Origin of the sequence: Derxia lacustris (genome assembly GCF_002105195.1) — a bacterium.
GTDB lineage: Bacteria > Pseudomonadota > Gammaproteobacteria > Burkholderiales > Burkholderiaceae_E > Derxia > Derxia lacustris.
On sequence record NZ_MUHU01000033.1, the window covers coordinates 1 to 111,886 of the forward strand.

General features: G+C 70.8%; 92 protein-coding genes, 3 tRNA genes and 1 pseudogene. 53 read left to right on the plus strand and 43 right to left on the minus strand.

Going from position 1 to position 111,886, the window contains the following annotated elements; translation table 11 throughout:
* Positions 1 to 2,703 (minus strand): excinuclease ABC subunit UvrA (uvrA, locus tag B9P64_RS20295; RefSeq protein WP_085317981.1); only part of this gene is annotated, 2,703 nt, incomplete at its 3' end.
* A 141-nt stretch (positions 2,704 to 2,844) separates the two neighbouring features.
* Between uvrA and B9P64_RS20300 the strand changes: the two genes are divergently transcribed.
* Positions 2,845 to 4,074, plus strand: a complete 1,230-nt coding sequence (locus B9P64_RS20300; RefSeq protein WP_085317982.1) for an MFS transporter — start codon at positions 2,845 to 2,847, stop codon at positions 4,072 to 4,074.
* A 50-nt stretch (positions 4,075 to 4,124) separates the two neighbouring features.
* On the plus strand, positions 4,125 to 4,589 hold the full coding sequence (locus B9P64_RS24675) for a hypothetical protein (protein ID WP_139826433.1): 465 nt from the start codon (positions 4,125 to 4,127) through the stop codon (positions 4,587 to 4,589).
* Positions 4,590 to 4,681: 92 nt separating this feature from the next.
* Here the strand turns inward: B9P64_RS24675 and B9P64_RS20305 are convergent, their stop codons facing one another.
* On the minus strand, positions 4,682 to 6,607 hold the full coding sequence (locus B9P64_RS20305; RefSeq protein WP_085317983.1) for an ATP-binding protein: 1,926 nt from the start codon (positions 6,605 to 6,607) through the stop codon (positions 4,682 to 4,684).
* 191 nt (positions 6,608 to 6,798) lie between these two features.
* Here B9P64_RS20305 and B9P64_RS20310 point away from each other — a divergent pair, with 191 nt between their 5' ends.
* A complete protein-coding gene (locus tag B9P64_RS20310) occupies positions 6,799 to 8,199 on the plus strand; it encodes a GntP family permease (protein ID WP_085317984.1) in 1,401 nt (466 codons plus the stop codon).
* A gap of 159 nt (positions 8,200 to 8,358) precedes the next feature.
* Positions 8,359 to 8,898: a single-stranded DNA-binding protein gene (gene ssb / locus B9P64_RS20315; protein WP_085317985.1), complete on the plus strand. Its 540-nt coding sequence runs from the start codon at positions 8,359 to 8,361 to the stop codon at positions 8,896 to 8,898.
* 109 nt (positions 8,899 to 9,007) lie between these two features.
* On the opposite strand, the gene B9P64_RS20320 is transcribed toward ssb, so the two are convergent.
* Entirely contained in the window at positions 9,008 to 10,438 is a 1,431-nt protein-coding gene (locus B9P64_RS20320; RefSeq protein WP_085317986.1) for an MFS transporter, read from the minus strand.
* Between the two features lie 126 nt (positions 10,439 to 10,564).
* Here B9P64_RS20320 and B9P64_RS20325 point away from each other — a divergent pair, with 126 nt between their 5' ends.
* The 16 genes from B9P64_RS20325 to B9P64_RS20405 all read left to right on the plus strand — a co-directional run bounded on the left by B9P64_RS20325 (position 10,565) and on the right by B9P64_RS20405 (position 29,756).
* Entirely contained in the window at positions 10,565 to 11,515 is a 951-nt protein-coding gene (locus B9P64_RS20325) for a LysR family transcriptional regulator (protein ID WP_085317987.1), read from the plus strand.
* Positions 11,516 to 11,597: 82 nt separating this feature from the next.
* Positions 11,598 to 13,574: a B12-binding domain-containing radical SAM protein gene (locus B9P64_RS20330; RefSeq protein WP_085317988.1), complete on the plus strand. Its 1,977-nt coding sequence runs from the start codon at positions 11,598 to 11,600 to the stop codon at positions 13,572 to 13,574.
* Positions 13,575 to 13,777: 203 nt separating this feature from the next.
* The gene (locus B9P64_RS20335) at positions 13,778 to 14,128 is read left to right on the plus strand and encodes an FmdB family zinc ribbon protein (protein WP_085317989.1); all 351 of its coding nucleotides are present in this window, start codon (positions 13,778 to 13,780) and stop codon (positions 14,126 to 14,128) included.
* Positions 14,129 to 14,161: 33 nt separating this feature from the next.
* Positions 14,162 to 14,791, plus strand: coding sequence for a DUF502 domain-containing protein (locus B9P64_RS20340; RefSeq protein ID WP_085317990.1), 630 nt, complete (start codon positions 14,162 to 14,164; stop codon positions 14,789 to 14,791).
* Between the two features lie 389 nt (positions 14,792 to 15,180).
* The gene (gene aspS, locus B9P64_RS20345; protein WP_085317991.1) at positions 15,181 to 16,998 is read left to right on the plus strand and encodes an aspartate--tRNA ligase; all 1,818 of its coding nucleotides are present in this window, start codon (positions 15,181 to 15,183) and stop codon (positions 16,996 to 16,998) included.
* A 133-nt stretch (positions 16,999 to 17,131) separates the two neighbouring features.
* Positions 17,132 to 18,118 carry a hypothetical protein gene (locus B9P64_RS20350; protein ID WP_085317992.1) on the plus strand — a complete coding sequence of 329 codons (987 nt, stop codon included), beginning with the start codon at positions 17,132 to 17,134 and terminating at the stop codon, positions 18,116 to 18,118.
* A 75-nt stretch (positions 18,119 to 18,193) separates the two neighbouring features.
* Positions 18,194 to 18,718, plus strand: a complete 525-nt coding sequence (gene nudB / locus B9P64_RS20355) for a dihydroneopterin triphosphate diphosphatase (protein WP_085317993.1) — start codon at positions 18,194 to 18,196, stop codon at positions 18,716 to 18,718.
* A 12-nt stretch (positions 18,719 to 18,730) separates the two neighbouring features.
* Complete coding sequence (locus B9P64_RS20360) at positions 18,731 to 19,660, plus strand: endonuclease/exonuclease/phosphatase family protein (RefSeq protein ID WP_085317994.1); 930 nt, start codon at positions 18,731 to 18,733, stop codon at positions 19,658 to 19,660.
* A complete protein-coding gene (locus B9P64_RS20365) occupies positions 19,657 to 21,051 on the plus strand; it encodes a phospholipase D-like domain-containing protein (RefSeq protein ID WP_085317995.1) in 1,395 nt (464 codons plus the stop codon). The genes B9P64_RS20360 and B9P64_RS20365 overlap by 4 nt, the downstream gene beginning before the upstream one ends.
* 47 nt (positions 21,052 to 21,098) lie before the next feature.
* Positions 21,099 to 22,259 carry a ligase-associated DNA damage response exonuclease gene (locus tag B9P64_RS20370; RefSeq protein WP_139826435.1) on the plus strand — a complete coding sequence of 387 codons (1,161 nt, stop codon included), beginning with the start codon at positions 21,099 to 21,101 and terminating at the stop codon, positions 22,257 to 22,259.
* Between the two features lie 119 nt (positions 22,260 to 22,378).
* On the plus strand, positions 22,379 to 22,894 hold the full coding sequence (locus B9P64_RS20375) for a hypothetical protein (RefSeq protein WP_085317996.1): 516 nt from the start codon (positions 22,379 to 22,381) through the stop codon (positions 22,892 to 22,894).
* Positions 22,895 to 22,962: 68 nt separating this feature from the next.
* Positions 22,963 to 24,351: a beta propeller repeat protein gene (locus tag B9P64_RS20380; RefSeq protein WP_085317997.1), complete on the plus strand. Its 1,389-nt coding sequence runs from the start codon at positions 22,963 to 22,965 to the stop codon at positions 24,349 to 24,351.
* Positions 24,352 to 24,368: 17 nt separating this feature from the next.
* Entirely contained in the window at positions 24,369 to 24,884 is a 516-nt protein-coding gene (locus tag B9P64_RS20385) for a c-type cytochrome (RefSeq protein WP_085317998.1), read from the plus strand.
* 52 nt (positions 24,885 to 24,936) lie between these two features.
* Positions 24,937 to 26,205 (plus strand): NAD(P)/FAD-dependent oxidoreductase, encoded by a 1,269-nt coding sequence (locus tag B9P64_RS20390; RefSeq protein WP_176256913.1) that lies wholly within the window; start codon positions 24,937 to 24,939, stop codon positions 26,203 to 26,205.
* Positions 26,206 to 26,520: 315 nt separating this feature from the next.
* The gene (locus tag B9P64_RS28260; RefSeq protein WP_235840069.1) at positions 26,521 to 28,734 is read left to right on the plus strand and encodes a sigma-54-dependent Fis family transcriptional regulator; all 2,214 of its coding nucleotides are present in this window, start codon (positions 26,521 to 26,523) and stop codon (positions 28,732 to 28,734) included.
* Positions 28,734 to 29,756, plus strand: coding sequence for a hydrogenase small subunit (locus tag B9P64_RS20405; RefSeq protein ID WP_085318000.1), 1,023 nt, complete (start codon positions 28,734 to 28,736; stop codon positions 29,754 to 29,756). Before B9P64_RS28260 ends, B9P64_RS20405 begins: the two co-directional genes overlap by 1 nt.
* A gap of 71 nt (positions 29,757 to 29,827) precedes the next feature.
* On the opposite strand, the gene B9P64_RS20410 is transcribed toward B9P64_RS20405, so the two are convergent.
* Positions 29,828 to 32,107 (minus strand): multicopper oxidase family protein, encoded by a 2,280-nt coding sequence (locus tag B9P64_RS20410; RefSeq protein WP_085318001.1) that lies wholly within the window; start codon positions 32,105 to 32,107, stop codon positions 29,828 to 29,830.
* 226 nt (positions 32,108 to 32,333) lie between these two features.
* On the opposite strand from B9P64_RS20410, the gene B9P64_RS20415 reads away from it, so the two are divergent.
* From B9P64_RS20415 to B9P64_RS20430, 4 genes are all read left to right on the plus strand, one after another.
* Positions 32,334 to 33,872: a nickel-dependent hydrogenase large subunit gene (locus B9P64_RS20415; protein ID WP_085318002.1), complete on the plus strand. Its 1,539-nt coding sequence runs from the start codon at positions 32,334 to 32,336 to the stop codon at positions 33,870 to 33,872.
* 89 nt (positions 33,873 to 33,961) lie between these two features.
* Positions 33,962 to 34,663 carry a glutathione binding-like protein gene (locus B9P64_RS20420; protein WP_085318003.1) on the plus strand — a complete coding sequence of 234 codons (702 nt, stop codon included), beginning with the start codon at positions 33,962 to 33,964 and terminating at the stop codon, positions 34,661 to 34,663.
* Positions 34,664 to 35,312: 649 nt separating this feature from the next.
* A complete protein-coding gene (gene nikR / locus B9P64_RS20425; protein ID WP_085317436.1) occupies positions 35,313 to 35,837 on the plus strand; it encodes a nickel-responsive transcriptional regulator NikR in 525 nt (174 codons plus the stop codon).
* Positions 35,838 to 35,840: 3 nt separating this feature from the next.
* Positions 35,841 to 36,113 carry a hypothetical protein gene (locus B9P64_RS20430; protein WP_085317438.1) on the plus strand — a complete coding sequence of 91 codons (273 nt, stop codon included), beginning with the start codon at positions 35,841 to 35,843 and terminating at the stop codon, positions 36,111 to 36,113.
* A gap of 7 nt (positions 36,114 to 36,120) precedes the next feature.
* Here the strand turns inward: B9P64_RS20430 and arsH are convergent, their stop codons facing one another.
* From arsH to B9P64_RS20520, 18 genes and pseudogenes are all read right to left on the minus strand, one after another.
* Positions 36,121 to 36,915, minus strand: coding sequence for an arsenical resistance protein ArsH (gene arsH / locus B9P64_RS20435; RefSeq protein ID WP_407919691.1), 795 nt, complete (start codon positions 36,913 to 36,915; stop codon positions 36,121 to 36,123).
* Positions 36,902 to 37,324 carry an arsenate reductase (glutaredoxin) gene (gene arsC, locus B9P64_RS20440; RefSeq protein ID WP_085317442.1) on the minus strand — a complete coding sequence of 141 codons (423 nt, stop codon included), beginning with the start codon at positions 37,322 to 37,324 and terminating at the stop codon, positions 36,902 to 36,904. The genes arsH and arsC overlap by 14 nt, the downstream gene beginning before the upstream one ends.
* 37 nt (positions 37,325 to 37,361) lie before the next feature.
* Positions 37,362 to 38,423 carry an ACR3 family arsenite efflux transporter gene (gene arsB, locus B9P64_RS20445; RefSeq protein WP_085317443.1) on the minus strand — a complete coding sequence of 354 codons (1,062 nt, stop codon included), beginning with the start codon at positions 38,421 to 38,423 and terminating at the stop codon, positions 37,362 to 37,364.
* 37 nt (positions 38,424 to 38,460) lie between these two features.
* Positions 38,461 to 38,955, minus strand: coding sequence for an arsenate reductase ArsC (locus tag B9P64_RS20450; RefSeq protein WP_085317445.1), 495 nt, complete (start codon positions 38,953 to 38,955; stop codon positions 38,461 to 38,463).
* Positions 38,956 to 38,984: 29 nt separating this feature from the next.
* Positions 38,985 to 39,122, minus strand: a pseudogene (locus B9P64_RS20455) (arsenate reductase/protein-tyrosine-phosphatase family protein); the annotation flags it as partial.
* An 8-nt stretch (positions 39,123 to 39,130) separates the two neighbouring features.
* A complete protein-coding gene (locus B9P64_RS20460; RefSeq protein ID WP_085317450.1) occupies positions 39,131 to 39,598 on the minus strand; it encodes an ArsI/CadI family heavy metal resistance metalloenzyme in 468 nt (155 codons plus the stop codon).
* A 26-nt stretch (positions 39,599 to 39,624) separates the two neighbouring features.
* Positions 39,625 to 39,948, minus strand: a complete 324-nt coding sequence (locus B9P64_RS20465) for an ArsR/SmtB family transcription factor (protein WP_085317452.1) — start codon at positions 39,946 to 39,948, stop codon at positions 39,625 to 39,627.
* 74 nt (positions 39,949 to 40,022) lie between these two features.
* Positions 40,023 to 41,579 carry a methyl-accepting chemotaxis protein gene (locus tag B9P64_RS20470; protein WP_085317454.1) on the minus strand — a complete coding sequence of 519 codons (1,557 nt, stop codon included), beginning with the start codon at positions 41,577 to 41,579 and terminating at the stop codon, positions 40,023 to 40,025.
* 209 nt (positions 41,580 to 41,788) lie between these two features.
* Entirely contained in the window at positions 41,789 to 42,538 is a 750-nt protein-coding gene (locus B9P64_RS20475) for an HAD-IA family hydrolase (protein WP_085317456.1), read from the minus strand.
* A 251-nt stretch (positions 42,539 to 42,789) separates the two neighbouring features.
* Entirely contained in the window at positions 42,790 to 43,863 is a 1,074-nt protein-coding gene (gene fba / locus B9P64_RS20480; protein WP_085317458.1) for a class II fructose-bisphosphate aldolase, read from the minus strand.
* 104 nt (positions 43,864 to 43,967) lie between these two features.
* The gene (locus B9P64_RS20485; protein WP_085317460.1) at positions 43,968 to 44,663 is read right to left on the minus strand and encodes an HAD-IA family hydrolase; all 696 of its coding nucleotides are present in this window, start codon (positions 44,661 to 44,663) and stop codon (positions 43,968 to 43,970) included.
* Positions 44,660 to 46,660 carry a transketolase gene (gene tkt / locus B9P64_RS20490; protein ID WP_085317701.1) on the minus strand — a complete coding sequence of 667 codons (2,001 nt, stop codon included), beginning with the start codon at positions 46,658 to 46,660 and terminating at the stop codon, positions 44,660 to 44,662. Before tkt ends, B9P64_RS20485 begins: the two co-directional genes overlap by 4 nt.
* A 163-nt stretch (positions 46,661 to 46,823) precedes the next feature.
* The gene (locus B9P64_RS20495) at positions 46,824 to 47,699 is read right to left on the minus strand and encodes a phosphoribulokinase (protein ID WP_085317462.1); all 876 of its coding nucleotides are present in this window, start codon (positions 47,697 to 47,699) and stop codon (positions 46,824 to 46,826) included.
* Between the two features lie 26 nt (positions 47,700 to 47,725).
* A complete protein-coding gene (locus B9P64_RS20500; protein ID WP_085317464.1) occupies positions 47,726 to 48,772 on the minus strand; it encodes a class 1 fructose-bisphosphatase in 1,047 nt (348 codons plus the stop codon).
* Positions 48,769 to 49,824 carry a CbbX protein gene (cbbX, locus tag B9P64_RS20505; RefSeq protein WP_085317466.1) on the minus strand — a complete coding sequence of 352 codons (1,056 nt, stop codon included), beginning with the start codon at positions 49,822 to 49,824 and terminating at the stop codon, positions 48,769 to 48,771. Before cbbX ends, B9P64_RS20500 begins: the two co-directional genes overlap by 4 nt.
* On the minus strand, positions 49,821 to 50,585 hold the full coding sequence (gene rpe / locus B9P64_RS20510) for a ribulose-phosphate 3-epimerase (RefSeq protein WP_085317468.1): 765 nt from the start codon (positions 50,583 to 50,585) through the stop codon (positions 49,821 to 49,823). Before rpe ends, cbbX begins: the two co-directional genes overlap by 4 nt.
* A 283-nt stretch (positions 50,586 to 50,868) precedes the next feature.
* Complete coding sequence (locus B9P64_RS20515; protein WP_085317470.1) at positions 50,869 to 51,315, minus strand: ribulose bisphosphate carboxylase small subunit; 447 nt, start codon at positions 51,313 to 51,315, stop codon at positions 50,869 to 50,871.
* A gap of 84 nt (positions 51,316 to 51,399) precedes the next feature.
* Positions 51,400 to 52,866, minus strand: a complete 1,467-nt coding sequence (locus B9P64_RS20520) for a form I ribulose bisphosphate carboxylase large subunit (protein WP_085317472.1) — start codon at positions 52,864 to 52,866, stop codon at positions 51,400 to 51,402.
* Between the two features lie 132 nt (positions 52,867 to 52,998).
* On the opposite strand from B9P64_RS20520, the gene B9P64_RS20525 reads away from it, so the two are divergent.
* Positions 52,999 to 53,940: a LysR family transcriptional regulator gene (locus B9P64_RS20525; protein WP_085317474.1), complete on the plus strand. Its 942-nt coding sequence runs from the start codon at positions 52,999 to 53,001 to the stop codon at positions 53,938 to 53,940.
* Positions 53,941 to 53,948: 8 nt separating this feature from the next.
* On the opposite strand, the gene B9P64_RS20530 is transcribed toward B9P64_RS20525, so the two are convergent.
* Both B9P64_RS20530 and B9P64_RS20535 read right to left on the minus strand, forming a co-directional pair.
* Entirely contained in the window at positions 53,949 to 54,383 is a 435-nt protein-coding gene (locus B9P64_RS20530) for a BLUF domain-containing protein (protein ID WP_085317476.1), read from the minus strand.
* A gap of 145 nt (positions 54,384 to 54,528) precedes the next feature.
* Positions 54,529 to 55,905: a PAS domain-containing sensor histidine kinase gene (locus tag B9P64_RS20535; protein WP_085317478.1), complete on the minus strand. Its 1,377-nt coding sequence runs from the start codon at positions 55,903 to 55,905 to the stop codon at positions 54,529 to 54,531.
* A gap of 203 nt (positions 55,906 to 56,108) precedes the next feature.
* On the opposite strand from B9P64_RS20535, the gene B9P64_RS20540 reads away from it, so the two are divergent.
* From B9P64_RS20540 to B9P64_RS20550, 3 genes are all read left to right on the plus strand, one after another.
* A complete protein-coding gene (locus B9P64_RS20540) occupies positions 56,109 to 56,411 on the plus strand; it encodes a hypothetical protein (protein ID WP_085317480.1) in 303 nt (100 codons plus the stop codon).
* A gap of 3 nt (positions 56,412 to 56,414) precedes the next feature.
* Entirely contained in the window at positions 56,415 to 56,771 is a 357-nt protein-coding gene (locus tag B9P64_RS20545) for a hypothetical protein (RefSeq protein WP_235840034.1), read from the plus strand.
* A 206-nt stretch (positions 56,772 to 56,977) separates the two neighbouring features.
* Positions 56,978 to 57,841: a cytochrome C assembly family protein gene (locus B9P64_RS20550; protein WP_085317484.1), complete on the plus strand. Its 864-nt coding sequence runs from the start codon at positions 56,978 to 56,980 to the stop codon at positions 57,839 to 57,841.
* A gap of 42 nt (positions 57,842 to 57,883) precedes the next feature.
* On the opposite strand, the gene B9P64_RS20555 is transcribed toward B9P64_RS20550, so the two are convergent.
* From B9P64_RS20555 to B9P64_RS20575, 5 genes are all read right to left on the minus strand, one after another.
* Positions 57,884 to 59,083 carry a methanobactin export MATE transporter MbnM gene (locus B9P64_RS20555; protein ID WP_085317486.1) on the minus strand — a complete coding sequence of 400 codons (1,200 nt, stop codon included), beginning with the start codon at positions 59,081 to 59,083 and terminating at the stop codon, positions 57,884 to 57,886.
* Positions 59,083 to 59,994 carry an MbnP family copper-binding protein gene (locus B9P64_RS20560; protein ID WP_085317488.1) on the minus strand — a complete coding sequence of 304 codons (912 nt, stop codon included), beginning with the start codon at positions 59,992 to 59,994 and terminating at the stop codon, positions 59,083 to 59,085. The genes B9P64_RS20555 and B9P64_RS20560 overlap by 1 nt, the downstream gene beginning before the upstream one ends.
* Positions 59,995 to 60,026: 32 nt before the next feature.
* A complete protein-coding gene (locus tag B9P64_RS20565; protein WP_085317490.1) occupies positions 60,027 to 60,980 on the minus strand; it encodes a hypothetical protein in 954 nt (317 codons plus the stop codon).
* Between the two features lie 8 nt (positions 60,981 to 60,988).
* Positions 60,989 to 61,582 carry a copper chaperone PCu(A)C gene (locus B9P64_RS20570; protein ID WP_085317492.1) on the minus strand — a complete coding sequence of 198 codons (594 nt, stop codon included), beginning with the start codon at positions 61,580 to 61,582 and terminating at the stop codon, positions 60,989 to 60,991.
* Between the two features lie 85 nt (positions 61,583 to 61,667).
* Positions 61,668 to 62,078: a DUF2946 domain-containing protein gene (locus tag B9P64_RS20575; RefSeq protein WP_176256873.1), complete on the minus strand. Its 411-nt coding sequence runs from the start codon at positions 62,076 to 62,078 to the stop codon at positions 61,668 to 61,670.
* A gap of 198 nt (positions 62,079 to 62,276) precedes the next feature.
* Here B9P64_RS20575 and B9P64_RS20580 point away from each other — a divergent pair, with 198 nt between their 5' ends.
* Positions 62,277 to 63,140, plus strand: a complete 864-nt coding sequence (locus B9P64_RS20580; RefSeq protein ID WP_085317496.1) for a DUF429 domain-containing protein — start codon at positions 62,277 to 62,279, stop codon at positions 63,138 to 63,140.
* Here the strand turns inward: B9P64_RS20580 and B9P64_RS20585 are convergent.
* From B9P64_RS20585 to B9P64_RS20600, 4 genes are all read right to left on the minus strand, one after another.
* Positions 63,133 to 63,477, minus strand: a complete 345-nt coding sequence (locus B9P64_RS20585) for a hypothetical protein (RefSeq protein ID WP_085317498.1) — start codon at positions 63,475 to 63,477, stop codon at positions 63,133 to 63,135. The two genes, B9P64_RS20580 and B9P64_RS20585, sit on opposite strands and share 8 nt — an antisense overlap.
* 147 nt (positions 63,478 to 63,624) lie before the next feature.
* On the minus strand, positions 63,625 to 64,527 hold the full coding sequence (locus B9P64_RS20590) for a DMT family transporter (RefSeq protein ID WP_085317500.1): 903 nt from the start codon (positions 64,525 to 64,527) through the stop codon (positions 63,625 to 63,627).
* Between the two features lie 152 nt (positions 64,528 to 64,679).
* Positions 64,680 to 65,216 carry an HD domain-containing protein gene (locus tag B9P64_RS20595; protein ID WP_139826379.1) on the minus strand — a complete coding sequence of 179 codons (537 nt, stop codon included), beginning with the start codon at positions 65,214 to 65,216 and terminating at the stop codon, positions 64,680 to 64,682.
* A gap of 315 nt (positions 65,217 to 65,531) precedes the next feature.
* Positions 65,532 to 66,224, minus strand: coding sequence for a hypothetical protein (locus tag B9P64_RS20600; protein WP_085317504.1), 693 nt, complete (start codon positions 66,222 to 66,224; stop codon positions 65,532 to 65,534).
* A 171-nt stretch (positions 66,225 to 66,395) separates the two neighbouring features.
* Between B9P64_RS20600 and B9P64_RS20605 the strand changes: the two genes are divergently transcribed.
* The gene (locus tag B9P64_RS20605; RefSeq protein ID WP_176256914.1) at positions 66,396 to 69,476 is read left to right on the plus strand and encodes a response regulator; all 3,081 of its coding nucleotides are present in this window, start codon (positions 66,396 to 66,398) and stop codon (positions 69,474 to 69,476) included.
* 75 nt (positions 69,477 to 69,551) lie between these two features.
* Positions 69,552 to 70,472 carry a hypothetical protein gene (locus B9P64_RS20610; RefSeq protein WP_085318005.1) on the plus strand — a complete coding sequence of 307 codons (921 nt, stop codon included), beginning with the start codon at positions 69,552 to 69,554 and terminating at the stop codon, positions 70,470 to 70,472.
* A 68-nt stretch (positions 70,473 to 70,540) separates the two neighbouring features.
* On the opposite strand, the gene B9P64_RS20615 is transcribed toward B9P64_RS20610, so the two are convergent.
* Complete coding sequence (locus B9P64_RS20615) at positions 70,541 to 72,373, minus strand: NAD(P)/FAD-dependent oxidoreductase (RefSeq protein WP_085318006.1); 1,833 nt, start codon at positions 72,371 to 72,373, stop codon at positions 70,541 to 70,543.
* A 340-nt stretch (positions 72,374 to 72,713) separates the two neighbouring features.
* Between B9P64_RS20615 and B9P64_RS20620 the strand changes: the two genes are divergently transcribed.
* On the plus strand, positions 72,714 to 73,229 hold the full coding sequence (locus B9P64_RS20620; protein WP_085318007.1) for an OsmC family protein: 516 nt from the start codon (positions 72,714 to 72,716) through the stop codon (positions 73,227 to 73,229).
* Between the two features lie 62 nt (positions 73,230 to 73,291).
* Here the strand turns inward: B9P64_RS20620 and B9P64_RS20625 are convergent, their stop codons facing one another.
* Positions 73,292 to 74,428, minus strand: coding sequence for a porin (locus B9P64_RS20625; protein ID WP_085318008.1), 1,137 nt, complete (start codon positions 74,426 to 74,428; stop codon positions 73,292 to 73,294).
* A gap of 533 nt (positions 74,429 to 74,961) precedes the next feature.
* Between B9P64_RS20625 and B9P64_RS20630 the strand changes: the two genes are divergently transcribed.
* From B9P64_RS20630 to B9P64_RS20645, 4 genes are all read left to right on the plus strand, one after another.
* Complete coding sequence (locus B9P64_RS20630) at positions 74,962 to 76,662, plus strand: pyrroloquinoline quinone-dependent dehydrogenase (RefSeq protein ID WP_235840070.1); 1,701 nt, start codon at positions 74,962 to 74,964, stop codon at positions 76,660 to 76,662.
* Positions 76,663 to 76,676: 14 nt separating this feature from the next.
* Positions 76,677 to 77,102, plus strand: a complete 426-nt coding sequence (locus B9P64_RS20635) for a c-type cytochrome (protein ID WP_235840071.1) — start codon at positions 76,677 to 76,679, stop codon at positions 77,100 to 77,102.
* Positions 77,103 to 77,318: 216 nt separating this feature from the next.
* Entirely contained in the window at positions 77,319 to 78,416 is a 1,098-nt protein-coding gene (locus B9P64_RS20640; protein WP_051377761.1) for a helix-turn-helix transcriptional regulator, read from the plus strand.
* Between the two features lie 439 nt (positions 78,417 to 78,855).
* The gene (locus B9P64_RS20645) at positions 78,856 to 80,688 is read left to right on the plus strand and encodes an NAD(P)/FAD-dependent oxidoreductase (protein ID WP_028309948.1); all 1,833 of its coding nucleotides are present in this window, start codon (positions 78,856 to 78,858) and stop codon (positions 80,686 to 80,688) included.
* 101 nt (positions 80,689 to 80,789) lie between these two features.
* Here the strand turns inward: B9P64_RS20645 and B9P64_RS29915 are convergent, their stop codons facing one another.
* The 3 genes from B9P64_RS29915 to B9P64_RS20660 all read right to left on the minus strand — a co-directional run bounded on the left by B9P64_RS29915 (position 80,790) and on the right by B9P64_RS20660 (position 85,437).
* The gene (locus tag B9P64_RS29915; RefSeq protein ID WP_084544596.1) at positions 80,790 to 84,041 is read right to left on the minus strand and encodes a molybdopterin cofactor-binding domain-containing protein; all 3,252 of its coding nucleotides are present in this window, start codon (positions 84,039 to 84,041) and stop codon (positions 80,790 to 80,792) included.
* The gene (locus B9P64_RS20655) at positions 84,038 to 84,853 is read right to left on the minus strand and encodes a 2Fe-2S iron-sulfur cluster-binding protein (RefSeq protein WP_407919699.1); all 816 of its coding nucleotides are present in this window, start codon (positions 84,851 to 84,853) and stop codon (positions 84,038 to 84,040) included. Before B9P64_RS20655 ends, B9P64_RS29915 begins: the two co-directional genes overlap by 4 nt.
* A 65-nt stretch (positions 84,854 to 84,918) precedes the next feature.
* Entirely contained in the window at positions 84,919 to 85,437 is a 519-nt protein-coding gene (locus tag B9P64_RS20660; protein WP_028309950.1) for an OsmC family protein, read from the minus strand.
* A gap of 171 nt (positions 85,438 to 85,608) precedes the next feature.
* On the opposite strand from B9P64_RS20660, the gene glf reads away from it, so the two are divergent.
* The 3 genes from glf to B9P64_RS20675 are packed head-to-tail and all read left to right on the plus strand — an operon-like array spanning position 85,609 to position 90,991.
* Positions 85,609 to 88,044, plus strand: coding sequence for a UDP-galactopyranose mutase (gene glf / locus B9P64_RS29920; protein ID WP_051377763.1), 2,436 nt, complete (start codon positions 85,609 to 85,611; stop codon positions 88,042 to 88,044).
* Positions 88,041 to 89,183 carry a glycoside hydrolase family 1 protein gene (locus B9P64_RS20670; protein ID WP_028309951.1) on the plus strand — a complete coding sequence of 381 codons (1,143 nt, stop codon included), beginning with the start codon at positions 88,041 to 88,043 and terminating at the stop codon, positions 89,181 to 89,183. The genes glf and B9P64_RS20670 overlap by 4 nt, the downstream gene beginning before the upstream one ends.
* A 5-nt stretch (positions 89,184 to 89,188) precedes the next feature.
* Positions 89,189 to 90,991 (plus strand): ABC transporter ATP-binding protein, encoded by a 1,803-nt coding sequence (locus B9P64_RS20675; RefSeq protein ID WP_139826436.1) that lies wholly within the window; start codon positions 89,189 to 89,191, stop codon positions 90,989 to 90,991.
* A 167-nt stretch (positions 90,992 to 91,158) separates the two neighbouring features.
* On the opposite strand, the gene B9P64_RS20680 is transcribed toward B9P64_RS20675, so the two are convergent.
* The 4 genes from B9P64_RS20680 to B9P64_RS20695 all read right to left on the minus strand — a co-directional run bounded on the left by B9P64_RS20680 (position 91,159) and on the right by B9P64_RS20695 (position 98,092).
* Positions 91,159 to 94,023, minus strand: a complete 2,865-nt coding sequence (locus B9P64_RS20680; RefSeq protein WP_051377767.1) for a PAS domain-containing hybrid sensor histidine kinase/response regulator — start codon at positions 94,021 to 94,023, stop codon at positions 91,159 to 91,161.
* 248 nt (positions 94,024 to 94,271) lie between these two features.
* Positions 94,272 to 95,825 carry a methyl-accepting chemotaxis protein gene (locus tag B9P64_RS20685; protein WP_028309953.1) on the minus strand — a complete coding sequence of 518 codons (1,554 nt, stop codon included), beginning with the start codon at positions 95,823 to 95,825 and terminating at the stop codon, positions 94,272 to 94,274.
* Between the two features lie 281 nt (positions 95,826 to 96,106).
* Complete coding sequence (locus B9P64_RS20690; RefSeq protein WP_028309954.1) at positions 96,107 to 96,580, minus strand: MaoC family dehydratase; 474 nt, start codon at positions 96,578 to 96,580, stop codon at positions 96,107 to 96,109.
* A 132-nt stretch (positions 96,581 to 96,712) separates the two neighbouring features.
* Positions 96,713 to 98,092: a DUF3108 domain-containing protein gene (locus tag B9P64_RS20695; RefSeq protein ID WP_085318010.1), complete on the minus strand. Its 1,380-nt coding sequence runs from the start codon at positions 98,090 to 98,092 to the stop codon at positions 96,713 to 96,715.
* A gap of 172 nt (positions 98,093 to 98,264) precedes the next feature.
* Between B9P64_RS20695 and B9P64_RS28280 the strand changes: the two genes are divergently transcribed.
* From B9P64_RS28280 to B9P64_RS20720, 6 genes are all read left to right on the plus strand, one after another.
* Positions 98,265 to 99,890, plus strand: a complete 1,626-nt coding sequence (locus tag B9P64_RS28280; RefSeq protein WP_235840073.1) for a PhaM family polyhydroxyalkanoate granule multifunctional regulatory protein — start codon at positions 98,265 to 98,267, stop codon at positions 99,888 to 99,890.
* 10 nt (positions 99,891 to 99,900) lie between these two features.
* Positions 99,901 to 101,172, plus strand: coding sequence for an FIST signal transduction protein (locus B9P64_RS20700; protein ID WP_176256915.1), 1,272 nt, complete (start codon positions 99,901 to 99,903; stop codon positions 101,170 to 101,172).
* A gap of 136 nt (positions 101,173 to 101,308) precedes the next feature.
* Positions 101,309 to 101,962, plus strand: a complete 654-nt coding sequence (locus tag B9P64_RS20705) for a hypothetical protein (RefSeq protein ID WP_139826437.1) — start codon at positions 101,309 to 101,311, stop codon at positions 101,960 to 101,962.
* Positions 101,963 to 102,189: 227 nt separating this feature from the next.
* Positions 102,190 to 102,396, plus strand: a complete 207-nt coding sequence (locus B9P64_RS20710) for a hypothetical protein (protein ID WP_085318013.1) — start codon at positions 102,190 to 102,192, stop codon at positions 102,394 to 102,396.
* Positions 102,397 to 102,550: 154 nt separating this feature from the next.
* On the plus strand, positions 102,551 to 104,035 hold the full coding sequence (locus tag B9P64_RS20715) for a histidine kinase (RefSeq protein ID WP_085318014.1): 1,485 nt from the start codon (positions 102,551 to 102,553) through the stop codon (positions 104,033 to 104,035).
* Entirely contained in the window at positions 104,032 to 104,829 is a 798-nt protein-coding gene (locus B9P64_RS20720; RefSeq protein WP_085318015.1) for a LytR/AlgR family response regulator transcription factor, read from the plus strand. Before B9P64_RS20715 ends, B9P64_RS20720 begins: the two co-directional genes overlap by 4 nt.
* On the opposite strand, the gene B9P64_RS20725 is transcribed toward B9P64_RS20720, so the two are convergent.
* Positions 104,816 to 105,784, minus strand: a complete 969-nt coding sequence (locus tag B9P64_RS20725; RefSeq protein WP_085318016.1) for a MerR family transcriptional regulator — start codon at positions 105,782 to 105,784, stop codon at positions 104,816 to 104,818. The genes B9P64_RS20720 and B9P64_RS20725 overlap by 14 nt on opposite strands.
* A gap of 209 nt (positions 105,785 to 105,993) precedes the next feature.
* On the opposite strand from B9P64_RS20725, the gene B9P64_RS20730 reads away from it, so the two are divergent.
* The 8 genes from B9P64_RS20730 to tuf form a co-directional block, all read left to right on the plus strand.
* Positions 105,994 to 106,542: a glutathione peroxidase gene (locus B9P64_RS20730; protein ID WP_235840074.1), complete on the plus strand. Its 549-nt coding sequence runs from the start codon at positions 105,994 to 105,996 to the stop codon at positions 106,540 to 106,542.
* Position 106,543: 1 nt separating this feature from the next.
* Positions 106,544 to 107,872: an NAD(P)/FAD-dependent oxidoreductase gene (locus B9P64_RS20735; protein ID WP_085318018.1), complete on the plus strand. Its 1,329-nt coding sequence runs from the start codon at positions 106,544 to 106,546 to the stop codon at positions 107,870 to 107,872.
* On the plus strand, positions 107,865 to 108,689 hold the full coding sequence (locus tag B9P64_RS20740) for a DUF1365 domain-containing protein (protein WP_085318023.1): 825 nt from the start codon (positions 107,865 to 107,867) through the stop codon (positions 108,687 to 108,689). The genes B9P64_RS20735 and B9P64_RS20740 overlap by 8 nt, the downstream gene beginning before the upstream one ends.
* 13 nt (positions 108,690 to 108,702) lie before the next feature.
* Positions 108,703 to 110,166 carry an SAM-dependent methyltransferase gene (locus B9P64_RS20745; protein WP_085318019.1) on the plus strand — a complete coding sequence of 488 codons (1,464 nt, stop codon included), beginning with the start codon at positions 108,703 to 108,705 and terminating at the stop codon, positions 110,164 to 110,166.
* A gap of 64 nt (positions 110,167 to 110,230) precedes the next feature.
* Positions 110,231 to 110,316 (plus strand) — tRNA-Tyr (locus B9P64_RS20750).
* A gap of 114 nt (positions 110,317 to 110,430) precedes the next feature.
* Positions 110,431 to 110,504: transfer RNA gene (locus B9P64_RS20755), tRNA-Gly, on the plus strand.
* Between the two features lie 41 nt (positions 110,505 to 110,545).
* Positions 110,546 to 110,620 (plus strand) — tRNA-Thr (locus tag B9P64_RS20760).
* Between the two features lie 76 nt (positions 110,621 to 110,696).
* Positions 110,697 to 111,886: elongation factor Tu (gene tuf, locus B9P64_RS20765; protein WP_085318020.1), on the plus strand; the 1,190-nt coding region annotated here is incomplete at its 3' end.

A 111,886-nucleotide genomic window follows, 5' to 3' on the forward strand; every position in this document is an offset into this window, starting at 1 on the left:
CTCGATGACCACCACCGTGTTGCCGTGGTCGCGCAGCGTGTGCAGCACGGTCAGCAGCAGCTCGATGTCGGCGAAGTGCAGCCCGGTCGTCGGCTCGTCGAGGATGTAGAGCGTGCGGCCGGTGTCGCGCTTGCTCAGCTCCTGCGACAGCTTCACGCGCTGCGCCTCGCCGCCCGACAGCGTGGTCGCCGACTGGCCGAGCCGCAGATAGCCGAGGCCCACGTCGAGCAGGGTTTGCAGCTTGCGCGCCACCACCGGCACCGGCGCAAAGAACACCGCCGCCTCCTGCACCCGCATGTCGAGCACCTCGGCGATGGTCTTGCCCTTGTAGAGAATCTCCAGCGTCTCGCGGTTGTAGCGCTTGCCGCGGCACACGTCGCAGGGCACGTAGACGTCGGGCAGAAAGTGCATCTCCACCTTGATGACGCCGTCGCCCTGGCAGCTTTCGCAGCGCCCGCCCTTGATGTTGAAGCTGAAGCGTCCGGCGTCGTAGCCGCGCTCGCGCGCCAGCGGCACCTCGGCGAACAGCTCGCGGATCGGCGTGAACAGCCCGGTATAGGTCGCCGGATTGCTGCGCGGCGTGCGGCCGATCGGGCTCTGGTCGACGTTGATGACCTTGTCGAACAGCTCCAGCCCCTCGATGGCCTCGCAGGGCGCCGGCTCGGCCGAGGCGTTGTACAGATGGCGCGCGGCGGCGGTGTAGAGCGTGTCGTTGACCAGCGTGCTCTTGCCCGAGCCGCTGACGCCGGTCACGCAGGTGAACAGCCCGACCGGAATCGCCGCATCGACCTTGCGCAGGCTGTTGCCGGTCGCGCCGCGAATCACCAGTTGCAGCGGCGCGCCGTCCTCGTCATGGCGGCGCGGCGTGCGCGACTTGGGCACGGCGATCGCGCGCCGGCCGCTCAGGTAGGCGCCGGTCGGCGAGTCGGGCGCGGCGGCCATCTCGTCGGGCGTGCCGGCGGCCATCACGCGGCCACCGTGCTCGCCGGCGGCCGGGCCCATGTCCACCACCCAGTCGGCGGCGCGGATCGCGTCCTCGTCATGCTCGACCACCAGCACGCTGTTGCCCAGGTCGCGCAAGTGCTTGAGCGTCTCGATGAGCCGGTCGTTGTCGCGCTGGTGCAGGCCGATGCTCGGCTCGTCGAGCACGTACATCACGCCGGTCAGCCCCGAGCCGATCTGGCTCGCCAGGCGAATGCGCTGCGCCTCGCCGCCCGACAGCGTGTCGGCGCTGCGGTCCAGGCTCAGATAGCGCAGCCCCACGTTGTTGAGAAAGCCGAGCCGCGCCCGGATCTCGCGCGCGATCTTGTCGGCGATCTCGCCCTTCGCGCCTTCGAGCTTGAGCTCGTCGAACCATTGCTGCGCGGCACCGAGCGACATGCCGTTCACTTCATAGATGCGCCGGCTCTGCGCGCCTTCGCCCACGCGCACAAAGCGCGCCTCGCGCCGCAGCCGCGAGCCTTCGCAATCGGGGCAGGTGCGCACGACCACGAACTTGGCCAGCTCCTCGCGCACCGCCGATGAATCGGTCTCGCGCCAGCGCCGCTCAAGATTGTTGGCCACGCCCTCGAAGGGATGCGACTTCTTCACCGGCTTGCCGCGCTCGTTGAGATAGGCGAATTCCACCTCGGTGTCGCCGGTGCCCATCAGCACCGCCTCGCGCACCTCGGCCGGCAGGTCTTCCCACGGCGTGTCGATGTCGAAGCCGAAATGCGCCGCCAGCCCTTGCAGCATCTGGAAGTAGAACTGGTTGCGCCGGTCCCAGCCCTTGATCGCGCCACTCGCCAGCGACAGCGACGGGTGCGCCACGATGCGCTGCGGATCGAACCAGTCCACATGGCCCAGCCCGTCGCAACGCTGGCAGGCACCCAGCGGCGAGTTGAACGAGAAGATGCGCGGCTCCAGCTCGCTCAACGCGTGGCCGCAGACCGGGCAGGCGAAGCGGTTGCTGAACACCTGCTCGGCGCCGGTCTCCATGTCGAGCGCGAGCGCGCGGCCATCGCCGTGGCGCAGCGCCGTCTCGAAGGACTCGGCCAGCCGCTGCTTCGCCTCGGCCGTGACCTTGAGCCGGTCGACCACCACATCGATGCTGTGGCGGTCGTTCTTCTTGAGTTCGGGCAGCTCGTCCACCTCGTGGATGGCCGGCTTGCCGCCCGTCGGCGTGATGCGAAAGCGCACAAAGCCCTGCGCCCGGAAGCTTTCGAACACGTCGACGTGCTCGCCCTTCCGGTTGGCGATGACCGGCGCCAGGATCATCAGCTTGCTGCCCTCGGGGCGCGCCAGCACCGCATCCACCATCTGCGCCACCGACTGCGCTTCGAGCGCGTGCTCGGGATGGTCGGGACAGAACGGCGTGCCGGCGCGAGCCCACAGCAGCCGCATGTAGTCGTTGATTTCCGTCACCGTGCCCACGGTCGAGCGCGGGTTGTGACTGGTCGCCTTCTGCTCGATGGCGATGGCGGGCGACAGCCCCTCGATCACATCGACATCGGGCTTCTCCATGAGCTGGAGGAACTGGCGTGCGTAGGCCGACAGCGATTCCACATAGCGGCGCTGTCCTTCGGCATACAAAGTGTCGAACGCGAGCGAGCTTTTTCCGCTGCCCGACAGCCCGGTAATCACGACGAGCCGGTTGCGCGGCAGGTCGAGGCTGATGTTCTTGAGGTTGTGCGTGCGTGCGCCGCGAATCCGGATTTCGTCCATATTTCCTTGCGTTTTGCGTGCCGTTTGACGCCCCGCAAGGCCAAAAGGCCAAGCTTGCTACTATAGCCCAGCCCCCACGCACGACCCGGGTTTTGCCTTACGCGCCGGCCGTGTTCCTCGATTCGCTCCCCTCGCTCCGCCATGAAATCGACCGCCGCCGAGGCCCTGCTTGCGCCGTCCGAACCGGCAGGCATGACCCCCACCGAGCGCCGCGCCAGCGTCGCGCTCGCCGCCATCTACGCGCTGCGCATGCTCGGGCTGTTCCTGATCCTGCCGGTGTTTGCGGTCTATGCGCACACCCTGCCGGGCGGCGCCGAGCCGAGCATGATCGGGCTGGCCATCGGCATCTACGGGCTCACGCAGGCGGCGCTGCAGATCGTCTTCGGCCGCGCCAGCGACCGGTTTGGGCGCAAGCCGGTGATCGTGTTCGGGCTCGGGCTGTTCGCGCTGGGCAGCTTTGTGGCGGCGATTGCGCACAGCATCGAATGGATCATCGTCGGCCGCGCCATCCAGGGCGCCGGCGCCATCTCGGCGGCCATCACCGCGCTGGTCGCCGACGCCACCCGCGACCGCCAGCGCAGCAAGGCGATGGCGATGATCGGCGCCAGCATCGGCGTGACCTTCGCCGCCAGCATGGTCGCGGCGCCGCTGCTGTATGGCGCCATCGGCATGCCGGGCATCTTCGCGCTCACCGGCGCGCTCGCGATCGCCGCCATCGGCGTGGTCAAGTTCGTCGTGCCCGACGTGCCGCAGCCGGCGCTCGGCGCGCGCGTGCCGTTCCGCGAGGTGCTGGCCAACCGCCAGCTGCTGCGGCTCGATTTCGGCATCTTTGCGCTGCATGTGGCCCAGGCCGCGATGTTCGTGGTGGTGCCGGTGCTGCTGGTGGATGTGGCCGGCGTGCCCGTCGTCGAGCACTGGAAGCTCTACCTGCCGGCCGTCACCGTGGCCTTCGTGCTGATGGTGCCGGCCATCATCGCGGCCGAGCGCGGCGGGCGCATGCGCCGGGTGTTCGTCGGCGCCATCGTGCTGATGGCGCTGGTCGAGGCGGTGGCCAGCCGCTTTGCCACCGGCCAGCTGCCGGTCGACTTCTGGACCATGCTGGCGCTGCTGCTTGGCTTCTTCATCGCCTTCAACGTGCTTGAGGCGCTGCTGCCGTCGCTGGTCAGCAAGATCGCGCCGCCGGCGGCGAAGGGGACTGCGCTCGGTGTTTACAACACGGTGCAATCGCTGGGCGTGTCGGCGGGCGGATCGCTCGGCGGCTGGGTCGCGACGCATTTCGGGCGTGCGGCGGTGTTCGAGGTTTGCGCTGGGTTGATGGTGGTTTGGGCGATTGCGGCGTTGGGGATGCGGGTGCCGGTTCATTCACGCTAATGCCTTTATGCATAATTCGTTTATTCTAATTTTGGATTTTGGGGCGTGAAATGAATAAGGCTGAAATGCAGGAATTACTGAGGGATGAGGGAGCAGCGGCAGGGTTGGGAGTAATGGGGGAATTGCCAGTCATTTACTGGGATAATTATTGCCATGGAAGGATTGACTTTGCTTGGTTCATTGAGGGGAGTCGCGTTCCGTATGCTGTCTTTGAAATAGAGGGCGCAAATGTGCCGTCTGAAAGTTTACAAGGGGATTTGCGCAAATTTTATTGGGTTGGTGATTCTTCAGGCGCTTCGATAAAAAAATACATCCTCTTATATTCGCATCGGGCTGAACGAACCTTGGTTTCAACGCCGCAGAAAGCCGTGGCGGCAGTGCAAAGTAAGCTTCGTATTGAGATTGCCAACAATCAGCAATTTGCAAATACGACTTGCGAAGTGCTTATTGATGATTCGAGTTTTATTGAGAAAATTCGCGCTATTGCGAAATCTGCATTGGAATGCGGTTTGTGATGTTGCTCTTAAGTTTGATTTTGGCCGTGTATTCGACTAAAGACCTTGAGTCTTATAGCCTGAATCTTGGTGGTTGGCGGCCCTTTGCGTTTTTATCCTGATTCATCAGCATCGCTCGCCGCCCGATAAGCCTGCTGCGGATCATTCACTCCTTCCGGATTGGTCATTTCCAGCAGCCCATCACGCAATAGCGGCCGCAGATAGCTGCTGCCGACATGCCGCGCATTTCGCCGCAGCAGCCGGGCCAATTCCTCCGCGCGCCAGGGGCGCAGGCGGCAGATGTCGACGATCACGGCTTTCACGTCATCCGGCGGGCTGCGTCGTCCGAGCGCGCCGACCCGCGCTGCGATGAGTCCCGGGAGTTCGGCCAGCAGCGCCTGTCGCGCGTTGTCTTCGGTACCGGCTGGCGCGGGCTCGTCGGAGTTGGCAGACAAGCCCGCCGAGTTGGCAGACAAGCCGCCCGAGTTGGCAGACAAGCCGCCCGAGTTGGCAGACAAGCCCGCCTGATCCGCCGGCGCTTCCCGGTCTTCCGCCATCAGCCGCTCGGTCGGCACGTAGTAGGTCGCCGATCCGCGCCCCTTTTGTGCGAGCAGACCCGCATCGCGCAGCCGGCGCAGGGCTGCGCTGGCGGTCAGTGCATCCACCTTGTTCAGGTCACGATAAGTCGCGTTGTCGATTGCGCCGACCTCGCGCACCACGATCAGCGCCTTGGCGTCCTCGTCCGACAGTTGCCGGTCGCGAAACCGCGCCAGCCAGGCGATGTCATCGGCGCCGAGAAAGTGATGAAAGAAGTAGCGCGCAACGAACTGGTCGCCGCCTCGATCCGATTCGAACAGCGGTGGCGTCAGACCGGCCTGCGCCATGCTTTCGCGCATCACGCGGATGCCGCTGCCCTTGGTTTCGGCAAACCGCGTCTCATGCAGCACGGCTGCGATCTTCGGGTTGCGCGGTTGCGAGCCCGGTTCGCCGAGATGCTCGGGCGACTTGAGCGAGAAGCCGGGATTGCGGATTTCCAGCCGGTTGGCATAGCGGATGACCTGCACCGGACTGTGGCTGCGGTAGCTGCGATGCATCAGCGCATTGACGATGGCTTCACGGATCACGCGCAGCGGAATGGCGGGCTTGTCCTGGCGCTGCAATTCGCCTTCGGCCAGACCGAAACTCTGCGGCAGGTCGTCGAGCACCGCCGCCTGGGTACGCCGGATCAGGCGGAACAGCGGATCGCGCAGTTCCAGCGAATCGAAACGGCGTTCGGGATCGGGCACCCAGTCGCGGCCCGGGACGCGGATGTAGTCGACCCGCGTCATCGGAAAGCAGCGTCGCAGCGCCGCCGGCTTGCCGAAGAGCAGCAGGCCGGCGACGGTCGGCTTCCAGCGCCCGCTGTCGTCGCGCCGCAGGCCGCCGAGCGCCTGGAGCAGTTCGTGATCCGGCCAGCGCAGCTCTTCCGCGTCGGGGTTGGCTTCGGCGCGCGACTTCCGGTAGTCGTCGATGGCTTCGGGCGCGAGGTCGTCGAGTTCGGCATCGGCGACAACGCCGGCATCGAAACTTTCCTGCCGCCGGCCTTGATAGAAGACGGCGAGATCGTCCTCGGTGCAGCGCTGGTCGGTGCTGCCGATGCGGCGAAAGGCACCCTTGGGCAAGCCCTGCGCCTTGAAGAAGACCGGTTTGTCCTGCGGTTGGGCTTCGGCGACCCAGACCACGACCACCGCTTTCGCGCCGAGCTGCTCGGTGCGGATGTCGACCCGCAGCGGCAGGTTGAACATGTCGCGGCACTGGCTGGCGAGGTCGGACGAGAGCTTGTCCGGCGTGTCGACACCCTCGACCTCGTAGGCAGGGAAGAGCGCGAGTTCGTCCTTCGCCACGCCGAGCAGGATCCAGCCGCCACCCAGGCCCGGCTCATTGGCCAGCGCGCAAATCGTTTCCAGCGCCGACCTGCCGGCTTCGGAAGCGCGCTTGGCTTCGATGCGTTCGTGCTCGTCGAGCAGATTGAGGTTTTCGAGCAGTTCCGCTGCGGTCATGGGCCGATCTCCGCCGCGCCCGACTGCGCGGCAGCACGACGATTTACCAGATCGAAACGCGGGACCGGGCATCGCCCGGCGCTGTCGCCCGCAAGCCGACATCCGCCTTGCCGTTTCTCCGACAGAAACCTGTCGTCTGCCCGGTTCAGTCTTCATCCGCTTTGCCCAACGAATAACCGGAGACCTCCCCCATGAGCCTGCTCATCGTCCTGGCCGCGCTGGCCTTTCTGATGCTCGTCGCCTATCGCGGCTACAGCGTCATCCTGTTCGCGCCGGTGGCCGCCCTCGGCGCGGTGCTCCTCACCGACCCGGCTCACGTCGCGCCCGTCTATTCCGAGCTGTTCATGGACAAGATGGTCGTGTTCGTGAAGAACTACTTCCCGGTGTTCATGCTCGGCGCGGTGTTCGGCAAGCTGATCGAGCTGTCGGGCTTCTCGCGCTCCATCGTCAGCTCGGTGATCGGGCTGGTCGGCGCGGGGCGGGCGATGGCGGCCATCGTCATCGTCTGCGCGCTGCTCACCTACGGCGGCGTGTCGCTGTTCGTGGTGGTGTTCGCGGTCTATCCGTTCGCGTCCGAGCTGTTCCGGCAGAGCAATATCCCCAAGCGGCTGATTCCCGGGACCATCGCGCTCGGCGCCTTCAGCTTCACGATGGATTCGCTGCCGGGCACGCCGCAGATCCAGAACATCATCCCGAGCTCGTTCTTCGGCACCAACGCCTACGCCGCGCCGGTGCTCGGCACGCTGGGCGCGGTGTTCATCTTTGTGGTCGGGCTGAGCTATCTCGACTGGCTGCGCCGCCGTGCCGCGCGCGCCGGCGAGGGTTACGCCAAGCCGGGCCAGAAGCTCGTCAACGAGCCCGAGACGGCGGCCGACCAGCCGCTCGCCAATCCGTGGATCGCGATCCTGCCGCTGTTCGTCGTGGGCGTCGCCAACAAGCTGTTCACGAGCTGGATTCCGGCCTTCTACGGGCCGAAGGCGTCGGTGGTGTTCGTGGAGGGCAAGGCGCCGGTGGTGGCCGACGTGACCAAGGCGGTCGGCATCTGGGCGGTCGAGGCGGCGCTGCTGCTCGGCATCGTCTGCGTGCTGGCGTTTGCGTGGAAGCGCGTGGCCGAGCGCTTCGGCGAGGGCAGCAAGGCGGCGGTCGGCGGCGCGCTGCTGGCGTCGATGAACACGGCGTCGGAGTACGGCTTCGGCGCGGTGATCGCGGCGCTGCCGGGCTTTCTGTTCGTGTCGCAGGCGCTGGCGGCCATCCCCAATCCGCTGGTGAACGAGGCGATCAGCATCACCGCGCTGGCCGGCATCACCGGCTCGGCCTCGGGCGGGATGAGCATTGCGCTGGCGGCGATGGCCCAGACCTTCATCGCCAACGCCAACGCGGCCGGCATTCCGATGGAGGTGCTGCACCGTGTGGCATCGATGGCGAGCGGCGGCATGGACACGCTGCCGCACAACGGCGCGGTCATCACGCTGCTGGCCGTGACCGGCCTCACGCACCGCGAGTCGTACAAGGACATCTTTGCGGTCACGCTCATCAAGACGACGGCGGTGTTCTTCGTGATCGGGGTGTTCTACGCGACTGGCTGGGTCTGACGCGACCGGGCAGAATGCGCGACCCGCCGCCCGTAAGCGGGCGGTTTTCACCGCCGTGGTACTGGATATAAACTCAGTTCACGGACGCGCAAACCCAGCAACTCCGGCGTTTTCGTCCGCACTCATCCAAGCGCAACCCCGCCGGAGCAGGAGATTGAAATGGCATCGATCAACAAGGTCATCATCGTCGGCAACCTCGGCCGCGATCCGGAAGTGCGCTACATGCCCGACGGCAATGCGCTCGCCAATGTCACCGTGGCCACCACGCTCAAGTGGAAGGCCAAGGACAGCGGCGATCCGATGGAAGAAACCGAATGGCACCGCGTGGTGTTCCGCGGCCGCCTCGCCGAAATCGTGGGCGAGTACCTGAAGAAAGGCAGCTCGGTCTACGTCGAGGGCCGCCTCAAGACCCGCAAGTGGACCGACAAGGAGGGGGTGGAAAAATTCACCACCGAAATCGTCGCCAATGAAATGCAGATGCTTGGCGGCCGTCAGGGCATGGGCGGCGACGACGCCGGCTCGGGCTATGACGATGCGGCGCCGCGCGAATCGCGGCCGCAGCGGTCGTCGGGCGGGTACTCGGGTGGCGGTTCGCGTGGCGGCAGTGCGCCGCGTCCGGCGCCGGCTCCTGCGCCGGCGGCACGTCCGCAGCAGTCGGCGACGGGCTTCGACGACATGGATGACGACATTCCGTTCTGATTCCGCCTGACCCGGTCCGGCAGACAGAAAGCCTTGAGCGTTCGGCGCTCAAGGCTTTTTTCTTGCCGTCGGCGTTTTCGACGGGATGGGTCGCCTGATGGCTTGGCCGTCACGGAGCGCGGCGGCCTTGAGATGGCCGGTAGCGCGCGGCCACGATCAGCGCGATCAGCACCAGCGCGGTGGCCACGCCAAAGCTGACGTGCATGCCCGCCACCACGGCATCGGCTGGCGCGGCGGCCACGTCCTCGCTGCCCGAGCCGAGCGCGAACACCGCGCCCAGAACCGAGGCGCCGGTGATCAGCCCGAGGTTGCGCGACAGGTTCAGCACGCCGGAAACCACGCCGCGCCGGTCGGCTGCGATGTCGGTCATCACGGCGGTGTTGTTGGCGGCCTGGAACAGCGCGTAGCCGGCCGTGACGACGGCCAGCGGCAGCACATAGCCCGGCACGCCCAACCCGGCCGGCAGTACTGCCAGCGCGACGCAGCCGACCGCCATGCCGACCAGCCCGCCAATCACGACCCGCCCGGCACCGACGCGGTCGACGAGGCGGCCGGCCGGCACGCCGGCCATCGCGGCGACGACCGGGCCGCAGGACATCGCCAGCCCGACGCCGGCGGCATCCAGGCCGAGCGCGCCGTGCAGGTAGAACGGCCCCACCACCAGCGTCGCCATCACCACGGCGGTGACCAGCGCGCTCATCGCGAAGCCGGCGCCCAGCACCGGGTTGCGGAACAGCGCCGGGCTCAGCAGCGGCGCCGCGACCTTGCCCTCGACCCGCACGAACAGCCCCGCGCCGCCCAGCGCCGCCGCCAGCAGCAGCGCGTTCAGCCCGCCGAAATGGCCACGGCCCAGCGTCATGGTCAGCGCATACGCGGCCAGCGTCAGCGCGAGCACCACGGTGCCGGCCGGATCGAAGCGTGTATTGCCCGCGCGTGGAGGATCGGCTGGCAGAAAACGCCAGGCGAGCGCCAGCGTCACCAGCCCCAGCGGCACGCCGACGAAGAACAGCGCCGGCCAGTCGAACGCGCCGATCAGCGCGCCGCCCAGCGCCGGGCCGAGCGCGGTGCCGACCGCCGACATGCTGCCGAGCAGCCCCATCGCGCTGCCGGTCCGGTGCCTGGGCACCGCCTCGCCAACGAAGGCCAGCGTCAGCGCCATCATCACCGCCGCCCCCAGGCCCTGAACCGCCCGCGCCGCAATCAGCAGCCCGAGCCCGGGCGCCAGCCCGCACAGCGCCGACGCCAGCGTGAACAGCCCGATGCCGGCCAGCAGCAGCCGGCGCCGGCCGATCGCATCGCCCAGTCGGCCGACGCCGACGATCGCCGTCGTGACGGCCAGCAGATAGGCCAGCACCACCCACTGCACCGCCTGGAAGGGCGCGCCGAAATGCCGCGCCAGCGTGGGCAGCCCGACATTGGCGATGCTGGTGCCGAGCGAGGGCAGCAGCATCGCCATCGACAGGCTGGCGAGCGCCCCGCGCGGCGAAGGTGGTGCGGCGCGGGCGGCAATTGCAGGGGCCGGAAGGGGCAGGAGCTTCATCGACGTCGATCCTTGGCGGTGGTTGCAGCCAGCCTAGTCAGCCCATCGACCCGCCGGAAGGCGCGCGCGGCGCAACTTGTCCGTGCGCGCCGCGCCATGTCCGAACGCCTGCGCTAGGGTGGCGCCATGTCGCTCCCCGATCTCAACCTGCTCGTCACCCTCGACGTGCTGCTGGCCGAAGCCAGCGTGGCGCGTGCCGCCGACCGGCTGCGCCTGAGCCCGTCGGCGATGAGCCGGGCGCTGGCCCGGCTGCGCGAAATCACCGGCGATCCGCTGCTGGTGCGGGCCGGCCGCAGGCTGGTGCCGACGCCGCGCGCGCTGGAATTGCGCGAGCGCGTGGCGCAGCTGGTGCAGGACGCCGAGGCAGTACTGCGCCCGGCCGAGTCGCCGGACCTGCGCCAACTCGCGCGCAGCTTCACGCTGCGCGTCAGCGACGGCTTCGTCGAGAACTTCGGCGCGAGCCTGATTGCGCGCGTCGGCGAGCAGGCGCCGCAGGTGCGGCTGTGTTTTGTGCAGAAGGCCGACAAGGACAGCGCGCCGCTGCGGGACGGCGCGGTCGATCTGGAAACCGGCGTGATCGACTCCAGCAGCAGCCCCGAGCTGCGCACGCGCGCGCTGTTCCGCGACCGCTTCGTCGGCGTGGTGCGCGCCGGCCATCCGCTCGGTGGCGGCGAGATGACGGCCGCGCGTTATGCGCGGGGCCGGCACCTCCAGGTCTCGCGGCAGGGGCTCGACAAGGGGCCGATCGACGACGCGCTCGGGGCCGTGGGACTCGCGCGCGAGGTGGCGAGCATCGTCGGCGGCTTTGCGGCGGCGCTGGCGCTGGCGCGCGGCTCGGACCTGATCGCCACCGTGCCCAAGTGGCACACCGGTAACCTGCGCGCCGGCATGTGCAGCTTTGCGCTGCCGTTTGCCGTGCCGGGCTTCGTCGTCGCGCTGCTGTGGCATCCGCGCATGGAGGCCGATCCGGCACACCGCTGGCTGCGCGATACCGTGCACGAGGTCTGCGCCGGACAGCTCGCCGACGCCCCGGCCACCGCCGACTGGCAGGACCTCGCCGCGCCCTGTCCGCGCTGAGCCTCCGGGCGCCAGACCCGCTTCGATGCAAGCTTGCCGACCCGCGGCTTGCGCGTTTTTTCTCTTCGGCCAAGTAATCGCCATGACATCGACTGCCCTGCGCGTGCTGAGCGTCATCCCGCCGATGACCCAGCTCAACACGCCTTACCCGTCCACCGCCTATCTCACCGGCTTTCTGCGCTCGCGCGGCATCGCGGCGGCGCAGGAGGATCTGGCGCTGGAACTGGTGCTGGCGCTGCTGTCGCCGGCCGGCCTGCGCGCGGTGCAGGCACGGGCCGAAGCCATCGCGCCGCGCCAGCGCAGCGAGCCGGTCGCGTTCTTTCTTGAGCACGCCGCGCGCTATCTGGCCACCATCGGTCCGGTCATCGCCTTCCTGCAGGGCCGCGATTCCACGCTGGCGCACCGCATCGTCGCGGGCGGCTTTCTGCCCGAGGGGCCGCGCTTCTCGGCGCTCGACGCCTATGTGGACGACGAGGGCGGCGATCCGCTCGGCTGGGCCTTCGGCGCGCTCGGCACCCACGACCGCGCGCGGCACCTCGCCACGCTCTATCTCAACGACCTCGCCGACGTGCTGCGCGACGCCATCGACAGCCGCTTCGAGTTCGTGCGCTATGCCGAATCGCTGGCCGCGAGCCAGCCGAGCTTCGATCCGCTCGCGGCCGCGCTGGCCGCGCCGGCCAACCTCGTCGACGACAAGCTGCGCGAGCTGACCGTCGCCGCGCTGCAAAAGCACCGGCCGCGCGTGCTGCTGCTGTCGGCGCCATTTCCGGGCTCGGTGTACGCGGCCTTCCGCATCGCGCAGACGGCCAGGGCGCACGACCCGGCCATCGTCACGGTGCTGGGCGGCGGCTTCGTCAACACCGAGCTGCGCGAGCTGGCCGAGCCGCGCGTGTTCGACTTCTTCGACTTCGTCACGCTCGACAGCGGCGAGCGGCCGCTGCTCGCGCTGCTGGAGCATGTGGAAGGCAGGCGCTCGCGCGACCGGCTGGTGCGGACCTTCGTGCGCGAAGCGGCCGGCGATGCGCCAGCGGGCGACGGCACCACCGCCACGGCCGCGCCAATCACGGCCGCCGCCCGCGTCCGCTACGTCAACTTCCCCGAACCCGACGTGCCCTTCACCGACATCGGCACGCCCACCTGGGACGGCCTGCCGCTGGCGCGCTACCTGTCGCTGCTCGACATGCTCAACCCCATGCACCGCCTGTGGAGCGACGGCCGCTGGAACAAGCTGACCGTGGCCCACGGCTGCTACTGGAAGAAGTGCAGCTTCTGCGACGTGAGCCTGGATTACATCGGCCGCTACGAGGGCGCCGCGGCCGAGCTGCTGGTCGACCGCATCGAGGCCATCGTCGCCGAGACCGGCCAGACCGGCTTTCACTTTGTGGACGAAGCCGCGCCGCCCAAGGCGCTGCGCGCGCTCGCCAGCGAGCTGATCCGGCGCGGCGTCACCATCAGCTGGTGGGGCAACATCCGCTTCGAAAAAAGCTTCACGCCCGAGCTGTGCCAGCTGCTCGCCGACAGCGGCTGCATCGCCGTGACGGGCGGGCTGGAGGTCGCGTCCGACCGCCTGCTCAAGCTGATGAACAAGGGCGTGTCGGTCGAGCAGGTGGCGCGCGTGACGCGGGCCTTCGGCGACGCCGGCATCCTGGTGCACGCCTATCTGATGTACGGCTTCCCGACCCAGACCACGCAGGAGACGGTCGACGCGCTCGATTACGTGCGCCAGCTGTTCGCCAACGGCTGCCTGCAATCGGGCTTCTTCCACCGGTTTGTATGCACCGTGCATTCGCCGGTCGGGCTCGATCCGGCCAGCTATGGCGTCAGCCTCAAGCCGCTGCCGCCGACCGTGTTCGCGCGCAACGACGTGGGCTTTGTCGACCCGACCGGCACCGACCATGACGCGCTCGGCGCCGGCCTGCGCAAGGCCATCTACAACTTCATGCACGGCATCGGGCTTGAGGACGACGTGCGCGCCTGGTTCGACATGCCGGTGCCCAAGGCGCGCGTCGGCCGCAACGTCATCGCGCGCGCGCTCGCCGAGCCGGTGCCGCGCGGCTGAGGGCCGGGGCGCCTGCCGTGGCGGCCGCGCCATGCCCGCCCGCCATCGCGCGCGGCGGCATGGCGCGATCCCGACGGCGCCGATCTTGCTTTTCAGCCGAATGCCGCCATTTGCCCCCGCACCCGGGTGGCATACTCGCCGCCCTGCCAAGTCCCTGATAACAAACGGTCTTCCTTCCGGACCGACGCCGTTGGAGCGATGCCATGCCCACCTATGCCTACCGCTGCGAAGCCTGCGGACACGCCGCCGACGAGTGGCTGAAGATGAGCGAAGCCACCGCCGAGCGCAGCTGCCCGGCCTGCGGCGCCGCCAGCTACCGCAAGCAGGTCACGGCGCCGGCGTTTCAGCTCAAGGGCTCGGGCTGGTATGTGACCGATTTCCGCGGCGAGAAGAAGACGACCGAGCCCGCTTCCGACAAGGCCGCCGAGCGAGCTGAAAAGAAAGCGGCGGAAACTTCGGCTGCCGCCAGTGCGCCTGCTGCTGCCGGCGCCGCCTCGCCCGCGCCGGCTCCCGCCGCCGCACCGGCCGCGACGCCGACCGCCGGCACGACCTGACGCCTCTTCCTTCACTTCGCCTGCGGGGCTCGCTTGAGAAAGTATTTCGTCACCGGTTTGCTGATCCTTGTCCCGCTGGTCGTCACCGTCTGGGTGCTGCGCGTCATCGTCGGCACGCTCGACCAGATCCGCGACTGGCTGCCGCCCAGCCTGCGCGCTGGCACCTACATCCTCGAATGGCCGGGCACCGGCGTGCTGCTGGCGGTCGGCATCGTGTTTGTCGTGGGCGTGCTGGCTCACAACTTCATCGGCCGCCGGCTGCTCGACTGGTGGGAAAAGCTGCTCGGCCGCATCCCCTTCGTGCGCTCGATCTATTCGAGCGTGAAGCAGGTGAGCGACACCGTGCTGTCGCCCAACGGCCAGGCCTTCCGCAAGGCAGTGCTGGTCGAATTCCCCCGGCCGGGCGCCTGGACCATCGGCTTTTTGGTCGGCTCGCCGGGCGGCGAGGTCGAGGCGCTGCTCGGTGCCGACCAGCAGACGGTGTATGTGCCGACCGCGCCCAATCCCACCTCGGGCTATCTGATCGTGCTGTCGCCGGACCAGATCCGCGAGCTGAACATGTCGATCGACGAGGCGCTCAAGTTCGTGATTTCGCTCGGCGTGGTGGCGCCGGGCAAGGCCCAGGGCGCGTCCACCATCGCCGCCGTGCCGACCGCCGGCTGAGCCTGCGGGCGCCCGCCGGAGCGCTCCGATGCCGCCCGCGCCGGGGCGCCGGAGCCCGCAAACCCTTGTGCTATCGTCGCGCGCCATGTCCGCCAGCCGCCCATTTCCGTCCGCCAGCGCTGCCTTTTCAAGGCCGCGCGATGGCACGCGCGAACCGGGCGGCTTCGTCGTGAACCGCCGTCGAAATCGGCAGGGTTGACCGGCCGGCAGCCGTTCAACCCGAGCCTCGACGGTGACCGCGCGCCCTGCGCGGCCCCGCCTCCAGAGCCGATCCCGCGCCGTCGCGGCCCCGCCAGCAACCGGGTCGCCGGCAATGCACAAGAGATTCGCCGCGCCGGAAGCCCCGAGGGCCCGCGGGCGGATCGAGAACAAACTTTCGGAGTGACCTCATGCGTACCCATTACACCGGCCTCGTGTCGGCCGAGCAGCTCGGCCAGACCGTCACGCTTTGCGGCTGGGTGCATCGCCGGCGCGACCACGGCGGCGTGATCTTCATCGACCTGCGCGACCGCGAAGGCCTGGCCCAGATCGTCTGCGACCCCGACCGTCCCGAGATGTTCAAGACGGCCGAAGGCGTGCGCAACGAGTTCTGCCTGAAGATCACCGGCGTCGTGCGCCGGCGCCCGGAAGGCACGGTCAACGCCAACCTCAAGTCGGGCGAGATCGAAGTGCTGGCGCATGAAGTCGAGGTGCTCAACCCCAGCGTCACGCCGCCGTTCCAGCTCGACGACGACAACCTGAGCGAGACCACGCGCCTCACGCACCGGGTGCTCGACCTGCGCCGGCCCTACATGCAGAACAACCTCAAGCTGCGCTACAAGGTGGCGATCGAGGTGCGCAAGTATCTGGACGAGGCCGGCTTCATCGACATCGAAACGCCGATGCTGACCAAGAGCACGCCCGAAGGCGCGCGCGACTATCTGGTGCCGAGCCGCGTCAACGCCGGCCAGTTCTTCGCGCTGCCGCAGTCGCCGCAGCTGTTCAAGCAGCTGCTGATGGTCGCGGGCTTCGACCGCTACTACCAGATCACCAAGTGCTTCCGCGACGAGGATTTGCGCGCCGACCGCCAGCCCGAGTTCACGCAGATCGACTGCGAGACCAGCTTTCTCGGCGAGCAGGAAATCCGCGATCTGTTCGAGGAAATGATGCGTCACGTCTTCCGCAAGGTGAAGGGCGTGGAGCTGCCGGCCAAGTTCCCGGTCATGACCTATGACGACGCCGCCGCGCTCTACGGCTCGGACAAGCCCGACATGCGCGTCAAGCTGCAATTCACCGAGCTGACCGACGTGATGAAGGACGTCGACTTCAAGGTGTTCTCGGGCGCGGCCAACTCGGCCGGCGGCCGCGTGGTCGGTCTGCGCATTCCGGGCGGCGCCGCGATGCCGCGCAGCGAGATCGACGACTACACCAAGTTCGTCGCGATCTACGGCGCCAAGGGCCTCGCCTACATCAAGGTCAACGAGCTGAAGGAAGGCGCCGAGCTGCGCGCCGGCCTGCAATCGCCGATCGTCAAGAACATCCACGACGCCGCGCTGGCCGAGATCGTCAAGCGCACCGGCGCGCAAGCGGGCGACCTGATCTTCTTCGGCGCCGACAAGACCAAGGTCGTCAACGACGCCATCGGCGCGCTGCGCGTGAAGATCGGCCACAGCGAGTTCGGCAAGAAGAACGGGCTGTTCCAGGGCGACTGGGAAATCCTGTGGGTCGTCGACTTCCCGATGTTCGAGTACGACGAGGAAGAGCAGCGCTACACCGCCGCCCACCATCCGTTCACCAGCCCCAAGGACGGCCACGAGGACTTCCTCGAAACCGATCCGGGCAAGTGCAAGGCCAAGGCCTACGACATGGTGCTCAACGGCTGGGAACTCGGCGGCGGCTCGGTGCGGATTCACCGCGAGGAAGTGCAGAGCAAGGTGTTCCGCGCGCTCAAGATCGGCGCGGAAGAAGCCCAGCTCAAGTTCGGCTTCCTGCTCGACGCGCTGCAATACGGCGCGCCGCCGCACGGCGGTCTGGCCTTCGGCCTCGACCGGCTGGTCACGATGATGACCGGCGCTGAATCGATCCGCGACGTGATCGCCTTCCCCAAGACGCAGCGTGCGCAGTGCCTGCTGACGCAGGCGCCGAGCCCGGTGGACGAGAAGCAGCTGAAGGAGCTGCACATCCGCCTGCGGCCGAACGAGAAGGCGACCGAGGCCAAGCTGGCCTGAGGCCGGCGGACCGGGCGGCCGGGTGCCGCGCGGTCCGCTTCGGCGGCGGCCGGGCCCGATGGCCTGTGCCGCCGCCGCTGTACCGAAACCGGCCGCGCGCCGGTTTTTTCATGCCCTGCGCTAGCCTCGCCGCATGCCCGATCCCGCACTCCGCCTTGCGCCGCGCCGTCCGCGCTGGGCGCTCATCTTCGGCGCGCTCGCTGCCACGCTTGCGGCCGTGTTCGCGCTGCGCGGTTGCCTGCTCGATGCCGACAGCGGCCCGGCCAGCCTCGCCGACCAGCTCGCGCGCCGCATGCCCGAGGCGCGCGTGCTGATCGGCACCGACGGCGTGCTGCGCGCGATCCATCCCGACGGTCTGGTGCAGACGCTCGATCTCGAACCGCTGCGGCGGCTGTGCGCCAGCCAGCCCGGCAGCTGCGAGGTCGACATCCGCCGGCTGCTCGGCCTGTTCGCGGCGAGCCGCGCGGCCGGCTTTGCGCGCGATTCGGCCGACGGCGCGCGGCTGCGGCCCTTCGTGCTGGGCGCGGGCGACGACGAGGCGCTGGCCGCGACCCGGCCGCTCGCCGCAGCGCTTGCGCCCGCCGCCCTCCCGCCGGGTGCTGCGGCTGCCGATGCCAACGCAGCCGCCGCCGACCTGCGCGTCGGCCTCGGCCTGCGCACCGGCGAGGTGGTGAGTCTGGTCACGCCGGCCGCGCTCGACCGCTACGGCCTCGGCTTTGCGCCGCTGCTGGCCGAGGCGGTCGCCAATCTCGATGCCGATGCGGCGCCGGTGCGGCTCGATCCGCTGCTGCTCAACAAGGGCGTATCGCAGCTGGCCGCGCCCGGCGATCCGGCGGCCCAGCTGCTGTCGCCGGCGCGCATGCGGGTGCTGCTCGGCGCCATCCACGACCGCGCGGTGGCCTTCGCCGTGCCCCGGCGCGGCCGGCTGCTGCTGGCGCGCGACCGCGAGCCCGACCTCGCGGCGCTGGCCGCCGCCGCTGCCGCTGTCGCGCCGCCCGCGGCATCCACCGAAGCACCCACCGCCGGGCCGACCGCCGGCGGCAACTCGCCTGCCGGCGCGCGGTCTGTGCATCGCTACGCGCTCGATGCCAACGACCGCCCGGTCATCTCGACCCGCTGATTCCGCCCGGATCGGGGCGGGTAATTTCTTGCACGGCCCCTTGCCCGGCCGGCGCTTTTCGGCCTCAATCCCGCCATGCTCGAACTCCCCAGCAAGCCGGTCTACAAGCGGCCCGAATCCGTCCTCGTCGTGATCCACAGCCCGGATCTCGACGTGCTTCTGCTCGAGCGCGCCGACCGCGCCGGCTACTGGCAGAGCGTGACCGGCAGCCGCGACAGCGCCGAGGAAACCTGGGCCGAGACCGCCGTGCGCGAGGTGCGCGAGGAGACCGGCATCATCGTCGAGCGGCGCACGCCGCCCGAGGACGACGTGCCGGCCAGTGTGCCGCTCGACTGCCTGCACGACTGGGGCCACGAAGAGCGCTATGAAATCTTTCCGCACTGGCGCCATCGCTATGCGCCCGGCGTCACCCACAACACCGAGCACTGGTTCCGGCTGCAAGTGCCGCGCGGCATCGCGCTGAGCCTCGCGCCGCGTGAGCACACCGCCTGGCAATGGCTGCCCTGGCATCAGGCCGCGCCGCTGTGCTTTTCGCCCTCCAACCGCGACGCGATCCTGCAACTGCCGGCGCTGGTCGGCACGCCGCTGGCGCTGGCCTGACGCGCCGCGCCCATGCCCGATTCCATCGTCGCCGCCACCAGCCGCCTGCCCGCCGGGCGCGTTGCCGCCGCCGCGCTGCCGCGCCGGCTGCGCATCGCCACCTACAACATCCACAAGGGCGTGAGCGCCTTCAACCTGCGCTGCCGCACCGACGATCTGCGCATCGCGCTGGCCACGCTCGAAGCCGACATCGTCTTTCTGCAGGAGGTGCAGGAGGTGAGCCGGCGCAATGCCGCGCGCCATGCCAACTGGCCGGCCGAGCCGCAGACGCGCTTCCTGGCCGGCGCCGACTACCACTCGGTCTATGCGCGCAATGCGGTCTACGAGCACGGCCATCACGGCAACGCCATCCTGTCGCTGCATCCCTTCGACGCGGCGCGCAATCACGATGTGTCGGACCACGCCTATGAAAGCCGCGGCCTGCTGCATGCGGTGCAGCGCTATGGCGCCGACGAGCTGCATCTGGTGAATGTGCATCTGGGCCTGTTTGCCGGCAGCCGGCGGCGCCAGACCGATGCGCTGGTGACGCTGGTGCGCGAGCAGGTGCCGGCCGGCGCGCCGCTCATCATCGCCGGCGATTTCAACGACTGGCACAACCGGCTCAACGAGCGCATCTGCGCCGAGCTGGGCGTGTGCGAGGCGATGTCGTCGATGCCGGCCCAGCCGGGCGGCAAGTGGCGCAGCCTGCTCGGCGCGGCGCGCGCCCAGGCGCTCGAGGGCCGGCCGGCACGCACCTTTCCGGCGCTGCTGCCCTGGCTCACGCTCGACCGCATCTATGTGCGCGGCTTTGCGGTGCAGCTGGCGACGGTGCTGGGCGGCCGGCGCTGGGCCCGCATGTCGGACCATGCGCCGCTGGTGGCCGAGCTGGCGCCGTTGGCCCAGGCCGGCAGCGCCGCCCAGACCGGCGGCCTTGCCCCGGCCGGCGCCGCCGCTGCCGGATGACGCCGGCGCGCCTCGCGCCCGCGCCGCCCCTGCTGCTGGCGGGCAACACGGTGCGGCTGCTCACCGGCTTCGACGAACTCGGCCCGGCGCTGCATGCGGCCTGCGACGCGGCGCGGCACGACATCCAGTTCGAGACCTACATCTTTCACGACGATCCGAGCGCGCAGGCGCTGCTCGACTGCCTGGGCCGGGCCGCCGCGCGCGGCGTGAAGGTGCGGCTGCTGGTCGACGGCTTCGGCTCGGCGCACACGCTCGGCTGGCTCATCGGCCGCTGCCGCGCGCTGGGCGTGGGCCTGCTCGTGTACCGGCCGTTCTCGGCCTGGCGCACGCTGTTCCATCCCAAGGGGTTGAGGCGGCTGCATCGCAAGCTGTGCGTGGTGGATGGCGAACTGCTGTTCTGCGGCGGCATCAACGTGATCGACGACCGGCTCGACATCCATCACGGCCGCTTCGAGCTGCCGCGCCTCGACTACGCGGTGGAAGTGCGCGGCCCGGTCGCTGCGCGCGCGCTCGGCGTCATGCAGACCACCTGGCTGCGCACCGCGCTGCGCCGCGACTGGCGCCGCCAGGTGCGCGACCTCGCGGTCAGCCCCGAACCCTGGCGCGACCTGCGCACGCTCTGGCGCGGCCTGCGCGCGCGCGGCGAGCTGCCCGCCGACACCGACCGTCTCGCGCCCCGGCCGGGCGAGCGCGGCCCGGCCGACGGCGAGGCCGCGCTCGCCGGCATCGCCCCGGCGCCCGATCGCGGGATCGCTGCCGATACGCCGTCCGGCACCGGCGACGGCCCAGGCGCTCCTGGCATCCCCCGCGCCAGCGCCGCGCCGCGCGTCGCCCTCGTGATGCGCGACAACCTGCTCAACCGCCGCGCGATCGAGCGCGTCTATCTCGACGCGATCGGCGCCGCGCGCGAGCGGGTGCTGATCGTCACGCCCTACTTCTATCCGAGCCGGCAGCTGCGGCAGGCCCTCGTGGGCGCGGCACGGCGCGGCGTGCGCGTGGCGTTGCTGCTCCAGGGCCGCTACGACTACCGCATCGCCGCCTGGGCCGCGCGTGCGCTCTACCGCGAGCTGCTCGACGCCGGCGTGCGCATCCGCGAATACACGCCCACCTTCCTGCACGCCAAGGTCGCCTGCGTCGATGCCGACTGGGCCACCGTGGGCAGCTCCAACATCGACCCGTTGTCGCTGCTGTATGCGCGCGAGGCCAACGTGGTCGTGGCCGGCCGCGAGTTCAACGCCGAACTCGCGGCCTCGGTCGAGGCGGCAATGGCGCGCGCCGTGCCCGTGCTCCAGGCGCCGTCGGGCGTGGCCGCGCGGCTCGCGCATCGCGCGGTCGCGCTGGTCGCGCGGCTCGTGATCGGGCTCGCGGGCCAGATCGGCCGGCGCTACTGAGCCGCCCCGCCACGGGAACGAAAGGCCGGCCGATGGATCAGTCACGCATGACCGCCTCCCGCCCCGCCGACCTCGTCGTCCAGCGCCCCGAGGGCCTCTACTGCCCGCCCGGCGATTTCTTCATCGACCCCTGGCGTCCGGTGGACCGCGCCGTCATCACCCACGCCCATTCGGATCACGCCCGCGCCGGCCACGGCCACTACCTCGCCACCGCCATCGGCGAAGGCGTGCTGCGCCAGCGCCTCGGCGACATCCGCCTGCAAACCCTTGCATACGGCGAGACGGTCGAGCACCACGGCGTGCGCATCAGCCTGCATCCGGCCGGCCATGTGCTCGGCAGCGCCCAGGTGCGCATCGAGCACGGCGGCCAGGTGTGGGTCGCGTCGGGCGACTACAAGCTCGACGCCGACCCCACCTGCGCGCCCTTCGAGCCGCTGCGCTGCGACTGCTTCATCACCGAATCCACCTTCGGCCTGCCCATCTACCGCTGGCCCGCGCCGGCCGAGGTCTTCGCCGACATGAACGACTGGTGGCGCGCCAACGTCGCCGCCGGCCGCGCGAGCGTGGTGTTCGCGTATTCCTTCGGCAAGGCGCAGCGCGTGCTCGCGGGCGTCGATGCGTCCATCGGGCCGATCGTCGTGCACGGCGCGGTCGAGGCGCTCGACCGCGCCTATCGCGCGGCCGGCGTCGCGCTGCCGCCCACTTTGCTCGTGACCGACTTCAAGGACCGCAAGGCGCTCGCGGGCGCGCTCGTCGTCGCGCCGCCGTCGGCCGCCGGCAGCCCGTGGATGCGCCGTTTCGGCGAGGCGTCGGACGGCTTCGCCTCGGGCTGGATGCGGCTGCGCGGCGCGCGCCGGCGTCGCGCGCTCGACCGCGGCTTCGTGCTGTCCGACCACGCCGACTGGCCCGGCCTCATGACCGCCATCCGCGCGACCGGCGCCGGACGCGTGATCGTCACCCACGGCTACGAGGCGCCGATGCTGCGCTGGCTGCGCGAGAACGGCCTCGACGCCGGCGTCTTCGCCACCGAGTACGGCGACGAGGAGCGCGCCGATGTCGCGGCGGCCGAGCCTGCGGTGCCCGACGTGCCCGATGTGCCCGCGCTCGCGTCCGCCAGCCGCGCGCCCCGCCACGCCGACGACCGCACCGACGACCACGATCCCACCCCCGTCGCATCCGCACTGCCCGGCGCGCCCGACGCGGGTTAGGCTGGTGCATCGCGCCAGTCGCGCGGCGCGCCCGCTGCCCGGCGCCGCGCCGGCCGCGCATCCCTCGCCGTCCATCCTCCGGAGGCCGTCATGACCACCCGCGCCGAAAGCTCCGCGCCATGAGCGCCCAGCCGAGCAACCCGTCCGACCACCATTCGCTGCGCGAGCTTGCCGCGCGGGTCGTGCGCACCTGGCAGCCGGCCTGCTGGTTCGGCTTCATCATCGAAGCCATCCCCGAGGAGACCGGCGCCGACGCCGCCGGCGAGCCGGTGCTGCATCCGGCGCACTTCCTCGTCGCCGCCTGGCCGCCGGTCGATGCGCCGCCGCTGCCGCTGATGCCGGCCGGCGCGGCCATCGTCAGCCGGCATGTCATCCATGCCGCCGCCGAGCTGCTGCGGCTGGTGCCGCGCGACGTGCCCATCGTCATGCTCGGCCGCGACGCGGTGAACACGGTGCTGGTCGCCGACATGATCCTGGCTGGCGACCGCCATCTCGACGGCTGGTACCGCGACCGGCTCGAAGCCTTCGCCGAGGCCGAGCGCAACCAGTGGCGGCTCGAAATCGGCCGCGACTACTCCGACCGCGACGAAGGCTTCGAGCGCTTCAAGCAACGCATCCTCGGCAACGCGCCCTGACAGACGCGCGCAGGCCCGCAATGCCCGCCGACTACAATCGCCGCGCTTTTTCAGCACGAAAGGTTCACGTGAACATCAGGTTTCGCCGGGCTTTCGCGACCACCTCGGTCGCCGCCCTGATTGCTGCGGCTCTGGCCGCCTGCGGTGGCGGTGGCGGCAGCTCCGTCGCGCCGCCCACCGACCTCGCCGCCACCGGTGGCGACGGCCGCATCGTCTCCACCTTCACCGCGCAGTCCGGCGTCACCTACTGGCTGTTCTATGCGCGCGACGCCAGCCTCAACAAGGACAACTGGATCACGCTGACCGGCAGCAATGCCCTGGTCGACGTGGGCAGCCCGCAGGTCGCCTGCTCGCTCTACAACGACCTGAGCACCTGGCTGGCGGTGGATGCGCGCACCAGCGGCGGCAAGGGCGGCGACTTCAGCAAGGTGGTGCGCGCCGATACCCGTTCGGCCGGCGGCAGCGGCAGCTGGAAGGCACTGGCGACCGCGCCCGCCGCGCTCAACGGCCTGGCCTTCGCGGCCGAGCGCACCTGCCCGGTCAACGCCTCGCTCTACACCGGCCGCTATGTGGCAGTCGGCCCGGCCGGCGCGCTCTATCTGCTGAGCGATGCCACGCTGTACAGCGGCTGGGCCGGTCTCGGTGGTGCGAGCGCTGCCGGCTGGACCCAGAGCACCACGCCGAGCGGCTTCACCGACGACCTGTATGCGGTCAGCGTCTACACCGCCACGCTCAACGCCACCACGCCCAGCCTGCTGTTCCTGGCGGTGGGCGCGGGCGGCGCCGCGCTCACCAGCAGCGACGGCCTGACCTGGAGCGTGACCCGCGCCGCCAGCAGCAGCCACGGCGCGCTGCGCGCCCTGACCAAGGTCGGCAGCCTGTTCGTGGCGGTCGGCGATGGCGGCCTGATCGAGACCACCACCGACGGCTCCACCTGGACCACGCAAACCTCGGGCGTGACCGCCAACCTCAGCGGCGTGACCTATGGCAACGGCCGGCTGGTGGCGACCGGCGCCAACGGCACGCTCATCACCAGCACCGACAGCGGCAGCACCTGGAGCAGCGTGAGCTGGAACAGCGGCAGCAGCGCGCCGGCGGCCAATCTGGCGGCGGTGAGCTATGGCAGCTACGACATCAACGGCGGCACGGCCACGCTCACCAGCATCAACACCTTCGTGGCGGTGGGCGCCGGCGGCACGGTGCTGCGCAGCATCGACGGCGGCAGCACCTGGACCGACATCAGCGCCACCGCCGGCGTCGGCAGCGTCGATCTCGCGGCGGTGAGCTATGTGTCGCGCTTCGTCGCGCTCGACAGCGGCGGTCAGGCCTGGACCAGCCGGCTCGGCGATGTCTGGACCAACCAGGGCACGGCGGTCGCCGGCGCCACCAAGCTGGCGCAGAACACCGCCGGCTATGTGGCGATCGGCGCCGGCGGCGCCGCGGCCGCGTCGTTCTGACCCGGGCGGAGGTGGCGATGCGGCATGGCTGGATGCTCCAGACGCTGGCCGGGCTGACCCTGGCCGCTACTGCGTCGGCGGCCGGCACGGCGCGCCCGGTGCCGGGCAGCCTGCCGCCGGCACCGGCCCTGCCCGCGCCGGCACCCGCTGCCGACGCCGAACCCGGCGCGCTGCCGCCGCTGGTGGCCGCGCCGCTGCAAGCCGAACGCGGCGTGCTGTCGCTGGTGGCCGGCAGCGCCGAGGCCGAACCGCTGCCGCCACCGCCGCCCAGCACGGCCCAGCTGGCGGCGGCCCAGCGCCTGCCGGTGCTGGTGGCCAACTGCCTCAGCTGCCATCCGGCGCGCAATTCGCGCAACCGCAGCTTCGACAGCCTGGGCGCGCCGCTGGCCGATCTGTCCCGGCTGGCGCCGGCGCGGATCGAAGCCGGTCTGCGCGCCTTTCGCGCCCGGCCCGAGGCCGGCAGCGTCATGCCGCGCATCGCGCGGGCGCTTGACGACGACGACATCGCCGCGCTGGCCCGCGCCTTCCGCTGAACGTCCGCGTGGTGGCGTCCGCCGCCCGCCTTCTTCCTTTGCCGAGATGCCGATGACCGCTCGACTGCGTCGCCGATTGCTGCTGGCCGGCGCTGCGCTGGCGACCGCTGCGCCGCCGCCGCGTGCGCGGGCCGCCGCCAGCGCGCGCGTCGTGATCGTGGGCGGCGGCTTTGCCGGCGCCGCCTGCGCGCGGCTGCTGCGCCGGCTGGCGCCCGGCGTGGCGGTCACCCTGGTCGAGCCGCGCGCGCGCTTTGTCACCGGGCCGATGTCGAATGCGCTGCTCGCCGGCATCGCGCCCGAGGCGGCCGTCACGCATGGCCCGGCGGCGCTGCGCGCGATCGGCGTGGAAGTGATCGCGCAGGCCGCGACCGCCATCGACCCGGTCGCGCTGCGCGTCACGCTGGCCGACGGCCGGGTGCTTGCGGCCGACCGGCTGGTGGTGGCGCCGGGCATCGCGCCGCGCTTCGGCAGCATCGACGGGCTGGATGCCGCCAGCAGCGAGCTGATGCCGCACGGCTGGCTCGGCGGCGACCAGCTCGCCAAGCTGCGGCGCCGCTTCGCCGATCTGCGCGACGGCGCCACCGTGGTCATCGGCGCGCCGCAGAACCCCTATCGCTGCCCGCCCGGCCCGTATGAGCGCGCCAGCCTGATGGCCTGGGCGCTGGCACGGCGCACCCGGCGCTTTCGCATCGTCATCGCCGACGCCAAGGACGACTTCACCAAGCGCCGGCTGTTCCAGCTCGGCTGGGACCGGCTGCATCCCGGGCGCATCGAATGGATTGCGCGCGCCGCCGGCGGCGAGGTGGTCGGCGTCGACGCCGGCGCCGGCCGCGTGCGGCTCGCCAATGGCGAAACCCTGAGCGCCGACCTCGCCAGCATCGTGCCGCCGCAGCGCGCCGCCGACATCGCGGTGGCGGCCGATCTGGTCGATGCGAGCGGCTGGTGCCCGGTCGATCCGGCCGGCTTCCGCTCGCTGCGCCATGCCGGCGTGCATGTGCTCGGCGACGCCAGCCTCGCCCAGCCGATGCCCAAGTCGGCCTTCTCCGCCAACAGCCAGGCCAAGCTCTGCGCCTTTGTGCTGGCGGCCGAACTGGCCGGCCGGCCCATGCCCGGCGTGCGGCTGGTCAACACCTGCTACAGCCTGCTCGCGCCCGACGAGGCGATCTCGGTGAGCGCGGTGTACGGCGCCGCCGGCACGCAGATCAATGTCATCAGCGAAGGCACGAGCGACCTCGCCGCCAGCGCCGAGATGCGCGCCCACGAGGCCGGCTCGGCCTGGGCGGTCTACGCCGGCCTCGTCGCCGAAAGCTTCGGCGACTGAAACGGCATTGCGCAATGCGGTGGACGTGGTCAGACCACGTCGCGCGACAACTGTCGCCGTCTGCCGCATGGCCTGCGACAACTGTCGCAGCGCGCCACGCCCGAGGCGGCCACGGCACGGCGCCCCGTCCACGGTGCGGGCGATGGCACGGCAGTTGCCCGGCAGCGCGCCGAACCCCGCATGCCGCCGCTCATCCCCGAGGGTGATCCCGAAGGACAAAGCCGTCCGCTGGCGTCGATGCTCGGTTCTGGTGGAGACACACAACACAGACCGGCCGCGGCATGTCCGCCGGCCGGCGCGCGACGAGGAGGAAGCATGGTCACGCACGTCGAACGCTCGCGGCACATCGACAACGTCCTGTCGGCAGTCGCCGATCCGGCAGCCCCGCCAGCCGCACCGGACCCGTTCCGGCAGAGCTGGGCCCGCTGCATGACCGAGCACGGGCTCGACCCGGCCCGGCCCACGCCGGCGCGCATCCTGCCGCAGCAGCAGGTGCGCGAGCACCGCCAGCGGCTCGAAGACTTCCTGCGCGTGGCGCGCTCGGGCATGGAGGACATGTATTCGCGCGTCGCCGACCTCGGCTACATGCTGCTGCTGACCGATGCCAGCGGCATCACGGTCGACTACATCGGCAATCCGGCCACCGACGACGAATTGCGCGGCGCCGGCCTGTACCTGGGCGCGGACTGGAACGAGGCCCATGCCGGCACCTGCGGCGTGGGCACCTGCCTGATCGAGCGCCGGCCGATCACCTGCCATCAGGCCGAGCATTTCGATGCGACCCACATCGCGCTCACCTGCTCGTCGGCGCCGCTGTTCGACCCGACCGGCGAGCTGCTCGCGGTGCTGGATGTGTCGGCGCTGCGCTCGCCGGTGGGCCGCGACAGCCAGCATCTGGCCTTCCAGCTCGCCTGCCTCTACGCCCAGCGCATCGAGGATGCGAACTTTCTGCGCCACTTCCGGCGCCACTGGATTCTGCGGCTCGGCACCGGGCCGGGGCTGGTCGATGTGGCTGGCGAGACGCTGTTCGCCTTCGACGACGATGCGCTGGTGGTTGGCGCCAATTCGGGCGCGCGTTCGCGCGGCTGGGGGCCGGGCGCGCTGCCGGGTGCGTCGCCGGTCGGGCGCTCGCTGTTCGAGCTGTTTCCGGCCGCGGCGGACGCGATCTGGCGCCTCGCGCGCGGCGGCCTCGGCATGGACGAGACCGCCATCGCCGCCGACGGCCAGCGCCGCTGGTACGCCACCGTCACGCCGCCGCGCGAACGCGCCCGGGTCGGCGCCGAGCTGGCCTGGGGCGCTGGCGCCGTGACCGCGCCGGCCGCCGCGCAGCGACTGGCGCCGCAGGCCGGCGCTGCGCCCGAGGACCGGCCCGCGCGCCTGCCCGCGCCGGGCGTGGGCGATGCCGTGCTGGCCGGCGCCGATCCGGGCGTGCCCGGCGGCCGGGCCGGCGCCGGCAGTCTGTCGCGCAGCGGCCTGGTCGGTGCCATCGGCCCGGTCGCCGCGCGGCCGCAGCGCGCCGCCGCCGGCGCCACGCGCCATCCCGGCCTCGACCGCATGGCCGGCGACGATCCCGCGATGGCCCGGCTCGTCGGCCAGGTGCGCCGGCTCGCCGACCGCCGCGTGAATGTGCTGGTGCATGGCGAAACCGGCGCCGGCAAGGAAGTGCTGGCGCGCGCCCTGCACGCCAGCGGCCCGCGCGCCGCCATGCCCTTCGTGGCCATCAACTGCGCGTCGATCCCCGACTCGCTGATCGAGAGCGAACTGTTCGGCTACACGGCCGGCAGCTTCACCGGCGGCCGTGCCAAGGGCGCGCGCGGGCTCATCCAGCAGGCCGACGGCGGCACGCTCTTCCTCGACGAGATCGGCGACATGCCGCTGCATCTGCAAACCCGGCTGCTGCGCGTGCTCAGCGAAGGCGAAGTGCTGCCGCTCGGCGCCGAACGCCCGCTGCCGGTCGATCTGGCCGTGGTCGCCGCCACCCACCGCGACCTGCGCGAGCGCGTGGCCGCCGGCAGCTTCCGCGAAGACCTCTACTACCGCCTCGCCGGCGCCACGCTGCACCTGCCCGCGCTGCGCGAACGCACGATGGACATCGGCGTGATCGTCGAAAGCATCCTCGCCCAGGCCGCGACCGATCTGGCCAAGCCGGTGCGCGGCTTTGCGCCCGAGGCGATGGCCTGCCTGCTCACCTACGGCTGGCCCGGCAACATCCGTGAGCTGCGCAACGAGATCTATCGCGCGGTGGCGCTCTGCGACGACCTCGTCATTCCGGCCGACGCGCTGAGCCCCAAGCTGCTGCGCGGCCAGGCGGTCAACGAAATGAACGGCAGCGCGCGCGACGGCAGCGACGGCATGCGCGTGCCCGAGGCCGGCACGCTGGTCGAGCGGCTCGGCGCGATCGAGGTCGCCATCCTCAAGGAGGCGCTGCTGCAACACCGCTGGAACAAGACGCGCGCGGCCAAGGCGCTGGGCCTGTCGCGCGTGGGGCTCAAGCAGAAGCTCGTGCGCTTCGGGCTGGAGGAGAAGTGATGGCTGCCGCCGACACGAACGACCGTTTCACCGTGCTGTGGCTGCAATCGGGCGGCTGCGGTGGTTGCAGCATGTCGCTGCTGTGCGCCGACACGCCCGACTTCGCGGCGCTGTGGCCCGATCTCGGCATCGAGCTGCTCTGGCATCCGTCGCTGTCGCAGGCCACCGGCGCCGAGCTGATCGCGCTGCTCGACGACATCCGCGCCGGCCGCCGCCGGCTCGATGCGCTGTGCGTGGAAGGCGCGGCGCTGCGCGGCCCCAACGGCACGGGCCGCTTCCACATTCTTGCCGGCACCGGCCGCCCGATGGCCGACTGGCTGCGCGAGCTGGCGGCGCTAGCGCGGCATGTGGTGGCGGTCGGCACCTGCGCCACCTATGGCGGCTTCAGCGCCAGCGGCAGCAATCCGACCGAAGCCTGCGGCCTGCAATACGAGGGCGCGCGGCCCGGCGGCCTGCTCGGCGCCGACTGGCGCTCGGCGGCGGGGTTTCCGGTGGTGAATATCGCCGGCTGCCCGACGCATCCCGACTGGGTGACGGGCACGCTCGCGCAACTGGCGGCCGGCGATCTCGCGCCGGGCGACCTCGATGCGCTCGGGCGGCCGCGCTTTTACGCCGACCAGCTCGTGCATCACGGCTGCACGCGCAACGAGTTCTACGAGTTCAAGGCCAGCGCCGAAAAGCCCGGCGACCTCGGCTGCATGATGGAACACCAGGGCTGCAAGGGCACCCAGGCGCACGCCGACTGCAACACGCGGCTGTGGAACGGGCAGGGCAGCTGCACGCGCGGCGGCTATGCCTGCATCAGCTGCACCGAGCCGGGCTTCCAGAACCCCGGCCATGCCTTCGACACCACGCCCAAGATCGCCGGCATTCCCATCGGCCTGCCGACCGACATGCCGAAGGCCTGGTTCGTGGCACTGGCCTCGCTGAGCAAGTCGGCGACGCCGCCGCGCGTCAAGAAGAACGCCGTCGCCGACCATCGCGTGGTGGCACCGGCCATCCGCAAGACGACGCTGAAGTAGCGGCGGCGCCGCATGAAAAACGGCGCCGGCCGCTGTCGCGATCCGGCGCCGTCACTGGCGGGTTCGGCTCGTCAGTGGTGGCCGTGGACCACGGTCGGCGCCGCGCTGCCCGGCAGCCCGATGCTCACGTTCTGCATCATTCCCTGGTCCTCGTGGTCGAGGATGTGGCAGTGCAGCACGAACTCGCCGATGTAGCGCTCGTAGCGGGTGCGCACGCGGATGCGGTACACGCCGGTGGCGGGCGGCTGCGGATTGGCGTTGTAGGCGGGCGGGGCCGACGGCGGGTTCGAGTTCTCCAGCCAGATCGTGTCCTTCCACACGCCCTTGAGGCCCGCGTACTGGTTGGCGGCGGGCGACGGGCATTCCGGCCACGGCGTGCCCTTGGGGCAGTCGCTGGTGTCGGGCGCGCTCACGTCCACGCCATCGGGGTTGAGCACCTCGACGATCTGGAACGGGTTGACGTGGATGTGGAAGGGATGGCCCACGAACCACGACTCCAGCTGCCATTCCTGCGCCGTGCCCAGTTCGAGCTGGCGCGGGATGGCGGTGGGCACATAGGCCTCGGGCGGCGCCTTGGGATCGGTGCTGGTGCCGCCGACCTGGAACAGGAAGCCGGAGCCGTCCTGCTTGCCCTGGATGAGGAAGGCGAGCTTTTCCTTCTTGCGGCCGTTCACTTCGGCATCGGTCACCGTGGGGTGCGGGATGAAGTGGCTGAGCTTCAGGCCGTGCTCGATGTCGTCGATCACCGCCTTGCGCACCGCAGGGTCGGGGAGGTTGAGCCGGGCCAGCCGGATGAGCTGGGCCTGCAGGCGCGAATCGGCGATGAGGCGGCGTTCGTTGTCCTTGTCGGCGCCGTCGGGGCCAGCGCTGCCGGCGGTGAGGCTGCCCGGCGCGGCCTTGCCGACGTGCACGAAGCCGAGCACGGCGCGGCGATCCTTCGCCACATCGACCGGGTTGAGCGCCGGGTCCTTGAAGTCGACGCGGTCCACCGTGCCGTTGGCCGGCTTGATGTCGAGCACGCAGTAGTCGCCTTCCTCGGGGAAGGTGACGAGCAGGTCGCTGCGGTAGCCCGGTTGCAGCACCGTGCGCAGGCGCGGGCTGGCGGCGGCCATCGTCAGGCCGTCCGACGCGGCGGCGTGGTTGCGCAGCGGCGTGTCGGTGCAGGCGTCGGCGATGAGCTTGTCGCTGTCGGGCAGGCGTGCCGGATCGGCGAGCAGCTGGCGCAGGCCGGGCCGGGCGCGGCGGAATTCGACGCCGATGGAGTCGCGCACGCCGCCGTGGATCACGCGCCAGCGTTCGAGCCGGCCGGCGATCGCGCCCTCGAACCACGGCCACACCACGCCGTTGATGCTGGTGTAGCGGCCCGACTGGGCCCAGGTGCCGGGGCCGAACTGTTCCGTCGTCTTGACATCGGCGGACACGCCGCCCGAGACCGGTCCCTTGTAGCTCTCGATCTCGCCGGTCTGGCCCGGCTTGCAGTCCCAGCTCCACGGTGCCGCGTCCGGCGTCTTGTCGGCCGGGTCGTGCGGGCAGGCGTAGGCGATCTGCTGGAGCAGCACCACGCGCTCGAAGGCGAGCTTGCCGCTCGGGTCCTTGAGCAGCACGTCGAGGTCGCCGTTGCGCGGCGCGACGCCCGGCGCGGCCAGGATCGGCTGGCGATTGCCGCGCACGATCAATGCGCCGGCCATGCCGCTCGACACCTGGAGCGCGGTCGAGCCGTGCACATGCGTGTGGTACCAGAAGGTGCCGGCGGGATGGTCGGCCGGCACGTTGTATTCGTACTGGAACCGCTCGTTGGACCGGAGGTTGAGCAGCACGTTGTCGCTGTTGCCGGTGGGGCTCACCCACAGGCCGTGCGAGTGCAGGTTGGTGTTGTTGAAGCAGTGCGGCGTGTTGATGTCGCCGGGATGCTCGCCGGCGCCGCAGCCCGGCTCGGCGGGCAGGTCGTTGTGCAGCGTGATGCGCACGGTCTGCGCCGGCTGCATCTCGATCGTCGGCGCGATGAAGACCGGCGCGTTGGCATCGCGCTTGCGGTTCAAGTCCTGGTAGCTGCGCAGATGCACCGTCTGATAGGCCGTGGCGGGGCTGGTGGCGCCGGGGTTGCGCAGCACGCCGGTGCCGTAGGCGATGCTCAGATCCAGTACCTGCTCGCTCAGCGGGCCGCGCGTGGTGGCGCGGGCCTGGAGCGACGGCGACCTTGCCGTGCCGAGCACATTGGTGAGCACGGGCGGGTCGACCGCAACGGTGGCTGGCGCGGCAAGGCTGCTGCCGGTGGCGAGCGCGAGCGCCACGGGCACAAGCTGTCGTCCGAGCGACGCGCGCGGGCGTTTTGCAGGGGAAAAGACGGGCATGGAAGGGCCTCGGTGGATGGGGGAGGAGCGCCGGCGCCAGATGCACCCGCGCCGGTCGGGCCAGCGAGGTTCACCGTTCCCTTTCTTGCGCCGCGTGACGCAGTTCACGCTTCCCGGGCGCTGTAACTCCCGATCCGGCCAGCGTCCCCTGATGGAGTGAGCGGGTTGCCCGTCGCCACCGGCCCGGGCGAGTATTGGCCGACCTCCTCCCGCCGCAGCTGTCCTCATGCCCCTCATCCCCGACCGCCGCCTCGTGCTCGGCCCCTTCAACCGCGTCGAGGGCGATCTCGAAGTGCGGCTCGACATCGGCGCCGGCCGGGTGCGCCGCGCCGAGGTGAACTCGCCGATGTACCGCGGCTTCGAGCAGATGCTGGAAGGCCGCGAGGCCGCCGATGCGCTGGTGATCGTGCCGCGCATCTGCGGCATCTGCTCGGTGGCGCAGGGCGTGGCGGCGGCGCGCGCGCTGGGCCAGCTGGCGGGCATCGAGCCGCCGGCCAACGGGCTGCATGCCATCAACCTGATGTGCGCGGTCGAGAATCTGGCCGATCACCTGTCGCACTTCTATCTGTTCTTCATGCCCGACTTTGCGCGGCCGGTGTACGCCGGCGCGCCCTGGTTTGCCGAGGCCGAACGGCGCTTTGCGGCGCTGGCCGGCGAGCATGCGCGCGCGGCGCTGGCGGCGCGGCAGCGCTGGTTCACGCTGCTCGGCACGCTCGGCGGCAAGTGGCCGCACACGCAATCGATCGTGCCCGGCGGCAGCACGCGCGCCGTCGATGCCATCGAGCGCACCCGGCTGCTGGCCCAGGTGCGCGAGCTGCGGCGCTTTCTTGAGGCCACCACTTTCGGCGCGCCGCTCGAAGCCGTGGCTGCGCTCGATTCGCGCGCCGCGCTCGATGCGCTGCTGGCCACGCGCGCCGGCGCGAGCGATCTCGGCTTCTTCGCGCGGCTGGCCGATGCGCTCGCGCTCGATGCGCTCGGGCCCGGCCCGGGCCGCTACCTCAGCCTCGGCGCCTATCCGCGCGCCGACGGCGGCGAGGTGTTCGGCGCCGGCTTCCTCGACACCCACCATGTGCCGACCGACCCGGCGGCCCAGCTGCCCGGCCGGCCGCTCAGCACCGCGCCCCGGCCCTGGCGCCAGACCGCGCCCGATCCGGCCGCCGTCACCGAGGACATCAGCCACGCCTGGTATGCCGGCGCGTCGGACCGGCTGGCGCAGGCGCCGGCCGATGCCCGCACCCTGCCCGATGCCGACCGGCCCGGCGCCTACAGCTGGGCCAAGGCGCCGCGCTATGCCGGCCACACGCTCGAAACCGGCGCGCTCGCGCGGCAGCTGGTCGACGGCCAGCCGCTCATCTGCGCCGAAGTCGCGCGCTCGGGCGGCAATGTGTACACGCGGGTGCTGGCGCGGCTGATCGAGATGGCGCGCATCGTCATCGCGGCCGAAGGCTGGCTGCGCCAGATCCGCCCCGGCGAGCCCTTCCACGCGCCGCATGCGCCCGCCGCCGACGGCCGCGCCATTGGCCGCATGGAAGCCGCGCGCGGCAGCCTGCTGCACTTTGCCGAGCTGCGCGGCGGACGCATCGCCAACTGGCAGATCGTGGCGCCGACCACCTGGAACTTCTCGCCGCGCGACGCCGCCGGCACGCCCGGCGCGCTCGAGGCCGCACTCGAAGGCGTGGAGGTCGCGCCCGGCGACGAGGTGCCGGTGCGCGTGCAGCATGTGGTGCGCTCCTTCGACCCCTGCATGGTCTGCACCGTGCACTGAGCGCACGCGGTCGCGCGGGTTTTAGTACGATCGTTCCGAAACCCGCGCCGGCGTGCCTGCCGCGCCGGTCGCAACCACGGAGCGCCTCGATGATTGACCTGTACTACTGGCCGACACCCAACGGCCACAAGATCACCCTGTTCCTCGAAGAAGCCGGGCTCGACTACACCATCGTCCCGGTCGACATCAGCAAGGGCGACCAGTTCAAGCCCGAGTTCCTCGCCTTCAGCCCCAACAACCGCATGCCGGCCATCGTCGATCACGCGCCGGCCGATGGCGGCGCACCGATCACCGTGTTCGAGTCGGGCGCGATCCTGGTCTATCTGGCCGAGAAGATCGGGCGCTTTCTGCCGGCCGATGTGCGCGGCCGCAAGACGGTGCTGGAGTGGCTGTTCTGGCAGGTGGGCGGGCTCGGGCCGATGGCCGGACAGAACCATCATTTCGGCCTGTACGCGCCCGAGAAGCTGCCCTACGCCATCGAGCGCTATGTGAAGGAAACCAACCGCCTCTACGGCGTGATGGACCGGCGCCTGGCCGAGAGCGAATTCCTGGCCGGCGCCGACTATTCCGTCGCCGACATGGCGGCCTATCCCTGGGTCGTGCCCTGGAAGCAGCAGCAGCAGGAGCTGGCCGATTTCCCGCATCTCAAGCGCTGGCTCGACGCGATCGCGGCGCGGCCGGCGACGGTGCGCGCCTATGCGCGCGGCGACGAGTTCAAGCGGCCGGCGGTGACGGAGGAGGGCAAGAAGCTGCTGTTCGGGCAGACGGCCGCCAGCGTTCGGGCTGTTTGATCGGGGACGGCGCCGGACGGGACTGGGGGCCGGGCGCGCCGACGGACGCGGTCGGCCTGCGGCCGACTGCCCTCGCTCCGGGGCCGGACGCCGGCCGGTCCGCCAACTCGCGACCCTTGCGGGTCGCTCAGACATGCGGACCTGAGCCGCTGCGCGGCTCGCCGACGTCCGGCCCCTGCGCTCGGCGCGGCCGACGGCGCGCCCGGCCCCCAGTCCCGTCCGGCGCCTTGCACTGCGCTGTGGCACGAGGAGGTGGGTTAGGTCGGGCTGTCTTGCGCACGTCCTTGCCGGGTTGGGGATGCGACGTTTGGTGGTGGTTTTGCGCCCTGCGCACGGAAGCTTCGAATACCGGCGCGCAGCGCCGGCATCGGCCGTTGAACAGATAGCTGGCGCGGGCGCCCCGGCGGCGGGCGGCTGTCGAGGGTGCCGAGCGACGAGGTAGACGCGGGTGAGCGCGCAGCGCTCAGGCAATCCTGTCTGAAGCCCGGCCTGTCGGGCTGAGTTGGATTGCCGGCCCGCGGGCTACCGAAGGAGCGAAGGGCAGCCGCCGCGTCCAGCGGCGGCCACCCGCGTCAGCCGCCCGCCGCCGGGGCGCCCGCGCCAGCAAGCCGACAGCGCAAACTCGCCGTTCTCACGACAACGAGAAAACATGGACCGCCTGACCATCTCCCTCCCCGAAGACCTCGCCACCGCCTTCGACCGCCTGATCGCGCGCCAGGGCTATGGCAACCGCTCCGAAGCCATGCGCGACCTGATCCGGCGCGCGGTCGAGGCCGACCGGCTTGCGCGCGCCGAGGCGCCGCAATGCGTGGCGAGCGTGAGCTATGTCTACAACCACCATGAGCGCACCGCGTCCGACCGGCTGATGAACGTCCAGCACGAGCATCACGACCTCACCGTGGCCAGCCTGCACGCCCATCTCGACCATGAGCACTGCATCGAGACGCTGCTGCTCAAGGGGCCGACGGCGGCGGTGCGCGGCTGCGCCGAGCGCATCGTGGCCGAGCGCGGCGTGCGGCACGGAAACATTCACGTCGTGCCGCTGGTCGAAGCCGGCCATCCGCATGTGCATGCCCACGGCCACGATCACGACCATCCGCACGACCACCCGCACCCCCATGACGACGAGGCCGATGGCGCCGCGCCGCATGTCCACCTTCGCCCCGGGAGCTGAGCCTTGACCGCCACCACGACCCTCGTCGTCGCCGAAATGCTGACTGTGCAATACATCTTTCGCGGCGCCGGCCGCACGCGCGAGGAAGCGCGGCTGGCGCTGCTGGCGGCCTGGAAGGTGCAGCGCGACGGCGTGCTCGCCCAGCAGCCGCAACTGGCGCCGACGCTGCCGCTGCCCGAGGACATGGAGCGGCATTTCCGCATCGTCTACAACGAGTACGAGGCCGGCGTCGGCTATCGCGACGGCACGGCGGTGAGCCGCATCGCCAGCGACTGAGCCGGGCTTACAGCGCGCGCTGGTTGACGCGCTTCGACAGCTCCTCGGCGCTTTCCTTGCGCTCGCTGTAGCGGTCCACAAGCCAGTCGCCCAGGTGGCGCGTGAGCAGCGTGAACTTCACCAGCTCTTCCATCACGTCGACCACGCGGTCGTAGAGCGCCGACGGCTTCATGCGGCCGGCCTCGTCGAATTCGAGGAAGGCCTTGGGCACCGACGACTGGTTGGGAATGGTCAGCATGCGCATCCAGCGGCCGAGCACACGCATCTGATTCACGGCGTTGAACGACTGCGAGCCGCCCGACACCTGCATCACCGCCAGCGTCTTGCCCTGCGTCGGCCGGATCGCGCCGCTGTTGAGCGGCAGCCAGTCGATCTGCGCCTTGAGGATGGCGGTCATCGCGCCATGCCGCTCGGGCGAGCACCAGACCATGCCTTCGCTCCATTGCGCCAGCGCGCGCAGCTCGACCACCTTGGGATGGCTGTCGGGCTCGGCATCGGGCAGCGGCAGGCCGCGCGGATCGAAGATGCGCGTCTCGGCGCCGAGCGCCTGCAGCAGGCGCGCGGCTTCCTCGGTGAGCAGGCGGCTGAACGAGCGTTCGCGCAGCGAGCCGTAGAGCAGGGCGATGCGCGGCGCATGCGTGGGCGGCGCAACCGCCAGATCGGCCGGCGACGACCGGCGGAACAGCTCCGGCGCGACATTGGGCAGATCGGCCAGGTCGGGTACGACGCCGGGAGCCGGCGCGGGCGCCGGGCTGCCGCCCGGCAGCGCCAGCCCGGGGCGCATGTGCTCAGCGGGCGACACGGCGGCCCTCCGCGTCGATGACGACCTCGCCGTCTTCCTTGGTGAAGGCGCCTTGCTGCGGCGCCGGCAGCAGGTCGAGCACTTCTTCGGACGGCCGGCACAGCCGCGTGCCGAGCGGCGTGACGACGATGGGCCGGTTGATGAGGATGGGCGTGGCCAGCATCGCGTCGACGAGGGCGTCGTCGGTCAGCTCGGGATTGTCGAGGCCCAGCTCGGTGAACACTGCTTCCTTGCTGCGCATGATGTCGCGCACCGGCTTGCCGGTGGCGGCGATCAGCTGCACCAGCGTCTCGCGTGCCGGCGGCGTCTTGAGGTATTCGATGACGGTCGGCTCGATGCCGGCATTGCGGATCAGCGCCAGCGTGTTGCGCGAGGTGCCGCACTTGGGGTTGTGATAGATCGTGACCATCGCGGTCTCCGTTTGAAGATGAATTGCGAATGCAGTTTCAGCAGCGCGTCTCGTACCAGCCGCGCGAGCGGTTGACGAGCCGCACCACCAGCAGCATCACCGGCACCTCGATCAGCACGCCGACCACGGTGGCCAGCGCCGCGCCCGAGCGAAAGCCGAACAGGCTGATCGCCGCCGCCACCGCCAGTTCGAAGAAATTGCTGGCGCCGATCAGCGCCGACGGGCAGGCCACGCTGTGCTTCTCGCCGGCCAGCCGGTTGAGCAGATAGGCCAGCCCCGAGTTGAAGAACACCTGGATCAGGATGGGCACGGCCAGCAGCGCAATCACCAGCGGCTGGGCCAGGATGGCCTCGCCCTGAAACGCGAACAGCAGCACCAGCGTGAGCAGCAGCGCCGCCATCGACGCCGGGCCGAGCCTTGCCATGGCAGCGTCGAAGGCCGCCGGCCCGCGCGCCAGCAGCGTCTTGCGCGCCGCCTGCGCCAGCAGCACCGGCACCACGATGTACAGCCCCACCGAGGTCAGCAGCGTGGCCCAAGGCACGGCGATGGACGACAGCCCGAGCAGCAGCCCGACCAGCGGCGCGAACGCGAACACCATGATGAGATCGTTGAGCGCCACCTGCGAGAGCGTGAAATACGGGTCGCCGTCGGTGAGCCGGCTCCACACGAAGACCATCGCGGTGCAGGGCGCGGCGGCCAGCAGGATCAGCCCGGCCACATAGCTGTCGAGCTGGTCGGCCGGCAGCCAGCGGGCGAACAGCCCGTGGATGAACACCGCGCCGAGCAGCGCCATCGAGAACGGCTTGACGGCCCAGTTGACCAGCAGCGTCACGCCGATGCCGCGCCAGTGCCGGCGCACCTGACCGAGCGCGCCGAAGTCGATCTTCATCAGCATCGGGATGACCATCACCCAGATCAGCACGCCGACCGGCAGGTTGACGCGCGCCACCTCCATCGCGCCGAGCGCCTGGAACGGCGCGGGCGCGAGCTGGCCGAGCGCAACGCCGGCGACGATGGCGAGCGCCACCCACAGCGTGAGCCAGCGCTCGAACAGGTTCATCGGCGCGGGCGCGGCCTGGGGTGGGGCAATGGCATTCATGGGCGGTCCGGTGTTCTTCTGGTCGGAGGAGGGTGTGTCAGCTGCGCGCGATGCGCAGCAGTTCGGCGCGCAGCGCGCTGTCGTCGAGTCGGTCCAGCGGCAGTTGCAGCAGCTGGAGCATCCGGTAGCCGATGGCCTGGCGCGTCAGCTCGAACGCGCGCCGCTTGCCGGCGTCGCCGCCGTCGGCATTCGACGGATCGGGATAGCCCCAGTGAACCTGCACCGGGCTGCCGGGCCAGAACGGGCAGGTCTCGCTGGCGGCGTTGTCGCAGACGGTGATGACGATGCGCATGACCGGCGCATCGGGCGCAGTGAAGGCGTCCCAGCTCTTGCTGGCGGCGCCGCTCACATCGACGCCGGCATTGCCGAGCGCTTCGAGCGCGAACGGGTTCACGCGACCGCTCGGCGCGCTGCCGGCGCTATGGGCGCGCACGTCGTGCCCGCCCGCCTGCGCGAGGTGATTGAGCATGCCTTCGGCGAGCACGCTGCGCGCCGAGTTGTGGGTGCAGAGGATGAGGACGTGGGTCGTCATTGCCGGCCGATCTCGCGTACCTGCTGCTGGATCGCCAGCGGATGGCTGCCGGCCGACCAGGCCTGGAAGCGGCCGGCCCCCATGTGATTGAGCATGCCCTCGGCCAGGATCGAGCGCGCCGAATTGCCGGTGCAGATGAACAGCACGTTGTGAACGCTGGTGGTCATGACCGCCCTCAGCAGCAGGAAGACGCGGCTTGCACCGGAATGCCGACCGGCTTGCCCGCCGGCGCCTTGGGTGCGCAGCACACGCTGGCCGGCGCGGCGTCTTCGCGGAAGACGGGAATGCTGTCCAGCGTATGGAAATGCTCCCAGGCGATGCCTTGCGGATCGGTGATCCAGTGCTTCTCGCTGCGGGCGTAGCAGCAGGTGGTCAGGCCGTCGTCGGCCAGCGGCAGATCGGCGGCCTCGGCGCGCGACTTGAGTTCGGCCAGGTCGTCGGCGTTGTCGGTCTGGATGCCGAAATGGTCGAGCCCGCTGCCCGCGCCGCGGGTGGAGATGGCGAAGTTGACTGGCGGATCGGTCAGCATCCACTTGGCGTAGTCGCCTTCGATGCGGGCCGGCTCGGCGGCGAACAGCCGCGTGTAGAAGCCGATGCTGCGGTCGAGGTCCTCGACCTTGAGGTGAACGTGAAAGCGCTTCATGGTCAGCTCCTTGGGGCTGGTGGAAATCAGCAATCGCAGGCGGGCGGGGTGGTGGTTTCGCAAGGCTGGCCGGCACAGCAATGCGCGGTGAGATAGCCGAGCAGGTCGTTCATGCGCGCATAGGCGGCGCGGTAGATGAGAAAGCGGCCGTCGCGCTCCTGCGAGACCAGCCCGGCGTTCATCAGCTCCTTGAGATGAAAGGAGAGGGTGGCGGCGGCCACCTCCAGCTGCTCGCCGAGCACGCCGGGCGTGAGCCCTTCGGGCCCGGCCACGATCAGCGCGCGAAACACCCGCAGTCGCACCGGCTGGGCCAGTGCCGCGAGGGCCTTGATGACGTCTTGTTCTTCCATGATTCGATAATCATCGAAATGAAGCGCAAAAACAAGCCCGCGCAAGGCGGGCTCGTTGGCCGGAGCGGCTGCGATCAGTTGTGGCTGAGCCGGAACACCGCCACCGCGCTGACCAGTTGCGCGGCCTGCTGCTTGAGGCTTTCGGCGGCGGCCGAGCTTTGCTCGACCAGCGCGGCGTTCTGCTGCGTGCTCTGGTCCATCTGGCGCACCGCTTCGCCCACCTGCTCGACGCCGGCGCTCTGCTCGGCGCTGGCCGAGCTGATGTCGCCCATGATGTCGGTCACGCGCTTGATGGCGGTGACGATCTCGCTCATGGTCGCGCCGGCGCGATCCACCAGGGCCGAGCCCTGTTCCACGCGCTCGACGCTGGTGGTGATGAGGCCCTTGATCTCCTTGGCGGCATCGGCACTGCGTTGCGCGAGGTTGCGCACTTCGCTCGCCACCACCGCAAAGCCGCGGCCCTGTTCGCCGGCGCGCGCCGCTTCGACCGCGGCATTCAGCGCCAGGATGTTGGTCTGGAAGGCGATGCCGTCGATCACCGTGATGATGTCGGCGATCTTCTTCGAGCTGTCGTTGATGCCCTTCATCGTCTCGACCACTTCGGCCACCACGCCGCCGCCCTTTTCGGCCACTTCGGTGGCGCCCATGGCCAGCTGATTGGCTTGCCGCGCGTTGTCGGCGTTCTGCTTGACGGTCGTGCCCAGCTCTTCCATCGAGGCGGCGGTTTCTTCGAGCGCGCCGGCCTGGCTTTCGGTGCGGCGCGACAGGTCGCTGTTGCCCTGGGCAATCTCGAGGCTGGCGGTCGCCACGCTTTCGGCATTGCGGCGCACGCTGCCCACCACGTCGGTCAGCGAGCCTTGCATTTCGCTCAGCGTGGCCAGCAGCGGCGAGAACTCGTCGCGCACTTCATCGACCACCTGCACCGTGAAGTTGCCGTCGCGCACCCGCTCGGCCACCGCCTGCGAATCGGCGACCCGGCGGCGCAGCACGCCGGCCAGGTACCAGGAGAAGGCCATCAGGCCGACGGTGATCGCGGCGACCAGCGCGGTCAGCTGCATGCGGATCTGCGTGGCCGACTTCTCGATGTCGTTGACCTCGGTCGTCAGCAGCTCGCTCTGGCCCTTGCGCGCCGTGGCCAGCCAGTCCTGCATGCGCGCGAACGCCGGGATGGTCTTGCTGGCCAGCATCTCGAAGGCCTCGTTGCGGCGGTCGGCCTCGACCAGTCGCATGTTTTCCTCGGCCACCGGCCAGGTCACCGACTGGAGCTGGAGCCAGAGCTGGCGGAACGATTCCTTCTCCTGGGCCGTCGGCAGGTCGGCGAGGAAGTCGTCATCGTTCTTTGAAATCTGCTTCCGCTTGGCGGAAATGTCGGCCGAGGCGGCGGCCACGTCCTGCGGCGTCTTCACCAGCATGGCCTGGCGGATCTGGAGCAGCACCTGGGTGACGCACAGTTCGGTGCTGGCGATGCGTTCGAGTTGCAGCACGCGCACGGCGGCGGTGCGCTGAGCCAGCTCGCCGACGCGGCTGAGCTGGGCCCAGGAGGCGAAGGCTAGGCCGGTCAGCGCTGCAATCAGCGCAAACGAGACGAGATAGAGCCGCTTGGCGATGCTCAGGCTGGCGAGAAGATTCATGGTGGTTGAGGGCCCGGGTTTGGCTTGGCGGAGCCGACCGTGGCGGTCGGCGCGGGTTTCTGGCGCCTGTCGCTCGCACTGGCGCGAGCGACGTTGGCTTGCAGTCAACCCTGAGCCCTCGGGCAGCCCGCCATAGGGCCGGTAACCGAGTGTTTTGCCAAGCTTCTTTTGGGGTTCGGGCGGGGTTGCGCCCGCCCGGCGCCGGGGCTTCAGGCCGCGATCGCCTGTTCCACCGCGCGCAGCTCGGCCAGCCCGGCCACCACCAGGCAATCGGCCGCGTCGTCATTCGGGCCGCAGCCGGCCAGTCGCGCGGTCACGCCGTCGACGCGCTGCGGGAAGTAGGCGCTCGGCGTGTGCAGCACGCGCAGTCCGGCGGCCAGCGCGGCGCGCACGCCGGCTTCGCTGTCCTCCACCGCCATCACTTCGTCGGCGTCGAGACCGAGGCGCGCGAGCGCTTCGAGATAGACCGCCGGATTCGGCTTCTTGGCGGCGACCTCGTCGGCGGTGACGATGGGCGAGAACGCATCGCGCGCCTTCGGCATCAGCTGCTCCAGCAGCGTGGTGACGTTGGAGCGCGTGGTGGTGGTGGCGATGGCCACGCGCAGGCCGGCGCGGCGCGCGGCGCGCAGCAGCTCGGCCACCGGCGGGCGCAGCTTGATCTGGCCGCCCGCCACCAGCCCGGCGTAATGCGCGGTCTTGGTGCCGTGGATGTCGGCGATCAGCCGGTCGATCGAGCGGATCTCGCCGAACTCGCACTCGATCGGCGGCGCGTAGTGCTCGATGTAATGCCGGATGCGCTCGCGCCCGCCGGGCACGCGCAGCAGCTCGCCGTAAAGCTGCTCGTCCCATTCCCAGTCCAGGCCCACGTCGCGGAAGGCCGCGTTGAAGGCCACGCGATGTCCGTCGCGTTCGGTCTCGGCGAGGGTGCCGTCCACATCGAAGATCAGAGCCTTGAGCATGGGATTTTCCTGATGAGGTCGAGCCGCGCAGGCCCGGGTGGGGCGCGGGCGGCGGGGCGGGGATTGGCTTGGCCGCGCGTCGCGCAAGGCGGCATCGAAACGGTGCGCCGGCGGCGCGGCCGGGGCGCTATCGCACGCGCCGTGCCAGCGTCGCCAACAAAAGAGGCAGACGGCGCGCCGCTTCTGCCGGGCGGCGCGCCGCACGCTCCGACCCTGCGCACGGCAGGGTCGGGCGCGCGCCGGATCGGGCCTCAGGCCGCGACCACTGCCTTCAAATCGAAGCCGCGCACCGCATAGCGCTCGGCCATGCGGTCGAGCGACAGCGGCTTGATGCGCGACGCCTGACCGGCGCAGCCAAACGCCTCGAAGCGCTGCTTGCAGATGCCGCGCGCGGCCTTCTTGGCGGCGGCCAGCGCCTTGCGCGGATCGAACTCGCTGCGCTTCTCGTTCAGCAGCTGGCGCATCGCGCCGGTCATCGCCAGCCGGATGTCGGTATCGATGTTCACCTTGCGCACGCCGCTCTTGATGCCGCGGATGATTTCCTCGACCGGCACGCCATAGGTCTCGGCAATCTCGCCACCGTTGGCGCGGATGATCGCGAGCCATTCCTGCGGCACGCTGGAGCTGCCGTGCATCACCAGATGCGTGTCGGGCACGGCGGCATGAATGGCCGCGATGCGGTCGATGGCGAGGATGTCCCCCGTGGGCTGGCGCGTGAACTTGTAGGCGCCGTGGCTGGTGCCGATGGCGATGGCGAGCGCATCGACGCCGGTGCGCTCGACGAAATCGCGCGCCTGATCGGGATCGGTGAGCAGCTGCGAATGGTCGAGCTTGCCGACCGCGCCCACACCGTCTTCCTCGCCGGCCTCGCCGGTTTCGAGCGAGCCGAGGCAGCCGAGTTCGCCTTCGACCGACACGCCGACCGCATGCGCAAAGTCGCTGACCAGCCGCGTGACGCGCAGGTTGTAGTCGTAGTCGGCCGGCGTCTTGGCGTCCTCGCGCAGCGAGCCGTCCATCATCACGCTGGTAAAGCCCGAGCGGATCGACTGCTGGCACACGGCCGGCGTGGCGCCGTGATCCTGGTGCAGCACGATGGGAATGTCGGGATGCATCTCGGCGGCGGCCAGCACCATGTGGCGCAGGTAAGGCTCGCCCGCGTACTGGCGCGCGCCGGCGCTGGCCTGCAGGATGACCGGGCTGTCGGTCTCCTGCGCGGCTTCCATGATGGCGTGGATCTGTTCGAGGTTGTTCACGTTGAAGGCCGGCACGCCGTAGCCGAACTCGGCGGCGTGGTCGAGCACCTGGCGCAATGACACGAGAGCCATGCTTGTCTCCTGGATGTGATGAGCGCCGCCAAAGCGGCACCGGAAATGCGGGTTATGCGAGGGCGCGCCGGCGCCGGCTTGCGGGCCGCCGGCGCAGTGCCGGTTCAGGCGGCAAGCGCGGTGCAGCGCTCGGCCAGTACGTGATGGGCGATGTCGAGCAGGTTGTGGAACACGCGGTCGGGCTTGGCCTCGGCGATGTCGCGGCCACGGTTGTAGCCATGCGGCAGCACCCAGGCCGCCACGCCGGCGGCGCGCGCGGTTTCCACGTCGATGAACGAGTCGCCGACATGCGCCGCGTCTTTGGGCGCGATGCCGAACTGGCGCAGGCAGTAGTCGATCGGCAGCGCATCGGGCTTGCGGCGCGGCAGGCTGTCGCCGCCGATCACGATGGCAAAGCGGCCTTCGAGCGCCAGCGCGCGCAGCAGCACGCGGGCATAGCGCTCCTCCTTGTTGGTGACCAGCGCCAGCTTGACGCCGGCCGCATCCAGCAGCGCCAGCGCCTCCAGCGCGCCCGGGTAGAGCGTGGCGCTCGTGCCGCAGGTGAGCCGGTAGTTCACCTGGAACAGTGGCAGCACATGGCGATGCCAGTCGGCGATGCCGCTGCGGCCGAGCCAGGGCCGGGCCTGGGCCAGCAGTTGCAGCAACAGCTCGCTGGTGCCGTGGCCGATCATCGCGGTGATGAGCGCCTCGGGCTGCTGCGGCAGGTTCAGCTCGCGCAGCGTGAGATTGCAGGCGGCGGCGATTTCGCCGGCGCTCTGCACCAGCGTGCCGTCCAGGTCGAAGGTGACGAGCTTCTTCATGCCGCCGCTCCGGCGCGCTGTTGCAGCAGCCCGCGCACGCCGTCGGCCACGGCGCGGGCGGTGATGCCGAAGGCTTCGTACAGCGCCTCGGCCGGCGCCGAATCGCCGAAGCGGTCGAGGCCGATCACCGCGCCGTCGAGGCCCACGTACTTCCACCAGCCGAGCGTGATGCCGGCCTCGATGGCGAGCTTGGGCACGTCGGCCGGCAGCACGCTGCGGCGCCACTCGGGCGGCTGGCGGTCGAACACGCTGGTGCTCGGCATCGACACCACGCGCAGCGCAATGCCTTCGGCGGCGAGTGCGCGTTGCGCTTCGAGCGCCAGCTTCACTTCCGAGCCGGTGGCGATGACGATGGCATCGGGCGTCGGCTTGCCGGCTTCGCTCAGCACATAGCCGCCGCGCGAAATCTCCACCACCTGCTCGGGCGAGCGCGAGCAGGCCGGCAGCGCCTGGCGCGACAGCAGCAGCGCGCTCGGCCGGTCGGACTGCTGGAGCGCGGTGATCCAGGCGCCGCTGGTCTCGGCCTGATCGCAGGGCCGCCACACGTCCAGACCCGGAATCGCGCGCAGCGCCAGCGCATGCTCGACCGGCTGATGCGTCGGGCCGTCCTCGCCGAGGCCGATGGAATCGTGCGTGAAGATGTGGACGACGCGAATCTTCATCAGCGCCGCCATGCGGATGGCATTGCGCGAATAGTCGGCAAACGCGAGGAAGGTGCCGGCGTAGGGGATGTGGCCGCCGTGCAGCGCGATGCCGTTCATCACCGCCGCCATCGCGAATTCGCGCACGCCGTAGTTCACATGCCGCCCGCCCGGCTGACCCTTGCGCACCGCGCCGCAGCCCGGAAAGTCGGTCAGCACCGAGCCGGTCAGGTCGGCCGATCCGCCGAGCAGTTCGGGCAGCGCGGGGCCGAGCGTGGCGAGCGCGATCTGCGACGCCTTGCGCGTGGCGACCGCCGCATCGCTTTGCGCCGATTGCGCGAGCAGCTTGAATGCCGTCTCGCGGAAGTCCTCGGGCAGCTTGCCGGCGATGCGGCGGCGGAACTCGGCCGCCAGCTCGGGATGGGCGGCCTCGTACAGCGCGAAGCGCGCCTGCCAGTCGGCTTCGGCCACCGCGCCGTGCTCGCGCGCATCCCAGGCGGCGCGCACCTCGGCCGGGATGTCGAACGGCGCATGCGGCCAGCCGATGGCTTCGCGCGTCAGGCGGATTTCCTCGTCGCCGAGCGGTTCGCCGTGGGCCTTGGCGCTGCCCGAGCGGTTGGGCGAGCCGGCGCCAATCGCGGTGCGGCAGACGATGAGCGTCGGCTTCGAGGCATCGGCGCGCGCGGCGACGAGGGCCGCATCGACCGCATCCGCATCCTGGCCGTCGACCGGGCCGATCACCTCCCAGCCATAGGCGCGAAAGCGCGCCGGCGTGTCGTCGTCGAACCAGGGCGTGACCTTGCCGTCGATGCTGATGCCGTTGTCGTCATAGAGCGCGACCAGCTTGCCCAGGCCGAGCGCGCCGGCGAGCGAGCAGGCTTCATGACTGATGCCTTCCATCAGGCAGCCGTCGCCGAGGAAGACGTAGGTGCGGTGATCGACGACCGTGTGGCCGGGCCGGTTGAATTCGTCGGCCATCAGCTTTTCGGCCAGCGCCATGCCGACCGCATTGGCCAGCCCCTGGCCGAGCGGGCCGGTGGTGGTTTCCACGCCGGGCGTGATGCCGTATTCGGGATGGCCGGCGGTGCGGCTGTGCAGCTGGCGGAACTGCTTCAGCTCGTCGAGCGGCAGGTCGTAGCCGGTCAGGTGCAGCAGCGAATACATCAGCATCGACGCATGGCCGTTGCTCAGCACGAAGCGGTCGCGGTCGGGCCAGTGCGGATTGGCCGGGTTGTGTTGCAGATGCCGGTCCCAGAGCGCGACGGCCATCTCGGCCATGCCCATCGGCGCGCCGGGGTGGCCCGACTTGGCCTTCTGCACCGCGTCCATGGCGAGCGCGCGGATCGCGCCGGCCATGGTCTTCGCATCGAGCCGCGACGGGCGATGAACCCGCACTGCCGGTGCATCCTTGGTGAAGCGCAACTGGGTCACGCTGCCGCCGGTCGCCGCATCGGCCGACGCCGCGAAGTGACAGCCCGAATGGCCGAAGCCGCTGGAGGTGGAGGTCATCGCTCGTCCTTCACGAAAGCTGGGCGCGGCGGATTTCCATGAGCCGCAGGATCATCGGGGTCAGGATCAGCTGCATCGCAATCTCCATCTTTCCGCCGGGCACGACGATGGTGTTGGCCCGGCTCATGAAGGAGCCGTCGATCATCGACAGCAGATAGGGAAAGTCGATGCCGCGCGGATTCTTGAAGCGGATGACGGTCATGCTTTCGCCCGCCGTCGGGATGTCGCGCGCAATGAACGGGTTGGACGTATCGACCACCGGCACGCGCTGAAAGTTGATGTCGGTCTCGGCGAACTGCGGGCAGACGTAATGCACGTAGTCGTGCATGCGGCGCAGGATGGTGTCGGTCACCGCCTCGGTGCTGTAGCCGCGTTCCTTCTGGTCGCGGTGCAGCTTCTGGATCCACTCCAGGTTGATGATCGGCACCACGCCGATCTTCAGGTCCACATGGCGCGCCAGATCGACGGTCTCGGTCTTCACGCAGCCGTGCAGGCCTTCGTAGAACAGCAGGTCGGCATCGGCTGGCGTGTCGATCCAGCCGGTGAAGGTGCCGGCCGGCTGGTTGTAGGGCGCGGCCTCGTTGTCGTTGTGCAGGTAGTAGCGGGTCTGGGCGCGGCCGGTGCGGCCAAAGGCGGCGAACTGGCGCTCCAGCTCATCCCACACATTGCCGTCCGGGCCGAAGTGGCTGAACGGCCGGTGCTCGGCTTCGGCCTTGGCGACCTCGGCCTTCATTTCCACGCGGCCGTAGCGGTGGAAGGCGTCGCCCTCGACCACGGCGGCCTTCACGCCCTCGCGGCGAAAGATGTTGTCGAAGGTGCGCTTGACGGTGGTGGTGCCCGCGCCGCTGGAGCCGGTCACGACGATGATCGGATGCTTCTTGCTCATGTTCTTGTCTCCTCCGTGCCGCGCCTTCAGGCGTGCGCGTTCACGTACAGCGATCGGGTCTTGAAGAGTTGCAGCGACACGTTGGCGCTGGTGTCGGCGTGGTAGTCGACGATGCGCGCCACTTCCTCCGCCGAGCCGAAGATGAGCGGCACGCGCTGATGCAGGCCGTCGGGCTTCACGTCGAGGATGGGATGGCAGCCGGTCACCGCATGCGCGCCGGCCTGGGCCATCACGAAGGCGACCGGATTGGCCTCGTACATCAGGCGCAGCCGGCCGGCCTTGCGCGGTTCCTTGTTGTCGCGCGGATAGAGGAAGACGCCGCCGCGCGTGATGATCCGGTGCGCCTCGGCGACCATGCTGGCGACCCAGCGCATGTTGAAGTCGCGGCTGCGCGGGCCTTCGACACCGGCCACGCACTCGGCCACATAGCGCTGCACCGGCGCTTCCCAGAAGCGTTCGTTCGACGCGTTGATCGCGAACTCGCGGGTGGCGGTCGGCACGCGGATCTCGTCGCGCGTCAGCACCCATTCGCCGTCGGCCGGGTTGAGCGTGAAGCTGGCTGCGCGCCCCGCGACCGCCACCACCAGCGCCGTGGCCGGGCCGTACACCGCATAGCCGGCGGCGAGCTGGTTGCGACCGGCTTGCAGAAAGTCGTCGGCCGCCGGTTCGCGACCTGGCTCGGGATGCGGCAGCACCGAGAAGATCGTGCCGATCGAGATGTTGGCGTCGATGTTGCTGGAGCCGTCGAGCGGATCGAACAGCACCAGATGCCAGCCGTCCGACGAATGGCGCGCCGAGACGATGGCTTCTTCCAGCTCCTCGCTCGCATAGCCGGCCACGCTGCGGCAGCCTTCCATCGCGGTCGACAGCAGCTCGTTGGTGTAGACGTCGAGCCGCTGTTGCGTCTCGCCCTGCACATTGCTGCTGCCGGCGCTGCCCACCAGGCCGATCAGCGGACCTTGCCGCGTGGCCTCGGCGATCAGCTGGCAGCCGCCGGCAATCGCCAGCACGGTCTCGGTCAGGCCGCTGTCGCCGCCATGCCGGTCGAGCCAGTCCTTCAGTTCGTCGCTCATGCTGTTTCCCTCTGGTTGTCGTCGAATTCGTTGGCCGCAGCGCTGCCGGCGTCGCCCGCGAAAACGCGGCTGGCGAGCACATCGGCGGCGGTGAGCGTGGTGAGGTCGTCCGCGCTGAGTACGCGGTCGCGGTCGGCAAACAGCCGGCCGGCCTGGCGCAGCCGGGCCCGGTCGAGCGCATTGCGCACGCTGCGGGCATTGGCGAAATGCGGCTGGCCGATGCGCTTGTCGAGATAGCGCGAGAAGGCTTCGCGCGCGCCGTCGTCGAAGCGGTAGTGCCGCTGCGACAGCATGGTTTCGCCGATGGTCAGCAGCTCGTCGCGGCCGTAGTCGGGAAAGTCGAGGTGATGCGCGATGCGCGACGACATGCCCGGATTGCTCTCGAAGAAGGTGTTCATGCGGTCGGCATAGCCGGCCAGGATCACCACCAGGTCGTCGCGGTTGTTCTCCATCACCTGAAGCAGTATTTCGATGGCCTCTTGGCCGTAGTCGCGCTCGTTCTCGGGCCGGTACAGGTAGTAGGCCTCGTCGATGAACAGCACGCCGCCCATCGCCTTCTTGAGGATTTCCTTGGTCTTGGGCGCGGTGTGGCCGATGTACTGGCCCACGAGGTCGTCGCGCGTCACCGCCACCAGATGACCCTTCCGCACATGGCCGAGGCGATGAAGGATTTCGGCCATGCGCATCGCCACCGTGGTCTTGCCGGTGCCGGGGTTGCCGGTAAAGCACATGTGCAGCGACGGCGTTTCGGCCTCCAGCCCGAGGTTGCGGCGCAGCCGGTCGATGACGAGCAGCGCGGCGATCTCGCGCACGCGGGTCTTGACCGGCACCAGGCCGACGAGGTCGCGGTCGAGTTCGTCGAGCGTGTCCTCGATGCGGGTCTCGGCGAGCACGCCGGCCACGGTGTTGGGCGGCGCGGGTTGCGCGGCCGGCTCGGCGGCGGCCGGCTTCGCTGCGGCCGTGGCCGGCTGGGCGGCGCCGGCCGCAGCGGTATTGCGCGTGGCCTGCAGGAAGGGCGCGGTGCCGTAGGGCAGGTCGGTGCGCGCATTCATGCAAGGCTCCCCACCAGCTGGCGCGGGCCGGCCGCCGGCAGCGAGATGGTGTCGTCGCCGAGCGGCTGGGGCTGGCTGTCGAAGGGCGCGAGCGCATTGCGCAGCTGGCGGATCGCCTCGAAGCGGTCGGCCGGCTTGAAGATCGCCGAACCCGCCACGAAGGTGTCGGCGCCGGCGCTGGCCGCGCGGCCGATGTTCTCGGCCGTGATGCCGCCGTCGACCTCGATGCGGATGCTGCGGCCGCTGGCCTCGACGATGCGGCGCGCGCGTTCGATCTTGCGCAGCGATGCATCGATGAAGCTCTGGCCGCCGAAGCCCGGATTGACGCTCATGATGAGCACCAGATCGACCTTCTCGACCACCCATTCCAGCAGGTCGAGCGGCGAGCCGGGATTGAAGGCCAGCCCGGCCTTGCAGCCCGCCGCGCGGATCGATTGCAGCGTGCGGTCCACATGCTGGGTGGCCTCGGGATGGAAGCTGATGTAGTCGGCGCCGGCGGCTGCAAACGCTGCCGCGAGCGAATCGACCGGCGTGGTCATCAGATGCACATCCATCGGCGCCGAGCTGCCGTCGGCGCGCCGGGTGTGGCGCTTGAGCGCCTCGCAGACCATCGGGCCCACGGTGAGATTGGGGACGTAATGGTTGTCCATCACGTCGAAATGGATCCAGTCGGCGCCGGCCGCGATGACTTCGCGGGTCTCATCGCCGAGACGGGCGAAATCGGCCGACAGCAGGCTGGGGGCGATGCGGAACTTCGACATGGCGTTTCATCCGGCAAGGGCTCCGCCACGACGCCCGGCAGGAGCGGGCGAAGGGCGGTGCGGAAGGAAAAACTGCGGGCGCGCGGGGCTGGGCCGCGAGGCAATGCAGCCAGCCGCGATCGGGCTCGCAGAAACGGTCAGGCCTGACGGAGGCGGACGGTGCGGCGCCGCTGCGCGGGCCGGAGGCGGAGGGAACGCCGCCGGTCAGCGCGAGGGAGGCCGCGCAGGCGTCGGGCAGTGCCGGGGCCGGCGCCTGCGCGGGCGGTGCCGCGCCGTCCGCGCGTCAGCCCTTGGCGCCGTAGCGCTCGCGTTCGGGCTGGTTGGTGGCGTAGGAGCGCACCGAGTAGCGCATCGTGCGGCCGACCGTGTCCATGCGTTCGAGCTGGAAGCCGGGCTCGACCGCCGGACGATTGACGATGAAGCTCATCGTGATCGTCTCGACGTTGCGCGTGGAGTCGAAGGCCATCATGCGGATGTAGTGGCTCGGGAAGGTTTCGCGGCAGGCCTTCAGTTCCAGCATCACGCCGGCGGCGTCATGCAGATCGAACATCGGGTGGCCGAACATTTCCCAGTAGGTGTTGCGCGGGTGCGGATCGTCGGTGTACTCGACGCTCCAGGCATAGCCCTTCTCAAGGCCGTATTCGATCTGGGCCGAGATTTCCTCGTCGGTCAGGTCGGGCAGAAAGCTGAACTGGCCTTGCGTGAGGCGGCCGGTCGGGTTGGTCATCATGGTCGTGTCTCCTCGGATTCGGTGGGCTGCCCGCGCGGCTCGCATGGCCGATGGCGTGGCGGTCGCGGCGGGCTCGGGCGTCGTTCAGGCCACGCTCGGCGTCACGGCGTAATCGCTGGTGTCGGTGGACGTGTAGTTGAAGCTGATCTCGCCCCAGGTATCGAGCGCCTGCTTGAGCGGCGAACACCATTGCGCGGCGGCGCGGAGGATTTCCGGGCCTTCGTTCTTGATGTCGCGGCCTTCGTTGCGCGCCTTGACCATGACTTCGAGCGCCACGCGGTTGGCGGTCGCGCCGGCCTGGATGCCCTGCGGATGGCCGATCGTGCCGCCGCCGAACTGGAGAATCACGTCGTCGCCGAACAGGTCGATCAATTGATGCATTTGCCCTGCATGAATGCCGCCCGAGGCGACCGGCATGATCTTCTTGAGGTCGGCCCAGTCCTGGTCGAAGTACAGACCGCGCGGCAGATCCTGCTTGGTGAACGAGTCGCGGCAGACGTTGTAGTAGCCCTGCACCGTCATCGGGTCGCCTTCGAGCTTGCCGACCGCCGTGCCGGTGTGAAGGTGATCGCAGCCGGCCAGGCGCAGCCACTTGGCAATCACGCGGAAGCTCACGCCGTGGCTCTTCTGCCGGGTGTAGGTGCCATGACCGGCACGGTGCATGTGCATGATCATGTCGTTCTTGCGGCACCAGTTGGCCATGCTCTGGATCGCGGTCCAGCCGATCACGAGGTCGACCATGATCACGACCGAGCCGAGTTCCTTGGCGAATTCGGCGCGCTCGTACATGTCTTCCATCGTCGCGCCGGTGATGTTGAGGTACGAGCCCTTCACCTCGCCCGTGGCGGCGCTGGCCTTGTTGACCGCGTCCATCACGTACAGGAAGCGGTCGCGCCAGTGCATGAACGGCTGCGAGTTGATGTTCTCGTCGTCCTTCATGAAGTCGAGGCCGCCCTTGAGGCCTTCGTACACCACGCGGCCGTAGTTGCGACCGCTCAGGCCGAGCTTGGGCTTGGTGGTGGCGCCGAGCAGCGGACGGCCGAACTTGTCGAGCCGTTCGCGTTCGACCACCAGGCCGGTCGGCGGGCCCTTGAAGGTCTTGACGTAGGCAACCGGGATGCGGATGTCTTCGAGCCGCGCGGCCTTGAGCGGCTTGAAGCTGAACACGTTGCCGATCAGGCTCGCCGTCATGTTGGCGATCGAGCCTTCCTCGAACAGGATGATGTCGTAGGCGACCCAGGCGAAGTACTGGCCGGGATTGTTGGGCACCGGCTCGACCTTGTAGGCCTTGGCGCGGTAGCTGTCGCAGGCGGTCAGGCGGTCGGTCCAGACGACGGTCCAGGTGGCGGTGCTCGATTCGCCGGCGACCGCTGCGGCGGCCTCGATCGGATCGACGCCATCCTGCGGCGTGATGCGGAACAGGCACAGCGTGTCGGTGTCCTTCGGCACGTAGTCGGCATCCCAGTAGCCCATCTGGCGGTACTTCAGGACACCGGCGCTGTAGCGCTTCTTCGCGTCGGTGATGACGCCTTGGTCCACGGCAGTGTTCATGCTGTCTCCTCTCGTCGAGCGGTGGTTGTCGTTCGTTGAGAGGAAGTCTCGGCGTGACATCCGTTCAGGAAAAGTCAAACTTGCTTACCGCTGACGTAAGCTTTGGCTGATGAATCAATCCGCCAATCGCCGATGAAGAACGTCACCTTCCGCCAACTGCGCGTGTTCAACGAGGTGGCGCGGCATCTGAGCTTTGCGCGCGCCGCCGAGGAGCTGCATCTCACGCCGCCGGCGGTGTCGATGCAGGTGAAGGAGCTGGAAGAGAACGTCGGCATGCCGCTGTTCGACCGCAGCGGCCGCACCGTGTCGCTCACGACCGTGGGCGAATACGTGCTGGTCTACGCCCGCAAACTGCTCGGCACGCTGCGCGACGCCGAGGACTTGCTGGCGCGCTTGCAGCGCATCGACGTGGGTCTGCTGCACATCGGCATGGTGAGCACGGCGAGCCATTTCGTGCCGCGCCTGCTGGCCGATTTCACGCGCGAGCATCCGGGCGTGGAAGTGCGCATCAGCGTCGGCAACCGCGAGCAGCTGATGGCGATGATGACGCGCAACGAGGTCGAGCTGGCCATCATGGGCCGGCCGCCCAAGGAGGTGGCGACGCGCGCCGAGCCCTTCGCCGCGCATCCGCATGTTTTTGTTGCGCCGCCAGATCATCCGTCGCTCAACGTCGGTCATCCGCCGGTGCATGCGCTGGCGCCCTACAACTTCATCGTGCGCGAGCGCGGCTCGGGCACGCGCGCGGCGATGGAGCATTTCTTCGAGGAGGCGCGCTTCACGCCCAACGTGGCGATGGAAGTGGCCGGCAACGAGGTCATCAAGCAGGCGGTCATGGCCGGCATCGGGCTCAGCGTGCTGTCGCTGCACACGCTGGGGCTGGAGCTGGACGCCGGCCGCATCGCGGTCATCGAGGTGGAAGGCACGCCGATCGTGCGCAGCTGGAACCTGGTGCATGTGCAGAGCCGCACCCTGTCGCCGGTGGCCGAGGCCTTCCGCTACTACGTGCTTGAGCATGGCGAGGCGCTGCTAGCCCATGAATTTGGTGCGCTGCAACCGCGCCGCACCGGCAACTGAGGCCGTCGTCAGTGGCGCTTGCCGACGCTGAACTGCTCGCAGAAACCGCGCAGCAATGCGACCGCGCCATAGTTGTCGGTCAGCGTGTCCAGCGTCACCGGCGGGCATTCGTCGCGGCAGAGCACCACCGGCTCTCCGAGGCCGTCGAGATGGATCAGGCCGAGCGACCAGGCGGCAAAGCTGCGCGTGGGCACCGGCGTGTCGATGAGGGTGATGACATTGGTGTGGCGCGGGTCGCGGCAGATGGAGCCGTACACCGCCACGATGGCGTCGGACGGCCCTTCGATGGCCTGCATGAAGTTGCCGTCGCGGTAGAGCAGCAGGCCGGTGATGCCGAGCTGCGCATTGCGGTCGCGGCTTTGCACCAGCAAGGCGGCAATGTCGGCTTCCGTCATGGGCTGGGTGGCGCTGCTGACGTAAAGCACCAGTTGTAAGTGAGTCATTGCCGGGCGGGTTCGGGGGAGTGATCGTTCCCGGCTTGGCAGATCGGGACGGCGTGCGTGCCGGATTGTCCGTATAGCTTCGGGTCAGTGACGACTCGAGCGTGCAATTTCGTGCGGCGCCGCAGCAATTTCCGCCATACGGCTTTCACGAGGGTTGCAGCGGCAACATCGGCGCGATTTTTTCGAGCGGCAGCTCGACCGTGAATACCGCGCCGCCGCCCGGCGCGCTGGCCGCCAGCAGCCGTCCGCCGTGCTGCTCGACGATGCCGTAGCTGATCGACAGTCCCAGTCCCGTGCCCTTGCCGACCGGCTTGGTCGTGTAGAAGGGATCGAAGATGCGACCGAGCAGCGGCGCCGGAATGCCCGGCCCGTTGTCGGCAAAGCGCACGCTCACCGTGCCGGCATCGAGCCGGCTGGCGGCGATGTCGAGCGCCGGCGCCTCGACGCCGGCGGCGCTGGTCGCATCCCAGGCGTTCTGGATCAGGTTCATGAATACCTGCATCAGCTGGCCGGCCGAGCCATGCACCAGGCAGCCGTCGAAGCCGCGCTGGGTGACCGCAAACCGCCCGCCCGTGCCCTTGCCGACCCACAGCACCGCGCGCGCCACCACGTCGGCCAGATCGACCGCGCGTGCCTCCTCGCGGTCCATCGCCGAGAAGCGCTTGAGCCCGGCGACGATCTCGGCGGTGCGGGTCGCGCCTTCGAGCGTGCCCTCGATCAGCGACGGGAAATCGGCCAGCGTCCGGTCGATCTTGAGATGGGCGCGCAGCCGTTCGGCCTCGGCGGGCGGCACCTCGGCATGCAGCGCCGCCAGGTAGTCGCCGAGCCGTTCGCAATAGCGCTTGAGCGCATGCACATTGCCGAGCACGAAGCTGATCGGATTGTTCAGCTCATGCGCCACGCCGGCCACCAGCCGGCCGAGCGAGGCCATCTTTTCGGAGTGCAGCAGCTGGGCCTGGGTCTGCTTGAGCGCGTTGTGCGCATCCTGCAACTGCTGATAGGCGCGGCGCAGCTCGCCGACCGGCCGGCCGACGAACACGAAGCCCGAGCGCTGGCCGTTGGCGTCGAAGCGCGACGAGCAATGCACCTCGACCGGCACCGCATTGCCGGCGGCATCGCGCAGATGCAGTTCGACGGGCTCGCGCGCCGCGCGCGGCCCGGCCAGCGCCGCGCTGTGCGTGAGCGCGCGCACGGCGGCCTCGTCGTCGGGCCGCGCCAGCAGCTCGGCCATGCGCCGGCCGCGCAGCTCGGCCTCGCTGCGGCCGACCAGATCGCGCAGCGCATCGTTGCTGTCCTGGATCTCGCCGTTCTCGGCGCAGGCCAGCACCAGATCGCTCATCGCGCTCAGCACGCTGAAGATGAAGCGGTGCGATTCCTCCAGCTCGGCGTTCTTCTGCTCGAGCGCGATCTCATCCTCGATCAGGCGCGAATACACCTCGTCCATCTTGTGGATGACATCGACCCAGGCGGCCTCGTCGAGGCCCTCGGCGGGCGGGTGCGGCGGCACAGGCGGGGCGGTCATGGCTTGAGGCGGATCAAGGAGGCGCGATGCGACGGCACGGTTTTCGCTGAAACCGGCTGCAAACGGCAGGCGGCGCCGGGATTTGTCGGGTTGGCTTCAAAACCTACAGCACGGCGCCGCCGCCGGAAACAGCGCGATGCAGCGACATCGCGACATGGCGCGAACTCCGATTCAACTCACTCAGGCATCCCGGGAGCACGAAGATGGCCACCACCACCTACAAGACGCTGGTCGATACCAGGACCACCCCCGAGGGCGCGGCCCTCGTCGTGTGCGAAGGCACGCGCAAGGGCAGCTACAACGACACCTGCCGCGGCACGGTGTTCCAGTGCGAATGCGGCGCCACCGGCTGCCAGCAGACCAAGGACCATCTCTGCTCGGACCAGGGCTTCAGCATGAGCGGCAAGTGCTACAAGTGCGGCGTGTCCAACAAGTTCAAGGCCTTGGCCATCGGTGCCTATGTCAACCAGGCCGAGTTCTGGGCCAAGTACAGCGAAAAGGCGTAAATCATGACGACCCCGACCGAAATCACGCCGATGCCCATCAGCGGCGAAGCCACGTTCGTGAAGTTGACGGCCGACGGCCGCAAGGTCGAGGTCATCGGTGATTTCGTCTGTCTCAATGGCGTGCCCGAAGCGGGCGCGCTGGTCGAGATCGGCGAGCACCCGAACCGTCAGGCGATCCGTGCCGCCGTTCCGGGCGCGACCCATGTCGCTGGCCGCATTCCGCTGCGCCACGACGAGGCCGCGATCGCCAACGCCGCGCTGACGGCTGCCAAGCGCAAGGTCGATGCCGATCCGGTGTCGATCAACGAGCGCATCCGCAAGGCCGTGTTCGCGCGCCAGCGCGACAACGGCGTCGAGTAAGCCTTCCGCCGGCCGGCCCGTCGGGTCGGCGCATTGCGCAACGGCGCACCGTGTTTCGGCACGGTGCGCCGTTGTCGCGTCTGCGGCCGGCGTCTGCGACCGGTGCCGGGGCGTCGGCGGCGGTCGGTGTCAAACTCGGCGCTTCTCCGGCGCGGCAGCTGCGGCGCCGGCATTTTTCCCTCACCGGACTTCATCGAGCCCCTGGCATGCCGATCGCCGAACTCTCCCTCGTCGCGCTGCTTTATCTGCTGCTGACCGTGCTGCTGTGGCGCTTCGTGGCGCGCGCCGGCGCGGCCGAGCCCGCCGCCGTCCTGGCCGCGCTGCCGCCGCCGCCGCGCCTGGGTATCGGGCTGCGGCTGGCCGAGCTGGCCGTGGTGCTGGGCCACGGCTATGTGCTGTTCGCCGTGATGCTGGCCGGCCATCAGCTGTGGTTCAACTTTGCCGCCGCCATCTCGTTCATGGTGCTGGTCGGCTGCGCGGCCCAGCTGGTCAACCAGCTGTTCCTGCCGGTCAACCTGTTTGGCGTGGTGATGTTCCCGCTCGGGCTGGCGTCGACGCTGCTGCTGCTGGCCTTTCCGCCGCCGGTGCTGCGGCTGGAGGCCGGCTATACGCCGCTGCTCGGCATCCACTTTCTGCTGGCGATGCTGGCCTATGGCGTGCTGTGCGTGTCGGCCATCTATGCCTGCGGCATCTTCGTGCTCGACCGGCTGCTGCATGTGGCGCCGGGCGGCCGCCGCTTCGAGGCGCTGCTGCGGCTGGCGCCGCCGCTGCTGCAACTCGAAGGCATCCTGTTCGGCAGCATCTTCGTCGGCTTCGGCCTGCTTACGGCCAGCATCGTCACCGGGCTGGTGTTCTACGAACAGATGTTTGCCCAGCCATTCCGGCTCGATCACAAGTTCGTGTTCTCGCTGCTGTCGTGGGCGGTGTTCGCGGTGCTGCTGCTCGGGCGCTGGCGTTTCGGCTGGCGCGGCCGGGTGGCGATGCGTCAGGTGCTGGCCGGCTTCGCGCTGCTGTTCCTCGGCTATATCGGATCGAGCTTCGTGTTGCAGGTGCTGCTGCATCGGGGCTGAATGCCGCCGCGCCGGCCGCGAGTCGGGCCGGCGCGGCGGCGTTCAGGGCAGCCAGGCCGGCTTGGCAAAGCGCGCGCTGGTCACCAGCGTGTCGTCGCTGAGCGTGCGCAGGAAGGCGACGAGATCGGCCTTGTCCTGCGCGGTGAGATCGATGTTGCCGATCAGGTCGCTCTTGTACGGATTGAGTCGGCCATCGCCGGCATGGGCGCCGCTGGCGATGTTGCGACCGCCGGCGGCATAGAAGTCGAGCACTTCCTCCAGCGTGGCGATGCTGCCGTCATGCATGTAGGGCGCGGTGAGCGCCACATTGCGCAGGCTGGCGGCGCGGAAGGCGCCCATGTCGGCGGCCTTGCTCGTGAACTCGAACAGCCCCCGGTTGGGATAGGGGAAGGCGCCGGTGCCGCCGAGGTTGTACAGGCCGGTGTTGTGGAACGGCGTCTCGACCGAGCCCTGGCCCACGTAGCGGATCTGGTCGTTGAAGTTGAAGCTGCCGTGGCAGTGGAAGCACTCGGCCTTCTCGCCCATGAACAGCTGCATGCCGCGCAGCTCGGCCGCGCTCAGCGTGGCCTTGCCGGCCAGATAGCGGTCGTAGCGCGAGTCGGCGCTGGTCAGGCCGCGCTCGAAGCTGGCGATGGCCTTGATGATGTTGCCGATGCCGATCTGCTCGCTGCCGCCACCGAAGGCGGCGGCAAACAGCTGCACATAGCGCGCGTCGGCGGCAAAGCGGCCCAGCACCTCGGCCAGGTTGGCGTCGGTGATGCCGAGCTCGACCGGATCGGTGCCGAACAGCGGCACTTCCATCTGGTGTTCGAGCGTGACCAGCGTGGGATTGGCCCAGGTGAGCGTGGCATGGAAGGCCGCATTGCCGAGCGGCTGGGCATTGCGCGGATGGGTCTGGCCGGTCGAGCCGATCGCCTGCGGCCGGCCGTCGGTGAAGGCGCGCGCCTGCTCGTGGCAGCTCGCGCAGCTCTGCGTGCCGTTGCCCGACAGCCGGGTGTCGTGGAACAGCGCGCGACCGAGTTCGAACTTGGCTTCGGTGTAGGGGTTGTCGGCCGGCACCACCATCTGCGGCAGGCCGGCGGCGGCCGGGATCGAGGGCGTGGCATGGCTGTGGGCGACGCCGTTGCCGCCCGAGCCGCCGGCGCTGCACGCGGCCAGCAGCAGCGCCAGCGCGCCGGCCGCAGCAAGCTGCGCGGCCGGCCTGCCGGCGCGCGCCCGGATGTCGGGATGCGCGCCGCCCATCACTTGCTCGCCGCGATGAACAGCGCCTGGCTCGTGCTGCCGCCGGCGACCGGGGCGCCGGTCGCCAGGTCGATCTTCATGTTGGCGAAGATCGGCACGCAGTCGAGATCGGTGCTGCCCGACATGCAGCCGGCGGCGCCGCCCTGATCCAGCGCCAGATTGGTGTTGGCGAACAGCGCATTCAGGTTCAGCACCACCTTCTGCGAGTCGAGGTTGAAGCTCGCGAGCTTGACCGGCATGCGGTTGCTGTTGGTGCAGGTGTAGCCGGTGCTGCTGGCGCTGTCGGCCGCGCAGCCGGTCGAGCCGAGGTGGGTGTACCAGGTGGTGGCGGTGCCGCTCGGGCGCGCGATGCCGCCGGCCGGATCGACTTCGATCTTGAGGAACTTGCGGCCGTACTGCCACGACCAGGCCATCGCCACCACGTTCAGCGGCGCGGCGGCGGCGGCGTAGTCGGTGTGGTTGACCGACTCGGGCACGCCGACCTCGAACTCGATGCCGGTATAGCTGCCGGCCGCCACCGTGCCGGTGATGCTGGCGTTGAGCGTCATGGCGCTGCCGCCGCACACGGCGGTGCTGCCGTCGTTGAAATTGAGCAGCGCGACGCCGCTGCCCTGGAAGCTGTTGCCGGCGAGCGTGAGCGGCGCGGTTGTGCCGCTGGCGGTCACCAGCCTGACGTTGGACACGTAGAAGCGCAGGTCGCGCAGCGTGGCCGCGACCGCCGGGCTGCCGAGCGAGCCGAGCGTGCTGCCGCAGCGCGCCGGGCTGCCGTTGGCGATGGCGTCGAAGGCGATGGTCACGGTCTGCGGCCCGCTTGAGACGCTGCCGCCGTCGCCGCCACCGCCGCAGGCGGCGAGCAGGCTGGCGAGCGTGGTGGTGGCGAGAACGAGACTGGCGTGGCGAAGGGTGTTCATGCGGTGTTCCTGATTCGATGTGATGTGCGGTGTCAGAAGCGCTGGCTCAGCCCGAGCGACAGCGCCCAGCGCGGCGCGAGCTGCACGCCGTTGACATTGCTGGCGACGGGGATCTGCACGAAGCCGTAGCCCTGAAGGCCGGGCGCGAGCGGCGCCGACAGGCCGGGACTCAGGGCCAGCGTGCGGCCGCCCGAGTTGTCGGGTTCGGCGGCGGCGCCGGCATCGCGGGCGCGCTGCTGCCAGTTGAGCTGGACCATCGGCGCGACCGCGCCCAGGTCGGCGCGCAGGCCCAGATCGAGGCCGAGCTTGTGGCCGGGCTTGAACTCGTCATGCCGGTTCAGCGCCTGCTCCAGCTGGGCTTGCGCAAACCAGCTCAGGCCGGTCTGCGGCAGCAGGCCGCGCCAGTAGCCGCCCAGGATCAGGTCGGTCGTGCCGGTGCCGGGTTGCAGCGCGCGCTCGGCCGGCGTGTTGTCGCCATTGCGCACATCGGTGCTGCCGGTGGGCAGCTTGACGCCGGCAATCAGCCCGAGGCTGCCGGCGCTGGCGGTGTCGCCCAGCAGCGCCGACTGCCAGCGGCCGGTCACCCGCGCATCGCCGGGCTTGCGGAAATGCCAGTTCACCGGCGCGCCGTCGGCCAGGTGGTCGTGCACCCGGTCGATGAAGGGCAGTTGCAGCGACAGCCCCCAGTGGGCGTCGAAGCCGTAGTCGAGGCTGGCGGTCACGCGCTGGGTGCGGGTGCGCTGCTCGACCTCGCTGCTGTCTTCCAGATCGGACGGCGCGATGGTCGACGCGCCGCGTTGCAGCCGGTTCTGCTGCACCAGTTCGTAGCGCAGATCGCCGCGCCAGCCGTGGTCGAGCCAGGCGCCCTGGACGGCAAAATCGGTGTTGACTAGGCAGAACGCCGAGCCGCAGGACGCCTGCGCGACGGGCACGGCGAGCAGGCCGGCCAGCGCAAGGCTGGCGGCCAGGGAATGACGCAGATTCATGGGAACTCTCAGTGGCGATGCTGATGCGGGGAATCGGTGGCGGGCGTGGTGAGCGCGCGCACGGTGGCCGTCACCTCGATCTGGCGCCGGGTGCTGCCGTCGTCGATCAGCAGGGTCAGCGGCAGTGTCGCGCCCTCGGCGGCGGGCGCCTTGAGGCCGTTGAGCATCAGGTGAAAGCCGCCCGGCGCGAGGCTGACCGGCGTGCCAGCCGGCAGGTCGATGGCGGCGACCGGGCGCATCTTCTTCACGCCGGCTTCCTCGATCGATTCATGCAGCTCGACGCTGGCGGCGGCCGGCGAAGCGGCACCGACCAGCCGCGCCGGCGTGGCCGAGGTGAGGGTGAGGAAGGCGCCGGTGGCGGTCAGGCCCGGCACGCTGGCGCGCACCCAGGCGTCGGTGACGGCGATGTGCGCGGCGGCGGCCGAGGCGGTGCCGCCGGGCGCGACCGCGGACGTGCCGGCGGCGGCCAGCCGCAAGGGTTCGTCGGGCGGAAAGGCGGCGGACGCGAAGCCGCCGCCGGCATGGACAACCAGCGATGCAGTGGCCAGCAGCGCGCCGGCGACGAGCGCCTGCGCGGCCTTGCGGCCGGAGATGACGGACATGGAAAACCTCGACTGAAAGCGGACGCGAACAGTCGTGGCGCGCCGGGGCCTTCAGGCCGGGCGCACTACGACGGACGGGAGCGGATCAGGCGAGGAGGGGCGGGGCGCGCGGATTGGCCGAGCGCCAGATGGGCAGCGGCTGGGCCGAGTGCAGAAACAGCGCCGGCAGCGCATGGCTGGCCGGGCCGAACAGGGCGAAGACGGGCGCGGGCGGCAGCAGACCGTGACCGCCGGCGGGGTTGACGCAATAGCCGCAATGATCGAGCTGGAGCGCGCCGTGGCTGTCGTGCGAGTGGTCGGCCTCGGCCGGCGCGGCGCGCAGCCAGACCGGCTCGCTGCGGCTGCCGTCGGCGCGGCAGACCTCCACCAGCAGCGGCGCCTCGGCCTGCGCCGCGAGCCAGCGCGACACCGTCGGCGCGAGCGCCGCCATCAGCATCGCCAGGCAGGCGAGACCGAGGGCGAGGCGCCGCAGGGCGCTGACGGAGCGAAAGGGCATCGGCCAAAAGTAACACGACGTGTCGGCCCGGCCGACCGACATCAGGCCGCGCGCAGGGCTGCGGGCAATTGCCCAGCCAGCCCGGCGCTGCGGCCGGCGAGAATTGCGCCGCCGGCCCGCGCGCCGCCCGCGCGGGAACTTGTGGCCCGCGCCGCACCCAAGTCGAAGCCGCCCCGGCCGATTCCGCCTTTCGCCGCCATGACCGATTCCAGTTCCGCTCCTCTGCTTCTTGGCGTCGATTTCAGCTCGGCGCCGAGCCGCCGCAAGCCCATCGTCGCGGCGCGCGGCCGGCTCGGCGCGGGCGGTTTGTTCGTGCTGGAGCGCATCGACGAACTGCCCACGCTCGACGGCTTCGAGCAGCTGCTGGCGACGCCCGGGCCCTGGGTCGGCGGCTTCGACTTTCCGTTTGGCTGGCCGCGCGAACTGGCGCTGGCCGAAGGCTGGCCCGGCGCCGCCGAGGGCGACTGGCGCGCGCTCATGGCACACAGCTGCGCGATTCCGCGCGCCCAGCTGCGCGAGCGCTTTCGCGCGTTCTGCGCCGCGCGGCCGGCCGGCGGCAAGTTCGCGCACCGCGCGGTCGACCGCGTGGCCGGATCGAGTCCGTCGATGAAATGGGTCAATCCGCCGGTTGCCTGGATGCTGCATGCCGGCGTGCCAAGGCTGATGGCGGCCGGCGTGAGCCTGCCCGGCCTCGGGCTGGACGGCGGCGATCCGGCGCGAGTGGCGCTGGAGGCCTATCCGGGCGTGCTGGCGCGCCATCTCACGCGCGCCAGCTACAAGAGCGACGACCGGCGCCGGCACACGGCCGAGCGCGCCGGCGTGCGGGCTCAGCTGCTGGCGGCGGCCTGCGCCGGCGGGCTGGGGCTGGCGGTGCGCTTGAGGTTGCCGGCGGCCGAGGCGGCGGCGCTGATCGAGGACGGCAGCGGCGACCGGCTCGATGCGCTGCTGTGCGCGCTGCAAGCCGCCGAAGCCACGCTGCGGCCCGACTGGGGCCTGCCGGCGCGGGTCGATCCGGTGGAAGGCTGGATGGCCGGCCTGCCGGCGCCGACCGTGCTCAGTTGAGCACCACGCCGGCGCGCTCGCGCAGGCCATGCGCCAGCTGCCGCTGGCCGGGCGTGAGCGCGATGGCGGCCATGCGGTCGAGCTGCTCGGGCAGGTTGGCGCGGCAGCGGGCGCGCCAGTGCGCGGGCAGCTCGCGGTCGACCGCGGTATCGAGCAGCACCCGGGTCGCGGTGGCGGCGGCTTCCCACGGGTCGAGCTTGCCGAACCGCACCATCAGCCCGGCGACCTGCACGTACTGGTCGATCATTTCGGGATGCTCGGGATGCAGCGCGCAACGCACGCGCATCGCGACGAAGTTCCATTTCTGGCGGTCGTCCAGGTTGCAGAAGTAGGTCATGGCGGCGGCTCGGCGGCGGGAATGCGGAGGAGCGCGCAGCATCCGCGCGCGCGGGCGCGGTGCCGTTGCGCGCAATCAAGCCCGGGCCGGTTCGTGCGGGTCGGTGTCGTGCCGTCGTTGCGCCGCCGGCCCGCCAGCGCGGTCGCCTCAGCGCGCCGGCAGCTTCACCCGCGTGCACAGCCACACGGCGCCGGTCGTCACCGCAAAGCCGGCCAGCGCCAGCGGCGCCAGCCGTTCACCGAACACCGCCAGCCCCATCGCCGCCGCCACGCCCGGCACCAGATAGAACAGGCTCGCCACCCGGGCCGCGCTGCCGGCGCGAATCAGCATCGACAGCATCGTCGCGCCCAGCAGCGAGTTGACCGCCACCAGCCAGCCCAGCGTGCCCGCCATGCCGGCCGATCCGTCGATCTGCAGCCCCTCGTGGCCGAGCGCCAGCGGCAGCGTGGCCAGCGCGGCGGCCACGTACTGCACGCAGGCGCCGCTGCGCAGGTCCATGCGGGCACAGAAGCGCTTCTGGTAGAGCGTGCCGAGCGACAAGCCGGCCAGCGCCAGCACGATCACGCCATAGGCGGCCACCGGCGCATGGCCGGTGTCGATCTTGTTGGCCACCACCAGCCCCACGCCGGCCAGCCCGGCCACCAGCCCCAGCCACTGGCGCGGCGTGGTGCGCTCGCCCAGCAGCGGCGCGGCCAGCACGGTGGTGGCGATCGGCATCATCCCCATGATGAGCGCCGACACGCCGACCGACACGCCCAGCGTCAGCCCGTAGTACAGCGCGTTGAAATGCACCGCCTGCGCCAGCAGCCCGGTGACGGCCAGATGCAGCAGCTCGCGGCCGCGCGGCCAGCGCGCCCGGGTGACGACCGCCGCCACGCCCAGGATCAGCGCCACCAGCGCGAACCGCAGGCCGCACACGGTGAGCGGACCGGCATGCGCCAGGCTCAGCTTGCCGGCGATGTAGCCGGTGCTCCAGAGGACGATGAAGATGCCGGGCAGGGCGCGCGGCGTGGTGAAGTGCGCGGGCGCGTTGGCCGTCGCATCGGGCATGGCTCGTCTCCGGCGGCTGCGTCGTGGCGCAACCTGTCGTCGGTGGCGGGCCGAGGACCGGCCCGCCGAGCGCGCGATGCTCGCCGCAGCGGCGGCGACGCACAAGTTGAAGCTTGTTACCGGTTGGGCGGCGCAGCGCGCCGCCCCCGGCCTCAGCGCATCGCCACCGTGGCGAGCGAGTCGAGCACGCGACCGAAGTGATGCAGCGACAGCGTCTGCATGTCGGGCTTGCGCGCCTGATCGTCGTAGCGGCGCAGGCGCACCGCGTCATAGGCGAACTCTTCATGCAGGAAGCGTTCGGCCTCGCTGGCGGTCATCGGGCCGCCCTGTTCGTCGAGGCTCATCTGCGATGGCATCGACAGCTGATGCCGGTAGTCGGGCTCGACCAGGCAGAGGTAGCGCTTGGCCGCCACATGCAGCCGGATCGGCTCCAGCACCGCCGGCTCGAACAGCTCGGCGAGCTGCTCGAAGGTGGCCTCGGCCGAGCGGGCGCCGTCGGGCAGCAGACGTTGCAGCGAGGCGATGTCGTGCAGGAAGCAGGCGGCGACGATTTCCGGCATTTCACCTGCCTCTTCTGCCAGGGTGGCGGTCTGCAAGGCGTGCTGAAGGTGGCTGACTGTCTCGGCGCCATAAGGGGCGGAGCCGTGGTGCGCGTAAAGGTCGAGGATGTCCTGCACGTCTCGAATCATGGCTGTCTCCCGATCAGGAATGCCCGCAGCCGCCGGCCGGGCCGAGCGTTCGGGCGGGGGTGAAAACGCTGGGGATGGGGGAAGCGCACGCCGCTATCGGTGCCGGCCATGCCGGCGGCCCCTGGCCCGGGCGCACGCCGGGCACGTAGCGATTTGACGGCGGAAACCAAGCGGTCCCGCCCTGTGCGAACGGCGAGATTGGGGGGATCGCCGGCGCGCTGCCATCGGCGTTTTCCACAGGCGCGAACCGGCGCCGGCTGGCACGGAATGCGCGCGAAAAACCCTGCGGTACGCGCGGAGAAACGCGCCGTCGCGTCAGCCCTGCGGACCGGTCAGACGCAGCTCGTCGGCGCTGGCGGCCAGGCTCCAGCCGCAGTCGCGCGCGAGCGCCGCCACATCGTCGAGCAGCAGCCGCAGTTCGCGCGGCGGCGGTGCCAGCGGCAAGGCGCGCGCGGCGCCGTCGGCGACCCGGCGCAGCACCACGACGATGCGCGCATCGCGGCTGTCGGCATCCAGCTCGATGCCGCCATCGGCCCAGGCGCCGTCGACGATGGCGAGCACCGCCGCCGCCGTCAGCAGCCGCAGCGCATGGCGCTCGGCGCCGGCATTGCGTTCGAGTGCGTGCGCCGCCACGCCGAGGCTGCGGCCGCGCAGCGAGCAGGCGCCCTGCAACAGCTCGGCCAGCTCGGCCAGCGTGGGGCCGACGGCCACCGGCGCCGGCGCGGCATCGAGCCAGGCCACCAGCCGCGCCTGGGCCTCGGCGAGCCGGGCCAGGCCGTCGTGCAGCGAGTCGAGCAGCACGGTCACGCGGGCAGTGTCGAGCGCGGCGCGGCGGGCCCGCGCGCGCGCGCCGCTCAGGTCGAGCTTGAGCACCGTCATCAGGTTGTTGAGGTCGTGCCGCAGCACCGGCGCCAGCCGCGCCATGACGACGAGCGCGAGGTCGCCCGGCGTGCGGGCCGGTGCGGGCGCGGCAGCGGGAAAGGGACTGGTTGCGCTGACAGATGCCATGGGGGATGCGGGGCTGCGTTGGAGCGATGCGCCGGTTTATCCCATCGGCATCCGGCCCGAAAAAGAGTTGCAAACGCGATGCGCACTGCTGCAACGCCATTTGCAACACTCGATGACGTTTGCCCGAACCGGGCTGAAATGCCGGATGCAGCCACCTGCCGCTTCAGGCCCATGACGTCCACTTCATCTTCCCTTCCCGCGCTGCACCAGGCGGCGTTTGCCCGCGTGCTGGCGCGCAACGTCGGGCTGCCGCTGCTGGTCTCGGCGCTCACCTCGGCGGTCTTCCTCGGCATCGTGTTCTACATGCTGTCGATGGCGCGCTGGGTCGAGCATGCCGACCTGACCATCGCGCGCGCCAATGCGGCGCAGAAGCTGCTGATCGATGCGGAGACCGGCATGCGCGGCTATCTGCTGACGGGCGTCGGCAACTTTCTGGAGCCGTATGCGCTGTCGAGCGCCGGCTTCGACGGCCAGCTGGCGGCGCTGCGCGAATTCACCGTGGGCGATGCCGAGCAGGCGGCGCGCATCGACCGCATCGCCGACCTGCACCGGCGCTGGGTCGTGTATGCCGAGGAGGTGGTGGCGCAGCGCCGCGACGGCGCCACCTTCGACGGCATCGCCGAGTTCGTCCGGTCGGAGCGCGGCAAGACGATGATGGATGCGATGCGCACCGAGTTCGCCGGCCTCATCGGCGCCGAGGAGGCGATGCGCGAGCAACGCAATGCCCAGGCCTCGGCCACCATCACCTATGCGGTGGCGGCCACGCTGCTGATCGGCCTGCTGTCGGGCGTCGGGCTGGCGCTCAATGGCCGGCGCCAGATCCGCAGCCTGGCCGAGCTTTACGGCGCCAGCCTCGACGCAGCCGCGCGCCATGCCCGGGCGCTGGAGCGCGATGCCTGGATGAGCGGCGGCGAGACCGAGCTGGCCGCCGCCAAGGCCGGCGAGCGCACGGCCGAATCCGTCGCCGCCGAGGTGCTGACCTTCTTTGCACGGCGCTTTGGCGCGACGCTGGGCGCGGCCTATCTCAGCCGCGATCTGGTCCACTTCGACCGCGTGGCGGTGCATGCCTTCACGCCCGACGCGGCGCATCCGGCGCGCATCGTGCGCAATGCCGGGCTGATCGGCCAGACCGCCGCCGACGGCCGACCGCGCGCGCTCGATGCGCTGCCCGACGACTATCTGCGCGTGACCTCGGCGCTCGGCGGCGCGGCGCCGCGCCATCTGCGGCTGTTTGCGGCGCACGGCGACCGCGGCGTCAACGCGGTGATCGAGCTGGGCTTCATGCAGCCGCCGCACGAGGCCTTCGACGAATTCGTGCAGACGGTGGAAGGCCGCATCGGCCGCGCCATCGACGCCGCGATCTACCGCGAGCGGCTGCACGACGTGCTCACCGAAACCCAGCGGCTCAACGAGGAATTGCAGGCCCAGCAGGAGGAGCTGAAGGTCGCCAACGAGGAGCTGGAGGAGCAGTCGCGGGTGCTGCGCGAATCGCAGGCGCGCATGGAGAACCAGCAGGCCGAGCTGGAGCAGAACAACGAGCAGCTCGACCAGCGCAACCAGCTGCTCGATGCGCAGAAGCGCCAGCTCGACGAGCGCAATGCCGCGCTGCGCGAGGCCCAGGCCCAGCTGCTGGCGCGCGCCGAGGAGCTGCAACGCGCGAGCCGCTACAAGAGCGAGTTCCTCGCCAACATGAGCCATGAACTGCGCACGCCGCTCAACAGCACGCTGATCCTGGCGCGGCTGCTGGCCGACAATCCGCGCGGCAATCTGGACGAGGAGCAGGTGCGCTTCGCCGAGTCGATCGTGACCGCCGGCAATGACCTGCTCAATCTCATCAACGACATCCTCGACCTGTCCAAGGTCGAGGCCGGCAAGCTCGACATCCGGCCCGAGCGGGTGGCGCTGGCCGGACTGCTGGGCGAGCTCGAACAGTTGTTCCGGCCGATCGCCGATGCCAAGGGGCTGGCCTTCGAACTGGAGCTGCGCGCCGGCCTGCCCGAAAGCCTGGTGACCGATCCGTTGCGGCTCCAGCAAATCCTCAAGAACCTGCTCGCCAACGCCTGCAAGTTCACCGACGCCGGCAGCGTGCGGCTGGTGGCGGCGCCGGCGCCCGACGGCCGCATCGCGCTGACGGTGGAGGACAGCGGCATCGGCATCACGCCGGCGCAGATCGACCGGCTGTTCGACGCCTTCACCCAGGCCGACGGCTCGACCTCGCGGCGCTTCGGCGGCACCGGTCTCGGCCTGTCGATCTCGCGCCAGCTGGTGCAGCTGATGGGCGGCCGGATCGCCGCGCACAGCACGCCGGGCGTCGGCAGCCGCTTCACCTTCAGCGCCCGGCTCGACCGCGCCGCCGACGACCGCCGGCTCGATGCGCTCGGTCGCGCCGGCCTCGAACGCGCCCGGGTGCTGGTGGTGGACGACAACGCGCATGCGCGCGAGCTGGTTGCCAGCGCCCTGCACGACCTGGGCTGCCGCCCCGACTGCGCCGAGAACGGCATCCGTGCGCTGGCGCTGGCCCATGCCGCCGACACCGCCGGCGATCCGTATGCGCTGGTGGTGTCGGACTGGCGCATGCCCGGCATGAGCGGCGTCGAGCTGGCGCAGGCGCTGCGGCTCACCTCCAATCCGGCCCAGGTGCCGCGCGTGCTGCTGCTGACCGCGCACAGCCTCGACGAACTCACCGCCGATGCGCAGGCCGCCGACGTGGCGGCGCTGCTGTCCAAGCCGCTCAATCCGCGCCTGCTGCAACGCGTGATCGCCGACCTCGCGCTCGAACGGCTCGACGACTGCGCCGGCACGCCCGACGACGCCTGGTCGACGCGGCTCGCCGGCAGCCGCGTGCTGCTGGTGGAGGACAACCTGCTCAACCGCCAGATCGCGGTGGCGATGCTCGAATCGGTCGGCGTGACCGTGGGGCTGGCCGAGAACGGCCAGGAAGCGCTCGACCGGCTGGCCGAGCCCGGCGCGGCCTGGGACGCGGTGCTGATGGATGTGCAGATGCCCGGCATGGACGGCCTCGAAGCCACCCGCGCGATCCGCGCCGACCGGCGCCACGACACGCTGCCGGTCATCGCGCTCACCGCCCACGCCCTGCCCGACGAGCGCGAGAAATCGCTCGCCGCCGGCATGAACGCGCATCTCACCAAGCCGATCGATGCGCGGCTGCTGTTCCGCACGCTGGCCGCCTGCATCGAGGCGGCGCGCGGGCCGGTCGATGCGGCGGGCAGCCGGTCGACCGACCGCAACTAGGCAGGTGCGCAAAGTGGCGTAACTTGCGCCTCCCGCGCCTGCGCGCCCGACGTCTTTTCCCCGCCCGAAAGCCCCATGCCCCGCCTAGAAAAACAGATCGCCCTGCCGCCGCTGCGCAAGCTGGCCACCGCCAAGACCAAGAACTGGTGGCGCGTATTGCTCAGCGCCTGGGCGCCGGGCGGCACTCACGCGGAAGACCGCGACGCCGTGGTGCGCTTCGCGCTGCGCCGCAACTACGTGAGCCTGCATCACCGTGGCCAGCTGCTCGGTCTGATCGGCATCGGCCATGACGGCCTGCCCTACGCCAGCATCCACGCCAAGTACGCCGTCGGCGCGGCCGAGACCGACCAGCGCTATCTGCGCTTCACGGTCAAGGGCACGGCCAGCCGCACCAAGCCCGAGCTGCACTACAACCTCAAGAAGTGGATCGCCAACTCGCTGGCCGTGCTTGGCCCGCAGCACGCCTTCATCGACGACATCGCCGCGCACAACGATGGCGTGATCGATTTCGAGACCGAGCTGCCGAGCGACGAAGGCGCGCCCAAGCGCGCCGCACGCGTCGATCTGGTCGCGCTCGAAGCCGCCGGCGAGCGGGTGCGGCTCGCGTTCTGGGAAAGCAAGCTCATCGCCGACCCGCGCATCGCCCAGCTCGCCACGCCCGAGTTCGGCCAGCAGTTCGCCGAGCACGCCGCCTGGCTCGCCACCCGCCGCGACGAGATCGCCGAGGCTTACGCCAGCGCCTGCCGGCACCTCGTCGCCATCCACGACATGGCGGTCGCCGCCGGCCGGCCGATCGCGCCGCTGTCGGAGCTGGTGCGCAAGGTGGCCGCCGATGCCACGCTGCTCGATGTGGACACCACCGCCCGCGTGCTGGTGCGCGACGACGGCAACGCCACGCCCGAGCAGCAGGCCGCCGTGGCAGCGCTCAAGGCGGCCGGCACGATTCCGGTGCTGGTGCTGAGCGGCGACGACTGCGTGCTGCGGTCCGTCGCCTGAACACGCAAAAAAGCCGTGGCCGGCATGCGCATCTGCGCCACCGGGCCACGGCTGTCATCCCGCCCGCATCACCCCTTGTGATGCACCTCCTGCAAGCCATACACCGGCGTCGCCATCCCCTCGTAGCGCGCCTTGAGTTGCAGCGCCACGTACTGCGAGTAATGGCGTGACTGGTGCAGGTTGCCGCCGTGGAACCACAGGTTCTGCACCTGGGTCGGCTTCCACATGTTGCGCAGCTCGCCTTCCCACGGGCCCGGGTCCTTGGTGGTATCGGAGCCGAGGCCCCAGCACTTGCCAACCTTGTCGGCCACTTCCTGCGACACCAGCTTGGCGACCCAGCCGTTCATCGAGCCATAGCCGGTCGCGTACACCACCAGATCGGCCGGCAGCTCCGTGCCGTCCTTCATCAGCACGCCGTTCTCGGTCAGGCATTCGATGCCGACGCGGCTCTTGAGCTTGATGCTGCCGTTGGCCACCAGCTCGCTCGCGCCCACGTCGATGTAATAGCCCGAGCCGCGCCGCAGATACTTCATGAACAGGCCCGAGCCGTCGTCGCCGAAGTCGAGCATGAAGCCGGCCTGCTCCAGCCGGCCGTAGAACTCGGCGTTGTCCTTCTTCATCTGCTCGTACACCGGGATGTGGAAGGTATGCATGATCCTGAACGGCACCGAGGCAAACGTGAGGTCGGCCTTGTAGGTGGTCATGCCCTTCTCCACCGCGTCTTCCGAGTAGAGCCCGCCGAGCGCCAGCTTCATCAGCGAATCGCTCGGCGCGATGTGGGTCGACGTGCGCTGGAGCATGGTCACGTCGGCGCCGTGTTCCCACAGCGCGGCGCAGATGTCGTGCGCCGAGTTGTTCGAGCCGATCACCACCACCTTCTTGCCGTTGTAGGCCGCGCCGCCCTGGTGCTGGCTGGAATGCTGCTGCTCGCCCTTGAAGATGTCCTGGCCGGGAATCTTTGGAATATTGGGCACGCCCGACATGCCGAGCGCGAACACCACCTGGGTCGGCCGCAGCGTCACCGGCTCGCCCTTGCGCTTGACGTTGACGGTCCAGGCGCCGGTGGCCGGGTCCTGCTCGGCATTCACGCACTCGGTCGACGACCAGTAGTTCAGCTCCATGATCTTGGTGTAGGCCTCAAGCCAGTCGCCGATCTTGTCCTTGGGGCAGAACACCGGCCAGTCGTCCGGGAACGGCAGGTAGGGCAGGTGGTCGTACCAGACCGGATCGTGCAGGCAGAGCGACTTGTAGCGCTTGCGCCAGGCGTCGCCCGGGCGCTCGTGCTTGTCGATGATGAGCGTCGGCACGCCGAGCCGGCGCAGCCGCGCGCCAAGGCCGATGCCGCCCTGCCCGCCGCCGATGATGAGCACGTAAGGCTGCTGGGTGTAGCCGAGTTCGGCCTCTTCCTGCTGGCGCAGTTCGAGCCAGCTCTTGCGGCCCGGATGGATGCCGTGTTCGGCGCCCTTGATGCGGTTGCGGCCCTTCTTTTCCTCATGGCCCTTCAGCTCGGTCATGGTGGTCAGCAGCGTCCAGCACAGGCCGTTGCGCAGCCGCACGTAACCGCGTCCGCGCGCCAGCGCCGTCTCGAAGGTGAACCAGCCGCTGGTGATGCCGTCGGCGTCGGTCGCGTCGGCTTCTTCCTCGGTGCGCCACTGCCCGGGCCGGGTCTCGGCGAGGCAGGCGCCGAGCATCTCGGCGATCTGCTCGCGGCCTTCCAGCGTCTTGAGGTTCCAGGTAAAGCTGACGAGGTCGCGCCAGTAGCAGTCGGCGTCGAACAGGGCGAGCGCGGCCGGAATGTCCTGCGCGGCGAGCGCGGTCTCGAAGCGCGCGAGCCAGTCGGCGAGCTTCTGCGCGGCGGGATTGGCCGCCACGGGCGCGGCCTGGGTGACGCTGTCGGTCATGTCTTGTCTCCATCCGAAGGTTGGCCGGGCGTGTGCCGGCCTGTCTCTAGAGGTGCAAGACCTTGCCCCGCAGCAATCGGCGCCATGCCGGGACCGCGAAAGAAGCATTTCCGGCACGGCTTCTCCTGGGCAGCGGGTCAGGCGACGGCGCTTGCTGCGCCGCAATGCGACCCATCCGCACACCTGTGTCTTGGCGACAGCTGTCGCGGGCGCGAATGAAACGGCTGTCACGCCGGCCCGGCAGGCGCGGCAGACTCGGCCCGGGCGCGTCCGACGCTGGCCGGCGGACGCGGACCCGCCCCATCGCACGCGCCACCGCATCGACAGCCGAGGAGACCGAATGAACGCAGACCAATTGCGCACCCTGCAATCCCCGCTCAAGGAGCGCTACCGCAGCGATCCGGCGAGTGCCGTGGTCACGCTGCGCGCCACCGGCCGCGCCGGCGACGGTGTCAGCTGCCGGGTCGAGACCGGTCGCGCGCTGGTCGAGGCCGGGCTGCATCCGGCCACCGGCGGCGATGGCCTCTCCGTCTGCTCGGGCGACATGCTGCTTGAAGCGCTGGTGGCCTGCGCCGGCGTCACGCTCAAGGCGGTGGCGACGGCGCTCGGCGTGGAACTGCGCGATGCGGCGATAGAGGCCGAGGGCGATCTCGACTTTCGCGGCACGCTCGGCGTGGACCGCGAGGCGCCGGTCGGCTTTCGCGCGATCCGGCTCAACTTCCGGCTCGATACCGATGCCCCGGCCGAGCAGATCGCCGCGCTGCTCAAGCTCACCGAGCGCTATTGCGTGGTGTTCCAGACGCTGGCGCGGCCGGCGGCGCTGGGCGTGACGCACGAGATCGGCGCCATCGGCTGAGTCAGGCGTCGGCGGCCCAGGGGTCGATGAGCGTCGCGCCGCTGGCGCGACGCAACCCTTTGTCAGAAGGTGTGATTGATGCCGATGTTGAGCAGCGCGGTCTTCTTGCCCTGCTCCGGAATGCCCGACGCGACGATGCTGGTCTTGAGCGTCGCGCCGGCCTTGGCATCGACCCAGGCGCCCTGCACATACAGCGTGGTGCGCTTGCTCAGAAAGTGGTCGTTGCTCAGCACGATGTTGTGGGTGGCATCGTCGCTATGGCGGCGGTCCTTGTTGTCGTAGTAGGCCAGCGTGGCGGTGTTGGCCGGGCTCCAGCGCCAGTCGGCGCCCAGGCCCCAGGCGTTCACGTTCGAGAGCGCATCGCCGGCGCTGTTCTCGTTCTTGGCATTGAGGAAGTTGGCCTTGAGCGTGAAGTCGCCGAGCGGCAGCGCCGCGCCCGCGCCCCAGTGCCGCACATTGGCATTGCCCGTGGTCTGGTCCTTCATGATCTGGTAGGAGCCCGACAGCACCACCGGCCCGCGATAGGTCAGCCCGAGCGCGCCGATGCTGTTGTGCGACAGGCTGCCGCCCTGCTCGCCAAATGACCAGGCGATGCCGCCTTCCACCGGGCCGAACGTGGCGCGGTACTGCACCGCGTTCTTCATGAAGATGCCGACATCGTTGTTGCCGTTGATGCCCACGGTCGGGTCGGCGGTGGACGCGAACTGGTTGTAGGCCCAGGCGTAGAGGTTGGAGAACTGCTCCTTGAAGGCGCGCGGTTCGGTATCGAGATGCGCGAGCAGTGCCGGCCCGTACTGGCGCCCGACGATCACCTTGCCCCAGTCGCCGGCCAGACCCACATTGGCCTGGCGGCGGAACAGGATCGTGCCCGAGCCCGGCGCATCGCCGGTACCGTGCAGCGCGCCGGTGTCGGTATCGAAATGCGATTCGAGGTTGAAGAAGCTCGACAGTCCGCCGCCCAGATCCTCGGTGCCGCGAAAGCCGATCACGCTCTGGCGCAGGCCGCTGGTCTCGATGCGCGTGAGGCTCTTGCCGCCGGACGAATGGTTCTGCGTCAGCACGCCGGCATCGATGATCCCGTAGATGGTCACGTTGGACTGCGCGAGCGCCGGCAGCGGCGCGAGCGTGCCGGCGAGCAGCGGCAGAACGACGGATGCGCGGCGGGCATGCGCGCGCAGGGGGCGGTGATGTTGATTCATTGCGTCTCCGATCCTCTCTGGGTGGCGGGCGCGCGGCGCGGGCCGGCGCCCGGCGGGCCTTTCGTGCGAAGGCCTCGCAGCGGAGTCGGGGCAGCGTCCGTGCCACGGCGCCCGGCGCCCGAACAGGCATGGCCGATGCTGCAATGCACAGCCAGGCCGCCGCACCGGCGGCACGCCGGTAAAAGCGGCATTTGCGTTGCGGGTTAAGACGCCAGCGCAGCCGTCCTGCGATGCGCTGCGGCCGGCCCGTCATGCGTCCGGCCGGCGCGACAGGTGACTGCATCATCTGTCGCGCCGGCCGATACACATGGAAACGCGGCGGTACCGCTTGCAACCGCCTGGCGCGCGCTGACGCCAGCCTCCGTCGCCGGCCTCGGCGCCTCGGCAAGACGGCCGGAGCGCGAGCGTCACGGCCAGCCGTCAGCGCACGCCGGCCCGCTCGGCATGGAAGCTGCCCCTTGCAGTGCACGGCCCGCCGCTTGGCGACGCCGGCGCGAGACCACACCAAATCGCACGCACTCTGGAGACGACAAGTGACCGATGCACACAACGCCAGGCCGGGACGCACCCTGCCGGCAACATCCCGCCGACTGCTGACCGCAACGCTGCTGGCGGCGGCCTTTGCCACGACCGCACATGCTGCATCGCAAGGTCCGGGCTGGGACGATCCGGCCAACTGGCCCCAGTACCACCGCAGCTACAACGCCTGGCGCTTCAGCCCGCTCGACCAGATCAACAAGGCCAACGTCAAGAACCTGCATGTGGCCTGGATTCACCAGCCCGGCAGCATCACCCACGGCTTGCAGGCCACGCCCATCGTGATCGACGGCGTCATGTACAGCATCGCCGCCGACAACAACGTGTTCGCGCTCGACGCCGCGACCGGCAAGGTGCTGTGGCGCTACACCGCCAAGCTCGCGCCGGCCTCGAAGGAAGTGTTCTATCAATCGGCCAGCCGCGGCGTGACCGTGGGCCGCGGCAAGGTCTTCATCGGCTCGCTCGACGGCCGCTTCATCGCGCTCGACCAGAAGACCGGCAAGGAGCTGTGGTCGACCCAGCTCACCGACATGAAGAAGGAGTTCGGCGCGCTGTTCTCGTCGCCGCCGCAGCTCGCGGGCGATGTGCTGTTCGGTGGCACCACCGGCGGCGACCAGCCGGTGGTCGGCAAGATCTTCGCGGTCAATGCCGACACCGGCCAGCGCGTGTGGACCTTCGAGATTCCGCGCGACGACCCCAAGAGCTGGCCGGCCGACAGCCGCACGCGCGGCGGCGGCTCGGCCTGGCTGCCGGGCACCTACGACCCGACCACCGACACCATCTACATCGGCACCAGCAATGCCGCGCCCGACTTCAACCGCGACGACCGGATGGGCGACAACCTCTACACCGCCACCCTGCTCGCGCTGGAGCCCAAGACCGGCAAGGTGAAATGGCATCGCCAGGAAGTGCCCAACGACACCTGGGACTTCGACTCGGCCTACGAGGCGCTGCTGGTGCCCGACGGCAAGGGCGGCAGCAGCCTGGTGCATCTGAACAAGAACGGCTTTGTCTATGTGATGGACAAGGACAGCGGCGCGATCCGCAACGTGTGGCAGTACACCGAGAACATGAACTGGTCGAAGGGCGTGGACACGAAGACCGGTCTGCCGATCGAGCCCAACTATCCCGAGACCGGCAAGCAGAAGCTGCACTGCCCCAACCTGCTCGGCGCGCGCAGCTGGAACCACGGCGCCTATAACCCGCAAACGAAACTCTGGTATTCGAGCGGCATGGAGGTCTGCAACACGGTCACCAGCGACAAGCAGGCGCCGCTGGTGGCGATGAGCCAGCTGTCGCTCGGGCTGTCGGAGATCACGCTGGTCGATCCGCCCGGCAAGAAGGCCGACGGCTGGATCGGCGCCTTCGATCCGCTCACCGGCAAGCCGGCATGGAAGGTGCGCTTCGACCTGCCGCCGCTGAGCGCGGTGCTGGCGACCGGCGGCGGGCTGGTGTTCAGCGGCGACATGCACGGCAAGCTGTTCGCGCTCGACGCCGACAGCGGCAAGGAGCTGTGGTCGTTCAACGCCGGCTCGGGCGCGCGCGGCGGGCCGATCAGCTACAGCGTCGGCGGCAAGCAGTACGTGGTGATCCCGACCGGGCTGGGCTCGCATGCGCCGGGCTTCCTGACCGGCGCCTTCCCCGAGATCCGCAACCTGCCCGGCGGCGCGGCGCTGATCGCGTTCACGGTGGACTGAGGAGGATGAAGAAGATGATCGGCGAATGCCTCTTTTCATCGGGCCGGATCGCCGGTCGGGCGCTGCTGCTGGCCGGGCTGGTGGCGGCCGGCACGGCGGCGGCCTGGGCGCATGTGAGCCCGCCGCCGCCCGAGGCGAAGGCGGCGGTGGCCGCCGCGCCCTTCGACCTCGACGATCCGGCGCGCATCGATGCCGGGCGCAAGCGCTTCAACCAGACCTGCGCGGCCTATTGCCACGGCAATGGCGGCGAGGGCGGGAAGGCGCCCAACTTCAAGGGCCGGCCCGACTTCGAGCCCGAGGCGGCGTTCCAGACCATCGTGAACGGGCGCAACAACGGGGCGGATGTGATGCCGCCCTGGGGCACGGCGTTCTCGACCGAGCAGATCTGGGAGCTGGTGGCTTATCTGCGCCAGCTCTCGACCGAGGCGCCGACACGCTGACGCGCCCGCTGCTTCTCCTCCGTTCCACTCCACTTCGGGCCGCCTTGTGCGGCCTGTTTTTTTGGGGCTGCCGAGGATGCCGGTGGTTCGGCCGAGTGCCTGCTGGCGGCCGCCTAGGGCAAATGCCGCACCCTTGTCAGTGCCGGATCGTCCGTCCAGATTCGTCGCAACTTTGGGGTCGATTGCCTCGCAGGCTGACGGCGACGGGACGGTTCGATGGACAAGATCGTATTTGCGCAGGCCCGTGACAGCCTGCAGGCGGTGGCGGGCGGCGAGGGAGGTTGGCTCGATGTCGGCAAGTCCTTTGCCCAGTTGGTCGGTGCCGACACGGCCAGCGTGCTGGTCTGGCGCAGCGCCGACCAGCAGGTGCTCGCGCATGAACATACCGGCGTTGACCCCGGGCTCCAGGCCGAATACAGCGAGCACTACTACCAGTACGACCTCCTGCTGCAAAACGCGCTGAAGGGTCGAATGCGCCTGCATTGGCAGGTCAGTGACGAGGCCTTTCCCGACGAGCGATGGGGCAGCCAGCCCTTCTTCAATCTGCTGCGCCGCTACGGGATGCAGCAGGTGATCGCGCTGGCCTTGCATGTGTCCCCGGGCGTGATCGCGGGCATCACGCTCCTGCGCTCGACGCGGCTCCCGGTGTCGGCCGCCCAACTGCATTCCGGCGCGATGGGCGAGCTTTCGGATCAGGCGCGCGAGACCTTCGCGGAATGCTTCACCCGGACCGGCGCGGTGCGCCGCTCGATCCACGAGGTTCTGCAGCATGGCGGCGCACTGGTGTTCCTGGTCGACGAGAACTGGAATGTCGCGTCGCTCGACGGCCGGAGCCTCGAAGGCGAGGTGCTGGGCTCGCCGGCGCATGGCCGCATCCGCGGCAATCGGCTCGGCATCGTCGACGGCCGACTGCGCGAAGGTTTCGCGGCCGCGTTGCGCGGCGCCATGTCCGGTGTCCGTGGGCGGCTGGACTGCCGCATCGGCGAAGGACAGTCGATGCATCTCGAACTGCTGCCCTTGCCGGCGGCGGCACGACTCACGGGGGCGGACCGGTGGGTGATCACGCAGGCCGAACTGCGGACGCCGCCGGCGCTGCCGAGTCCGGAGCAGTTGCAGGCGGCATTCCCGATCACGCCCGCGCAGGCTCGCGTGCTTCATGGTCTGTGCTCGGGTGAGTCGGTCAAGCAGTTGGCCGAGCGGTTCGGCTGCGGCGTGCTGACCGTGCGCAGCCATGTCGTCGATCTGATGCGTCGCATGGACTGCTCGCGGCAGGCGGAACTGGTGCAGCGCGCGCTGCTGTTCGGGCGGGAGTGAGCCGGGCGCCCGCCCTTGGCTGAGGGCTTGGGGTAATGCGGTTCGAGCGGCGCGATGGGCAGCGCCCACGGGAGATTGGCCAATGACCGGTGCCGCGGGCCGCAGCGATTTTTCCGGGCCGGGACTTCTCAGGTGAAGAAGCTGTCGCATCACCACGCTTCATGGCGCCGCGTTGGCGCTGCACGCGTAGACAGTCGTCGCAGGCACGATCGGCGACACCTGTCGCTGCGGCAGCGGAAAGCGACATGTCGTGCGGCGTCGCAGCATGCCGGGCCTGGGCTTGTGGTCGGGCAGATGGCCCGTCATGTCACCAGGGAAGGCAGGCAAGTCGCGCAACCGCACCGATGATGGCTTTGCCTGAAATCATTGCGGCGCAACAACTTGCACCACTCCTCCCGAGGCCGGCATCCGCCCGGCCAACCTTCGGAGGAGACAGCTCATGACCGCCAGCGTCACCCCGGCCGCGCAAGTCGCGGCCAATCCCGCCGCCGCGAAGCTCGCCGACTGGCTCGGCCGCTTCGAGGCCGCGCTCGCCGCGCAGGACGTGCAGGCCGCGCTCGCGCTGTTCGGCGACGAGTGCTACTGGCGCGACCTCGTGGCCTTCACCTGGAACCTAAAGACGGTGGAAGGCCGCGACCAGATCCGCGATCTGCTCGAAGCCCGCCTCGCCGACGTGAAGCCGTCGAACTTCCGCACCGAGGAGGAACAGGACGCGACCGACGCCGACGGCATCACGAGCGGCTGGTTCACCTTCGAGACCGCCGTCGCGCGCGGTCGCGGCTATGTGCGCCTCAAGAACGGCCTCGGCTGGACCCTGCTCACGACGATGACCGAGCTGAAGGGTCACGAGGAGAAGAAGGGCCGCAACCGCATCAAGGGCGCCGAGCACGGCGTGAATCCCGGCCGCAAGACCTGGCTCGAACTGCGCCAGGAAGAGCAGGCCGAGCTGGGCTACAGCCGGCAGCCCTATGTGCTGATCATCGGCGGCGGCCAGGGCGGCATCGGTCTCGGCGCGCGGCTGCGGCGCCTGGGCGTGCCGACGCTCATCGTCGACAAGCACGAGCGCCCGGGCGACGCCTGGCGCAAGCGCTACAAGTCGCTCTGCCTGCACGATCCGGTCTGGTACGACCACCTGCCCTACCTGCCGTTCCCGGACGACTGGCCCGTGTTCTGCCCGAAGGACAAGATCGGCGACTGGCTCGAGGCCTACACGAAGATCATGGAGCTGAACTACTGGTCATCGACCGAGTGCCAGCATGCCGAGCAGGACCCGGCCACCGGCGAATGGACCGTCAACGTGCTGCGCGAGGGCAAGCCCGTCACGCTGCGGCCGACGCATGTGGTGTTCGCGCTCGGGATGTCGGGCGTGCCCAACATCCCGAAGATTCCCGGTCAGGACATCTTCAAGGGCCGGCAGGAGCATTCGAGCCAGCATCGCGGCGGCGACGAATGGAAGGGCAAGAAGGTGGTCGTGATCGGCTCGAACAACTCGGCGCACGACATCTGCGCCGCGCTGTGGGAGAACGGCGCCGACGTGACGATGCTCCAGCGCACCTCGACCCACATCGCGCCGAGCGATTCGCTCATGAAGCTGGCGCTCGGCGGGCTGTATTCGGAGGACGCGGTGGAGAAGGGCATGACGACCTACAAGGCCGACCTGACCTTCGCGTCGATCCCGTTCCGGATCATGCATACCTTCCACATCCCCGTGTACGAGCAGATGAAGAAGGACAACGCCGACTTCTACGGCCGGCTGGAGAAGGCGGGCTTCATGCTCGACTTCGGCGATGACGGCTCGGGGCTGTTCATGAAGTACCTGCGGCGCGGCTCGGGCTACTACATCGACGTGGGCGCGAGCGAGCTGGTGGCCAACGGCAGCATCAAGCTCAAGAGCCGCGTCGGCATCGAGAGCCTGACCGAGAACGGTGTGCTCATGAAGGACGGCACCGAGCTGCCGGCCGATCTGGTGGTGTACGCGACCGGCTACGGCTCGATGAACGGCTGGGTCGCCAAGCTCGTGTCGCAGGAGGTGGCGGACAAGGTCGGCAAGTGCTGGGGGCTCGGCTCCGACACCACCAAGGACCCCGGCCCCTGGGAAGGCGAGCTGCGCAACATGTGGAAGCCGACGCAGGTGAACAACCTCTGGTTCCACGGCGGCAACCTGCACCAGTCGCGCCATTACTCGCAATACCTGTCGCTGCAACTCAAGGCGCGCTACGAGGGCATCCCGACGCCGGTGTACGGCCTGCAGGAGGTGCATCACAAGGGCTGAAGCGGGGGGGCACGCGGTCCGGCTCTCTCCCGGGCCGCGCGTCGTGTTTGAACGTGGCCGCGCGGTCTGGCTCTCCTCCGGATCGCGCGGCCATGCCATGTTCAGCGCATGAGCTTGTCCGGCGTGATCGGGTAGTCGCGCACGCGCACGCCGCAGGCATGCCAGACCGCGTTGGCGATCGCGGCGCCCGCGCCGCTGATGCCCAGTTCGCCTAGGCCCTTGCCGCCGAGCGCATTGGCCTTGTCGTCGAAGCTCTCCAGGAATTCCACCTCCAGCGCCGGCACATCGGCATGCGCGGGCACGTGGTAGTTGGCGAGGTCGTGGTTGACGAAGAAGCCGCGCTTCGCGTCCACCGCGAGTTCCTCCATCAGCGCGCTGCCGATGCCGAAGATCATCCCGCCCAGCGCCTGCGAGCGCGCGGTGCGCGCATTGAGCAGCCGCCCGGCCTCGAACACGCCGAGCATGCGGCGCACGCGCACCTCGCCGGTCGCGTCATCCACCGACACCTCGGCGAAGTGGGCGCCGTAGCTGTATTGCGAATACGTCTTCAGCTCGTCGCCGGGCTTGAAGTCGGCGCTGGCGCTGCCGGTGCGTTCGCCGGTGCCCGCGAGCTTGTCGCGCAGCTTCTCGCAGGCGAGGCGCACGGCCATGCCGGAGCTGTTCGCGCCCCAGCTGCCGCCGCTGCCGGGGCCGGCGGGCAGGCGGCTGTCGCCGAGGCGCACGGTGATGCGCTCGACCGGCAGGCCGAGCGTCTCGGCGGCGATCTGCGCCAGCACGGTGTAGCTGCCGGTACCGATGTCGGTCATCGAGGTCTCGACGGTGGCGCCGGCTTCGTCCAGGCGCACGCGGGCGCTCGCGGGTTGCAGCAGGTTGCCGCGGATCGCGGCGGCCATGCCGGTGCCGATCCACAGCCGGCCCTCGCGGCGGTTGGCGGGCGTGAGCGGCCGGTCGGCCCAGCCGAAGCGGCGCGCGCCGTGCAGCATGCAATCGACGAGGCGGCGGGTGGAGAAGGGCGCGCCGCTCTCGGGATCGACCTCGGGCTCGTTGCGGATGCGCAGCTCGATCGGGTCGAGGCCGAGCATCTCGGCCAGCTCGTCCATCGCGCCCTCGATCGCGAGCAGGCCGACGGCCTCGCCCGGCGCGCGCATCGACGCCGACTCCGGCAGGTCGAGCGGCGCGAGCCGATGCGTGGTGCGGCGGTGCGCGGCGGCGTAGAGCGAGCGGGTCTGGTCGGCCGCCATCTCGTAAAAGTGGGCGCCCGGCCGGTTGCTCGCGAGCACCTCGTGCCCGAGGCCGCTCAGCACGCCGCTCTCGTCGGCCGCGAGCCGGATGCGTTGCACCGTCGCGCTGCGGTGCGAGGTGTTGTGGAAGACCTGCTGGCGCGTCTGCATCACGCGCACCGGGCGCTTGAGCGCGAGCGCGGCGGCGGTGGCGAGCACGGTTTCGGCGCGCACCTCCAGCTTGCCGCCGAAGCCGCCGCCGATGAAGCTGCTGATGCAATGCACCTTTGCCTCGGGCAGGCCGAAGGTGGCGGCAAGGATCTTCGGCGCGCGCTGCACCATCTGGTTGGCGCAATGCACGGTGAGGGCGTCGCCGTCCCAGTCGGCGACGGCGGCGTGCGGCTCCATCGCGGCATGGCTCTGGTGCGGCGTGGTCCAGGTGGCGTCGAGCGTGAAGGGCGCCTCGCGCATCGCGCGGTCGAGGTTGCCGACGATGCTCTCGGGCGGACGGATCATTGCCTTGGGCGTGACGGCGGCTTCGCGCGCGGCCTCGATGTCGTAGCGGGCGCCGGACAGGTCGGGCTCGATCGTCACTTCGATGCGGCGCGCGGCGGCGCTCGCGGCTTCGAGGCTGTCGGCGACGACGAGGGCGACGGGCTGGTCGTACTGGTCGATGCGGTCACTCGTCATCTGCGGCGCGGCACCGTCGTCCGGGCGGCCCTGGCGCGGCATGTTGCGATGCGTGAGCACGAGCAGCACGCCGGGCAGGGTCTCGGCCACGCGCGTGTCGAGCTGCGTGATGCGACCGCGCGCGGCGGTCGCGCCGACGATGACGCCATGCGCGTGCGCGCGGCTGCCACCCTGCGCGGCGGCGGACGGCACGGGCGCAACGCCTTGCGCCGTGGCCGCGCCCGTGCTCGGCGCCGTCACCTGCATCGGCGCCGCAAGGTCGCGCACCTCATGCGCATAGCGCGCCTGCCCCGTCACCTTGAGCCGCCCTTCCACACGCGGCAGCGGCTGGCCGATCGGGCCGGCCGGCGCGTCGGCGGCGCTACCGTCGGCCCGCACGACCACCGGCTCGCTGCCGCGGTCGGGCTGGGCCAGACGCAGGTCGGCGGGCGTGGGCGCGTGCGGATCGTGGCCGTTGGTGTGGCTCAGGCCGCAGGCGTCGTGCAGCAGGGCTTCGAACGTGCGTTCGAGCAGCGGGATCTTGAAATCGTTGTGGCCGTGGCCGCGCGCATTGCGCAGCAGCAGACGGGCCGCGTCGGCGAAGGTCGCGTCGCTCGCGGGCGCGCCGGACAGCAGTGCCTCCACGTCCGGGTCGCGCCAGGGCTTGGGCGCGATCCCGCCGAAGGCGAGCCGCGCCGCGCGGATGCGGCCGTCGGCCACGTCCACCACCGCCGCGATCGACACCAGCGCAAACGCATACGACGCCCGGTCGCGCACCTTCACGTAATGCTGGCTGCCGACCGGCGCCGGCGGCAGCAGCACGCCGGTCACCAGTTCGCCTTCCTCCAGCGCGGTCTCGATGTGCGGCGTGTCGCCGGGCAGGCGGTGGAACTGGCCGAGCGGAATGCTGCGGCGCCGGCCGTCGCGCGTGAGCGTCTCGATCTCGGCGTCGAGCACGCGCAGCGCCACCGCCATGTCCGACGGATGCACGGCGATGCAGCTCGGGCTGCCGCCGAGGATGGCGTTCATGCGGTTGAAGCCTTCCATCGCGCCGCAGCCGCTGCCGGGCTCGCGCTTGTTGCAGGGCTGGGCCGGGTCGTAGAAGTAGTTGCAGCGCGTGCGCTGGAGCAGGTTGCCGGCGGTGGTGGCGCGGTTGCGGATCTGGGCCGACGCGCCCGAGAGCAGCGCGCGCGACAGCAGCGGCCAGTGCTCGCGCACCAGGCCGTCGGCGGCGAGATCGGCGTTGCGCGCCAGCGCGCCTATGCGCAGGCCGCCGCCCGGCAGCGGCTGGATGCGGTCGAGCGCGAGGCGGTTGATGTCCACCATGGTCGCGGGCGCTTCGATCTCCAGCTTCATGAGGTCGAGCAGATTGGTCCCGCCCGCGATGTAGCGCGCGAAGCCGTCGGTGGCCTGCGCGAGCGCCTCGTCGGGCGTGGCGGCGCGGCGGAAGGCGAAGGGCTTCATGCGGCGCCTCCGGTCGGATGGCCGGGCGCGGCGGCGGCGGGCATGGCCGGGCCGGCGGGTTCGGCGCGCGGGCCGGCGTCGGCGTCGTCGAGCGCGGTGTGGCTGTCGTCGGCCACCGGCGTGTCGGCCACCTCGCGGATCGCGGCGACGATGTTGGGATAGGCCGAGCAGCGGCAGAGATTGCCGCTCATGCGCTCGCGGATCTCGGCGTCGGTGGCGACCGCCATCGCGCAGCCGGGGTCGGTCACGAGGCTCGGCGCGCCGGCCGCGAGTTCGTCGAGCATGCCGGCCGCCGAGCAGATCTGCCCCGGCGTGCAGTAGCCGCACTGGAAGGCGTCATGCGCGACGAAGGCGGCCTGGAGCGGATGCAGGTTGCGCGCGTCGATGGCGAGGCCCTCGATCGTCACGACGCTGCCGCCGTCGTGCATCGCGGCGAGGCTGAGGCAGGCGTTGATGCGGCGGCCGTCGGCCAGCACGGTGCAGGCGCCGCACTGTCCGTGGTCGCAGCCCTTCTTGGTGCCGGTGAGGCCGAGGGTCTCGCGCAGCAGGTCGAGCAGGGTGGTGCGCGCGTCCACAGTGACGGTGCGGCGCTCGCGGTTGATGTCGAGCGTGAGCGTGACGGGCTCGGGCGGGGCGGCTTGCATGGGAATCCTCCGGCGCTGCGGCATGGCCGCTGGCGGAGGATTCTTTGGCGCGGCGGCGGGCGGCGCGCGCGAGCCTGGTAACGGGCTGAGTCGGCTGTCGGCGAGGAGCCGACAGGGCGACGGGCGGGCGTCGGGCGCGCGGTGTCGGTGCGTGACCGGGGCGGGCACCGGGCTGTCGCGCGACGGTCATCCGCGCCGGGTGCCGCGGGCGCGGCCAAGCGGCCCGCTGCCGGTCAGCCCGCGACCGGACCGACCTCGTGGCTCGTTGCCAGCAGGGCCGGCTTCGCGAGCGTCTGGTACACGACGCAGTAGCGCTCGGTCAGCTTGAGCAGCGTGGCGATCTGGTCGGCGCCCGCGTCGGTGTCGAGCGTGAAGCGCAGCCGGATCGCGCGAAAACCCACGGGCGCTTCCTTGTCCACGCCGAGCGTGCCGCGGAAGTCGAGATCGCCCTCGGCCTCGACGCGGGCGTCGCGCAGCGCGATGCCGAGCGCCGTCGCCACCGCCTTGAGCGTGACGCCGGCACAGGCCACGAGCGCCTCCAGCAGCATGTCGCCCGAGCAGGCCGCGAGGCCGTCGCCGCCGGTGGCCGGATGCAGCCCGGCCTCGACCAGCGCACGGCCGGTGTCGACGCGGCAGGTGATGCCTTCGCCCGCGCGGCCGCTGGCGCGCAGCGTGATGACGGCGCTCGCGGGATCGACGCGGTAGCGGTCCTTGATCGGGGTTTGCAGGGCGCGCAGGTCATCGGCGTTCATCGTCTGTCTCCATTTATGCCGGGGCGTTGTCGGACCGGCAGCATGCTCGCCGGCGCGGATGTATGCAGAGTCCGCCACATGTAGCTTTTCGTGAAGCGGGAGCTTGCCCTTCTACCGTGCATCAACGGTTCAGCCCGATCCCCGGGCGGTATCGATTGCAAGGGGAAGGCAATGAGCTGGGCTGGAACTCACCAGAGCGCCATTCATGCGCTCGGCGGCGGCACGCCGCGCGCGACCGATCCGATGCGCCGCAAGCGCTTCGACACCCTCGATGCCGGTGCCGGCGCATCGGGCTTTCCGGCCAGCGCGCTGCCACCGCTCGTGTGCCTGTCGCACCTGCGCTGGAACTTCGTCTGGCAGCGTCCGCAGCATGTGATGGGGCGGCTCGCCAAGAGCCATCGCGTGCTGTTCGTCGAGGAGCCGATCGCCTGCGACGAGGCCGAGCCCCGGCTCGACGTGCATGACGTGCCCGGCGGCGTGCGCGTGGTCGTGCCCCGGCTGCCGCGCGGCTGTTCGGGCGAAGCCGCCGACGCGGCGCAGCGCCGCCTGTTCGGCGACTACTTCGCCGCCGCCGGCGTGCGCGAGCCAGTGCTCTGGTACTACACGCCGATGGCGCTCGGCTTCAGCGCCCACTGGGCCGCGCGGCTCGTCGTGTACGACTGCATGGACGAGCTGTCGGCCTTCCGTGGCGCGCCGGCCGCGCTGCTCGACCGCGAGACCGAACTGCTCGCGCGCGCCGACGTGGTGTTTACCGGCGGCCACAGCCTGCACGAGGCCAAGCGCGAACGTCATGCCAACGTGCACGCCTTCCCGAGCAGCGTGGACGTGGCGCATTTCGCCGCCGCGCGCGACGACCTTGACGAGCCGGAGGACCAGGCCGACCTGCCGCATCCGCGCCTCGGCTTCCATGGCGTGATCGACGAGCGGATCGACCTCGACCTGCTCGATGAACTGGCCTTCCGCCATCCCGACTGGCAGTTCGTGATGATCGGGCCGATCGTCAAGATCGACACCGCCACGCTGCCCCACCGCGACAACCTGCACTGGCTCGGTCCGCGCACCTACGACGAGCTGCCGGCCTATCTCGCCGGCTGGGACGTGGCGCTCATGCCCTTTGCTCTCAACGAGGCGACGCGCTTCATCAGCCCGACCAAGACGCCCGAGTACCTCGCCGGCGGACGCCCCGTCGTCTCGACGCCGATCCGTGACGTGGTGCGCGGCTACGGCGACAGCGGCGTGGTGCGCATCGCCGCCACGGCCGCTGAATTCGGCGCCGCGATCGCCACCGCGCTCGACGAACTGGCCGCCGACACCGGCGCGGTGCGCGCGCGCGCCGATGCCGCCATCGCCGGCATGTCCTGGGACGACACCGCCGCCCGCATGCTCGACTGCTTGCGCGAGGCTGCGCGCAGCCGACCGCCGCCCGGAGACGCACACCGGATCGCCGCCGTGCAAACCTTTGCAAGACCACGCGCGCCGGGCTTCGACTACCTCATCGTCGGCGCCGGCTTCGCGGGCGCGGTGCTCGCCGAGAGGCTGGCCGTCGGCCTCGGCAAGCGGGTGCTTGTCACCGACCGCCGGCCGCACATCGGCGGCAATGCCTTCGACCATCATGACGACGCCGGCCTGCTCGTCCACCGCTACGGGCCGCACATCTTCCACACCAATTCCGACGCGGTGCTCGCCTACCTGTCGCGCTTCACGAAATGGCGCGACTACGAGCACCGCGTGCTCGCGAGCGTGGACGGCAAGCTGGTGCCGGTGCCGATCAACCTCACCACGCTCAACACGCTCTACGACCTCGACCTCACGCCCGACACCGCGGCCGCCTTTCTGGCGAGCCGCGCGCTGCCGATCGCCGAGCCGCGCAATGCCGAGGAGATGGTGCTGAGCCAGGTCGGCCGCGAGCTGTACGAGAAGTTCTTCAAGGGCTACACCACCAAGCAATGGGGCACGAGCCCGGCACGGCTCGACCGGTCGGTCACGGCGCGGGTGCCGGCACGCACCGGCACCGACGACCGCTACTTCCTCGACCGTCACCAGTGCATGCCTTTGCACGGCTACACGCGGATGTTCGAGAACCTGCTCGACCATCCGAACATCCGGCTCATGCTCAACACCGACTTCGAGGACATCCGGCATGAGCTGCGCTATGGCCACCTCATCTACACCGGGCCGGTCGATGCCTTCTTCGGCTACCGCTTCGGGCAGCTGCCCTATCGCTCGCTGCGCTTCGAGCACGAGACACTCGACCGCGAATGGCTGCAACCGGTGGCGGTGGTCAACCATCCGTCACCCGAGGTGCAGTACACGCGCATCACCGAATACAAGCACCTGACCGGGCAGCAGCACCGCCGCACCAGCATCACGCGCGAGTACCCGTCGGCCACCGGCGATCCCTACTACCCGGTCCCGCGCCCCGAGAACGCCGCGCTCTACGAGCGCTACCGCGCGCTCGCCGACCGCCGGCATGACGTGACCTTCGTCGGCCGGCTCGCGACCTACCGGTACTACAACATGGACCAGGTGGTCGCCCAGGCGCTCGCCACCTACCACCGCATCGAGCAGATGGAGACCGGCCGCGTGCTGGCGGGAGTGGCCGGATGACGCCTCTGTTCGACAGCTTCTTCATGGCCGGCTTCGAGTGCTCCACCCACCGGCGCCATGACGGCCGCCGGCTCGATCTCATTGCCGCGACCGGGCACGACCGTCTTGCCGCCGCCGACTATGCCCTCGTCGCCGCCCACGGCATGCGCGCCGCGCGCGATGGCCTGCGCTGGCACCTCATCGAGACCTCCCCCGGCCGCTACGACTGGTCGAGCTTCCTGCCGATGCTCGACGCGGCGTGCGAGGCCGGCGTGCCGGTGGTGTGGGACCTCTGCCATTACGGCTGGCCCGACGACATCGACATCTGGCGCCCGGCCTTCGTCGAGCGCTTCGCGGCCTTCGCGCGCGCCGCCGCCGAGGTGGTGCGCGACCAGTCGGACGAGGTGCCGTGGTGGTGCCCGGTCAACGAGATCTCGTACTGGGCCTGGGCCGGCGGCGACGCGGGGCTGTTCAATCCGCTCGCGCAGGCGCGCGGCTTCGAGCTCAAGCACCAGCTCGTGCGCGCCGCCATCGCCGGCATCGACGCGGTGCGCTCGGTCGATCCGCGCGCCCGCATCCTCAATGTCGATCCGCTGATCCGCGTCGCCAGCCCGCCCGGCGCCACGCCCGAGCAGGCGCTCGCCGCCGCCGGCCATCACGAGGCGCAGTACCAGGGCTGGGACATGCTTGCCGGCAACCTCTGGCCCGGCCTCGGCGGCAGCCCCGACTACCTCGACGTCATCGGCATCAACTACTACCCCGACAATCAGTGGTACTTCGGCGCCGAGACCCTCCCGCCGAGCCATCCGGAACACCGCCCGCTGCGCCACCTGCTGGCCGAGGTGCACCGGCGCTACGGCCGGCCGCTGCTGCTGGCCGAGACCGGCGCCGAAGGCCCGATGCGCGCACCCTGGCTCGACCTCGTGTGCGCCGAGGTGATGGCCGCGATCGACGCCGGCACGCCGGTCGGCGGCATCTGCCTTTATCCGGTGTTCGACTACCCCGGCTGGGTCGACGAGCGCCATTGCGCCACCGGCTGCTGGAGCCATGCCGACGCCGACGGCCGGCGCCCGCCGCACGAGCCGATGCTGTTCGCGCTCGCGCGTCAGGTGGACGCCTTCGCCGCGCGATCGCCTTCCCGCGCGCGGCTGCCGGCCTGAGCGCCGTGAGCGGCGATGACCGGCAGGCACGCGTCCTCACCGGTCCCATTCCCGACCGGCCGCTCGCCTTCCTCGCGCGCTACGTGAAGGCGCGGCGCTGGCTGTTCGGCGCGCTGTTCGCGGCCATCACGCTCGCGGCGGCCTGCGCGGTGGCGGTGCAGGTCGGCATGAAGCTGCTGGTGGACGCGATGGCCAGCGGCGACCGCGCGGCGGTCTGGCATCCCTTCGGCTTCTTCCTCGCGCTGATTGCGCTGGAGAGCGTGCTGTGGCGCATCGGCGGCTGGCTTGGCGCGCGCGCCGTGGTGGCGAGCGGCGTGGACATCCGCGTCGATCTGTTCGACCACCTCACCGGCCATGCGATGCGCTATTTCCGCGAGCACCTGGTCGGCTCGGTCGGCGCGCGCGTGACGGCGGCGGCCGCCGCGACAGGCGCCATCCTCGGCACGCTCACCTGGAACGTGCTGCCGCCGGTGGTGGATTTCGTCGGCGCGGTGCTCGTGCTGTTCACGGTCGACTGGCGCATGGCCCTGGCGCTGACGGCCTGCGTGGGTTTCGTGGCGGCGGTGATCGGCGGCTTCGGGATGCGCGGGCGCACGGTGCATCACCGCTATGCGGAGCTGGCGTCGAAGGTCGGCGGCGAGCTGGTGGACGTGGTGAGCAACGTCTGGGCGGTCAAGGCGTTTGCCGCGCGCCGCCGCGAGCGCGACCGGCTGGCGCGGGAGTTCGGCGTCGAGGCGGCGGCCCAGCGCCGCAGCTGGATGTACCTGGAGAAGGCCCGCCTGCTGCACGACCTCTGCCTGTGGCTGATGGCGGGCGGCATGCTGGCCTGGGCCATCCTGCTGTGGCAGCGCCGCGCCATCACGCCCGGCGACGTGGTGCTGGTGAGCGCGCTCACCTTCCGCATCCTGCATGGCTCGCGCGACCTGGCGCTGGCGCTGGTGGGCATGGCCCAGCAGTTCGGCGCGATTGCCGACACGCTCAGGGTGCTGGCCGCGCCGCATGCCTTGCCCGACCAGCAGGGCGCGCGCGCCTTCCGGCCGCATGGCGGGCGCATCGTGTTCGAGGACGTGGGCTTCGCCTATCCGGACGGCCGGCGCGTGCTGGAGCATTTCAACCTCGTGATCGAGCCGGGCCAGCGCGTGGGGCTGGTGGGGCCGTCGGGCTCGGGCAAGAGCACGCTCGTGAGCCTGATCCAGCGCCTCGACGATCCGCAGCAGGGCCGCATCCTCATCGACGGCCAGTGCCTGGCCGAGGTGGCGCAGGACAGCCTGCGCGAGCAGATCGCCGTCGTGCCGCAGGAGGTGGTGCTGTTCCGCCGCAGCGTGCGCGACAACATCCGCTACGGCCGCCCCGATGCGAGCGATGACGAGGTCGAGGCCGCCGCGCGCCATGCCTGCTGCCACGAGTTCATCCGCCAGCTGCCGCAGGGCTACGACACGCTCGTGGGCGAGCGCGGCGCGACGCTGTCGGGCGGGCAGCGCCAGCGCATCGGCATCGCCCGGGCCTTCCTGCGCTGCGCGCCGGTGCTGCTGATGGACGAGGCAACCTCGGCGCTCGACAGTCATACCGAGCACGAGGTTCAGCGCGCGCTGGTCAACCTGATGCAGGACTGCACGGTGGTGGCGGTGGCGCATCGGCTGTCAACGCTCGACCGCTTTGACCGCATCCTGGTGCTGGAGGCCGGTCGTCTCGTCGAGGACGGCACGCCAGCGGAGCTGCGCGCGCGGGGCGGGGCGTTCGGGCGGCTGTGGCGCTCGCAGCAGGCGGCGGCCAGCGATGGCGCGCCGAGCGCGTCGGCGCGGCGCTGAGGCGCGGGCTATAGCCGACCGGCACCTTCGCCTGTGACGCGGCCACCGCGCCGCAGACGCGCTCGCTCGTGATCGAGGCCGCCGGCGCAGACGGAGCCGGGCGGCGGCCGCCACGGCGCGAGCGCGATCCTGGCGATCGACGAGGTGCGCTGAGACGCGCGACCGCTTCAGGCGGCCTGATTGCCGAGTGGCGCGTCGTCGTCGAGCACGGCGGCGAGCGCGTCGGCCAGCTCGCTCACGGTCGCCTGGATGCCGCGCGTCGAGCGCTTGTCCTGCAACTGGCGCTCGATGGTGGCGGCCAGCTCGGCCACGCCATCGAGGCCGAGGCAGGCGGCGTCGGCCTGGAGATCGGCCGCGAGCCGGCTCGCGGTCGCGCGGTCGAGCCCGAGGCTGGCGGCGATCGCGGCGGCGGTGCCGGCGTGATGGCCGCGGAACTGTTCCATGAGCCGCGCGCGCAGCCGCTCGAAGGGCGGCGCCGGCATCGGCACGGGCGCGGGCACGGGTGTTCTCTCGGGAGCGTCGGCGCGGGCGTCGATGCAGGCCGCCAGCGTGCGCAGCAGCAGGCGCGAATCGATCGGCTTGGTGAGGTGGGCGTTCATGCCGGCGGCCAGCGAGCGTTCGCGCTCGTCGGGCAGGGCGTGGGCCGTGAGCGCGATGACGGGCAGCGCGTCGTGGCGGCGGTCGGCGCGGATCGCGCGCGTGGCGGTCAGGCCGTCCATGCCGGGCATCTGCACATCCATGAGCACCGCGTCCCAGCGCGCGCCGGGCGCGTCGAGCTGGTCGAGCGCTTCCTGGCCGTCGCCGGCGATGCCCACGATGACGCCTGCCGCCTCCAGCATCGCGACCGCGATCTGGCGGTTGAGCAGGTTGTCCTCGACCAGCAGCACGCGCCGGCCGGCCAGCCGAGGTTCGATGTCGGCGAGCCGGGGCGAGGCCGCGCCGGCCGCGCGTTCGAGCGCGAGGTCGGCCATCACGCGATGCAGCAGGCGCGGATTGAGCGGCTTGGACAGCACCGCCGCCACGCCCGTCTCGCGCGCGTCGGCCGCGACTTCGTCGGGCAGATGGGCGGTGAGCAGCACCACGCGTGGCAGGCGCGCCGGATCGCTGGTGGCACGCAGCGCGCCGGCCATGTCGGTGCCGGTCATGCCGGGCATGCGCCAGTCGGACACCACGAGCGCGAAGGGATCGCCGGCGCGCTCGGCCGCATGCGCCAGCGCCAGCGCGCGGATGCCGTTCTCGGCCTCCTCGACGCGGCAGCCCAGCTCGCCCAGGGTCGAGCGCACGAGGTCGCGCGCATTGGTGTTGTCATCGACCACGAGCACATGCGCGCCCGCGATGCCGTCGCGTCCGAGCGCATCGAGACGTGGATCGCGCCGGGCATGGTCGAGCCGCGCGCTGAAGCGAAAGCAGCTGCCCTCGCCCGGCTTGCTGGTGGCCGAGATCTCGCCGCCCATCAGCCGCACCAGCTGGCGCGAGATCGACAGCCCGAGGCCGGTGCCGCCGAAGCGCCGCGAGGTCGAGCCGTCGGCCTGGGTGAAGGCGTCGAACAGCCGGCCGATCTGGTCGGGCGCGATGCCGATGCCGGTGTCGGCCACCGCGAAATGCAGCAGGTCGGGATCGGTCGGGTCGGCCTCGCAGGCGATACGCACCTCGCCGGCGCTGGTGAACTTGATCGCGTTGGTGGCAAGGTTGACCAGCACCTGCGTGAGCCGCAGCGGATCGCCGACGCGCCGGCGCGGCAGCCCGACCGACACGTCGAAGAGGTATTCGATGTTCTTCTTCGCCGCGCTGTGGCTCGTGACGGCGGCCACGCCCGCGAGCACCTCGTCGAGGTCGAACTCGGTGCGCTCCAGCGCGAGATGGCCGGCCTCGATCTTCGAGAAGTCGAGGATGTCGTCGATGATGCGCAGCAGCGACACGCCCGCGCCGTGCACCTTCTGCACGTAGTCGTGCTGCTGGCGCGTGAGATCGGTGCGCAGCGCCAGATCGGCGAAGCCGATGATCGCGTTCATCGGTGTGCGGATCTCGTGGCTCATGTTGGCCAGGAAGCGGCTCTTGGCGGCGGCGGCGTCCTCGGCGCGGCGGCGCGCCTCGTGCAGCGCCGCCTCGGCGGCCTTGGCCTCGCGCAGGTCGAGCACCGAGGCGAGCACGGTCGTCTCGGCACCGAGCTGGATGCGCACGAAGTTCACGCGGCAGGGTCGGGCCTCGCCGCTCGCATGGCGGAAGCTCCACTCGAAGGCAGCCGAGCCTTCGGCGAGCGCCTGCGCATGGCGCGCGCGCAGCGCCGGCCCGCTCGCCTCGCCGTCGGGCTGCTGCGGCGGGCAGAAGCTGGCGAGCCCGGGCGCCGGGCTTTCGATGCCGAGCAGGCCGCGCAGCGCGGCGTTCGCGTGCGACATGCCGAGGCCCGCGTCGATGAAGGCGAAGCCGTCGAGCGAATGGTCGTACACGGCCTGGAAGCGGGTCTCGAACAGGCGGCGCTCGGTCAGGTCGACGATCGACACCGCGACCTTGTACGGCCGGCCGTCGCGCTCAGGCAGCGGATTGATGCGGATGTCGGCCGGGAACACGCTGCCGTCGGCGCGCCGCGCATAGATGCCCGACGTGGCTTGGAGCCGGCGCGTCGCGCCCTTGCCGAACGAGGCCTCGACCTTGCGGTCATGGCCGGCGCGGCGGTCTTCCGGCACGAGGTCTTCCACCGTCATGCCGATGAGCTGGCCGCGCGTGTAGCCGAACTGGTCGAGCGCGGCCTGGTTGACGTTGACGATGCGGCGGTCGCGGTCCACCACCAGCAGGCCGACCGGCGCGGCCTCGACGATGGCCTGGTACCACTGCTCGGTCTCGGCGGCGCGGCGCACGGTGGCGTCGATGTCGGCGCGGTTGTCTGCAAGCCTTTGCAGCATGCGAAGGCGCCGCCGCGTGATGAGCACGTCGAGGCTGCCGATCATGCCGGCGCCTGCCGCGCACGACAGGAACATCAGCGCCGCGAGCAGCACCACGAAACCCACGCCGCCGGTGTCGAACACGCTCCCCATCACGATCTGCTGCCTGTTGGTTGATGTCGCCGGAGATGCCGCGCCCGCGACCCGGGAGACTCGTCAAAGCCTCCCTGAAGGATTGATGACCGTTTCAGGATAGGGGCTGGGCAGCCCTCGTTCCATACCGACTACGGGGTAGAGCGTGCTCGGCCTGATGGACGGGGTGAACGGCGGTAGGCCGTGGCGCGACGCGCAACGACCTACCGTTCGTCCCGCGTTCGTCAGTGCGCACTTGCCCCGGCACTTCATGACTGACCGCGATGCAAGCGCAGCACCTCGGCCAGCTTGTCGGCCTCGGCATGCAGCGCGGTGGCGGCCGCGGCGCAGCGTTCGACCACGTCGGCATTGCTGCGCGTGATGCGGTCGAGCTCGCCGACCGCGTCGCTCACCGCGCCGATGCTGTCGGTCTGGGTCCGGGTGTCGCGGCTGACCGAGCCGATCAGTCCGGCCACGCGGCGTACCTGGCGCACGACCTCGTCCATCGTGACGCCGGCGCTGTCGGCGAGCTTCGAGCCGTCCCGCACGCCGGCCACGCTCGCGCCGATCAGCGTCTTGATCTCGCGCGCGGCGTCGGCCGAGCGCCGGGCCAGCGTGCGCACCTCGGCCGCCACCACGGCAAAGCCGCGTCCGTGTTCGCCGGCGCGCGCCGACTCGACCGCCGCGTTGAGCGCGAGCAGGTTGGTCTGGAAGGCCAGCGCGTCGATCACGCCGATGATGTCGGCGATGCGGTGCGAGCTGTCGGCGATGTCCTGCATGCGCGAGACGACCGCACCCACCACCTCGCCGCCCCGGCAGGCGACGCTGCTCGCGGTCTCGGCCAGGGCCACCGCCGATTGCGCGCCTTCCGAGCTGTGGCCGAGCACCTGGTTCATGCGCGCCATCGCGTCGCCGGTGTTGGCCAGGCTGTCGCTCACGGTGCGGGTGCGCGCGCCGAGGTCCTCGGCGCTGGCCGACATCTCGGCGCTGACCGCGTGCAGCGCGCCGCTCTGCGCCTCGACGTCGTCGAGCAGGGCGCGCAGGTTGAGGCCCGACTGGTTGACGGCGCGCATGAGCATGCCGATCTCGTCGACGCGGTCGGGCACCGGCAGCCGCTCGGGATTGCCGGCGGCGACGGCGCGCGCCTGGTCGAGCACGGCGCCGAGCGGCCGCACGACCTGCCATTCGAGCCAGACCGCCGACAGCAGCGCCACCGTCGTCGCGGCGCCGGCAAAGCTCGCCAGTCCGGCACCGTGCAGGCCGCCGGCCGCGGCCGCGCCGGTGAGCAGCGCACCGCCGCCCGCGACCGCCGCGCGGGTGCGCCAGCGCAGCGGCATCGTCTTGAGCAGCGAGGTCCAGGCCAGCGCGCCGCGCCGCACCACCACGCCCTTGCGGAAGGCGAGATGCGTGGCGCGGCCCTCGCGGAAGTCGCGGTAGAGCGATTCGGCCGCCGCCGTCTCGCCCGGCTCTGGCTTGGTGCGCACCGACATGTAGCCGACCAGCTGGCCGCCGCGCCGGATCGGCGTGACGTTGGCGCGCACCCAGTAGTGGTCGCCGTCCCGGCGGCGGTTCTTGACCAGCGCGCTCCACGATTCGCCGCCGCGCAGCGTGGTCCACATGTCGGCAAAGGCTTCGCGCGGCATGTCGGGATGACGCACGAGGTTGTGTGGCTGGCCCATGAGCGCGTCGCGCTCGTAGCCGCTCACCTTCACGAAGGCGTCGTTGGCGTAGGTGATGCGGCTGTCGGTATCGGTGGCCGACATGAGGGTGGTGGCGCCGGAATAGTCATGCTCCCGACCGGTCACGGAAGGCTGCGTAGGCATGGAAGAGATCTCGCACTGGCTCGGTTGAAGAACAGCGCGGCCTCCGTTCATTCGACGCCGACGAACTGCCACTGCCAGCGCGCTGCGGAGGTCCGCATCCTGTGTGTCTCTCCGGGGATCGCTGGCACTTGCCTGCCGGGGGCGGCGGGCGCTGCTTGCCTTCGTGCTCGCCGTTGCCGGGCGCGCCAGTCGTCAGGAAGTCAGGGTAAGTCCGAGGCCGTCTTGCGCGAGTTCGGGTCTGGCCGAGGTTTGCCGGGCAAATCAGGGAAATAGCTCGGACTTTATTGCCCGAGCGCTTGGTTCCGGCGCGGCACGACGAGCTTGGCGGTCTGCACCATCACCGCCTCGTCGCGCTGGTTGCGCGTCTCGCTGCGGATGACGGCGATGCCGCGGTCGGGCTTGCTGCGCGACGGGATCAGCTCGACCACCTCGCTCACCACATGCAGCACGTCGCCGGGACGCACGGGGCGCGGCCAGTCGAGCTGGACGCCGGCGCCGATCATGCCGCCGGCCACCGGCACGCCGCTGGTGACGAGCAGCCGCATGGTGATGGCGGCGGTGTGCCAGCCGCTGGCGGCGAGGCCGCCGAACAGCGTGGCGCGCGCGGCCGCGTCATCGAGGTGGAAGGGCTGCGGGTCCCAGTCGGCGGCGAAGCCGGTGATGGCGGCGGTGTCGACGGGCGCGGAGTCGGCGCTGCGGTGGCGCAGGCCGACATGCAGGTCGTCGAACCAGAGCGGGGTGCGGGAGAGGGGCATGGCGGAGGGCTTCCTGTTCTTGTCGGGGATCGGGCAACGCGAAGGGCGGGGCGGGCAGGATCGTCGGCCCGGCATCGGCAACCACGGCGCGCGGCCGCCGGCATCCGGCCGCCGTGCGCGCTGGCGCGGGGTTCAGGGCGGCAGGTCGGGCAGGGCGGTGATGCTGGCGACCGTCAGTTCGGTGAGGTTGCCGTTGGCCTCGATGTGGCGGATGCGCACCGGCAGCCAGCCGTAGTCCATCGCGAACCAGACCTCGACGCGGTTGTCTCGGCTGCCGGGTCGGGGCAGCCGCTCGATGCGGCGCACGCGCAGCGGACCGAAGGGCGTGTCGATGCTTTCGGGGCCGCCGGCGCGCAGCACCCAGGGCTCGGCGCCGCGCACGCCGGCGAGCAGCAGGTGGTAGATCGTGCCGTCGGTGATCTCGTCGGCGCGGCTGGCGAACAGGATGGCGAGCTGCATCGTGACGCTGGCGCGGTCCTGCACGCCGGGTTCGAGCGGGAGCACGGCGGTGCTGGCCGAGAAGCTGATGCTGTTGTGCGCGGGGTCGCGGTTGAAGTTGGTGGCGACCTGGGCGCGCGTGCGGGTCTTCTCGGTGTAGCGCAGCGGTTCGAGACCGGTTTCGCCGAGGCGGCCGGTGCTGGTGGAGTTCTGCAGCCGCACCGAGGTGACGAGCAGGTCGAGCGAGGCTTCCTGTTCGAGCGAGTAGCGCTCGTGGCCGATGCGCCAGCGCAGCACGCCCTTGCCGAAGTATTCGTTGCCGTTGACGACGGCGCGGGCGTTGAAGTCGAGCTGGCGGCTGGGCGGGACGACGCGCATCTCGCGGCGCTGGCCGGGCACGGGGCTGGGCCAGTCGCCGGGCCAGGGGGCGGGGGCGTCATCGGCGGCGGCGACATCGGCGCGCTGGGCCGCGCGAGCGTCGGCGTCTGGGGCGTTGGCGGGCGGGGTGGCGCTGGCGTCGGCGCGCGCGGTCGGAACGCCGGTGACGGGCGTGGCCGGGCCGGCGCTGGCGTCGGGGGCCGTGCTGCCGTCGCGCACGAGCGGCGCGGGGGCGGCGGCGTCGGCCGGGCGGGCTTCGGCCACGGCCGGTGCGGGATCGGCCGGTGCGGGCGGCACGGCGGCTGCGGGCGGTGTGGCCGGTGCGGGCGGTGTGGCCGGCACCGGTGGCGTGGCCGGCGCGGGCGTGGCCGGCGGTCGGGCGCGGCGGACCGGTTCGGGATCGGGCTCGTCCTCGTCCGGCGCGGTCGGCTGGGGCGGCGCCGGTGGCGGCGTGACCAGCTCGACCCGCATGCCCGGCCGCCGGTCGAGCCCTTCGGCGCCGAATTCCTCGATGCCGCGCCAGCCGGCCAGCAGCGCCAGATGCAGCAGCGCCGACAGCAGCAGCCAGCCGGCCGCGCCGGGCCGGGCCAGGCGCCGGGCCCAGCGGCGCGCCGGCCCGGAAGGCCGTGTCGCACCTGGTCGGGCCGACGGCAGCGGCGGATGCGGCAGGGCGGGCGAGGGTGGCGGAATCGGCACGGCGGCGGGTGGAATGAGCGAGCGGCGATGTTAGCGAAGCCCTGCGCGGCGCCGGCGCGCCACCCGGGCCGCCCTGGAGGGCGGCGCCGCGATTTCCTCGCATACTGCCGACGGAGATCGGCGGACGGCCCGGCCGCAACCGCCCGACCCGCCCCAGCGCCAAGGAGACGCGATGAGCGACAAGACGAAGGAAGGTTTTGCGGGCTTCGGCCTGCCCGGTTTCTCCCTGCCCCGGCAACTCGGCGGGGACGGCGGCAATCCGATGGCGAGCGGCTTCAACTCGGGCGTCGAGTTCCTGCGCAGCCTGTGGGGCGGCGCCGGCGGCGCGGGTGGCGCCGGCGGCCTGCCGGGTTTCGTGCTGCCGTCGTTCGATGTCGAGGAGCTCGACCGCCGCATCACCGATCTGCGCGCGGTCGAAGGCTGGCTCGACACCAATCTGTCGATGCTGCACACCGCGATCCAGGCGCTGGAAGTGCAGCGCAACACCGTCGCCACGCTCAAGTCCTTCGGCGAGGTGCTGGCCAAGCCCGGCGAGCATGCCGAGCAGCTGGCCCGCCACGGCGCCGAGCCGGGCCAGCCGCTGACCCTGCTGGGCGCGCTGTTCGAGGCCATGAGCCCGCGCCGCGCGGCCGAGGCCGCCGCGCCGGCGCCGACTGCCGGCAAGGTCTCGCCCGACTGGCCGATGGACACGCCGACCGCGCGCCATCACGCCGAGCCGCCGGCCGCGCCGGCACCGGCGCCCGCGCCGGGCCGCGAGAAGCGTGCCTCGGCTGCCGCCGCTGCCGCAGCCGCAGCCGCACCGGCCGCCGCCACGCCGGCACCGGCCTGGCCCGGCGCTGCTGCCGCCGCCGGCGCGCTCGATGAAGCCGCCAAGGCCGCGAGCAGCTGGGCCACCGATCCGCTGCGCGCCGCCGCCGGCTGGCCCGGCGCGGTGGCGGCCGCATTCGGCTGGCCGGCACGCGGCGCGGCCGAGGGCGCCGAGGCCGCCGCGCCCGCGACCGGGGCCGCCGCTGCCGCCGCACCCGCCACGGCGCGAGCCGCCACCGCGCCGACCGCCGGTGCCGCGCCGCAGGGCGCCGCCGGCCCGGCCGCCCAGCGCGTGCCCGAGCCCGATCCCGACGCCTTCGACGCCGAGGACGATTTCGACGCCCTGCCGCCCGACACCGGGGCCGCCGCGGCCGGCGCCACCGCCGCGCCGCCGGCCGCTGCCTCCGCCACGCCGGCCGCGAGCCCGGCCGCCGCCGACCCGGCGGCCGATCCCGCCGGCTTCATGAAGGAGCTGGCCACCGGCGCTTCGCTCGCCAATGCCACTGCCTGGTGGAATCTGATGCAGGACCAGTTCGCGCGCGTGGCCAGTGCCGCGATCCAGGGCGTGGCCCAGGCCACCGAGGCGGCCGGCGATGCGGCCGGTGCCGCGTCTGCCGCCGCCGTGTCCGCCGCTGCCGGCATCGCGCCGACGGCGGCGGCCGCGCCGGCCCGGGCCGCCGCGTCGGCGTCGCCAGGCGGCGCCCCGGCCGCTGCCGGCCCGGCGCCGGCTGTGGCCAGCCAGCCGCGCGCCGCCCATCCGGCCGGCACCGGCGCACCGGCGGCCCGCACCGCCTCGGCCGCCGTCACGCCGGCGGCGCGCAAGCCGGCCGCGCGCAAGGCTGCGGTTGGCAAGACGCAGTCGTCCGCCGGCGCCGCGCCGGCTGCCGCGCCGGCGCGCAAGGCCGCCAGCGCCAAGCCGGCGGCCGCCGCCAAGCGCGCGACCGCCGCCGCCGACACCGGGCGTGCCGCGCCGCGCAGCCGCAAGACCTGAGCGGCTGCCGATGTCCGCCGCCGTTCCCCCTGCCACGCCCGCCGCCGCCGCGCCCGGGCGCTTCCGCCACGGCCATGCCGTGCATCCCAACTGGCGCATGGTCACCGAGCTGTGCCTGGCGCAGATCGATGCGCAATCGCGCAGCCCGGCCTATGCGCGTCGCGCCAGCCTCGGCTTCGCCTATCTCGGCGATCCGCTGGCGCCGTATGCCAGCGAGATCCTGGCCTTCCTGCGCGTGCGCACCGGCGTGCCCGACTGGGTCGGCTCGGTCGGCATCGGCGTGTGCGCGCCGGGCATGGGCTATTTCGACGAGCCGGCGCTGTCGGTGATGCTGGCCGACCTGCCGGCCGACGCCTTCTCAGTGTTCTCCGGCACCCGGCCGCTGCCCTTGCCCGACGCGCGCACGCCGAGCGGCGCCATTGCCGCGCATACCGCGCTGGTGCATGCCGACCCGGCCGCGCCCGATCTGCCCGGGCTCATCGCCGACATGGCCAGGCGCGTGGAATGCAACTGGCTGTTCGGCGGCGTGACCTCGTCGCGCGGGCCGGGCGTGCAGCTGGCCAACGAGACCCAGGCCGGCGGCGGCCATGCGTCCAACGTGTACGGCAGCGGGCTGTCGGGCGTGGTGTTCTCCAGCGAGGTGCATCTGGCGTCGCGGGTGGCGCAGGCCAGCGCGCCGCTGGCCGGCCCGCATGCGGTCACGCGCAGCGAGGGCAGCGTGGTGTTCGAGCTCGACGGTCGGCCGGCGCTGGCGGTGCTGCTGGCCGACCTCGATGCCGACGAGCCGATGACGCTGATGCGCCATCCGCGCCTCGCGCACGGGCTGTTCGTGGGTCTGCAACTGCCGGGCGCGGCGCCGCACGACATGCTGCTGCGCAATGTGCTGGCGGTCGATCCGCGCGAGGGCAGCATCGCGCTGGCCGGCGCCATCGAGCCGGGCCGGCGGCTGCTGTTCTGCACCCGCGATGGCGTGTCGGCGGCGCTCGACCTGCGCCGCGCCTGCGCCGAGCTGCGCGACGACATCGAGAGCGACGCGCCGGCGCTGGCGCTGGAGGCGCCGCGCGCGCCCGGGGCTCTCGACGCGCGCAAGCGCATCCGGGGCGCGCTCTACATCAGCTGCGTGGCGCGGCCGGGCCAGCTGTTCGCCGATCCGTCGCAGGAGCTGGCCATCATCCGCGAGGGCCTGGGCGACATTCCGCTCACCGGCTTCTTCGCCAACGGCGAGATCGCGCGCGACCAGCTGCACACGCATACCGGCGTGCTCACGCTGTTCGTCGGCTGAGCGCGCGCAAAACCGCCGGCAGCGCAAGGATCGCGGCGCTGCCGGCGCGATCGCCGAGCCCGGCGCGGCGCGATCATCGCGGCTGCGGCCATCGCGCCGCTTGCCTTGCCCGCCGTCGCGGGCCGTGGAGGTCGCCATGTCCGTTCCGCATCCGTCCGTCCTGTCGTCGCGCGCCCGGCCGCTGCTGGCTGGTGCGCTGTTCTGCGCCCTGGCCAGCAGCGCCGCTGCCGAAGGCTTGAGCCTGCCGGCCGAGCCCGGGCTCACCGGCGGCGTCGGTCTGGTGGCCGGCGAGCGCGCCGGTCTGCGGCTCGGCTTCAGTCGGCTCGATGCCGAACGCAGCGCCGACAGCCTCGCGCCGGCGCCGGGTCGTCGGCTGGCCGGCATCGGCCTGCTCGCCGACTGGCAGCTGACCGACGGTCTGCGGCTCACCGGCGGCGCGCTCTACCACCCGGGCGCGAGCGGTTTGCGGCTGCTGGCCGGTTCGGCCGGCAGCCTGGGCCTGGGCAGCGGGCTGGCCGCCGGCACGCCGGGCCAGCAGCCGGCGCTGGCCGATCCGGTGCGCTGGCGGCTCGCGCCCTATGTGGGGCTCGGCTGGGCCAGCCGGCCGGTCGGCGGCGCCGGCCTCGGTTTTCATGCCGATCTCGGGCTGGCGCTGCAACCGGCCGATTTCGACGGCGCCTTCGCCGATCCGGCCGCGCGCCGCCTCGACGACGAAGCGCGCCTGCGCGACGACAGCCGCCCGCTGCGCGGCTGGCCGGTGCTGTCCTTCGGCGTCAACTGGGGCTTCTGACGCGGTTGCGGGTTTGTGCACCGGCGCGGCACGCCGGCCGGCAGCGCCGCTGCCGCCGGGCCGGCGCAGATTGAGCCGCGCGGCCGGCGCAATCCATCGCCCCGGCGCGCAATTCGCACCCCGGTTTTCGCAGTCCGTCGCAAGCCGCTCGAAGGCTCGACCGGGCAGCGCCAGAGTGCGGTCCAACGCGCGGCACCCGCCGCCGGCTCTTCCGAAAGGACCGTGTCATGGCCTCCCTCCTGTCCCGCATCGCCAGCTTCGTGTTCGCGCTGGTTGCCGCCGTCGCCCTCGTCGCCGTGGCCTCGGCGGCCACGCATCTGCTCGGCGCGGTCGAGGCCGGCAAGCGGCTGCACAACGATGAGCTGGCCACGCGCGCCTCGGGCGCCGCGCTGCCCCAGCTGCCGCGCGTGGTGATCGAGAAGCCCGCCGCCTGAGTCCGCCGTCCGCCGGGCGGTCCGCCGCCCCGGGGCCGCTGCGCGCCGTCCGCCGCGCCGCCCGAGCCCGCCGCGGCGCCGTCCGCGCGCCGCCTGCCGCATTGCATCGCCGCGCCGGCCCGGCCGACCGGGCCGCGCGCTAGATTCGTCCACCATGACCTCACCTGCCGCTTCTTCCTCCGCGCCGCTGGCGCGCCTGCGCGACCGCGCCGGTCCGGCGCTCGGGCGCGGGCTGCGCCGCTATACCGACTGGCTGGTCTCGATCAGCTGGAAACGCTTCAGCCTGCTGTGGCTGCTGCTGCTGGTGGTGGTCAACATCCTGATCGATCTGCCGCTGTTCAACCCGGTCAGCGGGGCGTCGCGGCCGGCCGTGCGCTATCAGGTCCACATCGGCGCCGACGGCGCGGTCGACATCGTGCCGGTGGCCGGCAGCGGCGCGCGCCGCGATACCGAGCATGTGATCGCCGACGTGAGCGGCGACGGCCCGGGCGATGGCCGCGCTCGCATCTCGCTCGGCGGCGACGGCCTGCTGATCGATGCCCGCGACGGCAAGGACCACACGCTGGTGCGCATCGACGGCAAGGGCGTGCGGGTCGAGGACGGCTCGACGCTGGCGCCGCCCGCGCCGCCCGCCGCTCCGGCCGAACCCGCCGCGCCCGCCACCCTCGCGCCGCCCGCCGCGCCGGCGCCGGGCAGCGGTGCCGGCGCGCAGTCCGCCGCGCCCGCCGACGCAACCGACGCCATCCCGGCCGCCACCGCCGCCCGCCTCGCCACGCTCGACCCGGAGCGCGCCGAGCAGCTGCGCAGCGCGCTCGACGACGTGACCGAGCAGCTCGACAAGCTGGCCGACGACCGGCGCCGCAACCGCGAGCGCTCGGCGCTGCATGAAAGCCTCGGCGACCTGCCCATCGTGCTCGGCCTGCTGTCGGCCATCCTCAAGATGGAAGGCGGCCGCCGGCGCCGGGTCGAGGCCAGCGCCGCTGCCGCCATGGCGCTGGCGGGCGACGAGCAGATCAAGCGCCAGCTCGCCGAGGCGCGCATGCAGGCGATGCAGGCCCAGGTCGAGCCGCATTTCCTGTTCAACACCCTGGCCGCCATCGACCACCTGATCGAGACCGATCCGCCGCGCGCCTCGACCATGCAGAAGCACCTCATCCAGTACCTGCGCGGCGCGCTGCCCAAGATGCGCGAGCGCGCCACCACGCTCGGCCGCGAGCTGGAACTGGTCGCCAGCTATCTCGAAATCCTCAAGGTGCGCATGGAGGACCGGCTCACCGTCGCGCTCGACGTGCCGGCCGGCCTGCGCTCGGCCAGCTTCCCGCCGATGATGTTGCAGTCGCTGGTCGAGAACGCCATCAAGCACGGACTGGAGCCGGCACCCGACGGCGGCCGGCTCACCGTCGCGGCCGAGATCGTCGACGGCGCGCTGCGGGTGGCGGTGGCCGACACCGGCGTCGGCTTCGACCCGGCCAACAGCAGCACGCGCGGCACCGGTCTGGGGCTGGCCAACATCCGCGACCGGCTCGCGCTGCTGCACGGCGACCAGGCCCGGCTTACGGTCACGGCCAATGCGCCGGCCGGCACCGTCGTCGCCATCGAGCTGCCCTATGCGCTCGCCGGCAAGGCGGCCGAGGCATGAGCGCGCCGCCGCCACGCGCCGTCATCGCCGACGACGAGCGCCTGATGCGCGACCAGCTGCGCGCCCGCCTCGCCGAAGCCTGGCCCGAGCTCGCCATCGTCGGCGAGGCGCGCAACGGCGCCGAAGCCATCGAGCTGGTGCAGCGGCTGCGGCCCGATCTGGTCTTTCTCGATGTGCGCATGCCCGGCAGCAGCGGCATCGAGGCGGCGCGCGCCCTGGCCGGCCAGGTGCAGGTGGTGTTCGTGACCGCCTATGACGAATACGCGGTCGAGGCCTTCGAGCAGGGCGCCATCGACTACCTGCTCAAGCCGGCCGAGCGGGCCCGGCTCGCGCTCACGGTCGAGCGGCTCAAGCGCCGGCTGGCCGAGCCGCCGGCCGAGCTTGCGGCGCTGCTGGCCCAGCTGTCGCAGCGCATGACGGTGCAGCTCGACCGGCTCGCGCCACCGGCCGAAGCGCCCGCGCGCCGCCCGGCGCTGCAATGGATCCAGGCCGGCATCGGCAACGAGCTGCGCATGATTCCGGTCGACGAGGTGCTGTTCTTCATGGCCGGCGACAAGTACACGCGGGTCGTCACCGCCGGCTTCGAGGCGCTTATTCGCAAGCCGATCCGCGAGCTGGCCGACGAGCTCGACCCGGACCGCTTCTGGCAGATTCACCGCGCCACGCTGGTCAACACCGGCGCCATCGCCGGCGTGGCGCGCGACCTGCGCGGACGCCAGCTGGTCAGCCTGCGCGGCTGCGCCGAAAAGCTCGAAGTCAGCCGCGGCTACGCCCACCTGTTCAAGCAGATGTAGCCGGCGCCGCCGGGCCGGCCGCGCGGCGGCGCCAGGCCTCCACCGCGGTGCCGATGTCGGCCAGCCCGGCCAGCACCACCACTTCCTTCTGCGTGCGGCGCTGGAGCGCGCTGCAACTGCCGCCGGCCCAGATCTCGATTCCGGGCGCGAGCCGGCCGCGCAGCTCGGCCAGGCCGTCGCACACGGTGGCCGGGCTCAGGAAGGACGAGAACGACAGCGCCACGACATCGGCCTTGCGCGCCGCCGCCGCCCGCACGATGTCCCACACCGGCGTCTGCACGCCGAGCGACATGCAGGCGCAGCCGTTGAGCACGAACAGCGCCTCGGCCATCAGCAGCCCCAGGCCGTGCGGTTCCTGCGGCAGCGTGGTGAGCAGGATGCTCGGCTTGCCGCCCGGCGCCGGCAGCGTGTTGATGGCATGGCGCAGCACGGTTTGCAGCGCCTCGGTGAACAGATGCTCCTCGAACACCTCGAACCAGCCGCGCGTCCAGGCCTCGCCCACCCGCGTGACCAGCGGCGCCACCAGTTCCATGACGAAGCGCGCCAGCCCCAGCCGCACCAGCGCCTGATGCAGCATCGCCCGCAGCGCCTCGGACTGATGCCGCTTCACCAGGTCGAGATAGGCGTCGAGGTCTTCACAGGGCCGCGCGGCGGCGGCCGGCGGATTGGGCATGGTGGCGGTGTCGCCGGCCAGCCGGGTCAGCTCGGGCAGCGCCAGATGGATGATCTTGCCGGGCCGGTGGCCCACGCCCATCAGCCGGCGCAGCAGCCGCAGCTTCTCGACCTGCTCGGCCGGATAGACCCGCTCGCCGAAGCCGTCGCGCGCCGGGCTGGGAAAGCCGTAGCGGCGCTCCCAGACCCGCAGCAGGTCTTTCGAGAGGCCGGTGTCGCGCTCGACGGCGGCGATGCCGATGCCGGGCGTGGCGGCGGAGACGTGTTCAGTGTTTTCTTCCATTGCGGCCGATTCTAGAAGCTGTCAAAGCCCTGACCAAGACAATCGGCGTGTTGTCGAACCAATTGCGGGCACGCCGGTCTGTGCGTGACCGCGCTACCGGCCGCCGGCCGGGCACGCGCCGATCGAGCTTTGGAGGGGCCATGCCCGCAAAGGTTTTGCACTCATCGGCGGATTTGTCCGCCGCCTCGGCCGGTCGCCGCCGTTGCCTGATGGGCGGCGCCGCCCTGGTCGCCGCCTTGGCGGCCGGTCGCGCCGGCGCCCAGACCGAGGCCGGCAGCTGCCCGCGGCTGCTCGATTTCAGCTTCAACCGCTTGCAGGACGGCAAGCCGCAGTCGCTGTGCCAGTACGCCGGCAAGGTGCTGCTGGTGGTCAACACCGCCAGCTATTGCGGCTTCACGCCGCAGTACGAGGGGCTGGAAAAGCTGTTTGCCGAGCGCGGCCCGCGCGGGCTGGTGGTGCTCGGCTTTCCGTCCAACGACTTCGGTGGCCAGGAGCCGGGCGGCAGCAAGGACATCGGCGAGCTGTGCTTCAACACCTATGGCGTCAAGTTCCCGATGTTCGAGAAGTCGGCCGTGACCGGCAGCGGCGTCAATCCCTTCTATGCCGCGCTCATCAAGGCCACCGGCATCAAGCCGGGCTGGAACTTTCACAAGTACCTGATCGACCGCGAGGGCAAGGCGGTGGCGAGCTATCCGAGCACCATCACGCCGGGCGACCGCCGGCTGCTCACCGACATCGACCGCGCGCTCGGTGGCTGAGGTGGCACGACGCATCGCCATCGTGGGCGGCGGCGTGGCCGGGCTCGGCTGCCTGTGGCGGCTGCGCGAGGCCACGGCGCCGGGCGCGCTCGACCTGGCGCTGTACGAGCGCGAGCCGGCGCCGGGCGGCCATGCCAATACGGTCGATGTCGTCATCGACGGCCAGCCGGTGGCTATCGATACCGGCTTTCTGGTCTTCAACCATCACACCTATCCGCAACTGACGCGGCTGTTCGAGTCGCTTGGCGTGGCGACGACCGCCACGACCATGTCGTTCTCGGTGCAGACGCAACATGCCGGCCGCGCGCTGGAATGGGCCGGCTCGGGGCTGGGCGGGCTGCTGGCCCAGCCGCGCAATGCGCTGTCGGCCGACTTCTGGCGAATGCTGGCCGACATCGCGCGCTTCAACCGCGCGGCGCGCGCCCTGGCCGCCGATGCCCGCGCCGACGACGAACCGCTCGGCGGCTGGCTCGACCGGCATGGCTATTCGGCGCTGTTCATCGACGGCTATCTGCTGCCGATGGCCGGCGCGATCTGGTCCTGCCCGACGGCGCGGATGCGCGAGTTTCCGGTGGCGACGCTGGCGCGCTTCTGTGCCAATCACGGGCTGCTGCAAATGATCGATCAGCCGCCCTGGCGCACCGTCACCGGCGGTTCGCGGCGCTATGTGCAGGCGCTGCTGGCGCGCTGCCCGGCCGGCCGGCGCGGCGCGGCCGTGGCGCTGCGCCGCACGCCCGACGGCGTGCAGCTGACCGGCGCCGACGGCAGCGTCGAACGCTTCGACGCGGTGGTGCTGGCCACGCATTCCGACCAGTCGCTGGCGCTGCTCGACGCGCCCGCCGCCGATGAGCGCGCGCTGCTCGGCGCGATCGGCTGGCAGCGCAATCGCACGCTGCTGCATCTTGACGCGAGCCTGCTGCCGCGCGCCCGACGCGCCTGGGCCGCCTGGAACTACCGCGCCGACAGCGCGGTGGACGGTCACGGCTCGCCGGCGCGCATCGGCGTCGACTACCTCATCAACCGGCTGCAACCGCTGCCGGTACAGCGGCCGGTCATCGTCAGCCTCAATCCGGTGCGCGAGCCGATGGCCGGCACGGTGCTGGGCGAGTTCGATTACGCGCATCCGGTGTTCGACGCGGCGGCGGTCGCGGCCCAGCGCCGGCTCGGCCAGATCCAGGGCCGTGGCGGCGTGTGGCATGCGGGCGCCTGGACCGGCAACGGCTTTCACGAGGCTGGGCTCACCTCGGGCATGGCGTCGGCCGATGCGGTGCTCAGGGCGCTCGACGCCGGCGTGGGCAGTGGCGCCGAGCGGCGGCAGGCGCATGTCTGACGCCGGCGCGCCGGTGGCCTGGCTCGGGCGCGGCTGGCTGCGGCATGCGCGACTGGCGCCGCTGCGCCATGCCTTCGTCTATCCGGCGCACTGGCTGCGGCTGCGGCTCGATACCGGCGATGCCGCGCTGGAAGCGGCCGGCGTGGCGCGCAACCGCTTCGGTCTGGTGGCGCTGCATGACGCCGATTACGGCCTGGGTGCCAGCGCCGGCCAGCCGTTGCGCGAACAGGCGCGTGCCGCGCTCGCCGCCGCCGGCATTGCCGATGCCGATGGCGCGCTCTGGCTGCACACCTTTCCGCGCGTGCTCGGCTATGCGTTCAACCCGGTCAGCTTCTTCTTCTGCCAGCGCGCCGACGGTGCCCTGCGCGCGGTGATCGCAGAGGTGAACAACACCTACGGCCAGCGCCATCGCTATCTGCTCGCGCATGCCGACGGCCGCCCGATCGCCGACGGCGAATGGCTCGGCGCCGACAAGCGCTTTGCGGTGTCGCCGTTCTTTGGCGTGGATGGCGGCTATCGCTTCCGCTTCGGCTTTCGGCGCGGCGCCGAGGGCGTGAGCGCCGGCTGCGTGCGCATCGAGCTGGCCGTGGACGGCGCGACCGCGCTGGTCGCCAGCCTGGGCGGCAGCTATCGGCCGGCGACCCGCGCTGCGCTGGCGCTGGCGGTGCTGCGCCAGCCGCTGTGGACGCTGGCGGTGATGGCGCGCATCCATTTGCAGGCGCTGCGGCTGTGGCGGCGCGGCCTGCCGCTGCGGTCGCGCGCCACAACCAACCTGACTACGCCGCAACCCGCCACGCCGGCGCCTCCCAACTCCTGAGCGGAAACCCGTCATGACCCGCAATTGCGCCCTCGACCGCGGCCTGCTGCCGAGCTCGTCCCCCGCCGATGCCTTTGCGCTGCCCGGCGCGCCGCATGCCGATGCGCTCGCACTGCCCGCTGCCGCCTGCGCCGATGCGCCGGCCCTGCCCGATGCGGCGCCGGCGCCGGCGGTCGTCGCCCGGGCGCGCTCCGGCAGCCGGTTGCCGTGGCAGGCGCGGCGCGTGATCGGCCTGCTCGACCGGGTGTGCGGCGGCAGCGTCGAGCTGACCCTGCCCGATGGCCGGCGCATGACGCTCGGCGATGCCGGGCCCGGCGCGCGGCTGCCGTCGGTGTCGTCCGGCATGCAGTCGCCGTCGGCTTCGCCCGGCATGAGCCCGTCGCCGGATCGGGCCAGCGCCGCGGCGCCGCCGCTGCACGTCGACCTCGCGGTGCGCGACTGGCGCGTGTTCGGCCGCCTCGTCGCTGAGGGCGATCTCGGCTTCGCCCGCGCCTGGGTCGACGGCGACTGGCACACGTCCGACCTGCCGGCGCTGCTCGAACTGGTTGCGCGCAACCGCGCCGCGCTCGAAGGTGGCCTGCCCGGCGGCGCGGTCGCGCGCGCCGGCCTGCGGCTGCTGCATGCCCTGCGCCGCAACAGCCGTGCCGGCAGCCGCCGCAACATCCGCGCGCACTACGACCTCGGCAACGATTTCTACCGGCTCTGGCTCGACGCCGGCATGACCTACTCCGGCGCCTGGTATCGCGACGGCAGCGAGTCGCTCGAAGCCGCCCAGGCTGCCAAGCTCGGCCGCATCCTCGACCAGGCCAGCGCCGGCCGCAGCGACTGCCGGCTGCTGGAGGTCGGCTGCGGCTGGGGCAGCTTCGCCGAGCTCGCCGCGCGCGCCGGCCATCGCGTGCATGGCGTCACGCTGTCGCCGGCCCAGCTCGCTTGGGGCCAGGAACGCCTCGCGCATGCCGGCCTCGCCGAGCGCGCCACGCTCGAATTGCGCGACTACCGCGATCTCGCCGAGCGCTACGACGGCATCGCCTCGATCGAGATGTTCGAGGCCGTCGGCGAGCGCTGGTGGCCGATCTGGTTCGACACCGTCGCGCGCTGTCTCGCGCCCGGCGGCCGCGCCGCGATCCAGACCATCACGCTCGACGAGCGACTGTTCGCCAGCTATCGCCGCCGCCCCGACTTCATCCAGTCCGACATCTTCCCCGGCGGCATGCTGCCGACGCGCACCCGCTTCATCGCCGAGGCGGCGCGCGTCGGCCTTGCCGTGCGCAACGAACTGGCGCTCGGCGCCGATTACCGGCGCACGCTGCTCGAATGGCGCGCGCGCTTCCTGGCCCGGCGCGCCGACGTCGCGGCGCTCGGCCACGACGAATGCTTTGTGCGGCGCTGGGACTATTACCTGTCGTACTGCGCCGCAGGCTTCGCCGACCGGTCGACCGACGTCGTGCAGTTCACGCTCGTCAATGCAAACGGATGATGCGGATTCGCGTCACCGCTGTTGACGAACGGAATGCACGTCGCTATTCTTCGAGGTTCCCTGTGGAGGGGTGCCCGAGTGGCTAAAGGGGGCAGACTGTAAATCTGTTGGCTTACGCCTACGTTGGTTCGAATCCAACCTCCTCCACCAAAGATTTTCGGCAGGCAGTTGGCTCGGCGTCGTTCGGTTGGCAAGTGATTGCGGCGGCGTGAGGTATTTGTCTGCTTCGGGGCGAAAGCCTCGGCAGGGTCGGATATCGCACTCGCGGGTGTAGCTCAATGGCAGAGCAGAAGCCTTCCAAGCTTATGACGAGGGTTCGATTCCCTTCACCCGCTCCAGTTTGCTGGGTGGAAGGTCCGGTCTTGTGATGCAAGGTTTTGCCCATGTGGCTCAGTGGTAGAGCACTCCCTTGGTAAGGGAGAGGTCGCGCGTTCGATCCGCGCCATGGGCACCAGAATTTCCCCGTCGCCTGTTAGGTGGCGGGGAAATTGAACATCAGCAACACAGTTGAAAGACCGAGGAGTCGGCAAATGGCAAAGAGCAAGTTTGAACGGACCAAGCCGCACGTGAACGTGGGCACGATTGGTCACGTTGACCACGGCAAGACGACGCTGACGGCGGCGATCACGACGGTGCTGTCGCGTAAGTTCGGCGGCGAAGCCAAGGCCTACGACCAGATCGACGCGGCGCCGGAAGAAAAGGCGCGCGGCATCACGATCAACACCGCGCACGTCGAGTACGAAACGGCGAACCGCCACTACGCCCACGTCGACTGCCCGGGCCACGCCGACTACGTCAAGAACATGATCACCGGTGCCGCCCAGATGGATGGCGCCATCCTCGTGTGCTCGGCCGCCGACGGCCCCATGCCGCAAACGCGTGAACACATCCTGCTGGCCCGTCAGGTCGGTGTGCCCTACATCATCGTCTTCCTGAACAAGGCCGACATGGTGGACGACGCCGAACTGCTCGAGCTCGTCGAAATGGAAGTGCGCGAACTGCTCAGCAAGTACGACTTCCCCGGCGACGACACCCCGATCATCAAGGGCTCGGCCAAGCTCGCCCTCGAAGGCGACAAGGGCGAACTCGGCGAAGAAGCCATCTTCAAGCTCGCCGAAGCCCTCGACACCTACATCCCGACCCCGGAACGCGCCGTTGACGGCGCCTTCCTGATGCCGGTGGAAGACGTGTTCTCGATCTCGGGTCGCGGCACCGTGGTGACCGGTCGTATCGAACGCGGCATCGTCAAGGTCGGCGACGAAATCGAAATCGTCGGCATCAAGGCCACGGTCAAGACCACCTGCACCGGCGTCGAAATGTTCCGCAAGCTGCTCGACCAAGGTCAGGCAGGCGACAACGTCGGCATCCTGCTGCGCGGCACCAAGCGCGAAGACGTCGAACGCGGCCAAGTGCTGTGCAAGCCCAACTCGATCAAGCCGCACACCCACTTCACCGCCGAGGTCTACGTCCTCAGCAAGGAAGAGGGCGGCCGCCACACCCCGTTCTTCAACAACTACCGCCCCCAGTTCTACTTCCGCACCACGGACGTGACCGGCGCGATCGAGTTGCCGAAGGACAAGGAAATGGTCATGCCGGGTGACAACGTGACGATCACCGTCAAGCTGATCGCCCCGATCGCCATGGAAGAAGGCCTGCGCTTCGCCATCCGTGAAGGCGGTCGTACCGTCGGCGCCGGCGTCGTCGCCAAGGTCATCGAGTA

Coding starts and splice junctions, on each gene's coding strand:
- B9P64_RS20720 (WP_085318015.1), top strand. CDS start 104,032: ATGAGCGCGCCGCCGCCACGCGCCGTCATCGCCGACGACGAGCGCCTG.
- B9P64_RS20420 (WP_085318003.1), top strand. CDS start 33,962: ATGATTGACCTGTACTACTGGCCGACACCCAACGGCCACAAGATCACC.
- B9P64_RS20545 (WP_235840034.1), top strand. CDS start 56,415: ATGACGACCCCGACCGAAATCACGCCGATGCCCATCAGCGGCGAAGCC.
- cbbX (WP_085317466.1), bottom strand. CDS start 49,824: ATGAATGCGCGCACCGACCTGCCCTACGGCACCGCGCCCTTCCTGCAG.
- B9P64_RS20620 (WP_085318007.1), top strand. CDS start 72,714: ATGAACGCAGACCAATTGCGCACCCTGCAATCCCCGCTCAAGGAGCGC.
- B9P64_RS20565 (WP_085317490.1), bottom strand. CDS start 60,980: ATGAATCTGCGTCATTCCCTGGCCGCCAGCCTTGCGCTGGCCGGCCTG.
- B9P64_RS20685 (WP_028309953.1), bottom strand. CDS start 95,825: ATGCCTACGCAGCCTTCCGTGACCGGTCGGGAGCATGACTATTCCGGC.
- B9P64_RS20660 (WP_028309950.1), bottom strand. CDS start 85,437: ATGAACGCCGATGACCTGCGCGCCCTGCAAACCCCGATCAAGGACCGC.
- B9P64_RS20645 (WP_028309948.1), top strand. CDS start 78,856: ATGACCGCCAGCGTCACCCCGGCCGCGCAAGTCGCGGCCAATCCCGCC.
- B9P64_RS20375 (WP_085317996.1), top strand. CDS start 22,379: ATGAGCGCCCAGCCGAGCAACCCGTCCGACCACCATTCGCTGCGCGAG.
- B9P64_RS20570 (WP_085317492.1), bottom strand. CDS start 61,582: ATGTCCGTCATCTCCGGCCGCAAGGCCGCGCAGGCGCTCGTCGCCGGC.
- B9P64_RS20410 (WP_085318001.1), bottom strand. CDS start 32,107: ATGCCCGTCTTTTCCCCTGCAAAACGCCCGCGCGCGTCGCTCGGACGA.
- B9P64_RS20320 (WP_085317986.1), bottom strand. CDS start 10,438: ATGAAGCTCCTGCCCCTTCCGGCCCCTGCAATTGCCGCCCGCGCCGCA.
- B9P64_RS20530 (WP_085317476.1), bottom strand. CDS start 54,383: ATGACTCACTTACAACTGGTGCTTTACGTCAGCAGCGCCACCCAGCCC.
- B9P64_RS20330 (WP_085317988.1), top strand. CDS start 11,598: ATGACATCGACTGCCCTGCGCGTGCTGAGCGTCATCCCGCCGATGACC.
- B9P64_RS20360 (WP_085317994.1), top strand. CDS start 18,731: ATGCCCGATTCCATCGTCGCCGCCACCAGCCGCCTGCCCGCCGGGCGC.
- B9P64_RS28260 (WP_235840069.1), top strand. CDS start 26,521: ATGGTCACGCACGTCGAACGCTCGCGGCACATCGACAACGTCCTGTCG.
- B9P64_RS29915 (WP_084544596.1), bottom strand. CDS start 84,041: ATGAAGCCCTTCGCCTTCCGCCGCGCCGCCACGCCCGACGAGGCGCTC.
- B9P64_RS20740 (WP_085318023.1), top strand. CDS start 107,865: ATGTCTGACGCCGGCGCGCCGGTGGCCTGGCTCGGGCGCGGCTGGCTG.
- B9P64_RS24675 (WP_139826433.1), top strand. CDS start 4,125: ATGAATAAGGCTGAAATGCAGGAATTACTGAGGGATGAGGGAGCAGCG.
- B9P64_RS20700 (WP_176256915.1), top strand. CDS start 99,901: ATGTCCGCCGCCGTTCCCCCTGCCACGCCCGCCGCCGCCGCGCCCGGG.
- B9P64_RS28280 (WP_235840073.1), top strand. CDS start 98,265: ATGAGCGACAAGACGAAGGAAGGTTTTGCGGGCTTCGGCCTGCCCGGT.
- B9P64_RS20460 (WP_085317450.1), bottom strand. CDS start 39,598: ATGAAGCGCTTTCACGTTCACCTCAAGGTCGAGGACCTCGACCGCAGC.
- B9P64_RS20560 (WP_085317488.1), bottom strand. CDS start 59,994: ATGAACACCCTTCGCCACGCCAGTCTCGTTCTCGCCACCACCACGCTC.
- B9P64_RS20390 (WP_176256913.1), top strand. CDS start 24,937: ATGACCGCTCGACTGCGTCGCCGATTGCTGCTGGCCGGCGCTGCGCTG.
- B9P64_RS20690 (WP_028309954.1), bottom strand. CDS start 96,580: ATGCCCCTCTCCCGCACCCCGCTCTGGTTCGACGACCTGCATGTCGGC.
- B9P64_RS20590 (WP_085317500.1), bottom strand. CDS start 64,527: ATGCCCGATGCGACGGCCAACGCGCCCGCGCACTTCACCACGCCGCGC.
- B9P64_RS20495 (WP_085317462.1), bottom strand. CDS start 47,699: ATGAGCAAGAAGCATCCGATCATCGTCGTGACCGGCTCCAGCGGCGCG.
- B9P64_RS20595 (WP_139826379.1), bottom strand. CDS start 65,216: ATGATTCGAGACGTGCAGGACATCCTCGACCTTTACGCGCACCACGGC.
- B9P64_RS20365 (WP_085317995.1), top strand. CDS start 19,657: ATGACGCCGGCGCGCCTCGCGCCCGCGCCGCCCCTGCTGCTGGCGGGC.
- B9P64_RS20745 (WP_085318019.1), top strand. CDS start 108,703: ATGACCCGCAATTGCGCCCTCGACCGCGGCCTGCTGCCGAGCTCGTCC.
- B9P64_RS20680 (WP_051377767.1), bottom strand. CDS start 94,023: ATGGGGAGCGTGTTCGACACCGGCGGCGTGGGTTTCGTGGTGCTGCTC.
- B9P64_RS20485 (WP_085317460.1), bottom strand. CDS start 44,663: ATGAAGAAGCTCGTCACCTTCGACCTGGACGGCACGCTGGTGCAGAGC.
- B9P64_RS20520 (WP_085317472.1), bottom strand. CDS start 52,866: ATGAACACTGCCGTGGACCAAGGCGTCATCACCGACGCGAAGAAGCGC.
- B9P64_RS20450 (WP_085317445.1), bottom strand. CDS start 38,955: ATGACGACCCACGTCCTCATCCTCTGCACCCACAACTCGGCGCGCAGC.
- B9P64_RS20475 (WP_085317456.1), bottom strand. CDS start 42,538: ATGCTCAAGGCTCTGATCTTCGATGTGGACGGCACCCTCGCCGAGACC.
- fba (WP_085317458.1), bottom strand. CDS start 43,863: ATGGCTCTCGTGTCATTGCGCCAGGTGCTCGACCACGCCGCCGAGTTC.
- B9P64_RS20605 (WP_176256914.1), top strand. CDS start 66,396: ATGACGTCCACTTCATCTTCCCTTCCCGCGCTGCACCAGGCGGCGTTT.
- B9P64_RS20470 (WP_085317454.1), bottom strand. CDS start 41,579: ATGAATCTTCTCGCCAGCCTGAGCATCGCCAAGCGGCTCTATCTCGTC.
- B9P64_RS20670 (WP_028309951.1), top strand. CDS start 88,041: ATGACGCCTCTGTTCGACAGCTTCTTCATGGCCGGCTTCGAGTGCTCC.
- B9P64_RS20640 (WP_051377761.1), top strand. CDS start 77,319: ATGGACAAGATCGTATTTGCGCAGGCCCGTGACAGCCTGCAGGCGGTG.
- arsC (WP_085317442.1), bottom strand. CDS start 37,324: ATGGTCACGATCTATCACAACCCCAAGTGCGGCACCTCGCGCAACACG.
- arsB (WP_085317443.1), bottom strand. CDS start 38,423: ATGAATGCCATTGCCCCACCCCAGGCCGCGCCCGCGCCGATGAACCTG.
- rpe (WP_085317468.1), bottom strand. CDS start 50,585: ATGTCGAAGTTCCGCATCGCCCCCAGCCTGCTGTCGGCCGATTTCGCC.
- B9P64_RS20305 (WP_085317983.1), bottom strand. CDS start 6,607: ATGACCGCAGCGGAACTGCTCGAAAACCTCAATCTGCTCGACGAGCAC.
- B9P64_RS20575 (WP_176256873.1), bottom strand. CDS start 62,078: ATGCCCTTTCGCTCCGTCAGCGCCCTGCGGCGCCTCGCCCTCGGTCTC.
- B9P64_RS20300 (WP_085317982.1), top strand. CDS start 2,845: ATGAAATCGACCGCCGCCGAGGCCCTGCTTGCGCCGTCCGAACCGGCA.
- aspS (WP_085317991.1), top strand. CDS start 15,181: ATGCGTACCCATTACACCGGCCTCGTGTCGGCCGAGCAGCTCGGCCAG.
- B9P64_RS20715 (WP_085318014.1), top strand. CDS start 102,551: ATGACCTCACCTGCCGCTTCTTCCTCCGCGCCGCTGGCGCGCCTGCGC.
- B9P64_RS20540 (WP_085317480.1), top strand. CDS start 56,109: ATGGCCACCACCACCTACAAGACGCTGGTCGATACCAGGACCACCCCC.
- B9P64_RS20385 (WP_085317998.1), top strand. CDS start 24,369: ATGCGGCATGGCTGGATGCTCCAGACGCTGGCCGGGCTGACCCTGGCC.
- B9P64_RS20310 (WP_085317984.1), top strand. CDS start 6,799: ATGAGCCTGCTCATCGTCCTGGCCGCGCTGGCCTTTCTGATGCTCGTC.
- B9P64_RS20415 (WP_085318002.1), top strand. CDS start 32,334: ATGCCCCTCATCCCCGACCGCCGCCTCGTGCTCGGCCCCTTCAACCGC.
- B9P64_RS20535 (WP_085317478.1), bottom strand. CDS start 55,905: ATGACCGCCCCGCCTGTGCCGCCGCACCCGCCCGCCGAGGGCCTCGAC.
- B9P64_RS20525 (WP_085317474.1), top strand. CDS start 52,999: ATGAAGAACGTCACCTTCCGCCAACTGCGCGTGTTCAACGAGGTGGCG.
- B9P64_RS20610 (WP_085318005.1), top strand. CDS start 69,552: ATGCCCCGCCTAGAAAAACAGATCGCCCTGCCGCCGCTGCGCAAGCTG.
- B9P64_RS20635 (WP_235840071.1), top strand. CDS start 76,677: ATGATCGGCGAATGCCTCTTTTCATCGGGCCGGATCGCCGGTCGGGCG.
- B9P64_RS20550 (WP_085317484.1), top strand. CDS start 56,978: ATGCCGATCGCCGAACTCTCCCTCGTCGCGCTGCTTTATCTGCTGCTG.
- B9P64_RS20725 (WP_085318016.1), bottom strand. CDS start 105,784: ATGGAAGAAAACACTGAACACGTCTCCGCCGCCACGCCCGGCATCGGC.
- B9P64_RS20335 (WP_085317989.1), top strand. CDS start 13,778: ATGCCCACCTATGCCTACCGCTGCGAAGCCTGCGGACACGCCGCCGAC.
- ssb (WP_085317985.1), top strand. CDS start 8,359: ATGGCATCGATCAACAAGGTCATCATCGTCGGCAACCTCGGCCGCGAT.
- B9P64_RS20730 (WP_235840074.1), top strand. CDS start 105,994: ATGGGCGGCGCCGCCCTGGTCGCCGCCTTGGCGGCCGGTCGCGCCGGC.
- B9P64_RS20465 (WP_085317452.1), bottom strand. CDS start 39,948: ATGGAAGAACAAGACGTCATCAAGGCCCTCGCGGCACTGGCCCAGCCG.
- B9P64_RS20370 (WP_139826435.1), top strand. CDS start 21,099: ATGACCGCCTCCCGCCCCGCCGACCTCGTCGTCCAGCGCCCCGAGGGC.
- B9P64_RS20555 (WP_085317486.1), bottom strand. CDS start 59,083: ATGGGCGGCGCGCATCCCGACATCCGGGCGCGCGCCGGCAGGCCGGCC.
- nikR (WP_085317436.1), top strand. CDS start 35,313: ATGGACCGCCTGACCATCTCCCTCCCCGAAGACCTCGCCACCGCCTTC.
- B9P64_RS20600 (WP_085317504.1), bottom strand. CDS start 66,224: ATGGCATCTGTCAGCGCAACCAGTCCCTTTCCCGCTGCCGCGCCCGCA.
- nudB (WP_085317993.1), top strand. CDS start 18,194: ATGCTCGAACTCCCCAGCAAGCCGGTCTACAAGCGGCCCGAATCCGTC.
- B9P64_RS20500 (WP_085317464.1), bottom strand. CDS start 48,772: ATGAGCGACGAACTGAAGGACTGGCTCGACCGGCATGGCGGCGACAGC.
- tkt (WP_085317701.1), bottom strand. CDS start 46,660: ATGGCCGGCGCGATCCGCGCGCTCGCCATGGACGCGGTGCAGAAGGCC.
- B9P64_RS20705 (WP_139826437.1), top strand. CDS start 101,309: ATGTCCGTTCCGCATCCGTCCGTCCTGTCGTCGCGCGCCCGGCCGCTG.
- B9P64_RS20515 (WP_085317470.1), bottom strand. CDS start 51,315: ATGATGACCAACCCGACCGGCCGCCTCACGCAAGGCCAGTTCAGCTTT.
- B9P64_RS20585 (WP_085317498.1), bottom strand. CDS start 63,477: ATGACCTACTTCTGCAACCTGGACGACCGCCAGAAATGGAACTTCGTC.
- B9P64_RS20350 (WP_085317992.1), top strand. CDS start 17,132: ATGCCCGATCCCGCACTCCGCCTTGCGCCGCGCCGTCCGCGCTGGGCG.
- glf (WP_051377763.1), top strand. CDS start 85,609: ATGAGCTGGGCTGGAACTCACCAGAGCGCCATTCATGCGCTCGGCGGC.
- B9P64_RS20325 (WP_085317987.1), top strand. CDS start 10,565: ATGTCGCTCCCCGATCTCAACCTGCTCGTCACCCTCGACGTGCTGCTG.
- B9P64_RS20615 (WP_085318006.1), bottom strand. CDS start 72,373: ATGACCGACAGCGTCACCCAGGCCGCGCCCGTGGCGGCCAATCCCGCC.
- B9P64_RS20580 (WP_085317496.1), top strand. CDS start 62,277: ATGACCGATTCCAGTTCCGCTCCTCTGCTTCTTGGCGTCGATTTCAGC.
- B9P64_RS20405 (WP_085318000.1), top strand. CDS start 28,734: ATGGCTGCCGCCGACACGAACGACCGTTTCACCGTGCTGTGGCTGCAA.
- B9P64_RS20625 (WP_085318008.1), bottom strand. CDS start 74,428: ATGAATCAACATCACCGCCCCCTGCGCGCGCATGCCCGCCGCGCATCC.
- B9P64_RS20710 (WP_085318013.1), top strand. CDS start 102,190: ATGGCCTCCCTCCTGTCCCGCATCGCCAGCTTCGTGTTCGCGCTGGTT.